Below are 113,440 nucleotides of genomic sequence, written 5' to 3' on the forward strand. Positions count from 1 at the left end.
GCACGCTAGCCCCGGCCGGGCCGGAAATCGAAGCGGCTGGCCGGGTCAGACGCCCGTCATCCGGATGGTCAGGGCCTCGTGCTCCACCGTGACTTTGAGGTGCTTGGCCTTACCGAGGGGGTCGCCGTCGAGCTGGAAGTCCTGCTCGTGGGCGAGCTCGATTTCCGCTGACTTTCCGGCGAAGTATTCCACCGACGTGTTCTTGGGGTTGGTCCGGCCGAAGACGCCGGCCAGCACGCCCAGCCAGCCGAGCCGGCCGACGGGGGCGAGGATAACGACGTCGAGGATGCCGTCGTCGACCTTGGCGTCGGGGAAGATCTCCACACCGCCCATGATCTTGCCGCAGTTTCCGACCATGACGCTGCGGATCCGGCGCCGCACGGCGTGCTGGCCGTCCATGCTGATTTTTGCCCTGATCGGCTTTCCCGGCAGGTGCCGGATGCCCGCCTCGACATAGGCGAGCCAGCCCACGCGGTCCTTGAGTTCGTCCACGGTGTTGGCCATGATGGCGGCGTCATAGCCGAGACCGGCCATGACCAGGAAGATGTGTTCCTTCTCGGCATGGTCCAGGGTGGCCTTGACCACGTCCACCTTGGTGTCCGCGCCACTGAGGACGTCATAGCTGGCGGCCACGGGGTCGGTGATGTCGATGCCGAGGTTGCGGGCCAGCAGGTTGCCGGTGCCCAGGGGCACCAGGCCCATCGGCGTTCCGGTGCCCGCGAGGACCTCCGCCACGCAGCGGACCGTTCCGTCCCCGCCCGCCGCGATCACGACGTCGACTCCGGCATCCAGTGCCTCGCGCGTCTGGCCAATCCCGGTGTCCTCCTTGGTGGTCTCCAGCCACAGCGGCTCGGCCCAGCCCTGGGTCTCGCACAGGCGGAAGAAGGAGGCACGGAAGCTTTTGCCGGGAGACTTCATGGGGTTGATAACCACGGCGGCGCGCCGGGAAGCTGCGCTGTCCGGGGCCTCCGGAGTCGCGGTGTTGTTCTCTGTCATGGCGTCCTTAGGGGCAATTGGGCCAGGTAGTACCCGAACTGAAATCCTAGCCGCAGTGCCTGCGTAACCTCCGCAGGGCCAGCCCAAATCGTGGACGTGCGCTCCGCCACCTCACTAGACTGGGCTTCGTGATGTTCCGGGGGCTGCACTCCGGACGCCGAAAGCGGGGGCAGATGACTGAACCAGAGAAGTATTCAGCAACGGCTGAATCATCCAGCATGGATCCCCACGACTGGGGCCGGGCGATGGCACTGGCGCTCACGCGGCTGGCCGAGCAAATCGCGCCCGATGACAGCGAGGACATCCATGCCCTGGTGGTGGGCAGGAACTTGCACCTGAAAATCAGTGATGAGCCCGGTGGCGTCACCATCACGGTTTCCACAGAGCCCATACCAGACACCGCACCCTGACGGCTCTCCTCCCAGACAGCCGGTCAGGACTATGTTTCACCGTCCCGAGGTCAGGTCCTCGGAGATGACTTCGGCCGTGGCCACCGTGGCCTCACGCACGGCTTTGAGGTAGGCCTCGGGGTCCGCCTGCGCGGACACCGCCTGGGCCTGCAGCGAGACGTTGATCGCCGCCACCACCTTGGGCCCGTCATGGACCGGCGCCGCAATGGACATCAGGCCCAGCTCCAGTTCCTGGTCCAGCAGGCACCAGCCCTGGGCTCGGACCGTGTCCAGCTCCGCCAGTAGGGCCGCCTGCGTACCGATGGCTCCCGGCGTGAGGGCCTGGATCGCGGCGGCCGCAAGGTAGTCCTCCAGCTTGGCCGGCGGGAGGGCCGCGAGCAACACCCTGCCCATGGACGTCGCGTAAGCGGGGAAACGGGTGCCCACCGTGATGCCGACCGTCATGATCCGCCGGGTGGACACGCGGGCGATGTAGGCGATGTCTGTGCCCTCGAGCACCGCGGCCGACGTCGACTCCCCCAGTTCGAGCGAGAGCTCTTCCAGGTGCGGCTGGGCCAGCTGCGGCAGGGACAGCCCGGACAGGTAGGCGTAGCCGAGCTGCAGCACTTTGGCGGTGAGGGCGAAGATCTTGCCGTCGGTGCGGACATAGCCCAATTCCGCGAGTGTGTGCAGGAACCGCCGGGCCGTGGCCCGGGTCAGCTCGGTCCGCGCCGCGACCTCGGTCAGCGTCATTTTGGGGTGATCCGTGTCGAACGCACGGATCACGGCGAGCCCGCGCGCCAGCGACTGCACGTACTGGTCGCTGGCCGCGGGCGCGCCGCCGCTCTTGGCTGGCTCAATCATTTCTCGCCTCTCGGTCCCGCATCACTTTAGCGGGGCACACGTCATCCGGCCGCAGGACTGTCAGCGTGGGTCCGCGGCCCGGAGCGGCACGGGGACCATGGCCTGAAGTTCCTCAAGCGTGCAGCCGAACGTCTCGCGCACCTGGACGCCGTCGGGTCCGGTCAGGAAGACGGCCTTGTCGGTGTAGACGCGGGTGACGCAGCCGATTCCGGTGAGCGGGTAAGTGCAGGCCTCGACGATCTTGGATGCGCCGTCGCGGGTCAGGAGCGTCATCATGACGAAGACGTCCTTGGCGCCTGTGGCGAGGTCCATGGCGCCGCCGACGGCGGGGATCGCGTCCGGCGCCCCGGTGTGCCAGTTGGCGAGGTCCCCCGTGGCCGAGACCTGGAAGGCGCCGAGGACGCAGATGTCCAGATGCCCGCCGCGCATGATCGCGAAGGAATCCGCGTGGTGGAAGTAGGACGCCCCGGGAAGCTCGGTCACGGGGATTTTGCCGGCGTTGATGAGGTCGCCGTCGATCTGGTCCCCGGCGGCTTCCGGGCCCATGCCGAGCATGCCGTTCTCGGTGTGGAGCGTGATGTTCTGCCCCGGCTCGAGGTAGTTCGAGACCAGGGTGGGCTGGCCGATGCCGAGGTTCACGAAGGATCCGGGGGCGATGTCGCGGGCCACGAGGCGGGCGAGATCATCACGGCCCAGGGGTTTGTCGGAGGTCTGGATCGTCGTTTGGATGCTCATCTCAGGCCACACTTTCTGTGTTCACACGAACGACGCTGTTGACGTAGATTCCGGGGGTCACGATGACTTCCGGGTCCAGGCTGCCGGTGGGGACGATTCCGGACACCTGGACGATGGTGTGTTTCGCGGCGGCGGCCATGATGGGACCGAAGTTCCGGGCGGTCTTGCGGTAGACGAGATTGCCCCTGCCGTCTGCCGTGAGGGCCTTGATGAGGGCGACGTCGGCGTGGATGGCGGTCTCGAAGACCTGCCACTTGCCGTCCAGATAGCGGGTTTCCTTGCCCTCGGCGAGCATGGTGCCGTAGCCGGTGGGCGTGAAGAAGCCGCCGATCCCGGCACCGGCGGCACGGATCCGCTCGGCCAGGTTCCCCTGCGGGACGAGTTCGAGCTCGATCTCGCCGGCGCGGTACTTCTCATCAAAGTGCCAGGAGTCGGACTGCCGCGGGAAGGAGCAGATCATCTTCCGCACCCGGCCTTCCTTGATGAGCAGGGCCAGGCCCTGGTCGCCCTGGCCGGCGTTGTTGTTCACCACGGTCAGGTCGGTGGCGCCGCCGTCGAGCAGCGCGTCGATCAGTTCGAAGGGCTGCCCGGCGTTGCCGAAGCCGCCGATCATCACGGTGGAGCCGTCATTGATGCCGGCGACGGCCTCGCCGACGGTGTCAATAAAATTCAGCATGGCCTAGCCCTTAACTTCCGAAGTTACGTTCTCGAGCACGACGGCGAGGCCCTGGCCGACGCCGATGCAGATCGCGGCGACGCCCCAGCGCTCACCGGAGGCCTGCAGGGACCGGGCCAGGGTGCCGAGGATCCGCCCGCCGGAGGCGCCGAGCGGGTGGCCCATGGCGATCGCGCCGCCGTGCCGGTTCACGATGGAGGGGTCGATGCCCCAGGCGTTGATGCAGGCCAGGGACTGCGCGGCGAACGCCTCGTTCAGTTCGACGGCGCCCACCTGGTCCCAGCCGATGCCGGCCTTGGCGAGGGCCTTGTTCGCGGCCTCGACGGGGGCGTAGCCGAAGTACTGGGGGTCGTTGGCGTGCGCGCCGCGCCCGGCGATGCGGGCCAGCGGCTCCATACCCAGGATCCCGGCGGCGGCCTCGGACCCGAGCCAGGCGGCGGAGGCGCCGTCGGAGAGCGGGGAGGCGTTCCCGGCGGTCACGGTGCCGTTCCCGCTCCGGAACACCGTCTTGAGCCCGGCGAGTTTCTCGGCCGAGGACCCGGCCCGGATGCCCTCGTCGCGGACCAGGTCCGTGCCGGGGACCGGGGCGACGAGGTTGTCGTAGAAGCCCTCGTCCCAGGCCGCGGCGGCAAGGTTGTGCGAGTCCGCGGAGAACTCGTCCTGCGCCTCCCGGCTCACGCTGTACTTCTCGGCCAGCCGTTCGGTGGCCTCGCCCAGGGAGATGGTCCAGTCCGTGGGCATGGCCTGGTTCACCAGCCGCCAGCCCAGCGTGGTGGAGGCCAGGGTCAGATCCCCGGCCGGGTAGGGCTTCTCGGTTTTGGGCAGAACCCAGGGGGCGCGGGACATCGACTCGGTGCCGCCGATCAGCATGAGTTCCGCGTCGCCGGTGTTGATCTGGCGGGAGGCGATGATCGCCGCGTCCAGGGAGGAGCCGCAGAGCCGGTTGACCGTGGTGCCGGGGACCGAGACCGGCAGCCCGGCCAGCAGGGTGCCCATCCGGGCGACGTTGCGGTTTTCCTCGCCGGCGCCGTTGGCGTTGCCGAAGACCACCTCGTCGATCCGCTCGACGTCCAGGGCCGGGGCGCGCTTGACGATCTCCCGGATCACGTGGGCGGCGAGGTCGTCCGGGCGGACGGCTGCGAGGCCGGAGCCGAACTTGCCGAACGGGGTCCGGACGGCGTCGTACACAAATGCCTGGTTCATAGCTGTTCCTCTAATTCCGTCTGAGATTCCCAACTAGGTAGCAGTTAAGGCCGTTATGACGGCTCAAAACGGCCCCTGCTGCTAGCTAGTTGGGCGGGGTGGCTGCGTCAATCGCGGTGTCGTCCATTCCTGTGTTGTCCATGGAATGGAACACTTGCTGGGCGGTCTTGAAGGCGGTGTTGGCGGAGGGGACGCCGCAGTAGATGGCGGTCTGGAGCAGGATTTCCTTGATCTCGTCCCGGCTCAGGCCGTTGGTGATGGCGGCGCGGATGTGCATGGCCAGTTCTTCCCAGTGTCCGTGGGCCACCATGGCCGTAAGCGTGACGGCGGAGCGCATCTGGCGGCTGATCCCGGGCCGGGTCCAGATGCCGCCCCAGGCGATCCGGGTGATCATGTCCTGGAAGTCCTCGGTGAAGGAATCCTTGTTGGCGTTGGCGCGGTCCACGTGCGCGGCGCCGAGGACCTCGCGGCGGACTTTCATGCCGCCGTCGTAGATTTCCTGGCTGGTCGCGCCGGGCTGGACCACACCGTTGCGTTCGGGGCCGGTCATGCGTCCGCTCCCTGGGTCTCGGTCCAGGTGATGAGGCCCTTCAGCAGCTCGGCGATGTGGCCCGGAGCCTCGAACGGAGCCAGGTGGGCCACGCCCTCCAGGCTGACGGCCGTGGCCGTGCCGCCGCCGGCGGCGATGCCCGCGGCGACTTCCTCGGCCATCGACGGCGTTGCCACGGCGTCCAGGGCGCCGGCCACAACCTGGGTGGGGACGCGGATGGTGCCGAGCTGGTCCCGCACGTCGAAGCCGGCCAGGGCCTCGCAGCAGAAGGCGTAGCTGAGGCGGTCGGCGTCCCGGAGGGTGTGCAGAAGCCGGCTGCTGAGTTCGGGCTGGCTCTCCATGAATCCCGGGGCGAACCAGCGTTGCGCCGAGCCCTGGATCATCACCGGGGTTCCCTGGGTGCGCACGGTTTCGGCGCGCTCCAGCCAGCCCTCGGGAGTGCCGATCTTGGCGCCGGAGCACTGCACGGAGAGGCTCTTGAGCCGGTCGCCGTGCTTGATACCCAGCTGCAGGCCGGCGGCCCCGCCGAGGGACACCCCGGCGTAGTGGAAGCGCGCACCCGGGGCGATCGAATCGACCAGGCCGATCACGGCGTCCGCGAGGTCGTCGACCGTGAAGGTCTCCTGGGCCGCCGGCGAGACGCCGTGCCCGGGCAGGTCCCAGGCGACGACGTCGACGTCGTCCCCCAGTAGCGCGCCGGCCTGGCTCCACACGAGGGAGGATGTTCCGAGCGAGGGTCCGACGATGAGGAGGGGCTTCTCGCCCAGCGGGCGCTGGGGTGAGAGGAGGACTGCTTTGACTGTGGGTCTAGCCACGGGAGGCTCCATTCTGGAGGTGGGGGGCGCTGGTACGGTCAGCTTCAGGTGAGGCCGGGCCGGCGGCGTATTGCGGGTAGGCCGCGAGGATGCGGCGGGAGATGTCGAGTGCCTGGCCGAGGTAGTTGGCCGGGTTCAAAAGCTCCTCAAGCCGGGCGTCGGAGAGCAGATCGTTGGGGACGGCCGCGCGCAGCAGTGCCCGGTAGGTGGCCGCCTGCTCCGCGGCCGGGGCCTGGAGTGTTGTGTCCACGACGGCCTGTAACCGCTGTTTCCCGGTCCGGCCTGGTCCCGTCCCGGCGCGGCGCCCGTCCAAGAGCGGAGGGCTGTCCAGAAGCGGCGCGACGGCAGCGTTGACGGCTTCGGAGAGCAGCAGCGGGCCGGCGAGGTCCAGGTTGCGGCGCATCGCCACCGGAAAGACCTCCAGCCCTTCAGCCAATTCGCGCAGCTGCGCAGCGGCGCCGAGGGCCAGGCGCAGCAGCTGGCGCAGGGCCGCCCATTCGCTCTGCCAGGCGCCGTCGGGGCGTTCGTCGTTGAAATTGGCGGCGGCGAGGTGCAGCTGTGCGGCCAGGGCCGGGGACTGCAGGGCGGCGCTGCGGATCAGCACGGACAGCACGGGGTTCTGCTTCTGCGGCATGGCGGAGGACACGCCCCGCCCGGCGGCGCGTGGCTCGGCGAGCTCGGCCACTTCCGGCCGGCTCAGGAACAGGACGTCGGCGGCCATCTTGCCGGCCGCGTCCGTCACGGCCGCCAGCGCGTCGCCGAGCGAGGTCACGGCCAGCCGGTTGGTGTGCCACGGGGCCGGCACGGTGGCGAGACCCAGGCGGGCGGCCAGCCGGTCGGCGAGGTCCAAGGGGGACAACACAGCACCATCGGTCAACACAGCGCCGGCGGCGAAGGTCCCGGCGGCGCCACCGGTCTGCACCGGCAGTTCGAGGGTTTCCAGCCGGCTGGCCGCGGCGGCGAGCCCGTTGAACCACTGCGCGGCCCGCAGCCCGAAGCTATAGGGCAGCGAGTGCTGGGTCAGGCTGCGGGCCACACAAAGCGTGGCCGCATGGGCCTCGGCGAGACCGGCAAGAGCGGACGTTGCCGCCTTGAGCTCAGCGAGCAGTTCGCGCACTGCCCCGGCAGCGAGCACCATCAGGGCCGAGTCGAGCACGTCCTGGCTGGTCAGCGACGTGTGGACGGCCTGTACAGCGCCAAGTCCGGCGCCGTCCAGGTTCCTGACCTGTTCCCGGAGGTCGGCCAGCAGCGGGATGACGGGGTTGCCGCCGCCCTGGGCGCGGACGGCGATTGCCGCGACGTCGTACCGCTGTACGTCTGCGGCGGCGGACACTACCGCGGCGGACCCGGCCGGGGCGAGGCCCGCCTCGTCCAGGACCGCCGCCCAAGCGGCCTCCACCTTGAGGATGGCGGCGAGCACCGCACGGTCCCCGGTCAGCGCCGCCACCAGCGGCGACGACGACACGGGACTCAGCAGGCCAAAGTCGCCGTCCAGGCCAGAGTCAGCGTGCAGGCCGTCGTCGGCTTCGAAGGACGTCACGTCGAGGGACCCTCGGCGTCGCTGAAATCCAGGAACACAGTCTCGCCCTCGCCCTGCAGGCGGATGTCCCAGCTCAGGCCGCCGTCGGGATCCCGGCGCGCGATCAGGGTCCGGCGCCGTTCCGGGTCCAGCGAGCTGAGCAGCCGGTCCTGGGACAGTGCCGCCTCGTCCTCCGGCAGGTAGACCCGGGTGAACAGGCGGTTCATGAGGCCGCGGGCGAACACGGCCACCGCGATGAACGGCGCGGCCCCGGGTTCGGTGGGTCCCGGGTTCACGGTGGTGAACGTGAACGTGCCAGTGTTCCCCACGGCAGTGCGGCCAAAGCCCGTAAAGGTGTAACCGTCACGGACCAGGGAGCCCGCCCGGTGCGGGACGTTGCCGTCCGCGTCCGCCTGCCAGATTTCCAGGATTGCGTCCGGGATCGGGTGGCCCGCGCCGTCATACACGGCGCCCTGGAGCCGGATGGATCCCGGGGAACCGGGGGGCAGGAGCTCGCGGTCCTTGGCGTACGGCAGGGCGTAGCCGAAGAACGGTCCGACTGTCTGGCCCGGTGTCGGGGTGAGTTTACTCATGGTGGTCGCCTTCCGCTCCGAGGGCCTCGTTTTCGGTCCAGGTCCGCTTGGACCCGGTGAGGACGATGTCCCAGTTGTAGGCCATGGCCCATTCGGGTTTGGTCTGCTCGTGGTTGTAGGTGGCCACGAGCCGGTCGCGGGCGTCCTGGTCCACGATCGACTGGTAGATCGGGTCCAGGGGGAACAGCTGGTCGCCCGGGAAGTACATCTGGGTGATGATCCGCTGGGTGAATTCGGAGCCGAACACGGAGAAATGGATGTGGGCCGGCCGCCAGGCGTTGAGGTGGTTCTTCCACGGGTAGGCGCCGGGCTTGATAGTGGTGAAGCTGTAGGTGCCGTCCGTGCCCGTGATGCAGCGGCCGACGCCGGTGAAGTTGGGGTCGATCGGCGCCGGGTGCTGGTCGCGCTTGTGGATGTAGCGGCCGGCGGAGTTGGCCTGCCAGATTTCGACGAGCTGCCCGGCGACGGCGCGTCCGTCGCCGTCGATCACGCGGCCGGAGACGAGGATGCGTTCGCCCAGCGGCTCGCCGTGGTGCGCGATGGTGAGGTCCGACTCGAGCGCGTGGACGTCCATGTGCCCGAACGCCGGCGAATACAGTTCAATGGTTTCCGGGTCCGCGTGGTGCAGGCTCTTCGTAGGGTGACGCAGGACGCTGCTGCGGTACGGCGCGTAATCCAGCCGCGGCTGGATCTCGGCCGGGGCTCCGTCCTCGAGGGCCCGGGCGTAGGCCTCGCCGATCGCCCTCATCTCGGCACTGAGGTCGGCCTGGGTCTCAGCGGCGGCATCCCCGGCAGGGACAGCCCTGGCATGTAGCTTGGGTGCGGCCTCCGTGGTCTGGTTGGCCAGGTCCTCGGTGATCGGGTCGGCATTGAATATCTCGAGGTTGATTTCTTCAGGCACAGCAGCCTCCTTTCGATGGTGTGATTGTTGTTCGGGCAGTGATCAGGAACGGCGGGCCAGCTGGTGCAGGTGGTCGTACTGGACGGCGTGCCGCACGGGCGCGTTTGGAGCGCCGTAGCCGTCGTAGGAGCCGCGGCGTTCCACCATTTCGAAAAACACGCTGCCCACCGTGGCCGTGTAGAAATGCAGGAATTCGCCGTCGGCATCACGGTCGTAGAGCAGATTGAGCTCGCGGAGCGTGGCCAGGAAATCAGATTCCAGCGCGAACCGGGCATCGAGGTCCTCGTAGTAATTCGCCGGGATCTGCAGGAAATCCAGGCCGCGGTCCCGGGCGGCCCGGGCCGTCGCCACCAGGTCATCCACCGCGAACGCGATGTGTTCCTGGTAGCCGGGGCGGGGGCCGGTTGTCCCTGCGACGCCAGCGGCGCCTGGGGCGCTCCCTTCCTGCTGGATCAGCGGGGCCAGGTTCAGCACCAGGCGGACGCCGCGGTCCTGCGTGAGCATCACCTGGGACCGGACCAGCCCGGTGGGGCTGGCCACCTCGGCGAACGGCTGCGGTTCCAGCGCCAGGGCGCTGGTGTAGAAGAGCACGGCCTCATCGAAGTGCTGCCACGGCTGGGCGAGATTGACGTGGTCGATCACGGCGCCCGGGTTCCCGGCCTGTTCCGCCGCGGGTTGGTCCAGGCCGTCGCCGAATTCCCGGGTCCACGCGGCGGTGCCGTCCGGGTTTCCCTGGCACAGGAAGATTTCGGTGGAGTCCGGGGCGGCGAAGCCCTGGAAGATCTCCTCATTGGCCTGGCTCTTGCGCGGCACGGCCGGGGCCTTGAGCTGCTGGGCGCGGGCGGCCGCGATCACCGGGGAGTCGACGTCGAAGCCAACGGCAGAAATGGCAGCGGAAATAGCGGGGGCCGACGTCGGCTGGCCGCCGGCGGGCGGCTCTTCGTTGATGATCACGCGGGCATGGCCCATGGTCCACAATTGCACGTCCTTGGTCCGATGCCGCCCGTTGAACGCAAACCCCAGCTGGCCGAGCAGGGTTTCCAGGCCTGCGGTGTCCCCTGCGCGGACTTCGGCGAAGTTGAAGCCTGCGGGCTCGGCCACCCGGGGAAGCGTGGCGAGCTCCATGGGGTAGCGGCGCCGGGAGGTGGCGCCGGGCGCCTGGCCTGTCACACCGCCTGCTGTCACACCACCTGCGGCGGGGGCCTGGTTTGCCTCCAGCCAGGCGGCGCTTTGCTCTTCGAGCCAGATCAGCGACCGCATGGCGTCGACGGCGGTACGTTCGACGTCGGACTGGCGGAAGACGTCGTTGAACACCTCCAGCGACACCGGCCCGGTGTAGCCGGCGCGGACCACGTGGCCCATGAACTTGGCGAGCTCGAACTGGCCCTCGCCCGGGAACACCCGGTAGTGCCGGCTCCAGGACAGCACGTCCATGGACAGCTTGGGGGCATCGGCGACCTGCACGAAGAAGATCTTCTCCGGGTTGAAGGCCTCGATCGGCGCGGTGTCCCAGTCCCGGGAGAGGATGTGGAAGGAGTCCAGGCAGGTGCCCAGGTTGGGGTGGTCCACCATCTCGACCAGCCGGTGGGCGTGCTCGTAGTCGTTGACGTACTTGCCCCAGGCCAGGGCCTCATAGGCGACCTTGACGCCGTGTTCACCCGCGAGGTCCGCGAGCCGGGCGAGCTGGGTGGCGCGGAGCTCGTCATCGTCGATCGTGGCCGTGCCGACGTTGGAGCAGAGCAGCATGGTGTCCATGCCCAGGCGGGACATGAGCCGGAATTTGGCGGCCGCGCGGCGCAGGTTGGCGGCGAGCAAGTCCTCCGGGACGCTGTCGAAGTCGCGGAACGGCTGGTAGAGGTCCAGGGTGAGCCCGAAGTCTGCGGCCAGTTTCCGGACCTCCTCTGGGCTCAGCGGGGAGGTCACGAGGTCCTGTTCGAAGATCTCGATCCCGTCGAAGCCGGCCACAGCGCAGGCCTGCATTTTTTCCCGCAGGGTGCCGGCGAGGCAGACGGTGGCGATTCCGGTGCGCATCAGGCGGACACTTCTTCCGCTGCGACCAGTTCCAGGAAGTGTGAGCGCATCCGGTCGGCGTCGGCCGGGCGCCCGGTGAAGATCCGGAACGCGTCCGCCGCCTGGCCCACGGCCATCCGGCCGCCGTCGAGCACCTTGCAGCCCTTGGCGCGCGCCTCGCGGACAAGCTCGGTTTCGATCGGCCGGTACACGATGTCGGCCACCCAGTGCCGGGACTCCACGAGGGACATGTCCAGCGGAACGCCCGGGTGGGCGGCCATGCCCACGGGGGTGCAGTGCACCAGACCGTCGGCCTGCGGCATGAGCTGCGGGAGCTCTGCCGTCGTCCGGGCAGTGACGGTCCGGTCCGGGAAGAATCCGGCGAGTTCTGCCGCCCGGGCGGCGCAGCGGGCCGCGTCAGTGTCCACGAGGTCCAGCTCGCGGACTCCCGCGGTGAGCAACGCGTAGGCGACGGCGGAACCGGCGCCGCCGGCACCGAGCTGCACCACGCGGTCCAGGGTGGCCCCGGGGAGCCCGGAGGCCAGCGCCGCCGCGAAGCCGGAAAAGTCGGTGTTGTAGCCGATGAAGCGGCCCTCGCGGATGACCACGGTGTTGACGGCGCCCAGGCGCCGGGCGTCGGCCGAGACCTCGTCGAGATAGTCGAGCACCAGCTGCTTGCAGGGGTGCGTGATGTTCAATCCGTTGAACCCCAGGCTCCGGGCGCCGGCGAGCAGCTCCCCCACGGCCTGGCCGGGCAGGCCGAGTTCGGTGAGGTCGATGGGGCGGTAGAGGTACCGGAGGCCCTGCACGTCGCCCTCGCGTTCGTGCATATAGGGCGTCAGGGAGGGCATGACGCCGTCTCCCACGAGGCCTACGAGGAAGGACTCTGCTCGATTGCTCATCCGGTTAGCTCCTTTGACAACTGCACTCGGCGGGCGGTGACGCTTGCGGCGTCCGCGGCGGGCCGGGTGATGGGGATTACATTACAGACTTTGTTCACATGTTGCACTATTGTTCGAATGACGAACTTCTTATTACGAAACCCCTTGCTGCGCCGGCGGGCTCGCCTCCGCCGCTGAAGCGGTCCGGCCGTTACCGCTGCGGCGGCCTGTCCGTTACCGCTGGGGCAGCCTGTCCGTTACCGCTGGGGCAGCCGGGCCGACAACTCCGCCGCCGCCGCCTGCAGCAACGGCACCAGGGCCACCAGTGCTTCCATGCTCAGGCGGAACACCGGGACCGCCGTGGCCAGCGAGGCGAAGGCGTGACCCTGGGCATTGAAGACCGGGACCGCGACGGCGCGCATGCCGAGCTCGTTTTCCTCGTCCATGGTGGCGTAGCCCTGGCGCCGGACCTGTTCGATTTCCGCCCGGAAAGCGTCGCGGTCCGTGATGGAGAGCGCCGTGAGCGGCTCCAGGGGCAGCTCGTCGACGAGCTGGGCCCGGGCGGCGTCATCGGCGAACGCCACCAGCGCCTTGCCCACCGAGGTGGTGTGCAGTGCCCCGAGGTGGCCGGGATCGCTGGTAACCCGGAAGGTCTGCGGGCCGTCCACCTTGTTCACCGTCAGGTGGTGGATGCCGTCCCGTACGGAGAGGATGGTCGCCTCGCCCGTCTCCTCGGTGACTCGCCGCAGGATGGGCAGGGCCGTACCTGCGAACCCGTGGTGGTTGGAGACGCGCTGGCCGAGCTGGAAGACCCGCAGCCCCAGGTGGTAGCGGCGGCCGTCCGGCTCGTAGTCCACAAATCCGTCCCGCGTCAGGGAGCCGAGCAGGCGGTAGGTGGTGCTGAACGGCAGCTCGGCCCGCCGGGAGATTTCCGCGGCACTGGCGCCGCGCGGCTCATCCCCCAGGAGGACCAGCAGGCCCAGCGCCTTGCCCACCATGTCCGTCCTCGAGTCCTCCCTGGCGGCCTTAGCGGGCTTCGGGGGAGCTTCTAACGGTGGGCCGGAAACAGCGGGTACATCTGTGTCTTGATTCACACTCATGTATTCATGTTCCCACATAGTGAGAGCTATTTCTAGATGGTGATTATTTTTCTTGACAAGTGACTGCGCTCACAGTCATGCTTGCTACATCGCACAAGTAGCTTCCACCATGTGGCTACTAGTCCGGGTCTTTCCACGGACTTCCGGTTGCACCACACTTGAACAAACGGCAGCCGAGACCTTCCTGATCCATCCGCGACAACGTCGTCACACCAAAGGAACACCATGAGCCACACTGTCCCGTCCACGACGCCGGGTATCACCACAGGAGGGACGCCGAAGAAGGCTGCCCTCGCCAGCTTCCTGGGCAGCGCCGTCGAATACTACGACTTCTTCATCTTCGGCTCCGCGGCGGCGCTGATCTTCCCGCACGTCTTCTTCCCGGACGCGGACACCAACGCGGCCATCATGTCGTTCGCGACCTTCGGTTTCGCCTACGTGGCCCGTCCGGTCGGCGCGGTCATCCTCGGCCACTTCGGCGACAGGGTGGGCCGCCGGAAGGTCCTCATGTTCACGCTGCTGCTGATGGGTGCCTCCACCTTCGTCATCGGCTGCCTTCCGGACTTCAAAACGGTCGGCTGGTGGGCTCCGGCGCTGCTGGTGCTGGCACGGCTCTGCCAAGGCCTGTCCGCAGCCGGCGAGCAGGCGGGCGCGTCCTCGATGACGCTCGAGCACGCCCCGGACAACCGCCGTTCCTTCTTCACCTCGTGGACCCTGACCGGCACCCAGGGCGGCCAGATCCTCGCCGCCCTCGTCTTCATCCCCGTCCTGGCCCTGCCCGATGAGATCAAGTACTCCATCGGCTGGCGCATCCCGTTCTGGCTCAGCGCCGTGGTTGTGCTGATCGCGTTCTTCATCCGCCGCACCCTCCATGAGCCCCCGGCGTTCGAGGAAGCGAAGAAGACCGCGCAGATCTCCAAGCTCCCGGTTGCCGACCTCCTCAAGGACCACTGGCGCGATGTCCTCCGCGTCATCGCCTGCGCCTTCATCGCCGCCGTGTCCACCGTCTTCGGCACCCTGGCCATCAGCTACGCCAAAAACGTCGCCGGCGTGGACGGCACCACCACCCTCTGGCTCGTGGTGGGCGCCAACTTCATGGCCTTGGGCACGCAGCCGCTCTTCGGCATGCTCGCGGACAAGATCGGACGCAAACCGGTCTTCATCTACGGCGCACTGTCCAGCGCTGTCCTGACGCCGGTGTTCCTGCTGAGCCTCGAATCCGGCAGCGTCCCTCTGATGTTCCTCGCGGCAATCGGGTTCTTCTCCTTCGGCTACGCTGCAGCCAACGCGGTCTGGCCCTCCTTCTACGCCGAGATGTTCAGCACGAACGTCCGCTTTTCCGGCCTCGCGATCGGCACCCAGTTGGGCTTCCTGATGGCCGGGTTCGCTCCGGCGATCGTCGCGGCCATGGGCGGCATCCAGGCCGGCGGTTGGGTCCAGATCAGCATCTTCACCGGCATCATCTGCCTGATCGCCACCGTCGCGGCACTGACGGCCAAGGAAACCTTCCGCGTCCCCACCCGGGAACTCGGCCAGCACTAGGCCGGGCGCTGCGTTCCCGCCCACTTGCCGACCCGAGTGCCCGGCGTGTCCACAGGACACGCCGGGCTTTTCGGTGTGTCGGGGCACGGCCTGAAAAGCAACCGGGAAGGAGCGCAGAGGAGACCGGCCGCCACTAGCTGTTGCCGGCCCCCAGCACCTCGGCGAGATCGAACTTCACCGGCTCCTCCAGCTGGTCGTAGTTGCAGGAACGCGGATCCCGGTCCGGACGCCAGCGCACGAACTGGGTGGTGTGGCGGAAACGTGCGCCCTCCATGTGGTCGTACTTCACTTCCACGACCCGCTCGGGCCGCAGCGGGGTGAAGGACAGGTCCTTGCCGCCGCTCCACCGGCTTCCCTCGGCATTCCGCGGCGTCCGCGCCCCGTCCTCCTGCCGGGCCCAGGCCCAGGGGTGGTCCTCGAAACCGGTGACCAGCTCCTGCAGCTCGGCAAACAGCTCCATGCGCCGCGCCATCGGGAAGGCACCCACGACGCCGACATTCGCCAGCACCCCGGCGTCGTCGTAGAGTCCCAGGAGCAGCGAGCCGATCCTGTCCGGACCGGAGGTGTGCACGCGGTATCCGGCGAGCACACAGTCCGCCGTCCGTTCGTGCTTGACCTTGACCATCGCGCGCTTGTCGGGCTGGTAGGTGCCCTCCAGCGTCTTGGCCACGATGCCGTCCAGTCCGGCGCCCTCGAACTGCCGGAACCAGCGTTGCGCGGTGTCCCGGTCGGCGGTCGCGGCAGTCAGGTGGACCGGAGCCGCGCTGGCTGCGAGTGCGCGTTCGAGCTCCCGCCGGCGCTCGGCGAAGGGCTTGCCGGTGAGGTCCTCGTCGCCCAGGGCCAGCAGGTCGAAGGCCACGAAACGCGCCGGGGTCCGGGCCGCGAGCAGCTTCACCCGGCTGGCGGCCGGATGGATGCGCTGCTGGAGCGCATCGAAGTCGAGCCGGTCCCCGGAGGCCGCCACCAGGATGATCTCACCGTCCACCACGCAGCGTTCCGGCAGCCCGGTCTTCAGCGCCTCGACGAGCTCGGGGAAGTAGCGCGTCATCGGCTTGCCGTTCCGGCTGCCGATCTCCACCTCGTCGCCGTCACGGAAAATGATGGAGCGGAATCCGTCCCACTTCGGTTCAAAGAGCCAGCCCTTTCCGGTGCCCGGCACCGGCAGGGCGGGGAGGGATTTGGCCAGCATGGGCGCAATGGGAGGCATCAACGGCAGTCGCATAGCGCCCATTCTTGCGCCGCGGGCCGGGCACCGCCACCCCCACGCAGTTGTTGCTCTACGAGGGTTTCCTCAGCAGGGGTTTCCTCGACACGGCCCCGCCCCCACGGTAGACATGGGTGATGGCTTCCATCGGGTTCCACGCCTCGCATGAACAGATCAGCCCCGGCCGCCTCCTCAAGGACGTGCAGCTGGCCGAGCAGGCCGGCTTCGATGCCGCCATGTGTTCGGACCACATTGAGCCGTGGTCCGCCCGGCAGGGCCACTCCGGGTTCGCCTGGTCCTGGCTCGGGGCCGCGCTGGCCACCACCGGCCTGCGCTTCGGGGTGGTGACGGCGCCCGGCCAGCGCTACCACCCGGCGATCATCGCCCACGCCTCGGCCACCCTGGCGGACATGTTCCCCGGCCGCTTCTGGATGGCCCCGGGCAGCGGCGAGTACATGAACGAGCACGTCACCGGCGAGGCGTGGCCGCCCAAGGAAACGCGGCAGCGCCGGCTGGAGGAGTGCGTTGACATCATCCGCCGGCTCCACGCCGGCGACCTGGTCACACACCACGGGCTCGTCACAGTGGAGCAAGCCCGGATCTGGGACGTTCCGGAGACCAAACCCCCGCTCATTGCCCCCGCCGTGAGCGTGAAAACAGCGCGCCGGGCGGCGGCCTGGGCGGACGGACTGGTCACCGTGAACCAGCCGCCAGAAAAGCTGAAGGACATGCTGGCGGCCTACCGGGACGCCGGTGGCCGCGGGATCGCCGCCCTCCAGGTCCACCTGTCCTGGGCGCCGACAGAGGCCGAAGCCGTCGCGATCGCCGTGGACCAGTGGCGCACCAATGTCTTTGCACCGCCGATTCCCTGGGACCTGCCCACGGCGGCCCATTTCGACGGCGTCAGCGCCGGTGTCCAGGAGGACCAGGTCCGGGCGGCCGTCAACATCTCCGCCGATCCCGGTCAGCACGCCCACTGGCTCGCCTCCTACCTTGACCTTGGATTCGATGAGCTGTACCTGCACTTCGTCGGCCAGGAGCAGGCGCCGTATATCGACGTCTTCGCCGAACACGTCCTCCCCCAGCTCCGGCCAGCTGGATCGACCCTGACCGGAACGGACCGTGCGCTGTGAGAATCGCCGAAACCTCTGACCTCTGGTGGAAAAACGCGGTGATCTACTGCCTGGACCCGGAGACATTCTTCGACGGCGACGGCGACGGCACCGGGGACTTCGGCGGGCTGATCCAGCGCGTGGACTATCTTGCCGCTCTCGGAATCACCTGCATCTGGCTCATGCCCTTCTACCCCTCCCCGGACCGGGACGACGGCTACGATGTCACCGACATGTACGGCGTGGACCCCCGGCTCGGGAGCCCGGGGGACCTGGTGGAATTCATCCGCACCGCCAACGACCGCGGCATCCGAGTGATCGCAGACTTCGTCATCAACCACACCTCCGACCGGCACCCGTGGTTCGTCCAGGCCCGCAAATCCGTGGACAACCCCTACCGCGACTATTACGTCTGGCGGAAGGACACGCCGCCGGACACCTCGGACCAGGTGGTGTTTCCCGGCGAGGAGACGTCCATCTGGACCCAGGACAAGGCGACCGGTGAGTGGTATCTGCACATGTTCTCCAAACACCAGCCGGACCTGAACGTGATGAATCCCAAGGTGCGGGACGAGATCGCGAAGTCGATGGGATTCTGGCTTCAGCTGGGCCTGGACGGCTTCCGGCTGGACGCGGTGCCCTTCTTCCTGGAGTTGCTCGGCGAGCCCAAGGATGAAGCCGCGAAAATCGACCCGCACCAGTACCTGAGCGCCCTGCGCAGCTTCCTCAACCGCCGCCACGGCAGTGCCGTGCTGCTGGGCGAGGTCAACCTCCCGTACAAAGAGCAGCTGAAGTACTTCGGCGGCCCGGCCGGCAACGAGCTGAACATGCAGTTTGATTTCCTCTCGATGCAGAACATGTACCTGTCACTGGCCCGGCAGGACGCCCGGCCGCTGGCCCGGACGCTCAGCAGCCGTCCGAAGATCAACCCGGACAACCAATGGGCCATGTTCGTCCGGAACCACGACGAACTCACGCTGGACAAACTCAGCGATGCCGAACGCGCGGAAGTCTTCGCGGCCTTCGGCCCCGATCCCGACATGCAGATGTACGGCCGGGGACTGCGGCGGCGGCTGCCCACCATGCTCGACGGCGACCCGGCCAGGATCCGGATGGTCTACTCCCTGATGTTCTCGCTGCCGGGCACCCCCGTACTTTTCTACGGCGAAGAGATCGGGATGGGCGAGGACCTGCGGGCGAAGGGCCGCTCGGCCGTCCGCTCCCCCATGCAGTGGGACGACACCGGGAACGGCGGCTTCTCGACCGCCCCGGCCGGGGACCTCGTGGCCCAGCCCGTGGACGGACCCTTCGGCCCGGCGCACATCAACGCCGCGGCCGCGAAACGGGATCCGGACTCGCTGTGGAACTTCGTCGCGACGCTGATCCAGCGTTACCGGGAATGCCCCGAACTCGGCTGGGGCAGGTTCGAGCTCATCAAACAGGCCTCGCCGGCAGTGCTGCTGCACCGGTGCACCTGGGACGGCTCTATGGTGATTGTCGCGCACAACTTCGGCGCCGACCCGGCGTTCGTTACGGCCACGGTGCCGGCGGAATCGCCGGGGGAGCTCGGGGAAGGCGAGGAAGGCGTGCCGGAGGCTCCGGACGGAACGGGCGGTGCCGGGCCTTCGTACGCCGGTGCCGTGCTCCGGGACCTGCTCGGCCGCGAGGACATCCCGCTCTCCGACGACGGATCTTTCGAACTCCCGCTGGACCGCTACGGGTACCGCTGGTTCAGGGTCCAGCACCCGGGGGAACGCCAGCTCCCCTGAGGTTTCCAGCCTGCATTGGCGGCCGCCGACATAACGGGAACCGGCATGAAGGAGGCCGGTAACCGCGGCGCCGTCGAAAACTAACGGTCCCCTTACCGTGCTGAAACGCGGACGCAACATTGGCGCAGGAGACTGGAACTGCCGGCAAGAGCAGGCACCAACTCCAGTCCGGGAGGCCCCGCCATGTTGAAGGAAGCGAAAACCCATGTAACCCGTATCCGCGCCCTCGACCAGCTGCACCGCGGCGACGAGATCGAGGCCCGCCTGCGCGTGGGCCCGAACTACGACGACGTCGTGGTCCGTCGCGGCAGCGTCCAGGAAACGGCCCCTGGAATCGGCGTCGTCTGGATCATGGACCGCCAAACCGGCATGCGCAAAGCCATCAATGCCGACGAATGCTCCGTCTGGCGGGTCGCTTGAGGCGTCAGCCTCCCGCCACTGACTGGATGATGAGGACTTCCTGGCCTGGTGTCACGGCGGTCACCAGGCCCTGCAGCCGCCGGATTTCATTCCCGTTGACGTATATATTCACGTAACGGCGAACAGCCCCGGTCTCGTCCCGCAACCGCCGCGACAGCGCCGGATAGTCCCCGGTCACCGCATCCAGCAGCCACTCCACCGTCACCGCCGCCTCCACGGGCGCAGTCAGGATGGACTGCCCGCCGGCCAGCGGTTGAAGGACGCTCGGCAAGACAACGCTGATCGCGGAGTCCGCCGGCATGGGCTCGCGGCTGATCATGGCGCTGTTCATGCGATTGTTCATCCCTTCACAGCTGCGCCGAAAGCAGGGCGGCGGAAACCACCGCAGCCCGCACGCACAGCACATCCGGCAGGTGCGAGGCCACTTCGGTGAAGTGTTCCCCCTCGTCGGCGCTGGCGTAGACACTGCCACCCCGCGTCCCGAAGTAGACGCCCGCGGGCTCCGCGCCGTCCACGCTGGCAGCATCGCGCAGCACGGCGTTGTACTCGGCTTCCGGGAGCCCGGCGTCGAGCCGCTTCCAGCTGGCACCGGCGTCATCCGTCCGGTGCACGGCCAACTTCCCGTCCGGCGGAATTCGTTCGCCGTCAGCCTTCAGCGGGATCACCCAGGCTGTACCGGCCCGGCGCGGATGCGTCAGCATCACGAAGCCGAAGTCCGCCGGCAGCCCCTCGGCGATCGACTCCCACGATTCGGCGTCGTCGTCGCTGCGGTACACGCCGTGGTGGTTTTGTGCGTAGAGGCGGCCGTCGACGGCGGCGTCGGCCGCGATCTTGTGGACACATTGGCCGAATTCCGGGTTGGGGTCCGGCATGAAGTAAGCAGAAATCCCCTTGTTGCGCGGCTCCCAGGAGGTGCCGCCGTCGAGCGAGCGGTAGACCCCTCCTGTGCTCATGGCAACGTGGACTTTCTCCCCCGTGGGGTCAACGACGATCGAGTGCGCCGCGGCGCCGCCATAGCCGGCGCCCCATTCGCTGCGGTGCGGATGGTCCCACAGGCCGCGGTTAAGCTCGAAGTGCTCGCCGCCGTCGGTGGATTTCCAGACGGAGATCGGTTCGCAGCCCGCCCACACGACGCCGGGGCGGGAATCGGCGTCGGGATGGATCTGCCAGATCCGTTCCAAGGCGGCGTCGGTGCCGTCGGGGAACGTGATGGCGCCGTTTTCGGGTTCGCTCCAGCTTCCGCCCAGGTCATCGGAGTGGAAAACCGTGGGACCCCAGTGCTCGGAGCGGACGCCCACGAGGATCCGGGTCCTGCCGTCGCGGGTATCGATGCCGATGCTGGGGACCTCACTCATCAGAAAATGCGGCCCGGTCAGGGACCACTCCCTTCGGTCCGGGCTGGTCGCCAGCCAAAGGCCCTTCTTGGTCCCGATCGCCAGGACATAACTCTCTGCAGTAGCCATGCGTCCCATGCAACCATCCCCGCCGGACAGCCGCAATGGTTTCAACCCCGCGCCGCAGGTATGCGCTAGCGCGCCGGCGGCATCGGTATCAGTCGACGAACTCCGACTGCGTCTCGATGAAGTCCCAGTCCGCAGAAGTCAATACCGCGGCGCCGCCGGCGGATGATTCGGCGGGACGGGGGCCGCCTGCGGCGGCGATCCCCTGCTGTACGGCGTCGGGCAGTTCGACGGTCCGGAGGTTTTCCCGGAGCCATTCCTTGCTCGCCAAATCCAGATCCAACCACCACATGTAGATCTCCACGGCGGCCACCTCCTCCTGTGTCCTTCAACCGTAGGCCCCGGCCCCGGGCTGTTCAAGGGACTCCGCCGCAAACGGTGCCAGCAGCGCCCCGAGCTGCGGGAACGGGGACTATGCCCCTGTTCAGGGCGGCACCCCGGAACCAGAATGAAGTATGTCCGACAACCCCGCCAACGGCACGGCGCCCCTCGTGGTGGGCGTGGTTCCGGGGCAGCATCCCGAAGTGCTGCAGACGGCGGCATCCCTTGCGAAGACCCTCGCCGCGCCAATGATCTGCGCCTACGTGGACGAGGCAAGCTACCTCGTGGAGTGGGATCCTGTGCGGTCTTCGCACCGCCTGTCGCTGCGCCCGGACGCGGACGACGCCCGGATCCGGGAGACCACCCGGGAGTTGCGTTCCGTGATCGAGGCGCGCTGCGCCAGCCTGGGGATCGACTGGACGCTGCGCACCCTGGCCGGAGACCCCGCCAGGGCTATCGGCAGGCTGGCCGCGGACGCCAACGCGTGCATGATCGTGGTGGGGACTCCCGAGCGCGGCATCGGCCACCGCATTTCCACGGCGCTCAACGGCTCTGTGGCGGCGTGGTTGAGCCACCATCAGGACCGTCCGATCCTGATTGTCCCGGCGGCCGCTCCGGCGGGTAGAAAATAAAGCGAAAGTACTTATTCGGGGTTCTGGTGTTATCCCACGTCCGCCGAGTAAGCTCAATGAGTAGACGGGAAGAACCGTCTACCCCAAAGCTGCTCCGGAGTGCGTATCCCCCAATAACGCACTCCGGAGCTCTTTAATTTGCCCAACGGCCCAGATGAGACACCGGCCCGCACGGAGGCTTGAAACATACCCCTAGGGGGTATAAGTTGGGGACATGAGCGAGTCAGAACTCCCCGGCGCGGCGCGCCTGGACGCGGAGCCCCTCGGCCTATCACCCCACGAGCAGCACGGCTACACGGCCAACAAGGATGCCTACCTCCGCCGACTCAAACGGATCGAAGGGCAGGTCCGCGGCATCGCCCGGATGGTTGACGAGGACAAGTACTGCATCGACATCCTCACCCAGGTCGCCGCCGTCACCAAGGCCCTGCATGCCGTGAGCCTGGGCCTCGTCGAAGAGCACATCGGCCACTGCGTAGTCGGCGCCGCCGCCGAACCGGATCCCGAGCTTCGGGCCGAGGCCATCGATTTCAAAGTCAAGGAAGCCACCGATGCCATCGGACGCCTCCTGCGCTAGGACCTGCACCACCCATCACACCACCGGGCCGGGGAACCAACACCTGCCCAGCGACAAGGAGCACGCCATGGCCACCGTTTCCACCACCGTCAACGTATCCGGCATGACCTGCGGCCACTGCGTGTCCTCCGTCAGTGAAGAACTTGAGGCGCTCTCCGGAGTCGAAAAGGTCGACGTCGATCTCAAGGCCGGCGGCATCTCCGCCGTCACGATCACCTCCAGCGAAACACTCTCCTCCTCCGAGATCGGCGAGGCAGTCGCCGAGGCCGGCTACCTCGTGGTCGCCAGCGAAGCCTGAGTGGCCTTCGCGCCGGCGGGCGCAGCCGCCGGCCAGCGGGGCCGCCGGCCAGCAAGCCCGCCGCCGTCGGACGGCACAAAACGAAGCGACAGGGAAAAGACACAGTGAGCAGCGATCAGTTGTTGGACCGGGCCGGAAGCCGGGTCATTGACCTTGATATCGAGGGCATGACCTGCGCCTCCTGCGTCAACCGCGTCGAGCGCAAGCTCGGAAAGCTCGACGGCGTCGAGGCCAGCGTCAACCTGCCACTCGAGTCGGCCCGTGTCAGCGTCCCGGCGGACATTACCGACAACCAAATCACCGCCACGATCGCGGCCGCCGGCTACAAGGCCACGGTCCGGACCCCCCGGTACCCGGACACCCCGCGTGAGCCCACGGGACCCCCGGCCAGCACCGCGACTCCGGCCGGCTCAGCCGCGCCCTCTCTCCGCCCGCGGCTCGCCGTGGCGGCCGCACTCACCGTCCCGGTTTTCGCGATCTCGATGATCCCGGCGCTGCAGTTCCCGAACTGGGGCTGGGCGGCCGCCGTCCTGGCCCTGCCGGTGGTCACGTGGGCGGCGTGGCCGTTTCACCGCGCCGCGGCCGCCAACGCCCGGCACCTGGCCTCGACCATGGACACCCTGGTGTCAATCGGCGTGATTGCTGCCTACGCGTTCTCGGCCGGCGAGCTCCTTGCCGATCCGGGCATGACCGCACACCCGGCAGCGGAGGGGATGGGCTCCAGCGCCCTGTATTTCGAGGTCGCATCAGTAGTCACCATGTTCCTGCTGCTCGGCCGCGAGCTCGAGGCCAACGCCAAACGGAAGGCAGGCGACGCCCTGAGGGCCCTGCTGGACCTGGGCGCGAAAGACGCGACCGTCCTGCGCGGCGGCACCGAGCACAGGATCCCGGCCGACCAGCTGGCCGCCGGCGACGTGATGGTGGTCCGCCCCGGCGAGAAGATCGCCACCGACGGCGTGGTCCTCGACGGCGCCTCGGCCGTGGACGCCTCCCTCGTGACCGGCGAATCCGTGCCGGTGGAAGTTGGCCCGGACAGCCAGGTCACCGGAGCCACCATCAACACCTCCGGCCGGCTCCTGGTCCGCGCCACCCGGGTCGGATCTGAAACCACGCTGGCCCAGATGGGCCGCCTCGTCTCCGCGGCGCAGACCGGGAAAGCCCCCATCGCCCGGCTCGCAGACCGCATCAGCGCCGTCTTCGTACCGGTCGTCCTGGCCATCGCCGCCCTCACCTTCGGGGCCTGGCTGGTGGCGGCCGGGCCGGCCGCGGGCCCCGACGAGGTCCGGGCGGCCTTCACCGCCGCCGTCGCCGTGCTGGTCATCGCCTGCCCCTGCGCCCTGGGGCTGGCCACGCCGGTGGGGCTGCTCACCGGAACCGGCCGCGGCGCCCAACTCGGCATCCTCATCAAGGGGCCGCAGATCCTCGAGGACACCCGGAGGGTGGACACGATCCTGCTGGACAAGACCGGGACCGTCACCACCGGCCGGCTTGCCGTAGACAGCATCCAGGGCTTTGGACCGCACAGTGCAGCCGAGGTCCTGCGCCTCGCAGGGGCCGTGGAATACGCCTCCGAGCACCCGATCGCCCGGGCCATCGCCACTGCAGCATCGGCCGCAGATTGCTTGAACGACGACGGCGCCGGCCACCCCGCCGTGGCCGGCTTCCGTTCCGCGCCCGGCGGGGGCGTCCAGGGCACCGTGGACGGCCGGCTGGTCACCGCCGGGCGCACCGGCTGGCTGCTGGAGCTCGGCATCGCCCCGTCCCCGGCCCAGCGGGAGGTGCTGGGCGCTGCCGAGGACTCGGGCACCACGGCCATCTGGGTTGCTGTTGACGGCGAGACCGCCGGCATCATCCGCCTGCGGGACACCGTCAAGCCCGGCTCCGCCGCCGCGGTCACCCGGCTCCGGGAACTGGGGCTCCGGCCGATCCTGCTGACCGGCGACAACGCCGCCGTGGCCGCGCAGGTGGCGGCCGCCGTCGGGATCAGCCCGGAGGACGTCTTCGCGGGTGTGCTCCCCGAGGGCAAGGTCCAGGCCGTGCGGAAGCTGCAGGCGGCGGGCGCCACTGTGGCGATGGCCGGGGACGGGGTCAACGACGCCGCGGCGCTGGCGCAGGCGGACCTGGGCGTCGCGATGGGCTCCGGCACCGACGTCGCCATCGAGGCCGCGGATCTGACGGTGATGGGCAACGACCTCGGGCAGGTGGCGCAGGCGATCGAGCTCTCCCGCCGGACGCTCGGCACCATCAAGACGAACCTTTTCTGGGCCTTCTTCTACAACGCCGTGGGCATCCCGGTGGCAGCACTGGGCCTGCTCAACCCGATGATCGCCGGCGCCGCGATGGCCGCCAGCTCGGTGCTGGTGGTGGCCAACTCGCTGCGGCTGCGCAGCTTCGGCAGCTAAGGCCGCCCTCGCCCGGGCGGCGCCCCTGGCTCAGGCCGCGCCGTAGCGGACGGCAGCCCGGGCTTTGGCCTTGGCGGCTTCCTCCCCGCGGTCCTTGGCCGGGGCATGGGTCACCAGGGCGTCGAGCAGGTGCTGCGTCGCGTGGGCAATCTCGTGCACGGCCCGGTTGAAGGCCTCTTCGTTGGCCTTGGACGGCTTGGTGCTGCCACTGATCTTGCGCACGTATTGCAGCGCCGCGGCCTCCACCTCGGCGGTGGTGGCGTGGGGCTCAAAATTGTGGAGGGTCCGGATGTTTCGGCACATATCTCCATGCTAGGTGCCTTCTGCCCAGGGAACGAGGGCCCGAGGCGAGAATGCTGGCACCCGGCAGGCAGGCCCGCCGGGTGCCAACGCGCGTGGCTTACGGCACGGGCTCGCAGTCGTTCGCGTGGTCCAGCGCTGCCGCACCGGTGCCGGCCGGGGCCCGGAGCTCGTCCAGCCGGACCAGCACCACGCCCCCGACAATCAGCAGCCCGCCCAGGAGCTGGATGGGTCCGGGCAGTTCGCCGAGCAGCAGCCACGCCCAGATGACGGCGAACAGCACCTCGGTGAGCGAGACAAAGGAGGCGACCTTCGAGCCGAGCGCCCGCGCGGCGACAATGCCGGACACGTACGCCACCACCGTGGCCAGGACCACGAGGCCGCCGAGGGCCACCCACCACGGGGTGATCCAGGGTCCCAGGCGGGTGTCGGCAGTGCTGAAGGCCATCGGCAGCAGCCCGGTTGCCGCGGTCAGCCACATGACGATGGCGCCCACCATGAGCCCGCCGGAAGCCAGGACGATCGGCGGGAGGGTGTCGTTTTCCTTGGCGGTGATGAAGAAGTAGATGGCGAGGCAGACGGCGGCGGCGATCCCCCACAGCACGCCGATAGGGTCGACTTTCACAGCGCCGGTGAGGTCCAGGACCAGGACCAGCCCGCCGAGGGACAGGAGCGTGCCGGCAATGGTCAGCGGCCGCGGCCGTTTCCGGCTGGCCGCCCACAGCCAGAGCACGATCAGGACCGGCGCGAGGTACTCCAGCAGCAGGGCGACGCCGACCGAAAGCCGGGACACGGCGTTGAAGTAGAACAGCTGGCAGGCGGCGACGCCGATGAATCCGAACAGCACGACGGTCACCCAGTTGTCACGGAGCTGGTGCCACCGCCCGCGCAGGGCCGCGAGGGCGGGGATGGCCAGAATCAGGGCCGCGCCCGTGAGCCGGGCTGTAACGGCGGCGCCGGGGGTCCAGCCCGTTTCCAGGAGCGCCTTGGCGAAAGATCCGGAAAGCCCGAATACCGCGGACGAAAACAGGGCGACCCCCAGACCCGAGGCCATGAAGCCCGACGCCGCGCCGGCCCGCTTGGCCCCCCGCTCGGCACCCGGCCCCGCGCCCCGCGTGGCGCTGGCCGGTTCGGAGGCAGGCCGCAGGGCAGCGAGGTCTCGGACCGGAGCGGCGACGGGGCGTTGGGGGGCAGACACGGCAATCTCCTGTCAGGAGTAAAGTAGGGTTATGGTCATGACATTACGCCCGGACGAGGTAAGGAGTCAAGATGGTTTTTGCCCCTGACACGGAAGTTGCCCTGCGTTCTGTGGTCAACCTCATCAACACCGCCGCCAACGGTGAGGAACACTTGGCCACGGCCAAGGATCTGGATGACTTCCTGGAGTCCGAGGGCTTCACCGGCTCCCGGACCCGCGACGAGTCCGAGCTAGCCAGCGTGCGGCGCCTGCGCAGCGAGCTCGCCGAGCTCTGGCTGGCGGAGGAGGCCACTGCCGCGGAGACCGTAAACCGGCTGCTCCGGGAGGCTCGGGCACTCCCCCAGCTGGTCAAGCATGATCCCTGGGACTGGCACCTGCACGCCACTACCCCTGAGGCGCCGCTGGCCGATCGGATGAGCACGGAGGCGGCCATGGCGATCGTTGACGTGATCCGGAGCAAGGAAATGGACCGCCTGCTGGTGTGCGCCGCGGATGACTGCGACGCCGTCGTGCTGGATCTGAGCCGCAACCGCTCGAAGCGCTACTGCGACACGGGCAACTGTGCCAACCGTGCACACGTGGCCGCATACCGGGCGCGGAAAGCCGCATCGTGACGGCCACGGCCGCCTACTGCGGCCCTCGCTGCTAGGCCTGCGGCGTTAGGCCCTCGCTGTCAGGCCTGCGTCGTCAGGCATGCGGGCCGCCGTCACGGGAATCGCCGGAGCCGGCCTCGGGGCGGGGCCGCGCCGAAGCGCCGCCGTGGCCGGAGGACGGGCGCTTGGAACTGAGGTTGACGCCGGAGCCCTTGCCCAGGTCCTCGGGGTTGTCCTTGTGGCTCATCGCGAGCATGGCGGCCACCACCAGGATCACAATGAAGGCGATCCCGGCGCCGATGAGCGCGAGGTCGAACCGGGGTGCGCGGGCGCTGCCGCCCGAGGCGAAGATCAGGACGCCGAAGAACACCACCACGGCCCAGAACGCGGAGAACATGAGCGGTCCCTTGACCGATGTCCGCAGGCTGCGGGACGCTCCGGGTTTCTGCTGTGCCAAGGTGCTTTCCTCCTGCAGCCCGCGCGGGGAAGCGTGGCTGTCTTGTTACCGCAATTGTTCTACGCCGGGTAGAACCTGTCCGTACTAGTTTACGGCCTCCGCGGAATCGCCCGGAGCATCATGCCGCAGGGTCAGGCCGGACAGCATCCACAAGACGCCGCTGATGATGGCCCCGCCGCCCGCAACGCCGAGGAGTGCGTGCGGGCCGAGGCCGATGAAGAACGGCAGAGCGATTGCAGTGCCCAGCCCGATCACGCCGGAGGCGATCCAGTCGCGGGCCAGCACGGACCGGCCGCGGGCGGAAAGGCCCGCGAAGAGCTCTGCGGCGCCGGCAACGCCTAGGCCCAAGGCCGCGACCGTGCCGAAAACGAGTGGGGCGGGGATCAGTGCCGCGGCAGCGCCGGCCCCGGACAGGGCTGCTCCGCCGGCGGAGAGGAACTTGCCGACGCCTTCGCGGGGGCGGAATCCGGTCTTGGGCACGGTCCAGAGCATCACCACACCGGTGGCCAGCAGGTAGAGGCCGCCGGCCCAGCCCATGCCGGCCTCGGACGGCGCGGCCCAGAACACGGTTACCGCACCAAACACGAGCGCAACGGCCGCCCTGACCAGCACGGGCTTCCAGAGGTCGGCCGCGGCGCGGATGGCAGGGGTCGCGTCAGGCGTTGCGGGAAGAGTCACCCGTCCAGTTTAGTGCGAAGCCGCCACTGCGCGCGCCGGTTCGGCGCAGTGCGCGCGCGGGGGTTCCGGCTCAACGCCCTTAGCGCGCGCCGAGGACCATCCACTTCTCCGTCCGGGCCCGGAGGCCCAGCGTCAGCGCGCGCGCCGCCATGTAGCCCAGGGAGAAGGCGGCCCACAGCCAGAGCAGTCCCGCGCCGGCACTGGCGCCGGAGTACCCCACGGCCAGCAGCAGCGGCAGGTAGGCCGCGAGATTGACGACGCCGGCGATCGCCAGGTAGCGGGCGTCGCCCGCGCCGATCAGGACGCCGTCGAGGACGAAGACGTAGCCGGCCAGCGGCTGCCCGGCGGCGAGCACCCAAAGGGCGAGCGTCAGCGCCCCCCTGACATCGGCGTCGGACGTGAAGAGGGCGCCCGCCCACGGGGCCGCCGCAGCCAGGACGATCCCGGTCAGGACGCCGAAGCCGAGCCCCCATCGCGTCATGGTGCGCGTCAGCGCGCGGGCCGCCACCGGCCGGCCCGCGCCGAGTTCCTTGCCGATCAGGGCCTGGGCCGCGATCGCAAGGGCGTCCAGCGCGAAGGCGAAGAACGTGAAGATGGTCATGGCCAGCTGGTGTGCGGCGAGGTTGACAGACCCCTGGGCGGTGGCCACCACCACCGTGGCGAGAATCGCGATGCGGAGGCTGAGCGTGCGCAGCATCAGCCAGGAGCCCACCCTGGTCAGTGCCCGGATGCCGCGCCAGTCCGGCCGCAGGGGAACCCCGTTGTTGCGGGCGTTGCGCCGGACAATCAGCACATAGACGGCCGCCATGGCCCACTGCGCGATGCTCGTGCCGACGGCCGAGCCGGTCACGGACCAGCCCAGCCCGTAGACGAGGACCAGGTTCAGCGCGATGTTCAGCGTGAAACCCGCGGCGGCGACGATCAGCGGCGTCCGCGTGTCCTGGAGGCCGCGCAGCACCCCGGTGCCCGCAAAGATCAGGAGCATCGCCACGAGGCCTGGCATGGACCCGCGCAGGTAGTCCACGGCAAACCCATGCACCTCGCCGCGGGCGCCCATCAGTTCCAGCAGCGGCCCGGCGGCCAGGAACCCGGCGGCAGCCAGGACGAGTCCCAGCAGGAGCGCCAGCCAGACGCCGTCGCGTCCTGCCGCGAGGGCCTTCGCCAGTTGGCCGTTGCCGACGGCCCGCGCCACGGCCGGCGTCGTGGAGTATGCGAGGAACACCATGAGCCCGACTGCGGTGTGAAGGACCGCCGAGGCCAGCCCGACGCCGGCCAGCTCGGCCACGCCGAGATGGCCCACGATCGCCGAATCCGCGAGCAGGAACAGCGGCTCAGCAATCAGCGCGCCAAAGGCCGGCACTGCCAGGCGCAGGATCTCCCGCCGGTGCCCTGTAGACGGCGGCAGGGTGGTGGACAGCGGCGGGGAGGGATGCACGGCTTAACCCTAGCCGGGCCGACGAATCGACACCGCACGACTTTTAGTTGACATTTCAACTAAAAGTCGGGAAGACTTGATAGTGAACGCAACCGAAGTCGCGGCCGCAACCAGCCGCGACGCCTCCTATCTACGAAACGGTATTTCCCATGAACCAGCCCGCCCTGACCACCTCCGCCCGAACCGTCCTGCGCGTCATCGCGGGATTCCTGTTTGCCGCCCACGGCTGGCAGAAGTTCTCCGAGTTCACCATCCCCGGCACCCAGGCTGCCTTCACCCAGATGGGCGTCCCGGCGGCGCAAGTTGCTGCCCCGGTGATCGCGACCCTGGAGCTGGTCGGCGGTATCGCCCTGATCCTGGGTGTCCTGACCCGCGTGTTCGCCGCCCTCCTCGCCGTGGACATGCTCGGTGCCCTGTTCCTGGTTCACGCCTCCGCTGGAGTGTTTGCCGCTACCGGCGGTTACGAGCTCGTCCTGATCCTCGCTGCCGCCGCCCTGGCCGTGGCCTTGGTCGGCGCGGGCAAAGTCTCCGTGGACAAGGTGCTGTTCGGCCGCGCCGACTCGAAGCTCCGGGTCCTGGCCTAAGGCATTCACGGCATAGCCCTAAGCCCATAGCGCACGACGGCGGGCGGTCACCTACTGGTGGCCGCCCGCCGTCGCGTGACTGCGGGTTATGGCGTCCCGGACAGCGATTGTGTCGCCGGCCCGCGGCGCCAGCCGGGCCTTTCAGTAAACTCGCAGCATGAGCGAGAACGCGCCCAATTCCGTGACCCTGCGCTTCCTGGCCGCCCCCACCGACGTCGGCCACAGCGGCTCAGTCGACGCCGGCACCGTGCTCGAGTGGGTGGACAAGGCGGCCTACGCCGCCGCCGTCGGCTGGGCAAAGTCCTACTGTGTGACGGCCTACGTGGGGAACATCCACTTCGCGGACCCGGTCAACAGCGGCGACATGGTGGAGGTCGAGGCCACGATCGTGTACACCGGGCGGTCCTCGATGCATATCCGCACCGTGGTGTCCTCGGGCGACCCCAAGGGCGGACCGGCCACCATGCGCAGCCAGTGCATCGTGATCTTTGTGGCCGTGGGCGCGGACGGCAAGCCCATCCCGGTGCCGCAGTTTGAACCGGTGACACCGGAAGAAATCGAACAGAGGGACGACGCGCTGGCCCGGATCAAGGTCCGCGAGGACATCGTCCAGGCCATGAGCGGACAGGAATATACCGACGCCGGCTCGGCAGAGCGCGTGGTGCTGCGGTTCATGGCGGCACCAACGGACGTGAACTGGGGCGGCAAGGTCCACGGCGGCATCGTCATGAAGTGGATCGACGAGGCGGCCTACGTCTGCGCCTCCCGCTACTGCGGGAAGGACACCGTGGCTGTGTTCTCCGGCGGCGTGCGGTTCTACCGGCCGCTGCTGATCGGCCACGTCGTGGAGGTGGAGGCCCGGCTGGTCTACACCGGGACCAAGGGCATGCACATCGCCGTCCATGTCCGGTCCGGGGACCCGAAGGGGCGCGAGCTGAACCTCACGACGTACTGTCTGACGGTCATGGTCGCCCGCGACGAGACCGGCACCTCGGTCCCGATTCCGCAGTGGGTGCCGGTGTCCGAAGAAGACGTCCGGCTCCACACCCACGCCCGCGAACTGCTGGAAATCCGCGGGCGGGCGCCGGGGAATCGGCTGCCCAACCACCTGCTCGGGGCGGGCAAGGGCTAGGTCCGGCTAGAAGCCGCCGCCACCGCCGGCGTCGGCCGCCATGTTGGCAAACCGCGAGTAGTGGCCCTGGAAGGCCACCACAATGTCCTTTGTGGGGCCGTTACGGTGCTTGGCGATCAGGATGTCCGCCTCGCCGGCGCGCGGGGACTCCTTGTCATAGACGTCCTCGCGGTGAAGCAGGATCACCATGTCGGCGTCCTGCTCGATCGAGCCGGACTCGCGCAGGTCAGAGACCATGGGGCGTTTGTCCTGGCGCTGCTCGGAGCCACGGTTCAGCTGCGACAGTGCGATCACGGGCACCTGGAGTTCCTTGGCCAGGAGCTTCAGGGCGCGGGAGAACTCGGAGACTTCTTGCTGGCGGGATTCCACCTTTTTACCCGAGCTCATGAGCTGCAGGTAGTCCAGAATCACCAGCTTGAGGTCATGCTGCTGCTTCAGGCGCCGGCATTTGGCCCGGATTTCCATCAGCGACATGTTGGGGCTGTCATCGATGAACAGCGGGGCATCGTTCATGCGGCCCATCGTGGTGGCGATCTTGGACCACTGCTCGTCCTTGATGGTGCCCTTGCGGAGGTCCTGAAGACCGATGGTGGCCTCGGCGGACAGCAGGCGCATGGCGATCTCGTTGCGGCCCATTTCGAGGGAAAACATGACGGTCGCGAGGTTGTTCTTGATGGCGGCCGAGCGGGCGAAGTCCAGCGCGAACGTGGACTTGCCGACGGCGGGGCGGGCGGCGATGACGATCATCTGGCCCGGATGCAGGCCGTGGGTCAGCTCGTCGAGCTCGTAAAAGCCCGTGGGCACGCCCGTCATTCCCTCGCCGCGGTGGCCCGAGGCCTCGATCTCGTCAACGGTGGATTCCATGACGTCCTTGAGGACCACATAGTCCTCGGCGGTCCGGCGTTCGGCGACGGCGTAGACCTCGGCCTGGGCCTGGTTGACAAGGTCTTCGACCTCGCCGTCCTGCCCGTAGCCGAGCTGGACAATCTTGGTGCCTGCGTTGACCAGGCGGCGCAGGACCGCGCGTTCGCCCACGATTTCGGCGTAGTACCCGGCGTTGGCGGCTGTGGGGACGGTCTGGATGAGTTCGTGCAGGTAGGCGGGTCCGCCGATCCTGTTGATCTCGCCGCGCTTGGTCAGTTCGTCCGAGACCGTCACGGCGTCAGCTGGTTCGCCCCGGCCATAGAGGTCGATGATGGCCTCGTAGATGGTCTCGTGCGCCGGACGGTAGAAGTCCTGGCCACGCAGGATCTCGACGACGTCGGCGATGGCGTCCTTGGACAGCATCATGCCGCCCAGGACTGACTGCTCCGCGGGGATGTCCTGCGGGGGCTTGCGGCTGCCCTCGCCTCCCCGCGTACCCTCGACCGAGTCCAGATGCGTAACTGACAAAACTGCCGTCCTTCATTGTGTGCCGTGGCGGATGTCTGTTCGCCGCGGCGCGTGTGCCCAGTGCGTTGATGCGCTGTGCCTTTGATACCAGCGCCTTAGTGCGCGACGCCTGCGTGCCCAGTGCCTTGATGCTCAACTGCCGGTGTGCCCGGCCGCAGTGCCCACCGGTCACGCTGCCCAAGCAACTACGTTGCTTGCCAGCGCCAAAACCTGGCACATGCCGGCAGCCCAATTCTTATCAGTGAGCTCCGACAGTCAGCGCCGGACCGGCCTGCCGTTATCCACAGCGCTGGTGCGGCCGTGTGCCACCGCGGTCCGGGGGCGGGGCCTGGTTGGCACCACCTGGCGACCGCAGGTTTTCCGCTTCCCAGGCCCGATATCCTGCAACGTTATCCGCCGATCGGTCAGGCACCAACCCGGCCGACCCTCTGCCCTGTGGATAACCTGTGCACTAGTGCCAGATGCTTGTGCACAGTCTGTGGGTAGAGCTGTGGATAGAAAAAAAGTTGGACCCGAAATCCGTTCTTGACCTGCGGAAACATTGGATTCATCTTGTGGACACAAAACATTTTCCGCCAAGCTTCATCCACAGCCTGCACCTTACGGCTGGGGATACACCGCGGCGCCGGAGGCCACATTTGCCGCCCGATGTGCGCATTTCGTGACCGGACTCATGCCACCGCGCCGAATTGACGCCGGCCGCGGCGCACTGTATGCGAGGCGCGGAACATGCTGTGGATAACGGCAATCTGGCATAAGCTCTAATCATGGGCGATGTACTGCTAGTCATGTTGCCTGCCCTGATTCTGGCGGCAGTGCTCTGGGCGGTGACCACGGCCCTGAAGCCGCGGAATTTCGGCATCTCCGACGCCGAGCGCTACCAGCGGGAACTGGCGGTGAAGTCCCTGGCCCACTACGCGGCGCAGGTTCAGGCTGCCGAGGCCGCCCGCGCCCGGGTTGAAGCGACCACGCGTCCCAGCCAAAACTCCCAGCAGCAGTCGCAGCAGGCCGACAACGCCCGTTCCGCCCTGCTTGCCCGGATCGGGTCCGCTCCCACACGGACGCGCCACGGCCGCGAGGACGCCCTGCTCGCCGTCGGACACCTGAGTCCCCAACTCCTCCTGCAACTCCAGTCACTGGCCCGAGACGGCCAGAAGACGAAGGCCGCCCGGCTGCTGCGGGAGTCGACCCACACGGACTTCAAGACCGCAAAGAATTACGTAGATCGGCTGTAGCACATGGACTCCATGCTCATTCCCGTACTGATCCTGGTGCTCGTGGCCGCCGGCGTGCTGATGGTGGTCCGCGCCTGGAGCCGCCGCGGCGATCGCCCCAGGCCTGCCCCCATGCCGCAGCCGGGCCCTGACTCGGCGGAGCTGGCGCGTGCGGCGGCGGCAAGGCTCACCCAGGAGCAGCACCGGCAGCTGTATGCCCTGATCGCGCAGGGGCAGGCGATGGCAGCCATCAAGGTGTACCTCGAGGCCACGGGCGAGGGCCTCCGGGCGTCCCGCGACGCTGTCGCGGCACTGGCGGAGCACCCCCAGCCGTTCCGCGCCCCGGAGGCGGCACCGGAGCCCGTTCCGGACGAGGACGACGTGCCACAGCGGTTCGCGTACCGCTACCGCGCGATCGCCAGCAAAGGTGATGTCACGCGCGAGGTGAGCAGCAACATGCTCAACGACGAGATCTACGGCAGGATCCGCACCCTGGCCAAGAGCGGCGACACCGAGGCGGCGGCGACAGCCCTGACCCGCCACTCGGATATTTCCATGAAGCAGGCCAGGGAATTCATCGCACTGCTCAGCGACTGAGCACAGGCGGCCCGGGCTCTCGGACTTCCCGAGGGCCTGCCCGGCGCGCTCCGCACGGCAAGCCCGGAATCCGCAGGCCTAGAAGTCGAACAGGTCCCCCAGCCAGCCTTCCTTCTTCTTGGGACGGCGGCGGTCATCGTAACGCGGCGGCTGATACCCCGACTGTTCAGGGCGCGACTGTTGATACCCCGACTGTACTGTGCGCGACTGTTCAGGGCGCGACTGTTCAGGGCGGGGTCGGTCGCGGCGCTCATCGTACCTAGGGTCGTCATAGCGGCGGTCGTCGGGGCGCCGTTCATCCCGGCGCGGGTCGAGGTTGTACAGCGGCGGCGGAATGTGTGCCGCAGGTGGGAACGCGGTCGGCGGCGGCGGGGCGGCGGGGGCGGCTGCCGCCGGGCCCAGGGACTCCGCCGCACGGTCGATGATCTTGTCCAGCTCCCCCCGGTCCAACCACACTCCACGGCATTGGGGGCAGTAGTCGATCTCCACACCGCTGCGTTCACTCATCATCAGGTCAATAGAATCCACGGGACACTTCATGTCCCGTGCAACGAGCGGGCCGCCGAAAAGGTTCGGGCGGCCCTGCAGGCTCGGAAGGCCCGGCTGCCTCTACCGCTGGCCGCTGATCCCGGCGAGGAGCTGCTCAAACGGCAGGGATTCCAGCGCGGCCGGCTTCTGCTGCGGCCCTGAGTCCCGGAGCAGGCCGACGAACTCCCCCGCTGCCCGGTCTACGCGAACCGAGAGCGGCGAGCCGCCGTCGTCGTCGTTGTTTCCCCAGTCCTGCGGTCCGGCGAAGACCGCGGTGGCGGCGATCCGGGTGCGCAGGTAGGTGAAGAGCGGCCGCATCGCGAAGTCCAGCACCATCTGGTGTCGGTCCGTGCCGGCGGTGGCCCCGAGCAGAACGGCCTTGCCTTCCAGCGCCTTGGGATCGAGCACGTCGATGAAGGACTTGAAAAGCCCGCTGTAGGAGGCGCTGAACACGGGGCTGACGGCGATCAGGCCGTCAGAGGCCTCGACGCCGGCGATCACTTCGGCCAGCCGGGGAGCCGCATAGCCGGTCACGAAGTTGTTGGCGATGTCCACGGCGAGGTCCCGCAGCTCCACAACCTCGATGTCCACGGCGTAGCCGGCCGCGGCGAGCTGCCGTTCGGCCGATGCCGCCAGCTGGTCCGCCAGCAGGCGGCTCGACGAGGGGACGCCGAGTCCGGCGGAGATAACGGTGATACGGCGGGTTTCCACGAGGTGCTCCTAAGTTGATCCTGGTCAGCAACGCCTTTACATGCGTTTGCATCTACTTCTAGAAGCGGCGGGTACATGGATTTATTCCCGCGCCCTCGCGTTGCCTGACAGGAGTGCCGCGCTCTGCCAGACTGCCCTCATGGCTGAAAACAAGACGCAGGCAACCGGCGCGTCGGTGGAGGAGTTCCTGACGGCCGTCGAGCATCCTGTCCGGCGCGGGGACGGCTTCCGTCTGCTGGCGCTGATGTCCGCAATCACAGGGGAACCGGCGCAAATGTGGGGTCCGACGATTGTGGGCTTCGGCCGCTATCACTACAAGTACGCGAGCGGCAGGGAGGGCAACGCGGCAGCGGTCGGATTCTCCCCCAGGAAATCCAGCCTGTCGCTCTACGGCCTCACGAACGGGCCGGAGGCCGCCGATCTGCTCGGCAGGCTGGGCAAGCACAAGCTCGGCACCGGGTGCCTGTACGTCACCAAGCTCGACGACGTCGACGAGGCTGTGCTGGCGGAGCTGATTCGGCTCGGCTACCGGCCTGTCACCACGGAGCTGCACCACGGCTAGGGGGAACCCTCCGCCAAAGCAACGCGGGGTCACTTACGGCCCATGACGTCGCCCACCATGGACCGCAAGTGACCCCGCGTTGTGGTTAAAAGCAGAGGCCCCCGTCTTCGGTCCCTCAGAGGGATCCGGAGGCGGGGGCCTTCCAGCAGTTCAGGACTGCAGCCGGTGAGGGCTACTTGCCTGCGACTACGTCGAGTTCGATCACAGCGGAAACGTCGTCGTGCAGACGGACGTTTGCCTGGTAGGAACCGGTCGACTTGATGTGTGCCGGCAGTTCAACCTTGCGCTTGTCGATGCGGCCCAGGCCAGCGGCCTCAACAGCGTCGGCGACGTCGCCCTGCTTGACGGTGCCGAACAGGCGGCCGGTTGCGCCAGCCTTGACGATCAGCTTGACCGGCTTGGCGGAGAGTGCAGCGGCCTGCTTCTGAGCGTCTTCCAGGGAAGCGTGCTCGCGGGCAACGCGAGCAGCCTTGATGGACTCAACCTGCTTCTCGCCACCCTTGGACCAGGTCAGAGCGAAGTTGCGGGGCAGCAGGTAGTTACGTGCGTAACCGTCCTTGACCTCGACAACATCGCCAGCAGCACCGAGACCGGTTACTTCGTGGGTCAGAATGAGCTTTGCCATGTTAGTTAATCCCTTCCTTAGCCGCGGCCAGCGCCGGAGTAAGGCAGCAAAGCAACTTCGCGGGCGTTCTTGATTGCCTGGGCGATCTTGCGCTGTTCCTGCACCGTGACGCCAGTGACGCGACGGGCGCGGATCTTTCCGCGGTCGGAGATGAACTTGCGCAGCAATGCTACGTCCTTGTAGTCGATGACAGTGATGTCAGCGGCCTTCAAGGGGTTGGACTTTGGTTTGGGCTTACGGAGTTCAGCCTTAGCCATCGTGGAGCTCCTATTCGATGGAGCCCGTGGATATTGATCCACGGGATGGTGGTGATCCGGCGCGGTCTGCACCCGGCCGCCTTGCGGCGTCCAGGTGGTTTTCGTCGCCGGACCTTAGATGTTGTTTAGAAGGGAGGTTCGGAATCCGGGCCGTTGCCCCAGCCGCCGCCCGCATTGCTGACCCCGGGCGTGGCCCACGGGTCTTCCTGCGCGGCGGGCTGGTTGCCGCCCCATGTTCCGCCGGTGTTGCCGCCCTGGCTTGCACCCTGGCCGCCACCGAAGCCACCGCCGCTGTTGCCGCCGCCGAAGCCACCCTGTCCACCCTGACCGCCGGAGCGCTGGGTGCGGTTGACCTTGGCATTGGCGTAGCGCAGGCTCGGGCCGATTTCATCGACCTCGAGCTCGATAACGGTGCGCTTCTCGCCTTCTTTTGTTTCGTAGGAACGGCTCTTCAAGCGGCCGGAGACAATCACGCGCATGCCCTTGGTCAGGGATTCGGCGACGTTTTCGGCTGCTTCGCGCCAGACCGACGCGCGGAGGAACAGGGTTTCCCCGTCCTTCCACTCATTGGACTGCCGGTCGAAGGTGCGGGGAGTAGACGCGATGGTGAAATTCGCTACAGCCGAACCGGACGGTGTGAACCTGAGTTCGGGGTCATTGGTGAGGTTACCGACAACCGTGATAGTGGTTTCGCCTGCCATCTACTGCCTCCTTGTGCGTTCCTGCGGGGATGAAGATTGAAGGTTGGTTGCTGAATTACTCAGCAACAACTTTCTGCTCTTCGGGGCGGGTGATCTTGGTGCGCATGATGGTCTCGTTGAGACTCAGCTGGCGGTCAAGTTCTTTGGCGGTAGCCGGCTCAGAGGTGAAGTTCACCACGGCGTAGATACCTTCGGACTTCTTCTGGATTTCGTAAGCCAGGCGACGACGGCCCCAGATGTCAACCTTTTCGATGGTTCCACCATCGTTGGTGATGACGTTCAGGAACTTCTGAAGCGACGGCTCAACGGCACGCTCTTCGACCTCGGGGTCGATGATTACCATCAATTCGTAAGGACGCATATGTGAACCCACCTCCTTTGGGCTAAGCGGTTACGGCATTTCCGTAACAGGAGGTTCATTTGCGGTGCCATGCAATGCCCGGCCGCCGGAACGGAGGCAGGGCGCAGCACAGACTTCAATAGCTTAGTGCATCCGCACCGGTTTCGGCGATTCCGTGCCCCCACCGTACGGCCCTGTGGCCGGGCCCGGAAGAGTCCCGGAGGGGCATGTGGATAACCCCTGCGGCGGAGTTGCCGCCGTCGGCATGCCATGATCAGGGAATGAACACCGGATCCGCGCACCGACGTGCCGTGCGCACCAGAAAGAGCCGCCTGCGCTTCGCCGTCATGCTGCTGGCGGGACTGCTCGCCGCAACGGCGGCCGGCCTGGCCGGGCACTGGGTGCAGGCTCCTACAATCGGCTGGTGCGCGACTGCCCTGACCTACATCGTGTGGGTCTGGCTGGTCATCGGCCGCCTCGATCCGGCGGACACACGGCTGCACGCCACAGCGGAAGATCCGTCCCGGAGCACCACGGACCTGCTCATCCTCGCCGCAAATGTGGCGAGCCTGGCAGCGGCGGGAGCGGTCATCGTGGATTCCCACAACAACACCGACATCGCGTCCCGGATCGGGGGCGGCCTGCTCGCGGTGGTCTCGGTGGCATTGTCCTGGACGCTGGTCCAGACGCTGTTCACGCTGCGCTATGCGGAGCTGTACTACGGCACGGGCCGGAAGGCGGGCTCCTCGGTGGGCGGCATCGACTTCAACCAGAGCCGGCCGCCGCAGTACACCGACTTCGCCTACCTGGCCACAAGCCTTGGCATGACGTACCAGGTTTCGGACACCGCCCTGAAGAACCATGGCATCCGGGCAGAGGCGCTCAAGCACAGCCTGCTGTCCTACCTCTTTGGGACAATCATCCTGGCTACCACCATCAACCTCGTGGTCGGGGTCGCCGCGTAGTCCGCACCGGGACCTTACGCCGCCGTCCGGAAAAACGTCCGCGTCACCGTGGCCAGCCGGTGCGGGTCCTGGACTCCGCAGAGCTCGCGCGCCGAGTGCATCGAGAGCAGGGGCACACCGACGTCGACCGTCCGGATTCCCAGCCGGGTGGCGGTCAGCGGGCCGATCGTCGAGCCGCACGGCATCACGTTGTTGGAGACGAATTCCTGGTACGGAATCCCGGCGTCGGTGCACAGCCGCGCCCAGAGGGCGGCCCCGGCGGCGTCGGTCGCGTAGCGCTGGTTGGCATTGATCTTCAGCAGCGGCCCGCCGTTGAGTACCGGCCGGTTGGCGGGATCGTGCCGCTCCGGATAGTTCGGGTGCACGGCATGGCCCGCGTCCGCCGAGACGCAGAAGGACGCCGCAAAGGCCTGCCGCCGCTGGCTTGCCGAGGCGCCGAGCCCGTCGGAGATCCGCACGAGGACGTCCTCAAGGATGGGCCCGCACGCGCCGGAGCGGGACGCTGACCCGATTTCCTCGTGGTCGAAGGCGGCCAGCACGGCGATCGGCGCGCCGTCCGCCGGCGGCGCTGCGGCGTGGGCGATCAGCGCGGTGAGCCCGGCGTGCGTCGCGGAGAGGTTGTCGAGCCGGCCGGAGGCGAAGAATTCGCCCCGCGCGCCGAACACCGCGGGGGCCTGGGTGTCCGCGATGACGACGTCGTACCCGCCGATCTGCGCCGGATCCACCGCGGCACCGGTAACCCTGTCCGCGAGGAGCCCGAGCAGGTCCTCGCCTGCGGGATCGCCCTGGCCATAGACAGGATTCATGTGCTGCTGTTTGTCCAGGACCAGGCCCTCATTGACGGCTCGGTCCAGGTGGATGGCGAGCTGCGGGAAGCGCAGCAGCGGGCCTGTGGCCGTGAGGTGCTGTGTGCCGTCGCGCATGACGAGCCGGCCGGCGAGTTGGAGTTCGCGGTCCAGCCAGGAGTTCAGGAGGGGTCCGCCGTAGACCTCGACGCCGGCCTGCAGCCAGCCGAATTTGCCTGTTGTGGGCTTCGGCTTGAGTTTGAAGGACGGCGAGTCTGTGTGGGCGCCGAGGATGTTGAAGCCAGTGGTCGGTCCGGCACCTGTTGGCACCACCCAGGCGATGAGGGCGCCGTCGCGGATCACATAGAACTTGCCGGCCGCGGCGGCCTGCGACTTCGGCCAGGCGTGCAGTTCGTCCAGGCCCGTGAAGCCCGCCGCGTCCAGGCGGCGCGCGGCTTCGTGGACGGCGTGAAAGCTCGACGGCGACGCGCTGACGTACGCGCCGAGGTCCTGGATGTGCTCTTCGGCAGTGCTCGGTGTTGGCATGGCTCCGAGTCTAGCCCGGCACGCAGGGGGCCCCGGGCGGCCGGGCTTGGGCCGGGCGCCGGGGTTGGGCCGGGCGCCGGGGTTGACGGGGACCTGGGCTAGACGGGGACGTTGAGACCGGCGGCGTAGCCCGCGGTTACCGAGCCGCTCATCGCGGCGAGCTGGTAGATCCCGCCGTCGTCGCCGAAGACGTTGTCGGATTTCAGTGTGGTGCGGGGAAAATTCTGCGCACTGGATTCGTAGCCGGCCGTCGCGTAGACCTCTTTGCACGCCGCCTCGGTCAGCGCAATCTGGGACACCGCCAGGATCTGGCCGGCCGCCGTCGCATTGCTCATGGACTCGAACACTTCGAAGTGGATGTGCGGCCAGCGGCCGCTGTAGGCGCCGGGGTAAACGGTCTTGAACGTGACCTGCCCGTTGGCGTCGGCCTCCTGGACGCCGCGCAGGTAGTTCTCATTCTGGAGCCCGGAATCGTACATGGAGTATCTTCCCTCGCGGTCACAGTGCCAGGTGTAGACGGCGGCGCCCGCCAGCGGGGTGCAGGTCATGGTTGGGGTGCGGCTCGTGCGGGGGCTGGGGCCTCTTTGTCATGATCCCATCGAACCCGGCAGCGCCATGGGCTGGCTAGTCCCTTCCTGTGAAGCGGCTGTGCCTGTGAATCGACTGTGCCTTGGCTGGACATGCCCTCGCCTCGGCCTGAACTGCTCCCCGGCAAATGGACATGTCCCCCGTGTCCCACGGGCACGCCCATCTCTCGCGCCCAGGGATGGACACAAGGCCACTATGTCCACTGGTCGGCGCCGGGACTGGACATGTCCCGCATGCCCCACGGACCGGCAATCCCGCGTGCACCCTGGAATGGACATGTCCCGCGTGCCCCACGGACCGGCAATCCCGCGTGCACCCTGGAATGGACATGTCCCGCATGCCCCACGGACCGGCGCTCCCACCCGCCCCCGGGAACGGACATGTCCCGTGGACTCCGCGGACCAGCACTCCCGCCTTCACACCGTAATGGACATGTCCCCTTTTGCCCCCGGAGCGGCACCCCATGCGCAAGCGGGACTGGACATGTCCCGCGATCCCCGTGGACATGCCCGCCCTTGGGCCGAGCGATGGACATAATGCCACTATGTCCAGTGGTGGGAGCCAAGGGAGGGCATGTCCGGTGGTCTGGACCGCTGGAACCTAGGAGATCTTCCCGGCGCCCACCGTTGCGTCCCCGGCAGGAGTCTCGGCGGCACCTGCTGCGGGACCTGTGGCCTTGGAGCCGTTGCTGCGGTAGCGGAACACGCCGATCCCCACCACGACGGCGGCCAGGGCCAGCGAGAGCAGGAGCGATTCCCGCGTGGATTCCAGAATCACCATGCCGATCAGCAGGGCCACGATGCTGACGATTGACAGCCAGGTCAGGTACGGGAAGAGCCACATTTTCAGCTGGAGGTCCTTGGCGGCGGCGCCCATGCGGCGGCGCAGGATCAGCTGGGACGACGCAATCACGAGCCACACGAACAGCGCGATGGCGCCGGAGGTGTTGACCAGGAACAGGAAGACCGTGTCCGGGGCAATGTAGTTCAGGCCGACGGTGACGAAGCCGACCACCGTGGAGGCCAGCACGGCCGCTGCGGGCACGCCGCGCTTGGAAATCCGCATCCATGACTTGGGGGCGTCGCCGCGGCGGGACAGCGAGAACAGCATGCGGCTGGCGGTGTAGAGGCCCGAGTTCAGGCAGGAGAGCACCGAGGTCAGCACCACAATGTCCATGATGGTTCCGGCGCCGGGGATGCCGAAGAGTTCGATGACCGCAACGTAGGGGCTCTTGGCGACGGAGGCGGAGTTCCAGGGCAGCAGCGTGACCACGATGGCGATGGAGCCGATGTAGAAGACGAGGATGCGCCAGACCGTGGACTTCACGGCCTTCTTGACGGCGTCGACCGGGTTCTCGGACTCGCCGGCGGCGATGGTGGCAATTTCCGCCCCGAAGAAGGAGAACACGACCACGAGGATGCCGGCCAGGACGGCGCCGGGGCCGTTGGGCATGAACCCGCCGTTGCCGATCAGGTTGTCCAGGCCGGGCGCCGGAACGCCGGGGACGAGGCCGAGGATCGCGGCAGCGCCGAAGAGCAGGAAGAGCACGATTGCCGCGACCTTGATGGAAGCGAACCAAAACTCGAACTCGCCGTACGACTTCACGGACCCTAGGTTGGTCAGCGTCAGCAGCACCATGAGGACAAGCGCCCACACCCACTGGTCAATGCCGGGGACCCAGCGGTGCATGATCGCAGCCCCGGCCGTGGCCTCGATGCCGAGGACAATGATCCAGAACCATGCGTACAGCCAGCCGATGCTGAACCCGGCCCAGCGGCCCAGGGCCTTGTCCGCGTAGGTGGAAAAAGACCCGGTTTCCGGGTTGGCCGCGGCCATCTCACCCAACATCCGCATGACCAGGATGACGACGAGACCCGCCGCGGCGTAGGCAACCAGGATGCCCGGGCCGGCCTGCTGGATCGCCGCACCCGAACCGACAAACAGTCCGGCGCCGATCACGCCGGCGATGGCGATCATGGACAGGTGCCTGGGTTTCAGGGATTTTGAGAGCTGCTGGTCAGCGGGCATGGAAGCGCCGTCCTTCGTGGGGGGTTCAGGCCCGCTCTTTGCCGGCACGGAATCGAATCCATGCTGTGCGGCGGACCACAGTGTCGTTTCACACTAGACCGTCCGGCGCACGCTCCGTCTTGTGCAATCCCACAAATGACGACCGGCCGGACCGGGCCATTCCCCAACAGAAGGGCCTCCAAGGCAACCAAAGTTGCCCTGTTGGCAATTCGGCAATGTGCCTGAAACCACTGCTTCAGGCACTACCCACCCCTAGCCGGTCCGCACCGCCGGGAGGCAGCCCCCGTCAGTAGTCCGCGTTGCTCGGTACCACCAGGCCGGTCTCGTAGGCGTACACGACGGCCTGGACCCGGTCGCGGAGGTGGAGTTTGGTCAGGATCCGGCGCACGTGGGTCTTGACTGTGGCCTCCGACAGGAAGTACCTGTGCGCGATTTCGGCGTTGGAAAGCCCCTCCGCCAGCGCTCCGAGCATCTCGTTTTCGCGGGGCGTCAGGTCCTCCAGCAAAGGATCCCTCGCCGGGCGCGCCGGGCCGGCCGGCTGGCCGCCGCCGTCCGGCCCGGCGCGCCGGCTGCCGCCGTCGGGGTCTGTTCCGGCAGGATCCATGCCGGCTCCGGCGCCGCGGACATAGGTCTCCAGCAGCCGCTGTGTAACGCGCGGGGCCACGACGGCGTCGCCGCTGGCCACCACCCGCACCGCGCTGATCAGGTCCGCCGGGGCCACGTCTTTGAGCAGAAACGCCGAGGCCCCGGCCCGCAGCCCGGCAAAGGCGTATTCATCGAGGTCAAAGGTGGTCAGGATGATGATCTTGGCCTCCGAACCCGAGGCGGCGATGGCCCGGGTGGCCTCGATCCCGTCCAGCACCGGCATCCGAACATCCATCAGGACGACGTCGGGCGCGAGTTCCCTGACGTGGCGGACCGCCTCGGCACCATTGGACGCCTCGCCCACGATGCACAAATCGTCTTCGCCCTCCAGGATCAGCCGGAAGCCCATCCGAAGCAGCGGCTGGTCATCCACCAGCAGAACGCGTACCGGCTCTTTGTCGAGCATTGTTCCCCCCTGTGTCCGTGGCATTCTCGCCATTGCAATTCAGTTCCGCGTGCACGCGCCAGCCGCGCTCACCCGCGCGCCCGGCGTGCACGGTGCCGGCGTAAATCCTGGCCCGCTCACGCATCCCGGCAATTCCGTGCCCGCTGCCGAAAGTATCCAGTGCATCGGGCTTCGCCTGTGCGCCGGCGCCGGGACTGCCGGAGTCAACGGTGCCCCTGCCGTCGTCGACCACTTCAATGGTGACCCGGGAACCGTTGCGGACAATGCTGACGTCCACGCGGCTGAGCGCACGGCCGTAGCGCAGCACATTGGTCAGCGACTCCTGCACGATCCTGTACACGGTCAGCTGGAACGCCGCATCGCCGGGCAGCGACGGGCCTGTGTGCGTGTAATGCAGCGGCAGTCCCGCGGTGCGGAAGCCCTCCAGCAGTGTGGCCAGGCTGCCTGCGGCCACCAGCGGCTCGCGCGGGGCTTGTCCGGTGGCGGCGTCCTCGCGCAGCACGCCAAGGACGCGCCGCATGTCGGCCAGCGCGGTGCGTCCTGTCCGGGAGAGTTCGGCCAGGACGCCGGCGGCGCGCGCCGGATCCTTCTTGACCACAACGGCGGCGCCGTCCGACAGGCTGATCATGACCGTCAGCGAGTGCGCCACGACGTCGTGCATTTCGCGTGCGATCCGGTTCCGTTCCGTGACCGAACCGAGTTGCTGGGCCCGGGCGGCCCAGGCGGCGATCTCGTGCTCGTGCTCGCGGCGCTGCCGCACCGAGATTCCGATCCCCGTAGCGATCACGTTGGAGAGCGTGATGCCGATGCCGGCCGCGATGCTTGTGAGCAGCTGGAAATTCTCCGGCGTGCGGACCGCCATGTCCGGCAGCCGCCCGTCCAGCGGGCCGACGGCCAGCATAAAGTACAGGAGCAGAAGCGGGGCGGTGGTCAGGGCCAGCGCCGCAAGGGCGAACCGCCGCGAGCGGACCACCGCGACGGCGTACAGCGAAAACCAGAGCCCGGCGGAGACATTGGATCCCCACGGATGCAGGAAGGTGACGGCCAGTTCCAGTGCCCCGACGGCCGCCGCCACCTGCACGGGATAGGCCCGGCGGAAGAGCAGCACCGGCGCGGCCGCGGCGAGCAGTACGGCCACCGGCCAGTCGCCGTGGAGGATCGACTCGACCGCCGTGGGCGTGACCAGGACCAGGTAGCAGAGCACCACCAGCACATCCATGACCCGCGGATTGGCCAGCAGGTAGCGCCGGAACCGGCCGCGGCGGCGGGCGGTGAGTTCGGCGAGGGACGCGTCGGCCGGACCGGCCGACGCGTCCCTTACAGGTACTGCATCGATCATGCTTTGAGCCTAGACGCCGGGCCCGGCTTAGACGTCCCGCTTCTTGAGCAGGATGCCGGCCAGGAGCACCGGGACCACAACCCAGGCGCCCAGCACCAGGCCGGCCTGCCAGGCTTCGAGGGTATCCGGGAGATGCTCGACGGCGGTCAGCGGCTCCACGGTGTTGCCGGGAAGGTATTTGCGGGCCTCCACGAAGAAGTCGCCCGGAATCAGCTGGAACGCGATGGGCGCCACGAAGAACAGGCCGACCAGGCTCATGATCCCGCCCGCCGAGTTGCGGATCAGGGTGCCCAGGGCCATGCCGATCGCCGCGACCGCTGCCACATAAATGCTGTTGACAACGAGCAGCTTGACCGACTGTGAGCTGCCCAGGTCCAGGCCGAGGCCGTAATTATCCAGGATCGGGCCGGAGACGAATCCGGCCACCAGGGTGGAAGCGGCGGTGACGATAAAGGAGGTCAGCACGACCACCACGAGCTTGGCCGCGAACGCCGGGATGCGCTTGGGCACCGCCGCGAACGTGGACCGGGCCATGCCGGTGGTGAACTCTGAGCTCATCAGCAGCACGCCGAGGGAACCCAGGATCAGCTGGGCAAACGCGATGCCGGAAGTCGGTACGCTGACGGCGAGGTCACCGCCCTGCGCCGCGAACCTGGCGCCCGCCTCCGGGTCCTGGGCCGCGGCCTGGGAGAACTGACCCGTCCCCCAGGCCGAGAGCGCCCCAAACCCCACCATGACCACCACGGTGGAGCCGAGCAGGATCAGCGTGGAGAGCAGGGTGCGGAACTTGATGAATTCGGAGTTGAGGACCCGCAGGAAGCTGGGGCCGGGGCCCGAACTGCTGCCGTCTCCGGAGCGCTGCGCGCGGGTTTCGGCGCCGCGGGGCGAGGGCGTGGATTCAACGGTTGTGGAACTCATGGCTTAGTTGCCTCCGGCTTCGACGGGCACGGCGCCCGTGGTGATCAGCGAGTGGTATTCGACCTCATCCTTGGTCAGTTCCATGTAGGCCTCCTCGAGGCTGGCCTGCAGCGGGGTGAGTTCGTAGATCATGACGTGGTTCTCCAGCGCTGCGGTGGCGATCTGCCGCGGGTCCAGGCCCGTGACTTCGAGGAGTTCGCGCTCCCGGGCCTCCACCGAGACGCCGGTTCCGGCCAGCAGCTGCATGAGCCGGTCCGGCTGGTCGGTGCGGACCCGGGTGCGGCCCTGGCCCTTGCCGGTGATGATTTCCTGGATGGGGGCGTCGGCAATGATCTTCCCGCGGCCGATCACGATCAGATGGTCCGCCGTGACGGCCATTTCGCTCATGAGGTGGCTGGAGAGGAAGACCGTGCGGCCCTCGGAGGCCAGGTACTTCACCAGGTTGCGGACCCACACCACGCCTTCCGGGTCGAGACCGTTGACGGGCTCGTCCAGGATGACCGTCTGCGGGTCGCCCAGGAGGGCGGCGGCGATGCCCAGCCGCTGGCCCATGCCCAGCGAGAAGCCGCCGACCTTCTTTTTGGCCACCTCAGCCAGCCCGGTCATCTCGATGACTTCGTGGACCCGTTTCTTGGGGATGCTGTGGGTCGCGGCCATGGCCAGCAGGTGGTTGTAGGCGGAGCGGCTCGTGTGGACGGCCTTGGCGTCGAGCAGTGCGCCGACGTCGCGCAGCGGGGCGGCGTGCCCGGCCAGCGGCGACCCGTTGACGGTGACTGAGCCCGACGTCGGCCGGTCCAGCCCCATGATCATGCGCATGGTGGTGGATTTTCCGGCCCCGTTCGGGCCCAGGAAGCCGGTGACCCGGCCGGCTTCGACGGTGAAGTTGACGCCGGCGACGGCGGTCTTGTCGCCATAAACCTTGGTCAGGCCTCGTGCTTCGATCATGGAAGCGTTCCTTTGCGTAGCGGGAGATGGTCCGGGGCACCGCAGTCACGGGCCCGTCTGCACCCCACGCTACCGAGGCCAGCGGCGTATTTCGCCGGTCTCAGGGATGATTCAGGGGCGAATCAGGGTAGTCCGGGAGGATGACACCACCGACCGCCCGGGGTCTGGCCGCGGATCTGCGCGGGCTGGCGTGTGGGCGGGCGCGGGCTCAGCCGAGCGGCGAGTAGTAGGTCAGGGCGTCGCGGCGGACCGTGAATTCCACGCTCCGCACCCCGGGCATGACCTCTCCGTCGACAGCCAGGACCATGGGCCCGTTCCCGGGTTCCACCGTGATCCGGTCCGTTTCGCTCAGATGGGTGATCCCGGACGTGCCCACGGTGCCCGTGAGCACGGCCCAGAGGAGCCGCAGCCGGGCGAACGGCTCATCGGCAGTGATCATCCGCAGGTCCAGGACCCCGTCCGCCAGGACGGGGCGCACCAGCGGCGCGTGGTCGCGGGGGTAGTAGCGGCCACGGCCGATGTACAGGATCCACAGCCGGTGCCGCACCCCGTTGACGATCAGGGTGGTGGGGGTACCGGCCGCGAAGGTCCGGAACATGGCCACCACTCCGGCCAGGGGTTTCCCCAGTGCCGGCTGAAGCTGTTCGCGCCGTCGGACCAGGTTCGGGTAGAGGCCGATGCTGGCTGTGTTGAGCATCATCAGTTCGAGGTGCTCCGGGCTGTCGGGGAGCCCGCGTTCGACGCTCACATGGCCGACGTCGGCCACGGCGGCCTCGCCGCGCGAGGCCGCCTGGACCGCCGCCGCCAGGGTGGGCGTCCCGGCGTCGCGGGCGAAGTGGTTGAGCGTTCCGCCAGGGAGCACCAGCAGCGGGAGGGAGCGTTCGACGGCGGCAGCCGCCGCGGCGCCCACGGTTCCGTCCCCGCCCCAGACGCCCAGGGCCGCAATGCCCGGCCGTGTGGCGACCTGGGCGATGCCAGCATCGATGGCCTCATCGGGCGCAATTTTCGTTATATACGCCTTGGGGAATGTTTTTTGCAGGGCGTCCACCGTCTCGTCAGCATAGGATCCGCCGAGGGTGTTGACCGCGATGCCGAGCCCCTGCCCCTCCGGGAGCTCCGCGGCGCGGGCGGCGGCACGGCGGGTTTCCGGGAACGGCGGGCGGACGGGCCACCACTTCCGCGTCACCATGGCCGCGCCGGCGCCAATCGCGGAACCGAACAGCACATCCGAGGGCCAATGGGCCCCGGTGTGGACTCTGGAGTAGGCCACCCCGGCCGCGACAGGGGCCACCGCCGCACCCAGCGCCGGGCGGACCATGCCGACGCCAAGCGCGAAGGCCACCGCGGAGGCCGAATGGCCCGAGGGCATCGACGAACTCGTCGGCTGCGGGTTAACGAAGCGGAAGACCGGAAGGTGTTCGGGCAGGGGGCGCCTGCGCGGCAGGAGGGTCTTGAACACGAGATTCGTGACTGCCGACGCCACGCCTTGGGCGATGAGCCCATGTACCGCTGCCCGGCGGGTCTTTCCGGGCACCAGGGCCATGACCCCGGCAACGCCGAACCAGAGTTTGCCTTTGTTGGCGGCCGCGGACAGGCGGCGGAAGAAGTCATCGTGGCGTCCGCCCGGCAAGTTGGAGACGGCGCGGACGAGTTTGCGGTCGAATTTCGACAGGCGGCCGGGGGCCTTCCTCAGCATGGATCGCATTTGACCACCATACTGCCGGAGAGGCAGGCCGAAGGCAGAGTTCGGCGGACGCGGCGGGGCACCTACCTCGCGGGCACCTACCTCGCGCGCAGAGGCTTCGCGGCTCCAGCGAGCACCAAAGCCACCAGAATCGGAATCCCGATCGCCAGCAGGGCGGCCCTGATACCCGTGACATCGCCCAGGTAGCCCAGCAGCGGCGGCCCGGCCAGGAAGGCAATGTAGCCCAGGGTGGACACGACGGACACCCGGGCGGCCGCCTTCCTGGGGTCATCCGCCGCGGCGGACATCCCGATCGGAAATGCGAGGGCGGCGCCCACGCCCCAAAGCACGGCACCGGCAGCGGCCAGCCAGATGGTTCCCGCGAACACGAAAAGGCAGAGGCCCGCTGCTGCCGCGGCCATGCTGGCGCGGAGCACGGCCACGCGGCCGTAGACATCGATCGCGCGGCCGCCGAAGAAGCGCATGGCCGTCATGGCCAGCACAAAGGCTGCGAAGAGCAGCGCCCCCGTGGATTGTTCGGCGCCCAGGCCGTCAACGGCGGCCTTCGCAATCCAGTCGTTGCCGGCGCCTTCAGTCAGGGTGGCGCCGAGGACGACGACGCCGATCAGCAGCGTGCGGCCATCCCGCCAGGCCGACCCAGCCTTTGCGTGGTCCGTGTCTCCTGCGGCGGGGGCCTCGGCGGGCAGATGCGGCAGGAAGTACCGCGGGGCCACCGTGGTCAGGACGGCGACGACGGCGGCTATGACCAGCAGGTGCTCCGGGAGCCCGACTCCCAGGGTGGACAGTCCTGCGCCGATCAGGGCGCCGACGAACGCGCCGCCGCTGAAGGCCGCGTGGAACTGCGGCATGATGGTCCGGCCGAGCCGGTGTTCGACGTCGGCACCTTCGATGTTCTGCGAAACGTCCCAGAGCCCGACGCCGATCCCGAAGAAGAACAGGGCAATCGCCGTCCCCGGGACGGAGGCCGCCATCAGGGACAGCGCGACGCCGACGCCGGCGGCCGCGGCCACCAGGCCGGCACCCCGGACGGTGTTGGCCGTGCCGATCCGGCCGACGACGAATCCCGCCGTGGGCAGGGCGATCAGCGAGCCGACCGCCAGGCACAGCAGGAGGGTTCCCATCTGGCCCGCGGTGATGTGCAGGATCTCCGTCACTGCAGGGATGCGGGCTGCCCAGCTGGCGAACACTAATCCGTTGATCCCGAAGACAAGGAAAGTCGCCCCGGTGGCAGCTCTAAGTTGCGGGACGGTTGCGGTACTGGTCATACGATCACTGCTTCCACCGAGTGTTGCGCGAGTTGGTCAAGGTCTTCAGGGCTGAGCTGCTTGTCGGTCACGATGGCGTCGACGGCGTCCAGGGAGGCGACGAGGGCGACGGCGCTGGCGTTCCACTTGGATCCGGCGCACGCGACGATCACCCGGGCCGCGGATTCCAGGCCCGCACGCTTGACTGCGGCGTCGTCGAGGTCGTGGGCCAACAGCCCGTCCTTGAGGTTCAGGGCGCAGGGCGTGACGACGGCGGTGTCGAAGCGCAGGGAGCGGATGTTGGATTCCGTCATGGGCCCTCGAAAGGACAGTTCACCGGGGACGAGGCTGCCGCCCGGCATCAGGAGTTCGGGGCGGCGCCCGGCAGGCACATCGTCCAGAGACAGCGCGGTGACGGCTCGCAATGACATCGGCATGATCGTCAGCTCGCGATGGCGCAGCTGGCGGGCGATCTCCGTGGCGGTGGTGCCGCTGTCCAGCCAAAGGTGGCCGCGGTCCTGGAGCATGGCGGCCACACCGGCCGCGATCCGCATCTTGGCGGTGTGGTCCTCCAGCTCACGCTGCCCGTATTGCGGGTTTTCGCCGCCGAATACCAGGCTCTTGGCTCCACCGTGGATCCTCCGCAGCACGCCGTGCAGGGCCAGGGTGTCGAGGTCGCGCCGGATGGTGGCACCGGAGGCGCCGCAGGCGGCCATGAGGTCGTCCACCGTCACCTGTTCCCGGTTGCGAAGCAGTCCGCCGATCAGGCGGTGCCGCTCATCAGTGTTCATGCTCAAATGCTAACGGTTTGTGATCACTTAATCATTTGTTGCGGGGTTGACTACCAACGCGGGGTCACTTAGCGCCCATGACCGCCCCCGGAATGGGCCGTATCTGACTCCGCGTTGTTTGGTGGTCCCCGCGTTGGCTTTAGCGGGCGCGCTCGACGCGCTTTTCGTCCCAGACCGGTTCGGCGGACTCGTAGACCCTGCCATCGGACCCAAAGACCAGGAAGCGGTCGAAGGTGCGGGCGAACCAGCGGTCGTGCGTGACCGCCAGGACGGTGCCTTCGAAGTGATCGATTGCCCGTTCCAGGGCCTCGGCCGAGTGCAGGTCCAGGTTGTCGGTTGGCTCGTCGAGCAGCAGCAGCGTGGCGCCGGAGAGCTGCAGCAACAGGATCTGGAATCGCGCCTGCTGGCCGCCGGAGAGGGATTCATACTTCTGCTCGGACTGCGCGGCCAGCCCGTAGCCGTCCAGCGCCCCGGCGGCGGCTTCGCGGCCCATCCCGGACCGGTGCTCGTCGCCCCGGTGCAGGATTTCGAGCAGGGTCTTTCCCAGCAGGTCGGGCCGGACGTGGGTCTGGGCGAAGAAGCCGGGCCGGATCCGGGCGCCGAGTTTCACGGTGCCCTCGTGCGGGACTTCCGCGATCTCGACGTCGGACACCGGCAGGTGCTCCCGCTCCGGATCCGTGCCGCCGGTCGCGAGCAGGCGCAGGAAGTGGCTCTTGCCCGAACCGTTGGAGCCAAGGACGCCCACCCGGTCGCCAAACCAGATCTCGGTGGAGAACGGCTTCATCAGGCCCGTCAGTTCCAGCTTCTCCGCCACGACGGCGCGCTTTGCGGTGCGCCCGCCCTTGAGCCGCATCTGTACGTTCTGCTCGATCGGCAGGGCCTCGGGCGGACCGGCCTCGAGGAATTTCGCGAGCCGGGTCTGCGCGGCGTGGTAGCGGTTGGCCATGTCGGAACGGAACGCGGCCTTGTTCTTGTACATGTTGACGAGTTCCTTGAGCTTTACGTGCTCCTCGTCCCAGCGCTTGCGCAGCTCCTCGAAGCGCGCGTTCCGGTCCGCCCGGGCCTCCACGTAGGAGCCGAAACCCCCGCCGTGGATCCAGGCGCCGGCGCCGTTGATGCCCGGTTCCAGTGTGACGATGCGGCCGGCGGCATTGTTAAGCAGTTCCCGGTCGTGGCTGATGAAGAACACGGTCTTCTTCGACTCGTTCAGCTTGGCCTCGAGCCAGCGCTTGCCCGGGACGTCGAGGTAGTTGTCCGGCTCGTCCAGCAGCAGCAGCTCGTCGGGGCCAGCGAAAAGTGCCTCAAGGACCAGCCGCTTCTGTTCGCCGCCGGAGAGGCTCGACGCCGGGCGGTGCTGCGCCCGGTCGAACGGCAGGCCGAGCGCGGCCATGCAGACCTCGTCCCAGACGGTCTCGACGTCGTAGCCGCCGGCGTCTCCCCAGTCCACGATGGCCTGGGCATAGGCCATCTGGGTGGGTTCGTCATCGTGCTCCACCATGGCGAGCTCTGCCTCGTCGACGGTGCGCGCGGCGGCGGCCAGCGCCGGCGGCGCAGCGGAGACCAGCAGGTCGCGGACCGTGGAGTCATCCCGGACCTGGCCCACGAACTGGCGCATGATCCCCATGTTGCCGGAGCGGCCGATCACGCCTTCATCCGACACGAGGTCGCCGGAAATGATCCGGAACAGCGTGGTCTTGCCGGTTCCGTTCGGTCCGATCAGCGCCGTCTTGGTGCCGTCCGGGACCTTGAAAGTCACCCCGTTGAGCAGCTGGGTGCCGTCGGAGAGGAAGTAGTCGATGCCGGAAACGTCAATATGAGCCACGCGTTCAATCTTCCCATGGTCTGACCGCGGCCGGGCGGCGCGGACTTTTCCTGATCAGCTGGCTCGGGTGAGGAATTCCTTGAGCAGCGGTCCGGACGTGGTGGCTCCGAGGCCGCCGTCCTCCACGAAGACGGCGACGGCCAGGTCGCCATGTACGGCCACGATCCAGGCGTGGGTCTTGGGCGGGGTGTCCTTGCCGAACTCGGCCGTTCCGGTCTTCGCGCCGACGGGCTCGCCCGGGACGGAGGCGAGGAATCCGGCATGCCCGCTGGTCACGACGGCCCGCATCATGTCAGCCAGCGCCCCGGCTTCCGCTGCCGTTACCGGGGTCTCGGCGGCCTTGGCCGGTGCCGCGGCCGACGCCGTCGCGTCACCGGTGGGCGGGGTGGCCTGCGCCGTGCCTGTTCCGGCACTGGCGGGACTCCCGGCACCCGGGGAAGTGACGCCCTCATTCGGATTCAAGACCAGCTGGGCGGCCACGGGGGCCCCCTTGGCTACCGAGCCGGCCATGATGGCGGCGGCCAGCGGGGACAGGAGCACTTTGCCCTGGCCGATCATGGAGGCGGCGTGTTCGGTTCCTTCGGCGTCGCCGGGGACCGAGCCGAAGAACGCTGCGGCGCCGAGCGCTGGCGCTTCGACTGCAACGCCCAGCGAGGTCGCGGCGGACTCGAGCTGCGCCTGGCTGACGGTGTTGCGGGCGTTGATGAAGGCTGTGTTGCAGGAGTGTGCGAAGGCGTCGCGCAGTGTCACGGAGCCCAGGGAGGACTCGGGGTATCCCTCAGCGTTCTTGAAGGTGCGGCCGTCCACCGTGAGGTTTGGCGGGCAGTCCACTTTGGAATCGGGGGTCATTCCGTTGCGGAACATGGCCAGGGAGTCGACCATCTTGAAGATCGATCCGGGGGCGTACTGTCCCAGCATCGCGGTGTCGTAGCCGTTGCTGCCTGGCCCGGACGCGGCCGCCAGGACGGCGCCGCTGGAGGGCCGGAGGGCCACAATGGCCGACGCGGGGCCGATCTTGCCGAGCACGTCTTCCGCCAGCTGCTGCAGCTTCGGGTCCAGCGTGGTTTTCAGCGGGGTTCCGGCTTTGATGCCGGTCTCGAACAGCACCCGCCTCGGATCGGGGGAGGCCGCCTGGATTTCCGCGGCGGTGAGCCCGGATTGCTGTGCCCGAATCACGATTCCGTCGGTTCCGCGCAGCTGCGCGTCGTACTGCTGCTGCAGGCCCCCGGCTCCGGTGGTGTCACCGGGTTTGAGTGCGCCGCCGGACTTCTCGATTTGCTCGGCGTTCGCCTCGGCGACTGTACCCAGAAGTGCCCGCGCAAACGTGCGGGTAGGTGCCAGCGGCAGGCTGTCCGGGATGGCGCGGCCGCCGGGGATGGCGGAGATCTGCCTGTCCGTGATGGTCCGGGAGCCGTCCTCGCGGAAGGTGATGGCCGGAACGAAGGCGTCCGGACCGGCCGCCTTGACCTGCTGGGCGTAGGCTGCCGGGTCCACGCCGACCAGTTGGGCAAGCTTGGTGGCGGAGTCGGCGGGGTCCGCGCCGCCGAGTGCGGGCTTGTCGACGCCAACGTTGACCACTGGCCGGTACGCAACCAGCGGGGCCCCGCCGGCGCCGAGGATGGAGGCCCGCTGCGGCGTCTGGGTGGCACGGGTGAGGATCTCCCCGTCAGCCAGGTCCGGGACCAGGATGGCCGGTTTCCAGACCGGAAGCCACTTGTCGCCGGATTTCTTCAGCTGCGCGGAAACGGTGTACTTCCATTCCTCCGCGCCGAGTTTCCAGGTGTAGTTCAGCGGGAACGTGGCCGTGTCCGACTCAAAGGTCAGCCCGCCGGCCTGCACTGCCGGTTTGTCCGGGTCCAGGCCCTGGAATATTTCCTTGAGCTGGTCGTTGGCGGCGCCCGATTCCTTCCCCTCGAAGGCGACGGAGCCGACGTCGAGCGCGGACACCGCGGAAGCGAGCTGCTGGGCGGCGCCTTCTGCGCCGTTCCGGCCGTCCCCGCAGGCCGCCAGCGAGGCGCCAAGGACAAGACCCACGAGGGCCAGTGAAAGTTTGGATGTGTTCCCCATGCCGCCATTATGCCCCGGACCACTGACAACTTCCCTGTCACATGGACCAGGCGCAAAACACCGGCACACGCACCGTCGCATAACGCCGCCACGAACAAGGCGCCGGGTATGCCTCAGGCTGCCTAGGGCCGCCGGATGATCCTGCGCTGCGCGGCCACGGCGATCGCGGCAGTGCGGTTGTCGACGCCGAGCTTGCCGTAGATGTGCACCAGGTGGGTCTTGACCGTGGCCTCGGAAATGAACAGCTGCTTCGCGATGGCCCGGTTTCCCATCCCGGTGGCCAGCAGTTCAAGCAGCTGTATCTCCCGGGCGGACAGGGCCGGCTCCGGATTCCTGATCCGGCCCATCAGCCTGGCCGCGACCTCGGGTGCCAGCGCCGTCCCGCCGGCCGCGGCGGAGAGCACCGCCTGACGGATCTGCTCCGGCGGGGCATCCTTGAGCATGTAGCCGCTGGCGCCGGCCTCGACGGCGGCGAGGATGTCGGCGTCGGAGTCATAGGTGGTGAGGATGAGCACCGGAGGCGCCGGTTGCCCTGCCTCTCCGGCCTTGATCTTGCCGGTGGCGGTGACGCCGTCCATGCCCGCGCCCATCTGCAGGTCCATGAGCACCACATCCGCGGGCTCGCCCAGGGTGTGGAGCTTGGCCAGTCCGGCCAGGGCGGCGCCGCCGTCGGCGGCCTCGGCCACGACGGTGATGCCCTGCAGATCACCCAGCATCGCCCGCAGCCCGGCCCGGATCACCGGGTGGTCGTCCACCAGGAACACCCGGATGTTGCTCATGGCTGCCCCCCGCTGATTTGCCCCGACGTGGCGCCGGAACCGGACGCGGTGCCCTGCGCGGAATCAGGGGCTTGCCCCAGTGGCAGCCGGATGGCCACGACGGTTCCCTCGCCCGGGGCAGACTCGATGTCCAGCTGGCCATGGAGGGCGTCCACGCGTTCCCGCAGCGACGTCAGTCCATAGCCGGAACCGTCGGGACGGGCCGGCAGGGCCGCGGGGTCGAACCCGGTGCCGTCGTCGTAGATGTCCATGGCCACTTCCGGGCCCAGGAAGGAAAGGGTGACGACGGCGGTGCTCGCCTGCGCATGGACCCGTACGTTGGCCAGACTCGCTTGGGCGGCCCGGAGCAGGGCCGTTTGGTGGGCGCCGGGGAGTTCCACCGGCACACCTTCGACGTCGAGGCGGCAGCGCAGCCCGGTACCCCGCGCGGCGGTCTCCGCCTCGGTCTTTTCACACAGCCGGAGGAGGCCGGACACCAGGGAGCCGTCCTCGAGATCGGGGGACTGGAGCGCCCGGACGAAGTTGCGGGCCTCAGCAAGATTGGCGGCCGCCGTGTCCCGGACAATGCGGAGCCTTTCCCGTGCCACGGCGGGTTCGCCGTCGTCCAGGGCCTTCTCGGCCGCGCGCCCCATGAGCACAATGCTGGACAGACCCTGGGCCAGGGTGTCGTGGATTTCGCGGGCCAGCCGGGTGCGCTCAGCCAGGGTGCCGGCATTGTGCTGGGTTCGCGCGAGTTCGGCACGGGTGCGGCGGAGCTCCTCGGCGGCCAGCCGCTGGTTTTCGGCCTCCAGGAACAGTGCCCGGTAGGCCAGCCCGGTGACCACGGCAAAGGCTGCGCCGAACGCGGGCCCGAGCACCATGGGCAGCTGCGGCGCCACACTGGCGGGATCCGGAGATGCTGCACCGCCGTTGTGGAACCAAAGCGCTCCAATGACAAAAAGGGTGCTGAATGCGATCGCGGGCAGCGCCAGCCGGCGCCGGAAGACATGCAGCTGCAGGAAGAACAGCGGGAAGGCCAGCCAGACGAAGTCGGCGCTGGTCCAGATCAGCAGCAGCCACAGGACGCACACGCCGCACAGCCACCAGGCCGAGTAGGGCCGCGGATCGAACCGGGTCCGGTGGGTGGCGTGCCGCTTCTCCAGAACGGTGCCCACCAGGTAGAAGGCGGCGAGCAGCAGGGCCAGCAGCAAGGTGAGCCAGCTCTGGCCCGTGATTCCGCCGGTCAGGAGCCGGACCAACGCCACCAGGAGCAGCACCGCGAAGCCGACGTGAAGGCTCACGCGAAGAACGCGCAGAATGACGGCCGCCCCGGTGGGCTCCGTACCCGCGTGCTGATGGCCGCCATCCGGCGTGCCGCCAGGCAGCGTGCCGACGTTTCGTGTGACCCCGTTGCCAGTGCCGTCGTGAGTAGTGCCGTCGTGGCTAGTGCCGTCGTGGACCGTGTTGCCGGCGTTGCCCTCCATGCTTCCAGCGTAGTGCCGGCGGGGCGGGGCTCCTGCGGAAAACGGCCCGCCAGCGGCGGAATCAACCTTTCGGTTGACCGCGTGGCCGTCCGCGCGGTTCCGGCGGTCCAACCGGGCGGCCGATGCCTCGGAGCCAGGCGGAGGGAAGGCTGGAAGCAACGCCGCAAACGTCACAAAAAAGGACAACCATGTATCTCGCCATCCGCGATATCCGCTTTGCCAAGGGCCGGTTCGCCCTGATGGGCGCGGTCGTCGCGCTCATCACGCTGCTGCTCGTCATGCTTTCCGGGCTCACGGCCGGACTGGGAAACCAGTCGACGTCGGCCCTCGCCGCCCTCCCGGCCGACCAGCTGGTCTTCGGCGCCCCGGCCGGGAGCACACCCAAGGCCTCGTTCACGGAATCCGAAGTCACGCGCGCCCAACAGGCGCAGTGGAGAGCACGCGACGGCGTCGCCCGGGCCGACGCCTTGGGGATCACCCAGAGCCGCTTCCAGGCGCTGGGCGCCGGAGGCGTGCCGGCACGGACGGCAAGTGTTGCGGTCTTCGGCACCGAGCCCGGCACACCCCTGGCTCCCGTCCCGCTGACCGAGGGAACCATCGCCGTCGGAGCGGGACTGGCGAAGGACCTGGATCTCAGCATCGGCAGCCGCGCCTCGGTGGGCGGCACCGAACTCGTCGTAACCGCCGTGGTTCCGGAGCAGTGGTATTCACACACCGGAGTCGTGTGGACCACGTTGGCCGATTGGCAGAAACTGGCACATGTTCAAGCGGGGGGCGCCGCGACGGTGCTGGCCGTAACGTTTGACCCCGACGCCGGACCCGGGGCGGATACGGGCGCCGCCAACGCAGCCGCGGGCACCGTCAGCACCACTGTTGACGAATCCTTCCAGGCCCTCGGCTCCTACAAGAGCGAGCACGGCTCGCTGCTGCTGATGCAGGCGTTCCTGTACGGCATCTCGGCCCTCGTGATTGTTGCCTTCCTGACGGTCTGGACGGTCCAGCGCACCCGGGACATCGCCGTTCTGAAGGCACTCGGCGGGTCCGCCCGCTACATCCTGCGGGACGCCATGGCGCAGGCAGCCCTGGTCCTGCTGGCCGGCGCCGCGGCGGGTGGGCTGGCCGGCGTCGCCGGCGGGGTCGTCGCGTCCCAGGCGGCGCCGTTCCTCCTTACGCCCGGGACCACGCTGCTGCCCATCGCCGGAATCGTGCTCCTGGGCCTAGCCGGGGCAACCCTCGCGGTCCGCAGCGTGGCCCGCGTAGATCCGCTCATCGCCCTCGGCGGCAACTGACCGGGCCCTGACCCTCCTCCCGTATATTCTTCGAAAGGCATATTTAGTGAACTCCGCACTGAACAATTTCGTCCCGAACGCCTCCAAGCTGAACAAGTCCGCCCTGAACAGTTCCAGCCTGAACCAGGCCGCTCTTAACCTGGTCAACGTCACTCTGGAGTACCCGGACGGAGACGGCACCCTCAAGGCCCTTGACGGCGTGAGCCTCAAGGTTCACGCAGGGCAGTTCGTGTCCCTGATCGGCCCCTCGGGGTCCGGAAAGTCGTCCCTGCTGGCCGTCGCCGCCACCCTCGTCCGGCCCTCCGCCGGCCTGGTACTGATCGACGGCCAGGATGCCGGCGGACTGCCCGACGCCGGATGCACCGCACTGCGCCGGGACAAGATCGGCATCATCTTCCAGCAGCCCAACCTCCTGCCCTCCCTCACGGCGATGGAGCAGTTGGTGATCACCCAGCGCCTGCGCGGAGGAGCCGCCCGGGCGGCAGCCGAACGGGCCGCGGGTCTGCTGGATCTTGTGGGTCTCGGGCACGCCCTCGCGAAGCGGCCCCACCAGCTCTCCGGCGGGCAGCGCCAGCGCGTCAACATTGCCCGGGCACTCATGGGAAACCCAGCCGTGCTGCTTGTGGACGAGCCCACGGCGGCCCTTGACCACCACCGCAGCGAGGCGATCGTCCGGTTGCTGCGGGAGGTCACGGACGAGTTCAGCGTGGCGACCGTCATGGTCACCCACGACACCGATTTCGTCCCGCTCACGGACGCCGTGGCGAGCATGCGGGACGGACGGCTGTCCGCCATGGCTGCTACGGCGGCTGAGGAGACGCGATTAGGGGCCCCGCGGTTGGGTTAGGGGACCCGGTAGCCGAGGCCCGGAACGCCGAGCCCGAACATGTCCTTGAGGGCATACCTGGCGGCGTGGAAGCCGGGCATCCCGGTGACGCCGGGGCCCGGCGGGGTGGAGGACGAGCACAAATACACGCCGGGTAGCGGCGTCCGCCATGGAACGGGGCTCAGCACCGGCCGCCGCAGCACGCCCCAAAGGTCCATGCGGCCGGCACCGAAGTCCCCGCCGACGAAGTTCACGTCGTACGCCGCCAAACCTGCCGCCGTAGTCACTTTGAACTCGACCACCAGGTCCCGGAAGCCGGGTGCGAAGCGCTCCATTTGCGCCATGACCGCGTCACTCATATCCACTGCGGAGCCGGCCGGGACATGGCAATACGTCCACAGGATGTGCCGGCCGGCCGGGGCTCGGCGGGAATCGAAACGCGAGGGCTGGGAGACCAGCACGTAGGGCCGGTCCGGATGGCGTCCCGCCGCAACCAGGCGCTCCGCTTCCGCGGTTTCTGCCCTGGTGCCGCCCACGTGCACAGTCCCGGCATCGGCGAGGCCCTGCGCCGCCCACGGCACCGGTCCGGAGAGGATGAAGTCGACCTTGCAGGCCGCGTTTCCGAAGCGGAAGGACTCCAGGGAGCTCCGGTAGCGTGCCGGGAGCCTGCCCTCCGCCAGGTGCAGCAGCGCGGGGGCCGCCACATCCAGGAGGGTGGCCCGCGTAGGCGGCAGCTCCGCGAGTGAAGTGATCCGCCTCCCGGTCTCGATCACCCCGCCATGGGCTTCGATGTCGGCGGTCAGCGCCTGGGCAATCGCGGCCGATCCGCCGCGGGGAATAGGCCAGCCGCCGGCATGCCCCAGGGCCGCCAGCATGAGGCCCGCGCCGGCTGCGGCCACCGAGGGCAGCGGCGCCACGGCGTGGGCGGCGACCCCGCTCAGCAGGGCGGGGGCCAGGTCCTGGCTGAACCTCGCGTTCCACAGCGGCGAGCCCTGTTCGAGCGCCCGGAGCCCGAATACGGAGGCTGCCACGGGATCTCCTGGAATCCGCAGCAGCTGGTTCAGGGTCAGGTCTGCGACTCCCTCCACCCGCCGCACGAGTGGCTCCATCAGCCGGCGGTACGCGGCTCCGTCCCGCCCAAGTTCCGCAACAGTACGGTCCAGGGAACGGTAGGCCAGCGCCGCACGGCCGCCGTCGAGCGGGGAACCGTATGAGAGGTCCGGCACCTCCAGGGGCACGCGCCGGGAGAGCTCGAACCGGCGGAAGAATGGTGAAGCCAGAACCATGGGGTGCACGGCCGAACAGACGTCGTGGAAGTGGCCCGGTTCCATCAGTTCGGCGGTGCGGAGTCCGCCGCCGGGTGTGGCGGCCGCCTCGAAGACGTGGACTTTGAGTCCGGCCCGCGCCATGGTCACCGCCGCGGCCAGCCCGTTGGGGCCCGAACCGACGACGGCGACGTCAGTCATGTGCGGGAGCCTTCCGCTACGGCACCCTTCCGCCACGGCACGACGGACGTAGCAGGCCGGCGAAGATTGATCCGCAGCCAGTCCGGGGCGCCATCGAAGGGTCCACCATGCGGATCATCGATCCGGTGGCGGCGGATCACGTCGTAGGACGGGTCCCAGATGTCCCACGCGACGCGGGCCATCAGGTAGGCGGTGGCGAGCATGTGGGCAACCACTGCCAGGACGTAATACGGCATGTCGATGTTGTGCTGGGTCGAACCGCCGCTGGTCGCCTGCCCCAGGTACATCCAGATGGCGCCCCAGTGCAGCGCTTCGATGGTCTGCCAGATGAGGAAGTCGCGCCAGCGGGGCCGGGCTAGGGCGATGAGGGGTATCAGCCACAGCACGAATTGGGGCGAGTACACCTTGTTGGTCAGGATGAATGCGGCCACGATCAGGAACGCCAACTGGGCGATCCTGGGCCGCCGGGGTGCTGTCAGTGCGAGGACGCCAATCAGGATGCAGGCCAGGAGGAACAGGTCCAGGGCCAGGGAGTTGATGGCTTGGGCCTCAAGCGGGTTCCAGCCCAGCCGTTCGGCCACCAGGTTGTAGGCGAACCAGGGGGAGCTGTAGCCTGCGGGCCGCTCCTGTGTGAACTGGTAGAAGTACTTCCAGCCGTCCGGATTTGCCGCGGCCACAGGGACGTTGACCGCCAGCCAGGCCGCGGTTGCGGCGCCGGCAGTGATAAGCAGCGCCCTGATGCGCCCGCTCCGAAGCGCCAGCAGCAGGACGGCGCCGAGGATTAATAGGGGGTAGAGCTTAGTGGCCGTGCCCAGTCCGATGAGGATTCCGGCGAGGACAAGCTTGTTTCGCGAAAAGAAGTACATGCCCAGGGCCAGCATGCACACGGCCCACATGTCCCAGTTAATGACACCGGCCAGGACAATGCCGGGGGCAAGGGCAACCATCGCCGCGTCCCAGGACCGCGGCCGGTTTGTCCGTGCCGTGGCCAGCACGGTGACGATCCAGACCGCGGCGATCAGGGTGGCGTTGATGTCAAAGTAGCCGAGGACGCGGGGATCCCCGGTGCCGGCGCCGGGGACCAGAAGCGCCGTGGCGCCCGCGATGAACCCCATCAGCACGGGGTACTCAAAGAGGCTTCCCTGGGTGATGAAGGGGAAGGCGCCATCGCCGAGGCCGCGGTTACGGAACAGTTCCGGAAAGTCCGAGTAGCACGTGGCGTAGAACTGTCCGGGTGTTTCCCAGCCGTGGGTGCGGCAGAAGTTCTTGAGCAGGATCCCGGCCAGGGCCGCGATGACTGTGAGGATCACCAGAACACGCTCCACCGTGAAGAATCCTGGCGAAACGATCCCGGGCGCCGAGCGCTGGCCCAAAGGACCGCCTACCACTTCCGTGAAGTTTCGGAGAAAAGGGTCGCTGCGGCTCGGGATGACCAATCGGATCCGTTTGCGCTCCGGCGGCTTTGTCTCCTGCATGTCCTTGAGCTTACCGGGGGCGGTTGCCCCATGCGGCGCGGTGGCGTTCCTGGCACGTCGGATCGCCTCCCGCGCACAATCCGGGGAGGCGAAGGGACTTAAAAGGGGGAGCCCGCGCGTCGCCGCGCGGGCTCCCTGGGATCGGTTCCGATGGCACTCATCAGGTTCTCCTTCGCTGCGGACAGTCCTTCCGGTAACGGGTTTGGTCCGTGCACGGGGTTGGTCCGTGCACCGGTGGCGGAAGTGTCCAGTACTCAGCGGATCAGGCCGGCCTGATGCATGGCGAGGAAGGTGTCGTCTCGCCTTTGGTCCAGGAGTTGGCCGTTGAAGCGGGTCGGCTTCCGGTGTGCCAGCTTTCGGAACAGGACCGTATAGAGCTTGTTCATCATGGTTCTTACCTCCCCTCGGGGGCTTGATCGGTGCGTCTTGGCAGCGGGGACGGCGGGGACGGCGGCGCGCTGGGTTGAAGCGGTGGTTGGGGTAGCCACGGGGACCTTTCATTGGGGGGATTGCTGCCTGGCCGACGGCAAACATGAGGCAAACGAGCGCAAACAGGCGGCAGGCAGGAATGGCCGGCCGAATCGGGCGGGGTATTTTGGGCGCGGCAAATAGAGCCATTAGTGCATTGAATTCGAATAGCCGATTCCGGGCGCGACAATTAAGCGCGCAATTCCAGGGCTTTAGTTAAGCCGGAATTCCGGAGACGGAGAAGTTATTCGATAGAATGGCCCCTGGACGCGGTAGCGCCGAGACCCCAACAAGAAGCTGGGTTCCGAACTATGGGGAAGCTGCGCAACCGCGTGGTTCCGCCTGTTCAGGCTGCTGTCACCGGGCGTTCCGTGGAGGAAGCCAGTTGCCGCCGGCCCCAGGTTGCATTACCTGGGACGGGGGAGCGGTCAGGAAACAGTCAGTCCGACATTTGGGCGCGGCACAGCGAACGAGGCCGGGGTGGCGGTGGTGGTGTACATCCATCCGCTAGTCAAAGTAATCATCATTTTCCCAACCTCCTTTTCTGTCCTGCCGTGGCTCCGGCTGACTGGCCGGGCGACGCGCGCCGTGACCCCGGCAAGTCGCTCTGGGGTCAGAAATAAAAATACACTACGAATGCGGCAGTTGCCTACCGAATTCATAAACTTTTTTTGACTTTGTTTTAAAATCCGGCTTTAGAGTCCCCAGCGCACGATTGCCGGGGTCTTTTTATCCCATCCCAGGGTGCAGACTTTGGCAGTTCCCAACACGAAGTGCCGGCCCTCGCGGGGGTCGAGTCCGAGCCACCGGGCGGTCAGGATGCGGGAGAAATGTCCGTGCGCGACGATCAGCACATTGTCCAGGCCCGATTCCAGAACCCGGGCCACGATCTTGTCCGCCCGGGCGGCGACGTCGTCGAGCGCTTCACCGTTGGGCACGCCGTGCGTCCAGATCAGGTACTCGGGGTTGTCCTTGCGGATGAGGTCTGAGCTGATCCCCTCATAGTCGCCGTAGTCCCATTCCACCGCCAGCGGCTCCAGCTGGGCGTCAGGGTAGCCGGCGAGTTCGGCGGTCCGGCGGGCGCGGCGCAGGGGCGAGGTCAGCACCAGGTCGAAGTCGACGGTCTCGAGCACCCTGCGCGCTTCCACGGCCTGCTGCTCGCCTTCCACCGTGAGGGGCATGTCGGTGAGCCCGGTGTACTGCCCGCTCTTGGACCACTCTGTTTCGCCGTGCCGCAGGATCCACAGTTGGGGGCGGGGGCCGTTAGATGGTGCAGACACTTAGGACTCCTCAGGGGTGGAAGTTTCGACGCCGGCGGGCGCCGCCTCGGGCTGGACCGCCCACCATTCCCGCAAGCGGGATTCGGCGACTGCGGGATCGAGCGGACCGTGCTCCATGCGTTCTTCGAGCAGGAATTTGTAGGCGCGGCCCACCACGGGACCGGGCTTGAGACCGAGCAGGGCCATGATCTGGCCACCGTCAAGGTCCGGGCGGACGGCGTCGAGGGATTCCTGTTCCCGCAGTGCCGCGATCCTCGTCTCGAGGTCGTCATAGGCGAAGGATAGCCGGTCCGCCTTGCGTTGGTTCCGGGTGGTCACGTCGGAGCGGGTGAGCCGGTGCAGACGCTCCAGGAGGGGCCCGGCGTCGGTGATGTAGCGGCGGACCGCGGAATCGCTCCAGCCGGCCTCACCGTAACCGTAGAAGCGCATGTGCAGCTCCACGAGCCTGGCTACGGCCTTGATGGTGTCGTTGTCAAAGCGGAGCGCCTTCATCCGCTTCGCGGTCAGCTTGGCGCCCACCATGTCGTGGTGGCGGAAACTCACCGCACCGCCCGGTTCAAAGCGGCGCGTGGCCGGCTTGCCGACGTCGTGCATCAGCGCCGCGAACCTCAGCACAAAGTCCGGGCCGGGAACCGGGCCGTCCGCCTTCGATTCCAGGGCGGCGGCCTGTTCCAGGACCTGGAGCGAGTGCTGGTAGACGTCCTTGTGGCGGTGGTGTTCATCGGATTCGAGTCGCAGGGCCGAGACTTCCGGCAGCACCAGGTCCGCGAGTCCGGTGTCGACCAGCAGGTCCACGCCGGCCCGCGGTTGGCCGGCGCAGATGAGTTTGATCAGTTCATCGCGCACGCGTTCGGCCGAGATGATGCTGATCCGTTCCGCCATCCGGACCATCGCCTCGCGCACCTCGGGGTGCACCGACACCCCCAGTTGGGCCGCGAACCTTGCGGCGCGCATCATGCGCAGCGGGTCGTCGGAGAAGGACGTTTCCGGCGGTCCCGGGGTATTGAGGATCGAGGCGTGCAGGTCGCGGGCGCCGCCAAAAGGATCGACGAGCTCCAGCGTGGGCAGCCGCAGTGCCATGGCGTTGATGGTGAAGTCCCGCCGCAGCAGGTCATCCGTGAGCGATGTTCCGAAGGCCACTAGCGGCTTGCGGGACTCCGGATCGTAGGCGTCGGCCCGGTAGGTGGTGATTTCGATCTGGAAGTCGCCCTTGCGCATCCCGATGGTGCCGAAGGCGCGCCCGATCTCCCAGTAGTTGTCCGCCCATTTCTTGATCAGGGCAACGGTCTGGTCCGGGGTAGCGTCGGTGGTGAAATCGAGGTCGGGGGAGATCCGGCCCAGAAACAGGTCACGGACCGGGCCGCCCACGAGGGACAGCTCGTGGCCGGCGTCGACGAACCGCTGCCCGAGCTCCAGAACCACCGGATCCACCTGGAAAGAAACGGTGTGGGAGTCAGTCTTGTGATGTGCGTGCGCCATAGTTACTTAAGCTTGTCAGAAAACCGCGCCAGCACCACACCGGAACCCTCACAGATCCGGCCGGTTCGTCACGATTGCAGACGAACCGCCGCGGGCCGACTTTCCCGGCAGTCCACTTTCCGGCCATGTTTAGGTCATCAACAGCGGGCAAGAGTCGTTAGAGTGGACCTCATGGCCCATCCCGTACCGAGCGCTCCCGGCAGGAGGACAAACGCACCGTTGCCGTCGGCAATAGGTGCCAATGTCGCGCCTGTCCAGCACACGGGCCACGCTTCCCTGCCCACCGTCGAGGAAATCTCCGCCGGCGGCGTCGTGGTGGACATGTCCGACGCCGACCTGCGGGTAGCGATCATCGCGCGCCTCAACCGAGGCGGCCGTCTCGAGTGGTGCCTGCCGAAAGGCCACCCCGAAGGCAAGGAAAGCAACGAGGAAGCTGCCGTCCGCGAGATCGCCGAGGAAACCGGCATCGAAGGCAGGATTCTGGCACCGCTGGGAAGCATCGACTACTGGTTCACCGTGAGCGGGCACCGCGTCCACAAGACCGTGCACCACTACCTGTTGCGGGCCACCGGCGGGGAACTCACCATCGAAAACGATCCGGATAAAGAAGCAGTCGACGTCGCGTGGGTTCCCATCCAGGAGCTGGCCCGCAAGCTGTCCTTCCCGAATGAGCGCCGCATCGCGGATCTGGCCAAAGAAGTCCTCCCAGAAGACCGCTGAAGGCCGCAGGTGCGGCCGGTCACGGCCACCGATAGCGACTAATGCCCCGCGCGGGTGAGACGATGAAGACGATGTCATCAGCCAAACCCACCCCCGTACCCTCCGGCCCCGCCGATTCCAAAGCTGTCCAGTCCGGAGAAGCCCGTTCCAGCGCCATCATGGCCGCCGGCACCCTCGTTTCGCGTTTCCTGGGCTTCGCCAAGACTTGGATGCTGGCCGCCGCCCTGGGCCTGGGCTCGACGGTCAACGACACTTTCATCAACGCCAACAACCTCCCCAACCTGATCTTCCTGCTGGTCGCGGGCGGGGTGTTCAACGCCGTTCTGGTGCCGCAGATCATCAAGGCCAGCAAGGCGCCAGACAAGGGAGCGGACTACATCAGCCGGCTGCTGACGCTGGCGGTGCTGGTGCTGCTGGTGCTCACGCTGCTGGTCACGTTGCTGGCGCCTTCCGTTATTCAGCTGACCACCCAGGGCTACTCGCCGCAGCAGAAGGCACTCGCGGTCTCATTCGCATTCTGGTGCCTTCCCCAGATTTTCTTCTATGGCCTCTACGCCCTGCTGACCCAGGTCCTCAACGCCCACGGAGCCTTCGGGCCCGCGATGTGGGCGCCGATCATCAACAACATCGTGGCGATCGCCGGTCTGGGCATGTTCATCGCCATCATGGGCGCCAACGCCGTTAATCCCCACACGATCGACAACTGGGGGTCCTTCCAGACCATCCTCGTGGCCGGGTTCTCCACGATCGGCGTCGTCGCCCAGACCGCCGTCCTGCTCATTCCCGTGTTCAGGCTCCGGCTGGGGCTGCGGCCGCGCTTCGGCTGGCGCGGGGTGGGGCTGGGCCATGCCGCGAAGCTGAGCGTCTGGACCTTGGCGACGGCGGCCGTGGGACAGCTGGCATTCCTTTACGTCATGCGCATCGCCACAATCCCGGGCGCGGAGCGGCTCCGCCTCCAACAAGCAGGGGACCCCGCGGCAGCGACGATTCCGGGTAATGCCGTGCTGGAGGTGGCCAGCCAGCTGTATCTGCTTCCGCACTCCATCATTGCCCTGTCCCTGGCGACAGTACTGTTCAACCGGATGACCCGGGCATCACAGGACGGGGACCGGGTTGCGCTGCGCAACGCCCTCTCCCACGGGCTGAGGACCATGGCCGTGGCAACCGTCTTCGGTGCACTGGCGCTCTTTGCGCTGGCCGGACCACTGGGCATGTTCTTCTCAGGCAACGTGCGCCAGGACGGCGTCATGCTGGCCCAGACCCTCACCATACTGGCCCTTAGCACCCCCTTCATGAGCGCCAACTTCATGATGTCGCGGGTGTTCTACGCCAATGAGGACGCCCGGACGCCGTTCTTCATCCAGCTGGTGCTGGCGCTGGTCAATGTGGCGGCCGCGTTCGCGATCCAGTTCCTGCCTTTCGATCAGATCATCTTCGCCATCGCCATCCTCTATACCGGTGGCAATATCCTCTCCGTGATCGTCAGCGCGACGTTCCTGCGCCGGCTCCTGGGTCACCTGGACGGACCTCGGATCGCCAGCTCCTACATCCGCATGGGCTACGCGGCCCTGGGTTCCGCCCTGGCCGGAGCCGTGGCCCTGTGGATGCTGGGCAGCTACAACCCGGACGGCTACGCCTGGAGCGACCGGCTCGCCGCCCTGGTGACGATCGTCGTCGTCGGTCCCGTCATGATGGCCGCCTACTTCCTGCTGTTGAAGCTCTTCCGGGTCACCGAGCTGCAGGACCTCCTGCAGCCTCTGCTTGGGCGGCTCCGGCGCCGCGCCGCGGGGCCGGCCACCGAGGCGGGCGCTGAGCCGCAGGCAGGCGGCGTACCGGAGGTGCGAAGGGCACCGGAGCGGGCCACCATCTCGGTGGATACAGGTCTGATTCCGCGAATCTCCGGTGAGTTCGACGCCGAGTCGTTCCGCGTCGGCCCCGACATCCGGGAAGAGGACTCGTTCCCTTACGGGCGTCCATCCGGTCCTGAGGGCGGATATCTGCCGGCCGAGGACCTCCCCAGTACCGCTCTAGGCGGTTTGGGCCGGGGCGATGCTCCCTTGCCGGGCCGCCGGACATACCAGGGCCCGGCCGGTCACAACCCCTATTTCCCGTTCAGCCGGAAAAAGAAAAAATGAGCCCGGCCCCGTTTCAAACCACCGTGCTCACGCGGCCTGGACAGAGCATCGGCTAGGATCGAAGACTAACAAGGGAAGTTGCGGACCAGCGGTCAACCGGCTTACCGGAGGGCACACGGTCGCTCTCAGAGTGACCACGTCGGCAGGTCCCGGACAGTCTAGGAGGAGCCCGTGTCCCACCCGATCGATGTCGGATCAGTACTCGGTGGCCGTTACAAGGTCACTGCCACCGTACTGACCTCACATGACCAGGATCTGGTGCTGGACGGTGTGGACCAGGTGCTGAACCGTCCCGTGAGCATCCTCGTCGCCGGCCCGGGCAACGCCGATCAGGTGGCCCAGAGTGCCCGCGAAGTGGCCACGGGCGAACGTCCCGGCAGCGTGCAGATCCTTGACCTTGGCGTCAGCGATTCCACCACGTACCTGATCACCAACCACACCTCGGCGGCGGATCTCCTGGATCTTGTGGTGTCATCCAACCCGCCGTACGTCGAACCCTTCTTCACGGACACCCTGGGCAGCGAAATCTTTGGGCAGGCCCGCTCCCACGAGCCCGAAACCTACGACGGGCTCTACGACGACGAGGAAGTCGACGCTGGGTACATCGACTACGGGCAGACCCAGGCTGCAGCCGGACAACCGCCGGTTTCCCCCGCGGGGCCCTCCGCCGGAGTACCGTCCCGCCCCGCGTCGGCTCCCACCGCCGCGGCTGGCATGGCGGCCGGAGCGGCAGCAGCTGCCGCCAGGGCCCAAAAGGCCCCCACCACCGCACCGCAGGAGACCGCGGGACACACGACGGCGCCGCAGCCCGTCCAGGGCGGCCAGGCGTCCCGCCAGGCCCAGCCGGCAGCGCAGCAGCCGGCAACCGCCGCGGCACCTAAAGTTTCCCTGTGGTCCGACGGCGACTACACCGGCGACGACCAGCGTGGCCTCGAGCACCACGGCGGCGCAGCAGCAGCCGCAGGAGTGGCCGGAGCCGGCTTCGACACCGCGGATCGGGCTCCAGGCAACTTCCCCGCCTCGGCACGTGCCGCCGTCGATGAGGATGTGGACGAGTACGAGTACGAAGACGAAGACGAGCCCAACCGGGAGCCGCGCTCCATGCGCTGGCTGGTGGGCGGCCTCTTGGCTGTCGTGCTGGTGGTAGGCCTCATCTTCGCGGTCAGCAACCTTGGCAGCCTCTTCAAGAGCGGCCCTCAGACCACCGCCGCCTCCTCCGCGCAGTCCAGCGCACCGGAACAGACCACCGCACAGCCGACGTCGACCGCCAGCCAGGCACCGGTCGCCGGACCGCCCGTCATCGAGGGCGTGACGCGACTCGGCAACTTCGATTTCGCCGGAAATTACGATTCCGACCTCGTCAAGACCTTTGACGGGAACGGCGCGAGCTTCTGGTCCGATATGGAATTCGCCACGGAAGACTGGGGCGGACTGGCTTCCGAGGTCCCGCTCGTCGTCAAACTGAAAGACCCCTCCAAGGTCTCCTCCGTCACCCTGAGCCAACTCGGCGCCTCCGGCGGCAGCATCAGTGTCTTCACCAATGACAGCCCGTCCCTGGACGGCGCGAAACAGATTGGCAGCAACAGCTTCACGTCTCCGGACCTGACCATGCCGTTGGCCGAACCGGTGACGGCGCAATACGTGATCGTGTCCATCAAGACGCTTCCCAAGCTCGCCGCTCCCAAGACCCGTTACGGGTACGGCCTCCGCCTGGCCGAGATCAAGGTTCAGTAGTAGACCAGTTCCGTAGTAGACCAGTTCCGTAGCGGCCCTCTGTAGCGACCCTGTTCGGTGGCGGGCTGTACAGTCGCGGCCCTGTGCGGTCGCCGTCCTGTAACCGGGGCCCTGTCCGGCCCCGGCAAACCGGTACCCTGAGTAGTGGTGTCGCTCCGTGACGCCCATTTCGGCCGGAATATTCAATGCCCGGCAATAGTTGTGCCATGTGGCCGGCCATAGAGGCGGGCGCATCGACAAAGGAAGAGGTTCACCGTTCAGTGAGCAACGCAGAAAACACTGCCTCCGAAGTACGTGATGTCATCATCGTCGGCTCCGGCCCGGCAGGCTACACCGCAGCGGTGTACACGGCGCGCGCGAACCTGAAGCCGCTGCTCCTGGCAGGCTCGGTAACGGCCGGCGGTGAACTGATGAACACCACTGATGTGGAGAACTACCCGGGGTTCCCGGACGGCATCATGGGCCCGGATCTCATGGAGAACTTCGAGAAGCAGGCCGAACGCTTCGGCACGGAGATCCAGTTCGAGGACGTCACCGAACTGGACCTCGACGGCGACGTCAAGACCGTCACCATCGGCACGGGGGAGACCTTCAAGGCCCGCTCCATCATTCTCTCCACCGGCTCGGCTTACCGTGAGCTCGGACTGCCGAACGAGAAGCGGCTTTCAGGCCACGGTGTCAGCTGGTGTGCAACCTGCGACGGTTTCTTCTTCAAGGATCAGGACATCGCGGTAATCGGTGGCGGCGACTCCGCCATGGAAGAGGCCCTGTTCCTCACCAAGTTCGCCAGGACCGTCACCGTTGTGCACCGCCGCGACACCCTCCGTGCTTCAAAGATCATGGCTGACCGCGCCTTGGCCCACGAGAAGATCAGCTTCGTGTGGAACACCGGCGTGGAGGACGTCCTGGGTCAGGACAAAGTCACCGGATTGCGGTTGAAAAATCTCCTGGATGGCGCGGAAACCGAGCTGGCGGTAACCGGAGTGTTCGTTGCAATCGGCAATGATCCCCGTACCGATCTGGTCAAGGGCAAGCTCGAACTGACCACGGAGGGAACCATCGCGGTCGACGGCCGCACGTCCAAGACCAGCATCCAGGGTGTTTTCGCCGCCGGTGATGTGATCGATCCGACGTACCGCCAGGCGATCACCGCTTCCGGATCCGGTTGTGTGGCGGCCCTCGACGTCGAGCACTATCTCGCAGATTTCCACGCCTAAGCAGCGTGCAGCAGCAACCAACGGAAGAGAGACAAAGGCAATGAGCAACGCAAAAGATGTAACTGACGCCAGCTTCAGCACTGACGTACTGGCCTCCGAGAAGCCGGTCATCGTCGATTTCTGGGCCGAATGGTGCGGGCCGTGCCGCAAGCTGGGGCCGATTCTCGACGAGATCTCGGTCGAGTACAGCGAGAAGGTTGATGTGGTCAAGGTGAACGTTGACGACAACCCGGCCATCGCAGCCGAGTACGGCATCACCTCCATCCCGGCCGTTTACCTGTTCCAGGGCGGCGAGGTCAAGAGCACCGTTATCGGCGCCCGGCCCAAGCAGTTCTTTGAGAAGGAATTCGCAGACGTGCTGTCCTAGGCTGACTGAAAATGGCCCCCGCCTTTGGTGGGGGCCATTTTTTGTTCTGATCCTCGATCACTGAGAGGCGCTGGAATGCCCGGATCGAGAGGGAATCCCTTCCGAATTGAGAGCACAAATTTCCAAGGTTGCCTGACGATGTAATTTTCTGCCCGCTCGCCGTTCGCGCCGAAACTTTGTTGGCCGGCCGCAGTTGGGATGCTGACGTGCGGCATCGGGCGCGGGGTAGCGCTGCAATTGGGCAGTTTGGCCCGGACTTGGATCGCCGGTTTTCGTGGTCGCCATCAAACTCGCGTTTCACGTGAAACATGCTGACCGGGGACTCGCTTTTGCTTGTGCCGACGAGGGCGTTTTCACGAAACGTAAAATGTTGGGACAAACGCAGGCGCGGCCCTGGTTTGGCCTTACCCACAGCCACAGCCACAGCTGCACGGCCCCCTGGTGAGGGAGGACGTACAAAGCCTGGACGGTTTCACGTGAAACATCGAATCCAGACGCGAGATTCTAGTGAACGGGATTCGGCGGAGGAGATGGCGCAAAGGCCGAACAGATTCGAGATCAGGGCGGAGGCTGTCGAGATTCTCGACGGCTGCTGTACTCATCATCAATGACTTACGACTGCATACGGTCAGATGTTGTTGGCTGGATCGCGCCCTATGCGGCCACAAGGCGACACTCGTGGCGGCGTCCCCACATTACGACGCCACCAAAATGCGCGGTTCATTATGGGAAGCCGAGCCAAATTGGGTACGTGGGCGAAAATCGGGGCCAAACACCTAACGCACCTCGAACTCCGGACCGACCAGTCAGGTCCTGGGCTTCATCCAGGCTCACCGGTGATGTCTTGCTCGCTGCCGCCTGCCACCAGCCACGAGGGCGGCTCGGGAAATCCTAGAACCGATGTTTCACGTGAAACGTCCGTCTGACGCCTCATTCGGGATTTGGCCAAGCAAGGGGCGCCGCTGTTTCACGTGAAACATACTGGTGCTTCCCGCGCGAAGATCAGGAGAGCTGCCACGATGTTTCACGTGAAACCGAGATCCGCGAAGAGAACTCCCGCGGCCAGCATGCTGAACTGACAGTTGACTCTTAGATAGTCGCTCGTACGCCTATCCCAACATCTTGTTCAGTAGGCAGATGAGAGAAGGAGCGTCACTTTCGTCCCTGTTGGACTTCGAGCCGTATTCTCTAGCCGCCAAGAGAGAGGCCTACTTGGGGGTGCAGCTACTGTCCTGCAGAACTCCTCAAAGATAAATGGGCGAAGCCGCACGTTTCATGTCGTTCATTTCCGGCGGAACCGCTCGATTATCTGCGGGCTCAATTCCCTCCATTTCCTATTTCTGTTCCTCGCGTACGATCACCGCGATCAGTGCCAGCTGCAGCACCTGGTTTCACGTGAAACATGGCCACGTATTCGAATCAGTCTAAGGGGACGCAGTCGCCGGAGACCTGGATTGTAGGGTCCTGGTGGGGGAGGAATGCCACATTTCCAGGGCCCGCCGGCCGCCCAATGACTAGGCAGCCGGGATATCCGTTGGGCAGGTGTGAACTCTCGGCTTGGCCGGGCCGATTCCCTGCCTTCAGGCGAATAGCTGATTCATCTCACCCTACGGCAGTGCACATGAAAGGGTCTGGGTGCCTACCACCATAGATTGCCAGGGCAGCGAAGCGCAGCCGGCCGCGCGGTCAGCCGCCATTCGACTGAACCAGGACCTGCGGAAAGAACCACGAGGGGACCCCCGCGCGTACTGGTATCTCGCAAATGGTGCGTGATTCGACGACCAGTCCGGACACCGACGGTCGAATCCTGGAGTGAGTCGGCGGTAGGCACCGGCGAAAAGCCTCCTAGTCAGTCCCCGCCGGTTCAGTCCACGGGCGGTGCCTAGCAGGCACTCCACGACAGCTCGGATGCGGAGGGCGGAGCTCCTTTCCCACCGACTGTTTGCCCGCCGCACAGACCTCGGGCGAAGACGGGCCTCGCCGGCTAGGTCCGCAACCGCTTCAACGGCGGCTGAACCGGCAGCGGACCTGACTAACCCTTCAGTTCTTTCAGTCCCGTGTCCCCGTCAGTGACTTATGCGTCCCGGGATCGTTCGGCAACGGCCAGGTTCAGAGTCCGGCCCGTTTGTTGCCGGCTCATCGACTCTCATCTCGATTCAGACTCCGGCCCATTCGCCGCCAGCTCCTCGACTCTCTTGACGGTTCATACCTCGGCCCGTTCGTCGCACCTCGTCTGTCGACTCTGCTCAGGTCTGCTGAACCGGACAGCCAACATCCGGTCATGTTCGGCCTCGAGCTCGCCCTCAGGCGCAATGGCAACGCTCCACCTACCCGCGCCCCAGCCAGCCATTCTTCCTTGCCTGCTGAAGAGCGGACCGCCTAGATGGCGGTTCTGAGCCACGTCGAGCACCCGCGGTTCTTCGTTCTTTGGATAGGAGGCGTGCACATTCTCCTCAACCCCGGGTTCGATTCAGGGCGTCGCTTTTCGAACCGCGGTCGGTGCTGCGGCACCTCGGACGTCCTCATCCCTGCCGCTTCTCGCGGAACCACCGGCTGCAGTCAGTGCGGGTTCCCTCGGAAGGAGATCCTTGATCGCTCCGTGTTCATGAGCAATTCCAGACTGCCCTGGGACATACCCCGGAGGACAAGCAGTCAAGAAATGTGCCCTCACTGCAGCTGTTCGATTAGCCAAATTGAGGTCAACAACAGACGCCATACCCGCACGTCCTGCACCTCCAGGAGCCGGCAGGAACCATCGCGTCAAAGATATCCACTACGTTCTCGACAGAAGTTATTCACATGGTTATCCACAGGCCATGAGAGATTATTCACACCCCCGCACTGGCGTCCCGCGAACGTCGTCGCGCCCTCCGGCGATAACCAATTGACCGGCTGCCTGCAGTGCATTGGTCCTGCCGCGTAGAACGAATCAGAGCACCGTCGATCCGGAGACAAAAAGAGTCTTGAAGACCGAAAAATTAACCCTAGGACGGCGATTTGGTACGTCCCCACTAACGCTTTCGACCCCGTCCCTGCAACGGACGATCATGTTTCACGTGAAACGGAACACGGCCGCCCATAGGACCATCGAGGCGGACTACACGACAATGGCCCGTGTCCCACTCAGCCCGATCCACCGGGATTGAGTCCGAAACTAATCCACAAAGTTATCCACAGCGATATCCACCGCGATATCCACCGCTCTATCCACCGGGGTCGGCGGAAGAGCAGGGACAGTGGATGACTCCGAGAGCACCTTATGGCACCGTTCAGCAGTCACAACTCAGCCCCTTGGAGCGCAGTTTGCAAGTGCCCGGCCCGTTGACCATAGCGACTTCACCTTGGACAACGAGACCATTCATCACTCGATCCACCTGCCAGCCGAAGCAGCGCCGGCACCTCGTGCCCGAAGTTTCGAGGCACTAGCGGAGCGGAGTTGCTCCCCTTCTGGGCTCTCGGCTTCGGTAATCCGTCTCGTGGCCAAGTCTCATAGTGACCGGACCGCCGTCGCATGGGTGTACCGCTGCACCGGAGCACCGCTGACCGGCGTCAACACACACTCGGGGACCGTATCACCGAGGGGGACGCCGGGTGCAGTGAAGCTGGCTCGTCTACGCGCCTCGAATACAGCGACTTCGTGTCCACGCAAGGACCGTTAGCCGGCTTATTGTCTATGCATGATCACCGGCCATCTTCATTGCCGGCCAGTCCGGTCGTCCATGTCGCGATGGTGCCGGGCGTGGCCGGCGGAACGAAGGCCGGTGGTTGAGCTCCTTCCGGCGCGGTGAAGCCACGAAGCCTCCGGACTGCTGGAGCCAGCGCGGACCAACAGTCGTCGTCCCGAGTATCGAACGTGAGGACCGTCCATGACGCGGATGGCCATTCGCCCGTGACACCTGGGGATTGCAGTCCCCACCGAGGTTCCGGCGCCGGCAGTGAGCCGGTCCTCCGGTGGCACCAGGTCGCGACGTGCGCGTCTGACTGGGTTTAGGATAGGTTACGCCCAGACCACCGCTTACAGTACGAGCGCGCACGGTCAGTGGAACCTCGTCCGTGTGGACGTGATGAGGACGCCGGGTACTTCCCTCCCTGGCAGCTAACGAGGACCCCAGCGCATCAGACCATGCCGGCTTGGCTGATTCCGCTCCAGGCGCCGCCGATCCGCAATACGAATCGACGCAGCACGGATGCGATCTCCACACACGATTTCCTCGGCATCGTGCTGCGAACCCCATGCACCCTTCCTGCAGTTGGAAGGGCCTCCAAGGTTTCCCTAAAGCGGGGAGTGGCTGAATCAACTTCGCGCTGAACCCTCCCGGAGTCCAGCGGAGGCTGACAGGCAGGGCACAGTTGGCGAACTCGGTGGGGGAGCCACGCAGCGAACCGGCCGCTGCACCGCGTGTTGCCGTGCCGCATTTCGCCAGTCACTCCCAATCGTGTCCTGTGATCGTGTCCCGTGTTTGCGGGCTGTGCTGCGTTGCGGGCTATCCTGCGTTGCCGACGTGCTGACGCGCCGAGGATCCGCGATGCCGAGTTGCCAGCGTGCTGCCGTGCCGAGATGCGGGAGAAATCTGACCTAAATAACCTGACAACAGACTCGAACCGCATCTGGCGTCGGAGATGAAATGACATGTGGCACCTTGATGAATTCGGTACGGTCAGCGGGCCGTCGGGGGAGGTGGAAGGATGGGAACTGCGTACTGCCGGACGGCCTTGTCCGGCTTCCCGTGGGGAAGCGCCGCCGCATCACTACGAGGATTGGGTACTAGTACGGGGTCGGCGCAACATCAATATCCGTATCGAGTCCACATTGCAGCCCCCAGACCGACAGCGATGCCCATGACTACCGGCCAAGGCGGCGGCCCCACGCATCGTGGCAGCGTCTCCCAGTCCTCGGATAGGAGACCGTTGGCGGACCACCGAGTGTGTCGAGGACAGATGCCAGGGCACATAGCCGGGGCACCCACGTCCAGGGAGTTTGTGGCACCATCACCGCCAGGTCAGAATCATGGCATTCGAATCTCCGCAGTTGCCTTCCGGAGAGCGCTTCAACGACTAACAACTGGATGCAGAGGGTGCCGGCACTCTGGCAACGCTCCGCGCTGGACGGAAACCCCCTCCACATCACGTTTCCGCCACACCGGTGCTCTGCGGCTGGGCCCATTTGGCATTCATTCGATCAGTCGGGGGAGTCCCAGCTGGCGCAATCGGGGCGTCCGCCAGCGTCCCTAATGGCGCCACGGGATGCCACTTGGATGCCGCGACTGCAGATGGATCCTGGTCCTGCGGGAGGGTTGCCGCCGCCGAAAGTTTGAGCTCCTACCGAGGGCTTACGGCGATCCCCAGAGCCTCATGCATCGTGCGCTGTTTCTGCCTACTTCTGGTTGCGGGAATTGAGCGGTCTGATCGAACCGGGACCAGTCGACGGACCGGGCATGGGCAGGTGCCACTACACCGAGCTGGGCATTTCCCCCTGGGAGGCGAAACCCTTTCCGACGGAGCCCGTGGTGATCTGAAAGATCATCTGCAATCGGTCGACCGCCTGGCTGCAGTGCTCCGCCTGTTCGCAGCTGAATTGCCAGGCAAAAACTCCAGGGCCATTGCCAGTAGGAGTGCCAGGCCTGGCGGAAACCAGCGACGCCGGCCGTCGACGGCTGGGACGAAGGACCGGCACCCGTCGAGCGCATTCGCCACCATCAACAACTTCTTGTCCCTCGGCGTCCCGGATAGATGAGTGTCCTGGCTTCAACCGGCCGGTTCTGTTTCACGTGAAACAGTAGCCTGGCCGATCCTGTTTCACGTGAAACATGGATGGGGGACACCGGAGTAGGCGCTCTATGGACACAGGGATGGGACCATGATGACTGCTTCGCTGAGAAGCGATAGTGATGGCGCGGACTCTGCAGCGCGCCTCCCGCCCGCACGTGCACCGCGAGGTGACGCCATAAGCCGGAGCGACCAGAACCCGGGGTCTCCCCTCGTTGGGCTACCAGGCGGTCCGCCACGTCAACAGCGACGATTCCGCCCCACGAAGTGATGCCCCAATATGCCGGCAGCCACGGCGGACGAACGAGAGCGGGAACCCGTCCCTCAGAAGTCCCCGGGATCCGCGGTACTGAGGTTAACAAGAAAGGAGGGCCTGTTTCACGTGAAACAGACCCTCCTCGAATACTCAGTGATTGGCGACCTAGCTGGGCGCCCCGGGTGTCAGGACGTCCATGATGCGATTCAGGTCCTCGACGCTGGCGAACTCAATACTCACACGACCCTTACGGGCTCCGAGCGAGATCTTGACGTTGGTATCAAGGCGGTCAGACAGCGACGACGCCAGGTAGTCCAGCCGTTCGTGGCGGGCCCCCGGGCGTGGGATGTTGTTCTTGGCCGGCGAGGCGGGGCTCTGGTACAGGGTGACGGCCTCTTCGGTTGCCCGGACCGACATGCCCTCCGCCACAATCTTCTGCGCCAGCCGCTCCATGGCCGCGGCGTCCGGAAGTGCAAGCAAAGCGCGGGCGTGACCTGCGGAGATGACGCTTGCGGCAACCCGCCGCTGGACCAACGGGGGAAGCTTCAGCAGCCGCAGGGTGTTGGACACCTGGGGCCTAGAACGGCCGATCCGGTCCGCCAGCTGCTCGTGGGTAGTTCCGAAATCCTCAAGGAGCTGCTGGTACGCCGCGGCTTCTTCGAGCGGATTCAACTGGCTGCGGTGCAGGTTCTCCAGCAGCGCATCGCGAAGAAGGTCGTCATCGGTGGTGTCACGGACAATTGCGGGGATTGTTTCCAGGCCCGCGGCCTGTACTGCACGCCACCGTCGCTCGCCCATGACGAGCTCGTACGGTTCGCCACCCTCTTCGGTTGAGGTACGGACCACAATTGGCTGGAGGACACCGATTTCCCGCACGGAGTGCACCAGCTCCGCCATGTCATCCTCATCGAAGACCGAGCGGGGCTGTTTGCGGTTGGGGTGGATATCAGTGACTGGAATTTCGGCAAACCTGACACCGGGCACTTCTATGAGTTCAACAGATGGCTCATCACGGGGCTCCGACGTGGACTCGAACGCCAACTGCTCGCCGGCGTCGGCCGCGGACTGCTTGGCAGCAGTCGGCGACGACTTCGGGACAGCCGTCTTCCGAACGGGTGTCTTCTTGGACCCCGCACCGGCCGCGCCGCCAGCTACTTCGGCGTCGGCAGCAGAGCCGCCGGCTTCAGCGGCGTCAACAGTGACATCAGAAGGATCGGCCTTGACGGGCGCGGACCCCGGCGACTTGGACTGCTCGGCATTGATGCCCGGGAGCGCCTCGGCATCGGAAGTCTTTTTTCGGGCTTCGGGAAAGAAGAGGTCCACGGGCCGGGAAGGGGCAGCACCGTTTCCGGAGGCAGCCGCGGCGGAACTTGGAATGAGTGCGCCAAGTCCACGGCCGAGGCCGCGTCGCTTATCGCTCATGGATAAATCCCTCCAGTGGAAGAGCCGGGATTCACCTGGCTCTGGTTAGTGCAATTCTTGAAAAGATTCTAACGTTCCGCGATTTCCGCTGCGGCTTCCAGATAAGACAGGGCGCCGCTTGAAGAAGGATCATACGTCATGACGGTTTGCTGGTAGCTCGGTGCTTCGGAAATACGCACCGACCTCGGCACCACCGCACCGAGCACCTGCTTCGGGAAGTGCTCCCGGACCTCGGCTGCCACCTGGGCGGCGAGGTTGGTGCGGCCGTCATACATGGTCAACAGAATCGTGGAAACAACCAGATCGGCGTTCAGGTGCTTCTGGATCATCTCGATGTTCTTCAGGAGCTGGCTGAGGCCTTCGAGGGCGTAATACTCGCACTGGATCGGAATGAGGACTTCGCCGGCCGCGCAGAAAGCATTGACCGTCAGCAGCCCGAGACTCGGCGGGCAGTCAATGAAGATGTAGTCCAGTCGCTCTTCGCCATTCTTGGCGCGCTCCTTGGAGTACACATCGATAGCGCGGCGCAGCCGCTGCTCGCGGGCCACCAGGCTGACAAGTTCGATTTCGGCGCCGGCAAGGTGGATGGTGGCGGGCGCACAAATCAGGTTGTCGATGTCGGGGCACGGGGCCACGACATCCTTCAGCGGGACATCGTTGATCAGGACGTCGTAAATACTGTCGACGTCGGCGTGGTGCTCGATTCCCAGGGCTGTGGAGGCGTTGCCCTGCGGATCGATGTCGATCACAAGTACATTCAGACCAGCGGCCGCCAGCGCGGCGGCGATGTTGACGGTCGTCGTCGTCTTGCCGACGCCGCCCTTCTGGTTAGAGACAGTGAAGACGCGGGTCTTTTCCGGTTTGGGCAGTTGCCGGCCAAACAACCGCTCACGGCGCTTGTTTTCATGCGCGAGTTCCCGCGCGATAGGGCTGGAATCGTCAATGGAGTCCAGCACGTTCCCGGAATGTGGAAGAGAGGTTTCACGTGAAACACCGGCCATTCCGGTTGCTTTTACAACCGAAGCCGTGTGATTTCCGGAGAAGTCAAAAGCTACTGCAGGAGCCGTAAACGCCCGTGCGGACCCCAGGGACACAAACGGCGGGATCCGTTGTGTGGAGGCTTCGCTACTGCTCACTATGACACGCTCACTCTCATTCGGCTTTTACTGCCGGTTACTAGCCTAACCTCTTCCCCTCGGACTCCCCGGGCACCGGGGCCGGTGCTAGGTAATCTTTTGAGGCTTGTTCACTACGATTCGCACAACGGTGGTGGGTTCCTCAAGCAGGTCCTCACCCACCACCACCACGGACGTCTTAGTGCCGCCCAGTTTGCGGATAATCTTGGCGGCTTTTTCAATTTCCTCGCCGGCGCTCCGTCCCTTGATGGCAACGACTTCACCCTTGCCAGCCAGGAGCGGAATGGTCAGTCCGGCGAGGTTGGCCAGCGCGGATACTGCACGGGCCGTCACGACGTCGGCGTTCACGAGACCCACGGCGAGTTCCGCCCGGGTGCGCATGATCGTGACGTTCTCGAGGCCAAGGTCATCCACCACCTCCTGGAGCCAGATGACGCGGCGCTCCAGCGGTTCGATCAGGGTCAGTTCCAGGTCCGGCCGGGCGATGGCCAGGCACAGGCCGGGCAGGCCGGCACCGCTGCCGACGTCGGCGACGTGGCTTCCGTGGGCAATCTGGCTCTCGATGACGGCGCAGTTAAGCACGTGCCGGCTCCACAGCCGGGGTACTTCGCGGGGGCCGATCAGGCCCCGTTCTGTCCCGGACGTCGCCAGGTGCTCTACGTAGCGGGTGGCCAGGTCCAGGCGGTCACCAAAGATGGACTCTGCTGCTTTGAGTTCGGCGGCGGTAATTTCAACCATCAAGCTAGTCAACGGTTCAGTCTGCGGAGACAACGATGTGCCGGTCGGCGCCTTCGCCTTCGGACTCGCTGACGAGTCCCAAATCTGCGACGGCGTCGTGCACGATCTTGCGCTCGTAGGCGCTCATCGGGGCCAAGGCTACGGCCTCGCCGGAGTCCTTAACCGCGGCGACGGCGTCTTCAGCGATCTTTTGCAGGTCGCCGGCACGCTCCGCACGGTACCCGTTGATATCCAGGACCAGACGCGACCGGTTTTCCGTCGCGGAGAGCACAGCGAGCCGCGTCAGTTCCTGGAGCGCCTCGAGAACTTCGCCCTCACGGCCCACCAGGCTGTCCAGCCCAGCCGATTCCTCGTCGGCAACGATCGAGATATACGTGCGACCGTTGCGGACCTCGATGTCGATGTCGCCATCGATGTCCGCGATGTCCAGCAGCTCCTCAAGGTAGTCCGCAGCGACGTCGCCTTCTTCTTCCAGGCGGCTTGCGGAAACACTCTTGCCGATGCCGTTCTCCGCACCCTGGGCTGCGTCCTCAGGCGAGTCCTGAACCGTGTCCTGGTCGTCGTCAAACTCGGCGGAAATAGCGTTCTCGGTGCTCTCGGCAGACATTACTTCCTCTTCCTGTTCTTACGCTGCGGCTGGACGCGCTGGGTCTTGGCCTCCACGGCGGCGGCTGCGGCCGAAGCCTCGGCCGTCGCGGCTTCGTGCTTCTTGCCGCCCAGAAGGGGCAGGGCCGGCAGGCCCTTGGCGGCCCGGCGCTCGGCAAGAGCCTTGGCGGCAGGCGATCCCGGGGTAGGCATGCGGCGGATCACGAAGAACTGCTGTCCCATGGTCCAGAGGTTGGTGGTGGTCCAGTAGATCAGGACGCCAATGGGGAAGTTGATGCCGCCCACGCCGAAGACCACCGGCAGGATGTAAAGCATCATTTTCTGCTGGCGCATGAACGGGCTAGCCAGGGCCTCTTCGGACATGTTCTTGGCCATGATCTGCTTCTGCGTGATGAACTGCGAGGCTGTCATGGCGAGGATCATCACGATGGACAGGATCCACACCGACATTTGGTTGCCGCCGCCACCGTGCAGCAGCGATGCCGACAGAGGGGCGCCGAAAATGGTGGACTCGTCGAACTGCTTGACCTGTTCCGGGCTCATGGCACCAATGCCCTGGCCGCCCGCCTTCGCCGAACTGATGCCGGAGAGCACCTGGAAAAGCGCAAAGAAGAAGGGCATCTGGATCAGCATCGGCAGGCAGGCCGAGAACGGGTTGGTGCCGTGCTTCTTGTACAGCGCCATCTGTTCCTGCGCCATGGCCTGGCGGGACAGCTGGTCGGTCTTGCCCTTGTACTTGTCCTGCATCTTCTTCAGGTCCGGCTGCAGCAGCTGCATGCCGCGCTGGGCCTTGATCTGCTTGACAAAGACGGGAATCAGGGCCGCGCGGATGACCAGCACGAGCCCGATGATGGACAGGGTCCAAGTCCAGCCGCTGGCCGCCGGCATGCCGATGGCGCTGAGTCCGTCATGGAAGCCCACCATGATGGCTGAGACCAGCCACTTGAACGGGGCCAAAAGTGTTCCAAAGATGTCCATACGATTCCCTATTCGTCAGGCCGCAGAGCGGCCTTCTCCATCAGTCTGAGCAGCCAGGTACTGGTCCGGATTGTTCAGCACAACAATTGTGGGGGTGCGGCCGGCCGGCCATTCCCGGTGCCCGGCGGGGACATGGTCCACACCGCCGGCATTCCAGGGGTGGCAGCGCGAAAGGCGCTTGGCAGCCAGCCAGCTTCCCTTCACAGCACCGTGTACCGTGATCGCCTCAAGGGCATAGGCCGAACAGCTGGGGAAAAATCGGCACACTTGGCCGTACAGCGGCGAGACCACCTTGCGGTAGGCCATCAGCAGCAGGATGAGGATGTTACGGGGCAGGTTCCAGACGGCGGTCGCCAACCGGCTCAGCACCGATCCGGGCGCCGCAATGAACAGGCGGGGGACGACGGCGGCAGTTGAGTTACGCACGCGGGGTCCCTTCCTGTGTTGTCTCGTTAGAACCTGATGAAGCAGCCTTCAGAAGGTGGCTGCCCAGCCGCTTCATGGTCGTTTCCAAAGCGGCGTCATAGTCGGCCAGCAGCTGGTCCCAGCTGGCTCCCGACGCGGCGGGCAGTGCCCGGACCACGATGGCGAACCCGCTGCCGTATTTCTGCAACGACAATGCACCGGCTTCTCTCAGTCTCCTCTTAACGAGATTCCTGACAACAGCGTTCCCAACACTCTTGGAAACGATGAATCCGATCCGGCTTGGTTCATCGGCAGCGAGAGCTACCGCATATAACACTACGTTCCGGCGTCCATTGCGGACACCGGAACGTACAGTTGTTGAAAAATCGGTTGAAGTCCGCAGACGGTTCCTGGTGGCTAGCACCGTTCAACTCGCACAGGGATATGGACCGACGAGTCAGTTATTTAGGCCGACAGTTCGGTGCGGCCCTTGCCACGACGGGCTGCCAGGATGGCACGGCCGGCACGGGTACGCATACGAAGGCGGAAGCCGTGCTTCTTGGCTCGACGGCGGTTATTCGGCTGAAAAGTCCGCTTGCTCACGTTAGTTACTCCAGTGGATCAAAGGTGCGCCCACCCGATCAAGGGGAAGAACTGGCCGACGCTAAGTTTTGGTATGTGCCACTTCCCTCGTAACTCGCACGACGCGGGGCGTCAGGCGAGATTCAGATGAGGCGAAAAGCGTACACATGGGACTTCACAACGTTAGGGCTTGCCGCCCTCCCGAGTCAAACCGGGGGTCGCTCCGAAAGCTATCCCCAGCTGTGGCTAACTGCTTTCGCAGCCTGTGGATGAAGTGCGTCACCCGCCCCTTTTGAGAACCACAACGGTGTAATTATCCACAGGACTGAACCCAGCTATCTTCTAGCCTTTTCATCCCCTACAGTGGCTCAGTAACCCCTTATCCACGGACTGTGCATAACCCTGTGGATTGAGCCGGGCCGGTGTACCGCTCCGGACCGCGTGGATGCACGTAATGCAGGCCAGCAAGTTTGAGGAACTGATTGATGACAGTAGACGAAGCCAACCAAGCCAACACTGTCGGAAGTTCCTGGCGGCGGGTTGTGAGCCTTCTGGAGAACGACCACCGTGTCTCTCCCCGGCAGCGCGGCTTCGTGATCCTGGCCCAGGCCCAGGGCCTGATCGGCTCCACCCTTCTGGTGGCCGTCCCCAACGAGCTCACCCGCGAAGTGCTGCAGACCCAGGTCAAGGAAGCCCTCGACGACGCCCTCCGCAGCGTGTTTTCCGACGAGATCCGCTGCGCGATCGACGTCGACACCGATCTGGTGCCCCTGCACACAGAACCCGAACCCGACGTCGAACTTTCCCTGGCCGCCGACCCGACCGTGGAGTTGAAGCCGCAGCCGATGCTGCCGAGCACCTCGCACGAATTCGGCCGACTCAACCCGAAGTACGTCTTCGACACCTTCGTGATCGGTTCTTCCAACCGGTTCGCCCATGCAGCCGCCGTGGCTGTGGCCGAGGCACCGGCGAAGGCCTACAACCCGCTGTTCATTTACGGCGACTCCGGACTAGGCAAGACCCACCTGCTTCACGCGATCGGCCACTACGCGCGCCGGCTCTACAGCGGGATCCGGGTCCGCTACGTCAATTCCGAGGAATTCACCAACGACTTCATCAACTCCATCCGAGACGACGAAGGCACCAGCTTCAAGACCACGTACCGCAACGTGGACGTGCTGCTGATCGACGACATCCAGTTCCTGGCCGGCAAGGACCGGACGCTGGAGGAGTTCTTCCACACGTTCAACGCCCTGCACAACAACAACAAGCAGGTGGTCATCACCTCGGACCAGCCGCCGAAGCTGCTCGCCGGCTTCGAAGACCGCATGAAGTCGCGCTTCGAGTGGGGCCTGCTGACCGACATCCAGCCGCCCGAGCTGGAGACCCGCATCGCGATCCTGCGCAAGAAGGCCCTCAGCGAGGGCCTCTCCGCCCCGGATGATGCCCTCGAATACATCGCCTCGAAGATTTCCAGCAACATCCGCGAGCTTGAGGGTGCCCTCATCCGCGTTACAGCGTTCGCCAGCCTGAACCGGCAGCCGGTGGATGTGGCCCTGGCCGAGATGGTGCTCAAGGACCTCATCACCGACGACGGCGCCCAGGAAATCACCTCGGCCCAGATCCTCACGCAGACGGCCGACTACTTCAAGCTCAGCATGGAAGAACTCTGCAGCAAGTCGCGCACCCGCACGCTGGTGACCGCACGGCAAATCGCAATGTACCTGTGCCGGGAGCTCACGGACATGTCCCTGCCCAAGATCGGTCAGGAGCTGGGCGGCCGCGACCACACCACCGTGATCCACGCCGACCGCAAGATCCGCGAACTCATGGCCGAGCGCCGGGTCATCTACAACCAGGTGACCGAGCTGACCAACCGGATCAAGCAGCAGCAGCGTAATTCCTGAGCCGTCCGCCGGCGCACTCTTACCTTATTAACAGGGCCCTGTGGACAACCCTGTGGATACTTAAGGGGACAACCGCGGTTAATGGGCTTAAAACCCTTAAGGCGCCTGTGGATCAGCGAACCGGCCAAAAAACTTGTCCCCATCCACACCCTGTTTAAAACCTGCTCCACCCACAGTCCATGAACAGGGCATCACCGCGGATTCGCACGGCAGGATCGAGTTATCCACAGTTTCCACAGCAGTTATTAACACTACTAATCCCAAGAAAATGAAATTCCCTCAAACAACAATCTCCTTCCCACTTCCGAGCAGTGCCCAGGCCCGTTCCGGACCGGCACAGCAGACCGGCCCCGCGAACAACACTGATGTAACCCGGGGATGGGAGAAACGCTCACCTTGGGGCTAAGCTGTCTCCAGTGCGTCCGTCCTGGACATCTTTTGTGGTTCCCTGCGGGCCATGAGGCCCGGGGAGGGCGGACGATTCCCTTGTTGACGGAGTTCGGCGTCCCTGCCGAGGTCCGCGGCAGCTTGAGAAGTCTCAGCGATTTTCAGCACTAACAGCAGCAATGAAAGGCGGCACCCTTCCGTGAAGTTCAGAGTCGAACGGGACGTCCTGGCAGAAGCCGTGACATGGACCGCCCGGTCGTTGTCTCCGCGGCCGCCTGTTCCCGTACTTTCAGGCCTGCTCCTGAAAGCTGAAGCCGGTACCGTCAGCCTCTCGAGCTTCGATTACGAGACCTCCGCGAGGCTCGAAATCCCTGCTGACATCAGCACCGAAGGCACCATCCTGGTTTCGGGCCGCCTGCTCGCGGACATCTGCCGCAGCCTGCCGTCCGCCCCGGTCGAGGTCGAAACCGACGGCAACAAAGTGACACTCACATGCCGCCGAAGCAGCTTCCACCTGGCCACCATGCCCGAGGCTGAATACCCGCCGCTGCCGGCCCTGCCCACCATCAGCGGCACCGTTCCCGGCGATTCGTTCGCCCAGGCGGTGTCCCAGGTGATCATCGCTGCCAGCAAGGACGACACCCTGCCGATCCTGACCGGCGTGCGGATGGAAATCGAGGACGACCTCATCACCCTCCTGGCCACCGACCGCTACCGCCTGGCAATGCGGGAAGTCCCTTGGAAGCCTGTGACTCCCGGCATTTCCACGAGCGCTCTGGTCAAGGCCAAGACCCTTAACGAAGTGGCAAAAACTCTGGGCAGCAGCGGCGACATCAACATCGCCCTCGCCGATGACGACAGCCGGCTGATCGGATTCGAGAGCGGCGGCAGGACTACCACCTCGCTCCTGGTAGATGGCGACTACCCCAAGATCCGTTCGCTTTTCCCGGACTCCACCCCCATCCATGCCACCGTGCAGACCCAAGAGCTGGTCGAAGCCGTCCGCCGCGTCTCGCTCGTGGCCGAACGCAACACCCCTGTCCGGCTCGCCTTCACCCAGGGCCAGCTGCACTTGGACGCGGGCACCGGCGAGGACGCCCAGGCCTCCGAGGAACTCGAAGCCCAGTTGTCCGGCGAGGACATCACTGTGGCCTTCAACCCGCATTACCTGATCGAGGGCCTGAGCGTCATCGAAACCAAGTTCGTGCGGTTCTCCTTCACTACCGCACCCAAGCCGGCCATGATCACAGCGCAGCAGGACGCCGAGGGCGAGGACCAGGGCGACTACCGCTACCTCGTCATGCCCGTCCGGCTGCCCAACTAGCTGACAGTTGGGGCCGTTCTGACCCCTCAAAACGGCCCAACTGTGAGTCAGTTGAGTGACGTCACCACGAAGCACCCAGCGCAGAAAAGAGTTCATCCCGTGCACATCGGACTAATCGGCCTTGGCAAAATGGGCTTCAACATGCGCGAACGCCTGCGCAACGGCGGGATCGAGGTCACCGGCCTTGACCGCAACCCGGACATCACCGACGTCGCCTCTGTGGACGAACTCATCGCCGCCGTTCCGGCGCCGCGGCTCATCTGGGTCATGGTCCCCTCGGGCGACATCACCGATGCCGTCATCGCTGAACTCGGCGCCAAGCTCGACGCCGGCGACCTCGTGATCGACGGCGGCAACTCCCGGTTCACCGAAGACCAGAAACACGGCGCGGCGCTGGCCGAAAAGGGAATCAGCTTTGCGGACTGCGGAGTCTCCGGCGGCGTCTGGGGTCTTAAGAACGGCTATGGCCTCATGGCAGGCGGCGACGCCGCGGACATCGAACGGGCCCTCCCCGTCTTCGACGCGCTCCGTCCCGCCGGCGAACGCGCCGACAGCTTCGTGCACGTCGGCGGCATCGGTGCCGGCCACTACGCCAAGATGGTACACAACGGGATCGAATACGGCCTGATGCAGGCCTACGCGGAAGGCTACGAGCTCCTGGCCGCGAAGGACATCGTCGCCGATCTTCCCGGGACGTTTCGGGCGTGGCAAAAGGGCACCGTTGTGCGCTCCTGGCTCCTGGACCTCATGGTCAAGGCACTGGATGAGGACCCCGGACTGGAATCGATTTCGGACTACGTCGAGGATTCGGGCGAGGGCCGCTGGACCGTCGAGGAAGCGATCGCCAATGCCGTGCCGGCTCCGGCAATCACGGCTGCGCTGTTCGCCAGGTTCTCCTCCCGCGAGGACAACTCGCCGGCCATGAAGATGGTGTCCGCGCTGCGCCACCAGTTTGGCGGCCACGCGACCCGGCCCGCCAAGTAATCCTGCCCGGACAATTTATCTTGCCTGCGAAGTCCTGAATCCCGCGTGTACCTAGAAAAACTCTCGCTCACAGATTTCCGCAGCTACGCGCAGGTCGATCTCAGCCTCGAGCCTGGAGTCACCGTCCTGGTGGGCTCCAACGGGATCGGCAAGACCAACCTGATGGAAGCGATCGGGTATCTTGCCACGCTCAACTCGCACCGCGTCAGCACGGACGGGCCGCTGCTGCGCTTTGGCACCGAGCGGGCGATGATCCGGGCCAAGCTGGTTCGCGGCGATCAGGCCACCGTGCTCGAACTGGAAATCAACGCCTCCAGGGCCAACCGTGGGCGCATCAACCGGAGCAACCCGGTCCGTGCCCGGGACCTGCTTGGCATCTGCCAGACGGTGCTCTTCGCTCCGGAGGACCTGGCGCTGGTCAAGGGCGATCCGTCAAACCGCCGCCGGTTCCTGGATGAACTGCTGGTCAGCCTCATCCCGCGCCACGCCGCGACCAGGAGTGACTATGACCGGGTGCTGAAGCAACGGAACGCGCTGCTCAAATCTGGGCGGACCGGGAAATTCACTGCCGGCCATGAGGCGACGCTCGACGTCTGGGACCAGCACATGGCCCGGGCCGGAGCCGAACTGCTGCACGCGCGCTTGGAGCTTGTGGAGCGCCTGCAACCACACCTGAAAAATGCCTACGCGGAGCTGACCGACGGCTCCAAGGAGGCCGCTGCCGTGTACCGTTCCACGCTGCAGGACACTTTGGACGACGACGGCGCTGCGGCCAGTTCTGGGGCCAGACCTGCGGACGGCGCCGCCACGGAGGCCGGTGTCGTCACCGACGCGGCTGCCGCGCCGGCGGCGGAGGATCTGCGCCTGCTCTCCGTCGAGCAGCTCACCGACCGCTACATCCAGGCCTTTGCCGCATCCCGCCGCAAGGAACTGGAACGGGGCATCTCCCTGGTCGGGCCGCACCGCGACGAGCTTGAGCTGGTGCTGGGATCCGCCCCTGCCAAGGGCTATGCCTCGCACGGGGAAACCTGGTCCATGTGCCTGTCACTGCGCCTGGCCTCCTACTACGTCATGCTCGACGACGCCCGCACCGGGGGGTCGCCTCCGATCCTGATCCTGGACGACGTATTTGCCGAACTTGACGTCCAGCGGCGGCGTAAACTGGCGGCAATAGTATCCGGCGCCGAGCAGGTGCTGGTCACTGCCGCCGTCGAGGCCGATATCCCGGCGGAACTGACCGGCCGGCGGGTGAAGGTCATCCCGGGAGGAATCGATGAGCAGGAAAATCGATGAATAAGGATACCGACGGCGGCCTCCAACCGGGCCGCGACCCCGACGAGATCGACGCCGCGCAGGCCGCACTGAACAGGATGCGCGACGCCGCCGCTGCCCGCGGCGAAATCCGGCGCAAGGCTCCGCCGCGCCCCGGCGCCGCCGCGACAAAACCCGGCCGCACGGCGCGGGGAACCCGCGGATTCTCCCAGTTTCATGGCACCGGCCGGGATCCGCTGGGCCTGGGAAAGGTTGTGGGACGCCTCGTGGCCGAACGCGGCTGGAGCTCGCCGGTGGCCGTCGGCTCCGTCATGGCGCAGTGGGCCGTGCTGGTCGGTCCGGAGATCTCGGCACACTGCACCCCTGAGAGTTTCACGGACACCACCTTGCATGTGCGCACCGATTCCACGGCGTGGGCGACCCAGCTTCGGCTGCTCAGCAGCAGCCTACTGGAGAAATTCCGCACCGACCTGGGTGACGGTGTTGTCACCAGCATCCAGGTGCTCGGACCCGCCGCGCCGAGCTGGCGCAAGGGCCTCCGGACGGTCAACGGCCGCGGGCCCCGCGACACGTACGGTTAACCCTGGCCGCAGAGGCGCGCACCGGATCTGAAGCACTTCTTGCAAAAAACCTTGAAAAATCCGCAAGCGGCGTGTAGGGCGCTCGAACGCCCCGGAGTCGTATAGGCACCCTAGGGCTGGACCCCGAAACCCTTGCAGGGGGAGCCAGCGGCCTCCCAGCGGCACTTTCCTGCCCGTTTGGCGCCCTGGAATGCGGGTTTGGGTCCTATAACACGATAGAATCGGTGGAGATAACTGGGCGCCGGTGAAGCGTTGACTGAGTCCGTTTCCGACGCAATTTCAGCGTGCGGTGGACGGAATCCCAAGTCAGCGGAACACCCGGCGTCGTCAGTGACGTGCCTGTTGGCAGGAGCCTTTTCCACGGAAGAGGCAACGGCCGGCCTTCAACGAACATAGAGGAGTCGAAAGCGCCTGTGGCTAACGACAATGCAGAGATCCCGGCAGTGGAAGACGTAGCGGAAGCGGTAGGGCAAGTGGCGGCGGCAGCGCCGTCGTCGGGGACCGCGACATCGCGCGAATACGGCGCCAGCGACATCACCGTACTTGAAGGCCTGGAAGCTGTCCGGAAACGTCCCGGCATGTACATCGGCTCCACCGGACCCCGTGGTTTGCACCACCTGGTCTACGAGGTGGTGGATAACTCGGTGGATGAGGCCCTGGCCGGGTACTGCACGCACATCGAAATCGTGCTGCAGGCCGACGGCGGCGTGAAGGTGGTCGACAACGGCCGCGGCATCCCCGTGGACATGCACCCCACCGAGCACAAGCCCACCGTGGAAGTCGTCATGACGATCCTGCACGCCGGCGGCAAGTTCGGCGGCGGCGGCTATGCCGTCTCCGGCGGCCTCCACGGCGTCGGCATTTCGGTGGTCAACGCCCTCTCCAGCCGCGTCGACACCGAGGTCCGCCGCCAGGGACACGTCTGGCGGATGTCCTTCGCCGACGGTGGCAAGCCCCAAGGCGGCCTGGTCCAGGGCGAGGAAACCACCGAGACCGGCACCACGCAGACGTTCTACCCGGATGCCACCATCTTCGAGAGCACCTACTTCGACTTTGAAACACTGCGTGCCCGCTTCCAGCAGATGGCCTTCCTTAACAAGGGACTGCGCATCACGCTGACCGACGAGCGCCGTGCTCCGGAGGAACCGTCCGAGGACGACGACCTGGACTTGGACACTGTCCCCACTGAAGGCGAAATCCCCGCGGAATTCCACACCGTGGTCTACCAGTACGACGACGGGCTGCTGGACTACGTCAAGCACCTGAACTCCGGCAAGAAGGTTGATGTAGTCCACGAGGACGTCATCGCCTTCGAGACCGAGGACACGGAACGGCACATCGCCCTGGAAATGGCGATGCAGTGGACCAACGCGTACTCCGAGAGCGTCCACACGTATGCCAACACGATCAACACGCACGAAGGCGGCACCCACGAAGAGGGCTTCCGCGCCGCGATGACCTCGCTCATCAACCGCTACGCGCGGGAGAAAAGCATCATCAAGGAAAAGGACGACAACCTCACCGGCGACGATATCCGCGAGGGCCTGACGGCAGTCATTTCCGTCAAGCTGGCCGAGCCGCAGTTCGAAGGCCAGACCAAGACCAAGCTCGGCAACTCCGAGGTCAAGGGCTTCGTCCAGCGCGTTGTCACCGACGGCCTCGGCGACTGGCTGGAACGCAACCCCGGCCCCGCCCGCGATGTCATCCGGAAGGCCATTTCGGCGGCCCAGGCCCGCATGGCCGCGCGGAAGGCCCGCGACAACGCCCGCCGCAAGAGCCCGCTGGAATCCTTCGGCATGCCGGGCAAGCTCTCGGATTGCTCCTCGAAAGATCCGGCCAAGTGCGAGGTCTACATCGTGGAGGGCGACTCCGCCGGCGGTTCCGCCAAGCGCGGGCGCAACCCGGAGACCCAGGCCATCCTGCCGCTGCGCGGCAAGATCCTGAACGTGGAACGGGCACGGCTGGACAAGGCCCTCGGCAATGCCGAGGTCCAGTCCATGATCACGGCCTTCGGCACGGGAATTGGCGAAGACTTTGACATCGCCAAGCTCCGCTATCACAAGATCGTCCTGATGGCCGATGCCGACGTGGACGGCCAGCACATCACGACGCTGCTGATGACGCTGCTGTTCCGCTACATGCGGCCGCTGATTGAAAACGGCTACGTCTACCTCGCGCAGCCGCCGCTGTACCGGATCAAGTGGTCCAACGCCGCGCACGACTACGTCTACAGCGACCGCGAACGGGACGCCAAGCTGCTCTCCGGCCAGGCCGCCGGCCGCCGTATTCCGAAGGACAACGGGATCCAGCGCTACAAGGGCCTCGGCGAGATGGACTACACAGAGCTTTGGGACACCACCATGGACCCGGACCACCGCACCCTCCTGCAGGTCACCATGGACGATGCCCTCGCCGCGGACCAGACCTTCTCCACCCTGATGGGCGAGGACGTCGAATCCCGCAGAAACTTCATTCAGCAGAACGCCAAGGACGTTCGGTTCCTCGATATCTAGCGGCCAACAGCCCTGAATATTCCCGGACTGATATATACCTGAAACGGAAAATATAGACTATGAGTGACGAAACACCCGAGGTCCCGGCCGGCTCGGCCGCTGGCGAGCCCGTACTTGAAGGCACTGTCCTGGACAGCGATGTGCTGACGGACCGTGTGGAACAGGTGGATCTGCAGACGGAAATGCAGCGCTCCTACCTCGACTACGCCATGGCCGTGATCGTCGGCCGCGCCCTCCCGGATGTCCGGGACGGACTCAAGCCCGTCCACCGCCGCGTGCTGTACGCCATGTTCGACGGCGGCTACCGCCCCGAGCGTTCCTTCAACAAGTGCGCCCGTGTGGTGGGCGAGGTCATGGGCCAGTACCACCCGCACGGCGACACGGCCATCTACGATGCGCTGGTCCGCCTGATCCAGGACTGGACCATGCGCTACCCGTTGGCGCTCGGGCAGGGAAACTTCGGCTCGCCCGGCAACGACGGCGCAGCCGCCCCGAGGTACACCGAAACCAAGATGGCTCCGCTGGCCATGGAAATGGTGCGGGACATCGACGAGGAAACCGTCGATTTCCAAGACAACTACGACGGCAAGAACCAGGAACCCACCATCCTGCCGGCGCGGTTTCCCAACCTCCTGGTCAACGGCTCTTCGGGTATCGCGGTCGGCATGGCCACCAACATCCCGCCGCACAACCTCCGTGAAGTCGCCGACGGCGTGCAGTGGTACCTGTCCAACCCGACAGCCAGCCGCGAGGAACTGCTCGAAGAGCTGCTCCTGCGCATCAAGGGCCCCGACTTCCCGACCGGCGCCACGATCCTGGGCCACAAGGGTATCGAGGATGCCTACCGCACCGGCCGCGGCTCCATCACCATGCGCGCAGTGGTCAGCGTCGAGGAACTCCAGGGACGCACATGCCTGGTGGTCACCGAACTGCCGTACCAGGCCAACCCGGACAACCTGGCCATCAAGATCGCCGAACTGGTCAGGGACGGCAAGATCTCCGGCATCGCCGACCTCCGCGATGAGACCTCGGGCCGCACGGGCCAGCGCCTGGTCATTGTGCTCAAGCGTGACGCCGTGGCCAAGGTGGTGCTGAACAACCTCTACAAGCACACCCAGCTGCAGGACAACTTCGCCGCCAACATGCTCGCCATCGTTGACGGGGTGCCGCGCACGCTCAGCCTCGACGCGTTCATCCGGCACTGGGTCACGCACCAGATGGACGTCATTGCCCGCCGCACCCGGTACCGGCTGCGGAAGGCGGAACAGGAAGCGCACATCCTGAGGGCCCTTCTCAAGGCGCTGGATGCGCTCGATGAGGTCATCGCCCTGATCCGTGCGTCCACCACCACGCAGGCCGCGCGCGACGGGCTGATGGAACTGCTCGCCATCGACGAGCTGCAGGCCACGGCCATCCTGGACATGCAGCTGCGCCGGCTCGCCGCCCTGGAGCGCCAGAAGATCCAGGACCGCCATGCCGAACTCGAGGCCCTGATCGCCGAGTACAACTCGATCCTGGCCTCCGAAGAGCGCCAGCGGGAGATCATCAGCGCGGAACTGGCCGAAATCGTGGCCAAGCACGGCGACGACCGCCGCACCAAGGTGCTCATGGGCTTCGACGGCGACATGTCGATGGAGGACCTGATCCCCGAAGAGGAAATGGTGGTCACCATTACCCGCGGCGGCTACGTCAAGCGCACCCGCAGCGACAACTACCGCTCCCAGCAGCGCGGCGGCAAGGGCATCAAGGGCGCCCAGCTGCGCGGGGACGACGTCGTGGAGCACTTCTTCGTCACCACCACGCACCACTGGCTGCTGTTCTTCACCAACCTGGGCCGGGTCTACCGGGCGAAGGCCTACGAGCTCGCCGAAGCCGGACGCGACGCCAAGGGTCAGCACGTGGCCAACCTGTTGGCCTTCCAGCCGGATGAGCACATCGCCCAAGTGCTGGACCTTCGCGACTATCAGCACGCCCCGTACCTGGTACTTGCCACCAAGCGCGGCCTGGTCAAGAAGACCCGTCTGGAAGATTACGACACCAACCGGTCCGCCGGCGTGATCGCGATCAACCTGCGGGACGGCGACGAGCTCGTCTCGGCCCAGCTGGTCTCCGAAACCGACGACCTCATGCTCGTCTCCCGCAAGGGACAGTCCGTCCGCTTCACCGCGACGGACGATGCGCTGCGCCCGATGGGCCGCGCCACCTCCGGTGTGACCGGCATGAAGTTCCGCGAAGACGACGAACTGCTCGCGGCCGACGTCGTCAAGGACGGCTCATACGTCTTCATCGTCACCGAGGGCGGCTTCGCCAAGCGGACGGCAGTGGAGGAATACCGGCTCCAGGGCCGCGGCGGCCTCGGCATCAAGGTCGGCAAGTACCAGGAGGAGCGCGGGCACCTAGTCGGTGCCCTGATCGTCCAAGAAGAGGATGAAGTCCTGGTGGTCATGGAGGGCGGCAAGGTAGTCCGCTCCTCGGTCACCGGCGTGCCGGCCAAGGGCCGCGACACCATGGGTGTGATCTTTGCCAAGCCGGATAAGAACGACCGCATCATCGCCGTTGCACGCAACAGTGAACGCGGGCTGGAAAGCGAGGAACCAGCCGAAGGCGACAACACAGGTGAAGATACAAGTGACGACGCCGAAAATCGGGCTTCCGCGCCGGATGACGTAACGTTGGCTGAAAATGGCGGATTGCATGACAACTCCGCAACGGCAGAATCAGTACCGGCCCCGGAGTCAGATGAGTCATCAGGCAATGCCGAGCTGGACGAAGACAACACCGGAGGTAACGAGTGAGTAATTCCGACTCATATCCCAAGCCCAGCAGCGGCGTGCGGCAACCCGCAGCCGCACCGCGCGTAGGGGGAGCCCCCTCGCGTCCGCAGCAGCGCCCTGGCGTGTCCGGCGCGGCCGCAGGAACGGGACAGCGTCCACCCGCACCCGGACAGCGCCCAACGGTCCCGGGACAGCGCCCAGCCCAGTCCGGCGGGCAGGGCACAGCCGGGCTGATCAAGCCGGCTCCCAAGGCCAAGGTGCGCCGTGCCAGGCTCCTGGTCAGCAAGGTGGACCCCTGGTCCGTGCTGAAGATGGCCTTCCTGCTCTCCGTGGCGCTGGGAATCGTCACGGTCGTGGCGGCCATCGTGCTTTGGACCGTTTTGGATCTGACTGGGATCTTTGACCAGGTGGACAGCCTGCTAGGGACCCTCGCCGGTTCCGAAGGCGGCGGCTTTGAATTGAAGAAGGTGGCGTCGCTCGGGCAGGTGGCCTCGTTCGCGACCATCATCGCCGTGATCAACGTGGTGCTGCTGACGGCCCTGTCGATGCTTTCGGCGGTGCTGTACAACATTGCGGCGACGCTCGTGGGCGGTATCGGCGTGACCCTCACGGACGACTAAATCCCGCACTTTTCCGCGGAATACCGCGGGAAAAAGCCTCGATTTGAGATCGGGCCGGGATGTGCTGTACAGTCATATCTCGGCCCGATGAGGCATCGGGGCGTATAGCTCAGGCGGTTAGAGCGCTTCGCTGATAACGAAGAGGTCCCAGGTTCAAGTCCTGGTACGCCCACGGAACCAGTACTGGTTCTGATAGAGGTTAGTGAAGGTTCGTCGATGACTGAACCGGAACGGAGTGCATGTGAAGAAGTTGCTGGTTATCGCAGCCACGGTCGCAGGCGTTCTCCTCTACAGGAAAGTGCAGGAATCCGAAGCCCGGAAAGTGATCTGGAGCAATTCAACCGATACGGTTGACTAGCCCGGAAACTGGGAATGGACGCTGGAAATCAGCTCGCCGGACCTAGGGTATGATTGTCGGGTTGCTTCTTATGGGGGCATGGCGCAATTGGTAGCGCACCTGCTTTGCAAGCAGGGGGTTCGGGGTTCGAGTCCCCGTGCCTCCACCATAGGAAAAGCCCTGGACCGCGGAAACGCGGTCCGGGGCTTTTTTCATGCCCTTTTCGCAATCACTCCTCCGGTTTGGCGTAATCAGCCATGCCTTGCCAGTCGATGAACACATAAGGCTCGTCGCCGAGTACCCAGGCATCATGCCCCGGCGGGATGACGCCGAAGTCGCCGGGGCCGAATTCGAGTTCTTCGCCGTCATCCATGACGACTTTGATGCGTCCTGAAATCGTGTAGCCGATATGGCTGGCCATGCAGCTGTCAGTTTTGGCGATCGGCTTGACGTGATCTGACCATTTCCAGCCCGGGAGGAATGTGGCCCGTCCGACCGGGCCGGAGTCCAGGTTGACGAGGTCCACCCGGCCCATCCCCTGGGCAACAGGACGTGATTCTTCGGGATTGTCCAGGCTCTTGCGGATCATTGACGCCATGATGGTCTCCTTCTTCGATGATGGCGAGACCGGGATGTGAGACCGCGACTTAAGGGTGGCACTGGCGTATGTACCGGTCAAGGCGTAGCGGCTGTAAGGGACACGGAGGTCCGCCCCACTAGGGTTGGAACGTGAACTTCTTACTTGCAGCCGTGGGGGTACTCGGCGTGGCCTCGTCCGGGCCGCTCATTGCCGCCACGTTGGGCGCCACGTCGGTCAGTGCCCTGGCCATCGCTTTCTGGCGTAACGCCATCGGAGCAGTGGTGATGGCCGGTCCCGTTGTGGTCCGCAACCCCCGTCAGTTCGCACGGGTGACCGGAGCAGAGTTCCGCTGGTCGCTCGCCGCCGCGGTGGCCCTGGCCCTGCACTTCGCGTGCTTCATTACCTCCCTGCAGCTGACCTCAGTCGCGGCGGCGACGGCGCTGGTGTGTCTTCAGTCAGGCTGGATCGCGATCTTCCAACTCTTCCGGGGAGTCCGGCACCGCTGGCCGGTGTTGGTAGGGCTGGGGCTCGCCTTCGGCGGTGTCGTGGCGATCACCGGTTTTGATATGGGCACCTCACCCGGAGCTCTCGTAGGCGATCTCCTGGCCGTGGCAGGCGGCGCCCTCGCGGGCATCTACACGCTCGCCGGAGGCAAGGCGCGGCAGAGCCTGGGCACCGGGGTCTACACGACCCTGTGCTACGGCATGTGCGCCGCGATTGTGGCGGGGATGGCCCTGTTGGCTGGGCAGCCGCTGGCCGGGTTCGAAGCCACCGGTTGGCTGGGGATCCTCGCGATCACCGTGTGCGCACAGCTGGTGGGGCACACCGCGTTCAACTATCTGCTGGCAACCATGAGCCCGCTGCTGGTGTCCATGATTATCCTGCTGGAAATCCCCGGAGCGGCGCTTTTGGCTGCGGCCTTCCTGGGCGAGACGCTCCCGGCCGGGACCTATGCCGGACTGGCCATGATCCTGGTGGGGCTCGCCGTCGTGGTCCTTGGACAGCGCGGCTCACGCTCCGCCCGGAGCATGGCCGAGGGGCACACTGCAGAGGGGCCCGGTCCGGAGCGGCTGGCGGAGCTCGGCACGGACTAGGCCGGCTGGGCCGCGAATTTTTGGCGGCGCCTCGTGGCCGTGGTGGTGGGGCGGGCTATTGGCCGCCGCGGCGGGCTGGCTGGGGTGCGTTCACCGTGTGAATGGCGCGGAGCAATTTTGCCGGGAAATAGACCGAGAAGAAGACCACCATGGGTGCCTTCAGTGCCATCTTCTTGACGTTGTGGGCCTTGTAGGTTCGGTCAAAGCGCGTCACGTAGTAGCGGTAATCCCGCGGGGAGTCCTCGAGCCGCCGGGCCGACATGCCCGAGATCATCTGCGGCCAGTACTGGATCCGGAGTTCGTGGTCGGCCAGGTGCAGCGAAAGATCGATGTCCTCGTGCATCTCGTCCTGCTCGTCCAGGCAGGCTTCTGCACGGATGGTTTCCCAGGCCGAGCGGCGAAGCGCCATGTTGGAGCCGAAGAGAAAGTGATACTGGTGCTTGGCAAGTCTGAGCATTAGCTGACGCATTTTGTCGTCCGCCTTGAGCCCAAACCGGCGCATGGGCATGTCGTAGTAGACCACCGGCCCGGTCGCGGCGTGCACAGACTCGTCACCGAAGGCGTTCTGTACCTGCTCTACCCAATCCGGTTCCAGGACGGAATCGGCGTCGATCCGGCCGAGGATGTCGCCCGTGGCGTGGTCCAGGCCAAAATTACGGGTGGGGATAAGTCCCTGATCGCGGTTTTGGCTGAGCAGGACGATGGGACTCTCCGGGTACTCCAGCTGCATCTGCCGCACGATTTCCGCCGTGCGGTCCTTGGACAGGTTGTCCACCACAATGATTTCGTGGGCAGGCACAGACTGATATACCGCGGCGATCAGACACTGCCGGATGACACTTTCCTCGTTGTACGCCGGGATCACAATAGATACAGCCGGTGGCGGAGCAGTAAGCAAGGCATCCTGAGGTGATCTATGGGGTGACATCACCACAAATTTAGCATCTAGCCTGCACTTTGAAGGGAGACCGCGACGAGCCTCCACGCTCCGTGCAAAAGCAGCCGCGTGAAACCTATCGTTTAAAACAAAGGGAGGGATCCCGCCGTAGCGGAATCCCTCCCTGGGAAAATGCAGGACACCTGCCGGCTGCCGGGCGGCCCTTGGCAGGGTCGCGGCTCAGCCGGCCTGTGCCAGCCGGAGCTACTGGCCCGGCTTGTTTGCCCCGTTATTCAGGTTGGCCGCAATGTTGCGGACGGCCGTCTTGGCATCGGTGGCAACCTTGGCGGCAGTCTTCGCGGTGTCGTCGGCAGTGTCCTTGGCCGCTTCTGACGCCTTGTCCGCCGCGGCAGCTACGGAATCGGAAGCCTTGGCCGATGCCTCGGCGGCAGTGTCCGCTGCCGCAACAGCCGCGGAGCCTGCCTTGTCGGCGGCGTCCTTCAGCGTTTCGCTGGCAGGGGCGGCAGGGGCAGGCGTCACCGGCGTCGGTACCTTCCAGGGGTCCTCTACAGGCCGGGAAGCCTTCCAGGCTGCGGCACCGGCGGCGACTGCGGCAGCGATGATGCCGAAGATCAGCAGGCCGCGGTGCTTGGATTTCTGCTGCTTGGCGAGCTTCGCATTGGCCGTCTTGCTAGCTTCGGTGGCGGCCGCTTTGATGTTCTTTCCGGCCTTCTTGGCATGTCCCTTGGCAGTCTGGGCCTGTGCCTGGACGCCGTGGACCACGCCGGAATCTACAAGCTTCTGTGCGACGGCGTCCACGTGGGCCGGAGCGTTTTCCAGCGTGCGGTGGACGGCCACGGAAGCCTGTCCGATCTGGTCGGAAAGCCTGGGCAGGTACTCGACTACCACCCGGTCCCGTGCGTTGAGGATCACCGGTGCCGCCTTGTCTACAGCCTCGTGCAGTCGCGGAGTCGCGCTTTCCGCTGCGTCGTGGATCTTCGGCGCAAGCTGGGCCAAGCCATCCTGGAGGCGCGGGGTGACGGTGGCAACGCCGCCGGCCAGATTGTGGGCCGCCGACTTGAGCCCCTCCTGGATTTTGGGAGAGGCTGTATCCAGCCCATGCTGCAGGCGGGGAACAGCCCAGTTCACGGCAGCCTCAACCCGCGGTGCCGCCCAATCCTTGGCGCTGTCTACTCCGGTGCTGACTGACTGCTCCAGGTCACGGGCAATACGATCCGTTTTCTTCACAACTACCTCCCGATTAATGTGACGGTTCTGCTGTTAGCCTACGTGTCTAGGAACGCACCGGCTATTCTTCAGACCGATTTCCAGTGGATTTCACCCAGCGCGGAACTGACTGTGCGGCCCTACGTGGGCGGAGCCGTCATGGAAGAATAGGCCCCATGACTGCCAACGCAACCGCAAAAGCCACTATCCACACGAGCCTCGGCGACATCGTCGTCAACCTCTATGGCAACCACGCGCCGAAGACCGTCGACAACTTCGTCGGGCTGGCCACCGGTGAGAAGGCCTGGACCCATCCGGAAACGGGCGAGGACAAGACCGGCACGCCGCTCTACAACGGCACCATCTTCCACCGCATCATCAAGGACTTCATGATCCAGGCCGGAGATCCCCTGGGCCGCGGCACCGGTGGACCGGGCTACAAGTTCGACGATGAAATCCACCCGGAACTGACTTTCAACGAGCCGTACAAGCTGGCCATGGCCAACGCCGGGGTCCAGATGGGGCGCGGCACCAACGGTTCGCAGTTCTTCATCACCACCATCCCCACCGGCTGGCTGCAGGGCAAGCACAGCATCTTCGGTGAAGTTGCCGATGAGGACTCCAAGAAGGTCGTCGACGCGATCGAAGGCGTCCGCACCGGCATGGGCGACCGCCCTGTCGAGGACGTCACCATCAACAGCATTGATATCGAACAGCTCTAACCCCACACCATGAGCTACGGAGTTCCGGCGGCAGAGCCGTCCGCAGAGGTCCCGGTATGCCCCAGGCACCCGGACCGGCCCGCCTATGTGCGCTGCCAGCGGTGCGGGCGCCCTGCGTGCCCCGACTGCCAGCGGGCGGCCGCCGTCGGATTCCAATGCGTTGATTGTGTTAACGAAACCAAACGCACGACGCCGACAGCCCGGACCGTCTACGGCGGCGCCGTGACCGCCGGCAAACCCGTGGTCACTTACGTGATCATCGGGCTGTGCGCCCTTGTCTATGCACTGCAGTGGATAGTTCCCAACGACGGGATCTATCAGCAACTGGCGTACGCTCCCGCCCTGACCGACGTTGAACCGTGGCGGCTGCTCACCTCGGCGTTCCTGCACTCGCAGGGATTCCTGCTCCACATCGTCCTGAACATGTATACGTTGTGGATTTTCGGCCAGATCCTTGAGCCGCTCCTTGGCTATGCACGCTTCTTGGCCATCTACCTGCTCTCGGCCGTCGGCGGCTCGGTCGGGTTCCTCCTGCTGACCCCGGTGTACCCCGTGAATGGCCCCGTGGGTCTCGTGGGCGCCTCCGGCGCTATCTTCGGTTTGTTTGGCGCGCTGCTGGTGGTCCAGCGGCAGCGCGGCGGGGAAGTCCGCCAACTCATTGTCCTGATCGCCATCAACGGCGTCATCGGCTTCATGGTGCCCCAGATTGCCTGGCAGGCCCATCTCGGCGGCCTCGTCACCGGTGCCCTGAGCGCTGCAGTCATTGCCTATACCCCCCGCGGCCCCCGGCAGACCCTCCTGCAGGCCATCGGCCTTGCCGGGGTCCTTGCCCTTGTGATCGTCGTGTCCGTCGTCCGGATGGCCGGCGCCAGCGCCTAGTCCGCTCCTTAGCCTGCGCCTGCCGGTGTCCCGGCCCGATTTAGCAATCTAGTTTTTTGGTGTCCGCCCCGCCGTTCACTCTCCCCTTAGGTCCCCTCCTCGCTTCCCAGAGGTGGGGACCTAAGCGCGCGGTCCCGGGCCGAGCCCATCGCCGGCATTCATTCCCACGCCCGAATTCACAGGGGCGGCCCGAAAAGTTTTCCACAAGGGTTATCCACATTGTTAATAACTTACAACCGTGTAGTTCACGGTGGCCACCCGGGTCTGACCGCCCGGGCTGGCGATTTTGCCGTGGTCAAGTGCTGCGGCCGGCCTGATCTCCACACCTGTGGATAACTTCTGTGGGCTGCCCTGTGAGTAAGTGGACAACTTTGCTCCGCGAGCCCGCGCCTTCCGCCGGCCGGAACCCCGTCTTGCCCTGTCTTCGTCGCGGCAAGTGTCGCGGCGTCTACGTCGCACTGCCCCTGCTCCATGGCATGCCTGCTGCTGGCCGGATGGGAGCGCCACAGGGGCCGCCCATAGGTATGTACGGTCCTGGGACGGCCGCTGGGGACAGCCGCTGTGTGTTTCAACAGGGTTATTCACAGTGTTAATAACTTGATGGTTGGAGTCTCCGGGGGAACTAACCCGGCTCATGGCCCCACAGCGGGGTCGCGGCCCGCAATCTCTCCCTGTTATCCCCAGCTGTGGATAACTTGTGGGTAGCGGGGTGTTATTAAGTGGATAACTCATCCGTTGCCTTGCCGGCCCGGGCGGGCGGCTTCAGTCGGGGACCGGGCCGCCAAAGGAGGACGACGCAGCACCACGCGAGTTCTGCCTGGGCCCAGTTGATGGCCTGCCGTACTTCTCCACAGGCAATCCACACTGTTAATAACTTACAACCCTGTAATTCGACTCCCGCCGGGAATCTCACCATCCGCACGGGGCCCGGCTGTGGCCTTTAAGCCGAGCCGATACGCGCGAGGACCCGGGAACTTATGAACAATGTGGATAAGTTTCCCCAGACTTGTACACAGCTGTGGATAAAGTCGGGTCGCCCATCCAACCCGGCCGTCAGTGCGGCCAGACGCCCGACGTTCCGCGCCGGTGGCTGTCCAGCAGATGGGTGTCCACCATTCCGATAGCCTCCATGAGCGCGAACATCGTGGTGGGCCCGACGAAGGCGAAGCCCTTCTTGCGCAGAGCCTTCGAGAGCGCAATGGACTCGGCCGAGGTGGTGGGGACCTGGTCGAGGGAGCTGGGCCGGGGGGTGGCAGTAGGCTGGAACCCCCACACGAAGTCGACCAGGCCGCCGTCGTCCCTCAGCGCCAGAGTAGCCCGTGCATTGGTGATGGTTGCCAGGATCTTTAGCCGGTTCCGGACGATCCCGGCGTCCAGCATGAGCCGCTCCACATCGGCGTCCGTGAACAGGGCCACGAGTTCCGGGTCGAAGTCCTTGAACGCCGCGCGGAAAGCAGGACGCTTGCGCAGAATCGTGGCCCAGGACAGCCCCGCCTGAAACCCCTCGAGGCTGATCCGTTCGTAAAGGCCCTGCTCATCCCGGACCGGCATGCCCCACTCGTTGTCGTAGTACTCGCGGAGCATGGGATCCACCGACGCCCACGCCGGCCGCGCCAGTCCGTCGTCGCCAATGGTTGAGCCGCTTACTGCCGGGGTCATCTGGATTCCTTCGCTGGGGCCGGGATTGGTGTCGGGGTTTAACGACGGCGGGCCGGCACACTGTGTGTACCGGCCCGTCAGGGAAATTGCGCCGCGGGGCCTTGTTCAGGAACGCCAGCGCGTGGTCATCAGGAAGCCGATGATCGCGATTCCGAATCCGGCGACGATGTTCCACGAGGCCCAAGCCTGAACGGGGAAGGCGCCCTCGGTGATGTAGAACGTGATGATCCACAGCAGGCCAATGATCATCAGGCCAAACATGACGGGCTTGAACCAGACCGGATTGGGCTTGTAGGCCTCCGCAGCAGAAGTCTGCGGGGGCACATGGGCAGTCCTTTTACGCGGCTTCGACTCGGGCACTGATCCTCCTTGGCGGGCTGGAACAAGAGCGGCAACGTGGCTTGATATCCTGCAGGAAGTGAGCCCCGCCGGCCAAAGCGCTCTTGGTCAGGTTTGAATTCTTTTATCGGAGCCAATTCTAGCTGTAGTTCCGGACACACCGTGGACTCCGCAATCGCCTGAAGGAGAACCCGCCGTGCTGCACTTGGAGCAGGGATCCGGCCCGGCGGCCCGCAGCCGCCGCAGTCCGCTCCTGCGCGGCGTCCGGATCGCGGGCGAGCTGCTCATAAGTGTCGGCGTCATTCTCCTGCTCTTTGTGGCGTGGCAGTTGTGCTGGACGAATGTGGCCTCCGATGCCCGGCAGCGCGACGTCGTGAAGGACTTTGCCCGCGGGACGTTAGACGGCAACGGCCCGGCGGCCACTGCCCCCGGGGCCGCCGTGGTGCCCAAGCCCGGTGCTGCCCCCGAGCCGGCAGAGGGCGCGACAATCGGCATTCTGTATGTCCCCCGGTTCGGCTCCGGATACACGCGTCCCATCGTTCAGGGAACCACGCCGGCGGTCTTGGACACCCTGGGCATCGGGCACTACCAGGGCACGGCAATGCCGGGGGCCGCGGGAAACTTCGCCGTGGCCGGCCACCGGCAGACCCACGGGGCAGTCCTGGACCATATCGACGCCTTGGTGCCCGGGGACCGGATCTACGTTCAGACCCGCGAGGGCTACTATGTCTACGTGTTCCGGAACAGCCAGACAGTCCTCCCCTCGCGGACCGATGTACTGTTGCCGGTGCCGACGCGGCCGGGCGCCGCGCCGACGGATAGCTACCTGACCCTGACGAGCTGCAACCCGCGGTTCGGTTCCCAGGAACGCTTTGTGGCCTACGCACTGCTGGCGCGGTGGCAACCTGTTTCCGCGGGCCCGCCGGCTGAAATTGCGCAGGCGGTCCGCGCGGCCAGGGAAGGCTGACGGATGTATGGCTGGCTTTTCCGCCACCTTCCCGGTCCCTTGTGGCTCAGGATTGCGACTGCGCTGGTGCTGGCGGCCGGAGCACTGGTATTGATGGTTCAGTTCCTTTTTCCCTGGTTGGCACAATTTACCCAGTTAACAGACTCAACGATTGGTTCAGCAAAGCACCCATGAGTACAACCAAGATCCTGGTCGTAGACAACTACGACAGCTTTGTCTACACCCTGGTCGGCTATCTCCAGGAACTCGGTGCCGAGACCACCGTGGTCCGCAACGACGACGTCACGCTCGCCGAGGCGATTGAAATGGCCGAGGCACGGGACGGTGTCCTCATCTCTCCCGGGCCGGGGAATCCCGCCGGGGCCGGTGTCTGCATTGAGCTGATCAAATGGTGCGGCGGCCATGACAAGCCCATGCTGGGTGTGTGCCTGGGCCACCAGGCGCTGGCGGAGGCCTACGGCGGAACAGTGACGCACGCTCCCGAGCTGATGCACGGCAAGACCTCCCTCGTCGAACACCACGGAACCAGCGTGTTTGCCGGGCTGCCCTCCCCGCTCACGGCCACCCGTTACCATTCGCTGGCCGCCGTCCGCGAGAGCATCCCGGCTGTCCTGGAGATCACCGCGGAAACGGGCACGGGCGTTGTGATGGGCCTGCAGCACCGCACCGCACCGCTGTGCGGTGTCCAGTTCCACCCGGAATCTGTCCTGACCGAAGGCGGCTACCAAATGCTGGGCAACTGGCTTGAGTCGCTGGGCATGGCCGGCGCCGCTGAACGGGCAGCGGACCTGAGCCCGCTCATCAAGCACTGACCCGACCGGCCTAGGGGAACAGTCCTTCCAGGACCGCGTCCTCCTTGGACGTGGTCTTGGTGGGAGTCGGCGTGGGCGTGGGCGTCGGTGCCGGGGGCGGCGCTGGTGCCTTCGCCACGGTCACGGCGATGGTCTTGCCCTGTTCCACGAGCGAATCCGCGGCATCGGACTGGCCTGTCACCTTTCCCGGGGCCACCTGGGAATTCTCCACTTCGGTGACGTTGAGCTTCAGGCCCTGCGCCGTCAGTTTCGCCTCCGCCTCCGCCCGCGGGAGCCCGATCAGCTGCGGCACAGCCACCTTCCCGGTGGAGACGACGATTTCGACGGCGCCCGCGACGGCCACGATTTGGCCCGGGGCCGGGTTCGTGGTGATGACGATGCCGACCGGGACCGTGGGGTTGTTGGACATCTTCGTGGTGAGGGAACCCGTCAGTCCTGTCTGGTGCAGGAGATCGCGTGCCGCCGCCTCCGTCCGGCCGGGCAGGTCCGTGGGGATGGTGATGGCGCTGGGTCCTTCGGAAATGTTGAGGACGATGTCCGAGTTGGCGTCCATGGAACTTCCCGATGCCGGCACGGTGCCAATGGCGGTGCCCTTGGGGATGCTCTCGTGCTGCAGCCGTTGAAGCTGTGGCTTGAAGCCGGCGTTGTACAGCCTCTGCAGGGCTTCTGATTCCGTCAGGGACGTCACCGTGGGAACCAAGACCTTGGTTGCCTGCGGCGGGGCCTGATTCATAATGTTGTACAGCCACAATCCGCCCCCGGCCAGTACCAGCAGCGTGAGGACCACGAGCGTCGCGATCCAGGTACGGCGGCGCGACTTCTGGCGTGGAGAGTGCTCGCGTTCGACCGGCAGCGCCAGGGGCAGGCTGCCGGTGTCCGCCGTGCCATAGAGTTCGGTGCCTGCAGGCGGCAGCAACTGCTCGTCGTCGGGCGTTTCCTCGGCGGGCCGGAGCCGGCCGCCGGGCGAATCGTCGAGGAACTTGGCCCCGGTCAGGGAGAACGCTGCTGTGGGCGCCAAGGGGTCATGCCGGGGAACGGCGTTGGTGGGGTCGGTGGGGGCCTCGCTGGCGGCCGGTGCCATCACTGGAACGCCACTGCGTGCGGCCCGGAGGGCACGGCGGAATGCGGCCGCGTCCTGGAAACGGTCCGCGCGGTTCTTTTGCAGGGCCTTCATTAACACGCTGTCCAGCGCCTCGGAGACATCGGGGTTCAGGCTGCTGGCGGGCTCGGGGATCTCCCGAACGTGCTGGTAGGCCACGGAGACGGGACTGTCGCCGATGAACGGCGGCCGGCCGGCCAGCATTTCATAGAGAAGGCAACCTGCGGAGTAGAGATCGCTCCGCGCGTCGACGGTTTCGCCCCGTGCCTGTTCGGGGGACAGGTACTGGGCTGTGCCCACGACGGCCTGCGTCTGCGTCATGGTGGCCGACGAGTCCGCCATGGCGCGGGCGATCCCGAAGTCCATGACCTTGACGCTGTTCGAATCCGGGCAAAACATCACGTTGGCGGGCTTGATATCGCGGTGCACGATTCCGGCCTTGTGACTGTAATCGAGCGCAGACAGCACACCGAGGGTGAAGTCGATCGCCTGATCGATGGTGACATCCTTGGCCCGCACCATGTCGCGGATCGTCTTGCCGGAAACGAATTCCATCACGATGTAGGGCACCCGGACGCTGTCATTGTGGTCACCGGGGACCGCGTGGTCCCCGGTGTCGAAGACAGCCACAATCGAAGGGTGGTTGAGTGCCGCGACCGCCTGGGCCTCGCGTTTGAACCGGGCCTGGAACTGTGGATCTCTGGCCAGGTCGGGGCGGAGCAGCTTGACGGCCACGGTGCGTCCCAGCCGGGTATCGACGCCGCGGAAAACATCCGCCATGCCGCCACGGCCGATCAGCTCACCCAGCTCATAGCGCCCGCTGAGGACGCGCTGCGTGTTCGCCGGGCGTTCCTCCCTGTGCGACGGAGTGCGGGGTGTATTGCTCATGATTGTTTAGGGTCCGGACTTGGTAGGTGACGGTGTTGAGGCGGCGGCTTCGGCCAGGTGGTAGGTCACGACGCTGCCGGCCGTCACCTTGGACCCGGAAGGAGGCGACGAGCTCACGAAAGTGCCCGGATCTTCGTTCTTGTCCGTGGGACTGACGTCGGCCCCCTTGGCCCACCGCAGCCCGGCGTCCTGGATGGCCTGCTGGACCTTAGCCTCGCTTGCGCCTGCCTTGATGGACGGGACGGAAACCATTTCCGGTCCCTTGGAGTAACTGACGGTGATGGTGTCCCCGGGCTGGACCGCACCGGAGGGATCAATGTTGGTGACCGTGCCCGGCGTCGCGTCGTTGACAACCTCGGCGCCGGTGACTTGCAGCCCCTTGCCAATCAGTTCGTTGCGGACGTCGTTGTATGGCCGCCCCAGATAGGCATCCGGAATCAGGTTGATGGCTGCCGGAGTGGACTGCGTGGGTGTCGCTGAGCTGGCGGTGGGGGTGGGGGTCTCTGAGGGGGTCGCGGACGGCGCCGAGGGGGTGGCACTGCTGGGCTTTGCGATGCTGGACGTGGCACCGGTGGTTGCCGGCGCCTGCGAGGGGAAGATATTGCCGGCCTGGCTCAAGACCACGCCGGCCAGGACGAACACCACCAGCAAGATCAGCGCAATGAGCGGCCAGGTCCACGGGCTACGTCCGCGGCGCTTCGGCTCCTCCTCCGGTTCGTCGTAGTCTTCGTCCTCTTCTTCCTGCACCCAGGTCCGCTCGGCGGCCAGGGCATCGGCGCGGTTGAGCGCGTTGCGGGCACCGTAGCCGCTGGCGGCGGCCGCACCGGCGGCCAGGCCGGCCGCGGCGCCGGCGCCGGCTGCGCCAACGACGGGCAGCGCGGACGTTGCGGACGTCGATTTGGCCTCCGCTGCGCTGGAGCCAATGACGCTGGTGGCCGCCGTGGGGACGTCGACGGGGGCCGTGATGGGGCCCGTGGCTGCCTCGAAAAGCAGCATGCCCGGCACGGCCGCGTGCGCGGCGGCGATATCACCGTTGCGGATGGCCTCGGCTGCCTCGGACAGCTTGATGGCGTCGGCCGGGCGGTTCTTCGGATCCTTTGCCAGCATGGACATCAGCAGGGCGCGGACCGGCCGGGGCAGCGTGTCCGGCAGCGGCGGCGGCGCATCGTTGACCTGGGCCAGCGCGATGGCGATCTGGGATTCCCCGGAGAACGGCCGGTGGCCCGTGAGGCACTCGTAGCCGATCACGCCAAGAGAGTAGATGTCCGAGGCACCGGTGGCTGTCTGCCCCGTGGCCTGTTCCGGTGCCAGATACTGGGCGGTTCCCATCACCTGGCCGGTCTGGGTCAGCGGAACCTGGTCGGCCAGGCGTGCGATGCCGAAGTCGGTGACCTTGACGCGGCCGTCCGGGGTGATGAGCAGGTTCCCCGGCTTGATGTCGCGGTGCACCAGGCCCTGCGCGTGGGCGACGGCCAGGGCACGCGCCGTCTGCGCCATCATCGAAAGGGTGCGGTCCGGGGAAAGCACCTGTTCGTGCTCGATAATGCTGCTCAGCGGCTGGCCAGGGACCAGTTCCATGACCAGGTAGGCCGAGCCCTCCTCCTCGCCGTAATCGAAGACGTTGGCGATGCCCACGTGGTTCAGGAGGGCGGTATGGCGGGCCTCGGCGCGGAAGCGCTGAAGAAATCCGGGATCACCCGTGTATTCCTCCTTGAGCACCTTGATGGCGACAATGCGGCCAAGGATCAGGTCTTTGGCTTTCCAGACTTCTCCCATGCCGCCGATCGCAATGCGCGTGGTCAGCTGGAATCTGCCGCCGAGGGTGATTCCCGAAGTAGGCCTCACTTATTCAACACCGCCTCAAAAATCTTCTTCGCGTTCGGACTGGTTAGGTTTGCGCCAGTGGTGATATCTACGCCTTCCATGACGATGGTGACAGCCACTTGCGGGTCATTTGCCGGGGCAAACCCGGTAAACCATGAGTTGTTCAGGCCGTTGCCGAGTTCCGCGGTACCGGTCTTGCCGGCTACCGGGACACCGGGCACGGCGGCCCTGCTGGCGATGCCGTCGTCGACGACGCTGACCATCCACTCGTTGATCTGCCGCGCGATCTCCGGGGTCGTGGCGGTGCGCAGAGCCTGGGGTTTCGGTTCGCTGATCGCCCGCAGGTCAGGGGCGCGCACCGCCTTGATCAGGTTCGGCTGCATCTGCACTCCGTCGTTGGCGATTGCCGCCGTCATCGTGTTGATCTGGAGCGGAGTGGCCCGGACGTCGCGCTGGCCAATCGAGGACTGCGCCAGCCCGGCGTCGTCCAGCGGTTCGCTCGGGAAGAAGCTCGCCGCGTGGTCCAGCTTCAGCTGGTCGCCGAAGTCCTGTCCGAAGCCGAACTTCTCTGCCTGGTCCCCAATGGCCTTCTGCCCCAGGTCCGTGGCGATGCTGGCGAAGGGCGTGTTGCAGGACTGTTGCAGGGAAAACGCGAACGACGCCGTGGTGCGGGTATAGCAGTTGCCGCCCGCGTAGTTGGGGAGCTTGTAATCGATGCCGGGGAATGACATCTCCGCCGGGTTGGGCAGGACGCTGTCCTTGTTGTACTTGCCCGAGTTCAGCGCCGCGGCCGTGTCAATGAGTTTGAAGACCGATCCAGGCGCCAGCAGGGCGCCAGTGGGGCCGCTGACGTTCTGGTTCAGGTTAATTCCGGGAACCTTGTTCAGTTCGGTGTAATTGGCCTGTTCGGCAGCCGGATCCTGGGTGGCAATCAGGTTGGGGTCATAGGACGGTTTGGAGACCATGGCCAGGATCGCGCCGGTCTTCGGGTTGGTGACCACGATCGAACCGCGCTGGCCGTCGGGGATGAGGTCGTAGGCCAGCTTTTGGATCTTGGGGTCCAGGGTCAGCTCTACGGACGCGCCCTTGGGCTGGTTGCCGAGGAACAATTGGCCCACCCGGTCGAGGAACTGCTGGTCCGAGCTGCCTGCCAGTTCGTCGTTCATCGACTTCTCAAGCCCGGTGAGGCCGTAGTTTTTGGAGAAGTATCCGGTGATGCCCGCATAGAGCTCGGGCTGGGAGTAGGTCCGCTGGAATTTGCAGCTCTCCGTGGCAGGAACAGACTCCGCCACCGGGGTGCCGCCGACAATGATTGCGCCGCGGTCGTTGCAGTAGTTCTGCAAGATGGCGCGCCTGTTCCAGGCATTGGCTTTGAGCTCGTCTGCGCCAACCACTTGCACGTAACTGAGCGCACCGAAGACCAGCACGAACATCGCGATGGCGGCGATCCATGAATTGCGGATGGCCTGGTTCACAGCTGTTTCACCGCCTCGGTGGGTGCGTCTGGACTGGTTCGGGGATCCGGTGCCGGTTTGGAGGGCAGCACGGGGAAGTTTTTGCGGATACCCGGTTCCTGGCCGGGCGGCAGCGGTGTCGTATCCACCGGACCGCGCGCGGTGTGCGAAATCATGAGCAGCAAGCCCACAATGATCCAGTTCGCCAAGAGTGAGGACCCGCCGGCGGCGAGGAACGGCGTCGTGAGTCCGGTCAGCGGGATGAGGCGCGTGACGCCGCCAATCACCACAAAGCACTGCAGCGCGATCGCGAAGGAGAGCCCGGTGGCGAGCAGCTTGCCGAACGCGTCGCGGGTGCCCAGTGCGGCGCGGAAGCCCCGCGTGAACAGCAGCAGGTACATCAGGACGATCGCGAAGACACCGATCAGCCCGAGTTCCTCACCGAAGGAGGCGATGATCATGTCACTGTTGGCAAACGGGACCAGGTTGGGCCGGCCCTGGCCGAGGCCGGTGCCCACCAGACCGCCGTTGGCCATGCCAAACAGGCCTTCGACGATTTGGAGGCTGCCACCGAACTGCCGTCCGTAGACCTCATCGGTGAAGGCATTGATCCAGCCGTCGATCCGCAGCGCGACGTGGGAAAAGACGCGGGCTGCCACGAAGCCGCCCACCACAATCAGAATCAGACCGATGATCACCCAGCTGATGCGGCTCGTGGCGACGTAGATCATCACCAGGAACAGACCGAAGAACAGGATCGAGGAGCCGAGGTCGCGCTGGAAGACCAGTACGCCGATGCTCACGAGCCACGCGGTGATCATGGGGCCCATGTCCTTAAACCGGGGGAACTGCACGGGGCCGATCTTCCGGCCTGCCAGCAGGATCAGGTCACGGTTCGAGGACAGGTACCCGGCAAAGAAGATGGCAAGCGTGATCTTGGCAATTTCACCGGGCTGGAAAGTCATGGAGCCGATCTTGATCCAGACGCTGGCGCCGAGGACCTCCCCAGCCGAGATACCGGGAACCAGCGGCAGGATCAGGAGCACGGCGCTGACGGCCAGCGAAATGTAGGTGAAGCGTCGCAGGATCCGGTGGTCCTTGAGGAACCAGATGACCGCAATCGCGACCGCCATGGCAACCAGTGTCCAGCGGAGCTGGTTGTTGCCGGTGTCCTCGCCCACCCTGTCCAGACGGTGGATCATGGCCAAACCCAGCCCGTTAAGGGCCACCACGAGCGGAAGTATTACCGGGTCGGCATATTTTGCGCGGATCCGCAGAACCACGTGAAATGCCAACGCAGCTGCCGCCAGCAGGCTGGATTGGAACCAGAAATCGGTATCGAACGCTTTTTGCCGGTCCACGCCCACTAGGGCCTGGGCGCCAATACCGACCGCGAGGGCAAGGACAAGGAGGACCAGCTCCACGTTACGTCGTGGCCTGGGCACGGGGTCGATGGGTGTCATTTGTCCCCCTCGCAATTCGTAGTCGGGGTGGCGGAGGGTGAAGGTTTGGCCGTCCCTGCGGAGGCCGAGGTGCTTGGTTTGGCCGTCCCTGCGGAGGCCGTGGCGCTTGGTTTGGCCGTCCCTGCGGAGGCCGAGGTGCTTGGTTTGGCCGTCCCTGCGGAGGCCGTGGCGCTTGGTTTGGCCGTTGCACCGGGGGTGGCACCGGCTGCCGTCGCTGTGGGGGACGGGGTGAGGCATTCATCCACCGGGGCGGTGGTGCCGGTGCGTTCCAGATTTTTGACGATCCGCTGCGCGTCGTAAAGATCGCGCGCCGGCACTGTCTGCAGCACCCGCTGCTGCGAAAATTCGGGAAGGTCGGACATCTTGATATCGGTCACCGCTTCGAGGGTGGAAAGCTGGATGGGCCCGAGGCGCTGGGAGACGCCGTTGAAGATGGCCACATGCTGATCGTGCTCGCCGATGTAGTAGCGCGTCTGCGTCCAGGCGTAGCCAAGCCACAGTCCGATGCCCAGCAGCGCGACGATCGCGGCGGCAATGGACACCGTGAGCCACCGCCGCGGCCGTCCGGTGGCCCTGAAGTCGTCGGTGTCCTCCCGGTCCTGTTCCGACTTGTGCGTCAGGACGGTGGCCGCGCGCCGGGCCACGGTGCGTCCGGCGATTGACGGAATGGACCCCGATTCCGCTGCTGCGGCGGCGGCCCCGACGAGTTCGTGGGGGCGCATGGAAAGCTCTTCACGCAGGACTTCGGCCGAGAGGTGTTCGCCCAAGTGCGGGTCGGTGGTGGTCTCTGGTTCCTTGCTTCCGGCATCCTCCTGCGCGGCAGCGGCCGGCGTGCCGTCAGCCGAGGCCCCAGCAGGGGCAGGGTCGGTGGCCGGCCGGCCCGATCCACCCCCGGCCGCGCCCTGCGCGGCGGGCCCGGCGTCGTCCTTTTTCCCGGACTCGCCGGCAGGCTTCGCGGCACCAAAGGTGCTGCCGGTCAGCGCTCCGGCTGCGGCGCCGGGCGTCGAGGTCCCGGTGGCCGGCGCGGGCACGACGTCGACGGCGGCGGTCCGGACGTCATCGCGAGTCGGCTCGGCGATGTCGAGCACCACCACCGTCACGTTGTCCGGGGCGCCCGCCTCCAGCGTCAGTTCAACCAGGAGATCGGCGCATTCGCCCAGATCTTTCGTCTCCCGGACCGTGCGTTCCACGACGTGGCCGGCC

The 113,440-nt window shown here is 66.3% G+C and carries 104 protein-coding genes, 2 tRNA genes and 1 pseudogene (2 of these 107 only partly in view); 41 read left to right on the top strand and 66 right to left on the bottom strand.

From position 1 onward, the window contains the following. Positions 1–9: the final stretch of an amino acid-binding protein gene (locus AC1DKQ_RS05400; protein ID WP_476883013.1), read on the top strand. 873 nt of this gene lie to the left of the window's left edge; only the last 9 of its 882 coding nucleotides appear in the window; its start codon lies beyond the left edge, outside the window; the stop codon is at positions 7–9. Positions 10–45: 36 nt separating this feature from the next. Here the strand turns inward: AC1DKQ_RS05400 and AC1DKQ_RS05405 are convergent, their stop codons facing one another. Then, a complete protein-coding gene (locus tag AC1DKQ_RS05405; RefSeq protein ID WP_476883014.1) occupies positions 46–996 on the bottom strand; it encodes a diacylglycerol/lipid kinase family protein in 951 nt (316 codons plus the stop codon). Positions 997–1,169: 173 nt separating this feature from the next. Between AC1DKQ_RS05405 and AC1DKQ_RS05410 the strand changes: the two genes are divergently transcribed. Then, positions 1,170–1,406: a hypothetical protein gene (locus AC1DKQ_RS05410; RefSeq protein ID WP_476883015.1), complete on the top strand. Its 237-nt coding sequence runs from the start codon at positions 1,170–1,172 to the stop codon at positions 1,404–1,406. Between the two features lie 36 nt (positions 1,407–1,442). Here the strand turns inward: AC1DKQ_RS05410 and AC1DKQ_RS05415 are convergent, their stop codons facing one another. The 12 genes from AC1DKQ_RS05415 to AC1DKQ_RS05470 form a co-directional block, all read right to left on the bottom strand. Next, positions 1,443–2,249 (bottom strand): IclR family transcriptional regulator domain-containing protein, encoded by an 807-nt coding sequence (locus AC1DKQ_RS05415; protein WP_476883016.1) that lies wholly within the window; start codon positions 2,247–2,249, stop codon positions 1,443–1,445. A 60-nt stretch (positions 2,250–2,309) separates the two neighbouring features. Next, positions 2,310–2,984 carry a 3-oxoacid CoA-transferase subunit B gene (locus AC1DKQ_RS05420; protein ID WP_476883017.1) on the bottom strand — a complete coding sequence of 225 codons (675 nt, stop codon included), beginning with the start codon at positions 2,982–2,984 and terminating at the stop codon, positions 2,310–2,312. Between the two features lies 1 nt (position 2,985). Next, complete coding sequence (locus AC1DKQ_RS05425; protein WP_476883018.1) at positions 2,986–3,660, bottom strand: 3-oxoacid CoA-transferase subunit A; 675 nt, start codon at positions 3,658–3,660, stop codon at positions 2,986–2,988. Between the two features lie 3 nt (positions 3,661–3,663). Continuing rightward, on the bottom strand, positions 3,664–4,863 hold the full coding sequence (locus AC1DKQ_RS05430; RefSeq protein WP_476918402.1) for a thiolase family protein: 1,200 nt from the start codon (positions 4,861–4,863) through the stop codon (positions 3,664–3,666). 85 nt (positions 4,864–4,948) lie between these two features. Continuing rightward, the gene (gene pcaC, locus AC1DKQ_RS05435; RefSeq protein WP_476918403.1) at positions 4,949–5,413 is read right to left on the bottom strand and encodes a 4-carboxymuconolactone decarboxylase; all 465 of its coding nucleotides are present in this window, start codon (positions 5,411–5,413) and stop codon (positions 4,949–4,951) included. Further along, on the bottom strand, positions 5,410–6,228 hold the full coding sequence (locus AC1DKQ_RS05440) for an alpha/beta fold hydrolase (protein WP_476918404.1): 819 nt from the start codon (positions 6,226–6,228) through the stop codon (positions 5,410–5,412). Before AC1DKQ_RS05440 ends, pcaC begins: the two co-directional genes overlap by 4 nt. After that, a complete protein-coding gene (locus tag AC1DKQ_RS05445; protein WP_476918405.1) occupies positions 6,221–7,768 on the bottom strand; it encodes a lyase family protein in 1,548 nt (515 codons plus the stop codon). The genes AC1DKQ_RS05440 and AC1DKQ_RS05445 overlap by 8 nt, the downstream gene beginning before the upstream one ends. Next, a complete protein-coding gene (gene pcaG / locus AC1DKQ_RS05450; RefSeq protein ID WP_476918406.1) occupies positions 7,765–8,340 on the bottom strand; it encodes a protocatechuate 3,4-dioxygenase subunit alpha in 576 nt (191 codons plus the stop codon). Before pcaG ends, AC1DKQ_RS05445 begins: the two co-directional genes overlap by 4 nt. Then, positions 8,333–9,241, bottom strand: a complete 909-nt coding sequence (gene pcaH, locus AC1DKQ_RS05455) for a protocatechuate 3,4-dioxygenase subunit beta (RefSeq protein ID WP_476918407.1) — start codon at positions 9,239–9,241, stop codon at positions 8,333–8,335. Before pcaH ends, pcaG begins: the two co-directional genes overlap by 8 nt. 42 nt (positions 9,242–9,283) lie before the next feature. After that, positions 9,284–11,272: a TIM barrel protein gene (locus tag AC1DKQ_RS05460; protein WP_476918408.1), complete on the bottom strand. Its 1,989-nt coding sequence runs from the start codon at positions 11,270–11,272 to the stop codon at positions 9,284–9,286. Beyond that, a complete protein-coding gene (locus AC1DKQ_RS05465; RefSeq protein WP_476918409.1) occupies positions 11,272–12,153 on the bottom strand; it encodes a shikimate dehydrogenase in 882 nt (293 codons plus the stop codon). The genes AC1DKQ_RS05460 and AC1DKQ_RS05465 overlap by 1 nt, the downstream gene beginning before the upstream one ends. A gap of 236 nt (positions 12,154–12,389) precedes the next feature. Further along, entirely contained in the window at positions 12,390–13,232 is an 843-nt protein-coding gene (locus AC1DKQ_RS05470; RefSeq protein ID WP_476918410.1) for an IclR family transcriptional regulator, read from the bottom strand. Positions 13,233–13,457: 225 nt separating this feature from the next. Here AC1DKQ_RS05470 and AC1DKQ_RS05475 point away from each other — a divergent pair, with 225 nt between their 5' ends. Next, a complete protein-coding gene (locus AC1DKQ_RS05475) occupies positions 13,458–14,774 on the top strand; it encodes an MFS transporter (protein ID WP_476883027.1) in 1,317 nt (438 codons plus the stop codon). 133 nt (positions 14,775–14,907) lie between these two features. Here the strand turns inward: AC1DKQ_RS05475 and AC1DKQ_RS05480 are convergent, their stop codons facing one another. Continuing rightward, complete coding sequence (locus AC1DKQ_RS05480; protein ID WP_476918411.1) at positions 14,908–15,996, bottom strand: ATP-dependent DNA ligase; 1,089 nt, start codon at positions 15,994–15,996, stop codon at positions 14,908–14,910. 119 nt (positions 15,997–16,115) lie between these two features. Between AC1DKQ_RS05480 and AC1DKQ_RS05485 the strand changes: the two genes are divergently transcribed. The 3 genes from AC1DKQ_RS05485 (at position 16,116) to AC1DKQ_RS05495 (ending at position 19,279) form a co-directional block, all read left to right on the top strand. Next, positions 16,116–17,111, top strand: coding sequence for a TIGR03885 family FMN-dependent LLM class oxidoreductase (locus tag AC1DKQ_RS05485; protein ID WP_476918412.1), 996 nt, complete (start codon positions 16,116–16,118; stop codon positions 17,109–17,111). Beyond that, positions 17,108–18,859: an alpha-amylase family protein gene (locus AC1DKQ_RS05490; protein ID WP_476918413.1), complete on the top strand. Its 1,752-nt coding sequence runs from the start codon at positions 17,108–17,110 to the stop codon at positions 18,857–18,859. The genes AC1DKQ_RS05485 and AC1DKQ_RS05490 overlap by 4 nt, the downstream gene beginning before the upstream one ends. 183 nt (positions 18,860–19,042) lie before the next feature. Beyond that, the gene (locus tag AC1DKQ_RS05495) at positions 19,043–19,279 is read left to right on the top strand and encodes a hypothetical protein (protein WP_476883031.1); all 237 of its coding nucleotides are present in this window, start codon (positions 19,043–19,045) and stop codon (positions 19,277–19,279) included. 4 nt (positions 19,280–19,283) lie between these two features. Here the strand turns inward: AC1DKQ_RS05495 and AC1DKQ_RS05500 are convergent, their stop codons facing one another. From AC1DKQ_RS05500 to AC1DKQ_RS05510, 3 genes are all read right to left on the bottom strand, one after another. Further along, positions 19,284–19,610, bottom strand: coding sequence for a MoaD/ThiS family protein (locus AC1DKQ_RS05500; RefSeq protein ID WP_476918414.1), 327 nt, complete (start codon positions 19,608–19,610; stop codon positions 19,284–19,286). 16 nt (positions 19,611–19,626) lie between these two features. Beyond that, the gene (locus tag AC1DKQ_RS05505) at positions 19,627–20,751 is read right to left on the bottom strand and encodes a WD40/YVTN/BNR-like repeat-containing protein (RefSeq protein WP_476918415.1); all 1,125 of its coding nucleotides are present in this window, start codon (positions 20,749–20,751) and stop codon (positions 19,627–19,629) included. A gap of 79 nt (positions 20,752–20,830) precedes the next feature. Then, positions 20,831–21,043, bottom strand: a complete 213-nt coding sequence (locus AC1DKQ_RS05510; RefSeq protein ID WP_476883033.1) for a hypothetical protein — start codon at positions 21,041–21,043, stop codon at positions 20,831–20,833. Positions 21,044–21,194: 151 nt separating this feature from the next. Here AC1DKQ_RS05510 and AC1DKQ_RS05515 point away from each other — a divergent pair, with 151 nt between their 5' ends. The 4 genes from AC1DKQ_RS05515 (at position 21,195) to AC1DKQ_RS05530 (ending at position 24,969) form a co-directional block, all read left to right on the top strand. Then, a complete protein-coding gene (locus AC1DKQ_RS05515; RefSeq protein ID WP_476918416.1) occupies positions 21,195–21,692 on the top strand; it encodes a universal stress protein in 498 nt (165 codons plus the stop codon). 214 nt (positions 21,693–21,906) lie between these two features. Beyond that, positions 21,907–22,269, top strand: coding sequence for a metal-sensitive transcriptional regulator (locus tag AC1DKQ_RS05520; protein WP_476918417.1), 363 nt, complete (start codon positions 21,907–21,909; stop codon positions 22,267–22,269). Positions 22,270–22,336: 67 nt separating this feature from the next. After that, a complete protein-coding gene (locus tag AC1DKQ_RS05525; protein ID WP_277524670.1) occupies positions 22,337–22,567 on the top strand; it encodes a cation transporter in 231 nt (76 codons plus the stop codon). Between the two features lie 167 nt (positions 22,568–22,734). Continuing rightward, positions 22,735–24,969, top strand: a complete 2,235-nt coding sequence (locus AC1DKQ_RS05530; protein WP_476918487.1) for a heavy metal translocating P-type ATPase — start codon at positions 22,735–22,737, stop codon at positions 24,967–24,969. Positions 24,970–24,999: 30 nt separating this feature from the next. Here AC1DKQ_RS05530 and AC1DKQ_RS05535 read toward each other — a convergent pair whose 3' ends face one another. After that, positions 25,000–25,272 carry a DUF2277 domain-containing protein gene (locus AC1DKQ_RS05535; protein WP_476883036.1) on the bottom strand — a complete coding sequence of 91 codons (273 nt, stop codon included), beginning with the start codon at positions 25,270–25,272 and terminating at the stop codon, positions 25,000–25,002. A gap of 97 nt (positions 25,273–25,369) precedes the next feature. Continuing rightward, positions 25,370–26,323, bottom strand: coding sequence for an EamA family transporter (locus AC1DKQ_RS05540; RefSeq protein WP_476883237.1), 954 nt, complete (start codon positions 26,321–26,323; stop codon positions 25,370–25,372). A 215-nt stretch (positions 26,324–26,538) separates the two neighbouring features. Here AC1DKQ_RS05540 and AC1DKQ_RS05545 point away from each other — a divergent pair, with 215 nt between their 5' ends. Then, positions 26,539–27,081 carry a CGNR zinc finger domain-containing protein gene (locus AC1DKQ_RS05545; RefSeq protein ID WP_476918418.1) on the top strand — a complete coding sequence of 181 codons (543 nt, stop codon included), beginning with the start codon at positions 26,539–26,541 and terminating at the stop codon, positions 27,079–27,081. 73 nt (positions 27,082–27,154) lie between these two features. On the opposite strand, the gene AC1DKQ_RS05550 is transcribed toward AC1DKQ_RS05545, so the two are convergent. The 3 genes from AC1DKQ_RS05550 to AC1DKQ_RS05560 all read right to left on the bottom strand — a co-directional run bounded on the left by AC1DKQ_RS05550 (position 27,155) and on the right by AC1DKQ_RS05560 (position 29,630). Then, the gene (locus tag AC1DKQ_RS05550) at positions 27,155–27,517 is read right to left on the bottom strand and encodes a hypothetical protein (protein ID WP_476918419.1); all 363 of its coding nucleotides are present in this window, start codon (positions 27,515–27,517) and stop codon (positions 27,155–27,157) included. An 84-nt stretch (positions 27,518–27,601) separates the two neighbouring features. Then, the gene (locus tag AC1DKQ_RS05555; RefSeq protein WP_476918420.1) at positions 27,602–28,195 is read right to left on the bottom strand and encodes a hypothetical protein; all 594 of its coding nucleotides are present in this window, start codon (positions 28,193–28,195) and stop codon (positions 27,602–27,604) included. A gap of 79 nt (positions 28,196–28,274) precedes the next feature. Then, complete coding sequence (locus AC1DKQ_RS05560) at positions 28,275–29,630, bottom strand: MATE family efflux transporter (RefSeq protein WP_476918421.1); 1,356 nt, start codon at positions 29,628–29,630, stop codon at positions 28,275–28,277. A 149-nt stretch (positions 29,631–29,779) separates the two neighbouring features. On the opposite strand from AC1DKQ_RS05560, the gene AC1DKQ_RS05565 reads away from it, so the two are divergent. Together AC1DKQ_RS05565 and AC1DKQ_RS05570 are read left to right on the top strand one after the other, a co-directional pair. Next, the gene (locus tag AC1DKQ_RS05565) at positions 29,780–30,214 is read left to right on the top strand and encodes a DoxX family protein (protein ID WP_476918422.1); all 435 of its coding nucleotides are present in this window, start codon (positions 29,780–29,782) and stop codon (positions 30,212–30,214) included. 157 nt (positions 30,215–30,371) lie between these two features. Further along, positions 30,372–31,346, top strand: a complete 975-nt coding sequence (locus AC1DKQ_RS05570) for an acyl-CoA thioesterase (RefSeq protein ID WP_476883042.1) — start codon at positions 30,372–30,374, stop codon at positions 31,344–31,346. 6 nt (positions 31,347–31,352) lie between these two features. On the opposite strand, the gene dnaB is transcribed toward AC1DKQ_RS05570, so the two are convergent. Further along, the gene (gene dnaB / locus AC1DKQ_RS05575; protein ID WP_476883043.1) at positions 31,353–32,738 is read right to left on the bottom strand and encodes a replicative DNA helicase; all 1,386 of its coding nucleotides are present in this window, start codon (positions 32,736–32,738) and stop codon (positions 31,353–31,355) included. A 767-nt stretch (positions 32,739–33,505) separates the two neighbouring features. On the opposite strand from dnaB, the gene AC1DKQ_RS05580 reads away from it, so the two are divergent. Together AC1DKQ_RS05580 and AC1DKQ_RS05585 are read left to right on the top strand one after the other, a co-directional pair. Next, a complete protein-coding gene (locus AC1DKQ_RS05580) occupies positions 33,506–33,973 on the top strand; it encodes a hypothetical protein (protein ID WP_476883044.1) in 468 nt (155 codons plus the stop codon). Positions 33,974–33,976: 3 nt separating this feature from the next. Then, positions 33,977–34,549: a hypothetical protein gene (locus tag AC1DKQ_RS05585; RefSeq protein WP_476883045.1), complete on the top strand. Its 573-nt coding sequence runs from the start codon at positions 33,977–33,979 to the stop codon at positions 34,547–34,549. A gap of 78 nt (positions 34,550–34,627) precedes the next feature. On the opposite strand, the gene AC1DKQ_RS05590 is transcribed toward AC1DKQ_RS05585, so the two are convergent. Further along, entirely contained in the window at positions 34,628–35,077 is a 450-nt protein-coding gene (locus AC1DKQ_RS05590; protein ID WP_476918423.1) for a TFIIB-type zinc ribbon-containing protein, read from the bottom strand. On the opposite strand from AC1DKQ_RS05590, the gene AC1DKQ_RS05595 reads away from it, so the two are divergent. After that, entirely contained in the window at positions 35,015–35,239 is a 225-nt protein-coding gene (locus tag AC1DKQ_RS05595) for a hypothetical protein (RefSeq protein ID WP_476883047.1), read from the top strand. The genes AC1DKQ_RS05590 and AC1DKQ_RS05595 overlap by 63 nt on opposite strands. Here AC1DKQ_RS05595 and AC1DKQ_RS05600 read toward each other — a convergent pair. Then, complete coding sequence (locus AC1DKQ_RS05600) at positions 35,159–35,788, bottom strand: FMN reductase (protein WP_476918424.1); 630 nt, start codon at positions 35,786–35,788, stop codon at positions 35,159–35,161. The genes AC1DKQ_RS05595 and AC1DKQ_RS05600 overlap by 81 nt on opposite strands. Before the next feature lie 139 nt (positions 35,789–35,927). Between AC1DKQ_RS05600 and AC1DKQ_RS05605 the strand changes: the two genes are divergently transcribed. Beyond that, a complete protein-coding gene (locus AC1DKQ_RS05605; protein ID WP_476918425.1) occupies positions 35,928–36,350 on the top strand; it encodes a DUF1801 domain-containing protein in 423 nt (140 codons plus the stop codon). Positions 36,351–36,522: 172 nt separating this feature from the next. On the opposite strand, the gene rplI is transcribed toward AC1DKQ_RS05605, so the two are convergent. The 4 genes from rplI to rpsF all read right to left on the bottom strand — a co-directional run bounded on the left by rplI (position 36,523) and on the right by rpsF (position 38,294). Further along, a complete protein-coding gene (gene rplI / locus AC1DKQ_RS05610; RefSeq protein ID WP_091560672.1) occupies positions 36,523–36,975 on the bottom strand; it encodes a 50S ribosomal protein L9 in 453 nt (150 codons plus the stop codon). Between the two features lie 17 nt (positions 36,976–36,992). After that, positions 36,993–37,232: a 30S ribosomal protein S18 gene (gene rpsR / locus AC1DKQ_RS05615; protein WP_003800144.1), complete on the bottom strand. Its 240-nt coding sequence runs from the start codon at positions 37,230–37,232 to the stop codon at positions 36,993–36,995. Between the two features lie 125 nt (positions 37,233–37,357). Continuing rightward, entirely contained in the window at positions 37,358–37,933 is a 576-nt protein-coding gene (locus AC1DKQ_RS05620; RefSeq protein ID WP_277524846.1) for a single-stranded DNA-binding protein, read from the bottom strand. Positions 37,934–37,988: 55 nt separating this feature from the next. Then, entirely contained in the window at positions 37,989–38,294 is a 306-nt protein-coding gene (rpsF, locus tag AC1DKQ_RS05625) for a 30S ribosomal protein S6 (RefSeq protein ID WP_090582123.1), read from the bottom strand. A gap of 260 nt (positions 38,295–38,554) precedes the next feature. Between rpsF and AC1DKQ_RS05630 the strand changes: the two genes are divergently transcribed. Beyond that, positions 38,555–39,238 carry a DUF1345 domain-containing protein gene (locus tag AC1DKQ_RS05630; RefSeq protein WP_476883050.1) on the top strand — a complete coding sequence of 228 codons (684 nt, stop codon included), beginning with the start codon at positions 38,555–38,557 and terminating at the stop codon, positions 39,236–39,238. Positions 39,239–39,252: 14 nt separating this feature from the next. Here AC1DKQ_RS05630 and AC1DKQ_RS05635 read toward each other — a convergent pair whose 3' ends face one another. From AC1DKQ_RS05635 to AC1DKQ_RS05700, 14 genes and pseudogenes are all read right to left on the bottom strand, one after another. Next, on the bottom strand, positions 39,253–40,569 hold the full coding sequence (locus tag AC1DKQ_RS05635; RefSeq protein WP_476883051.1) for a M18 family aminopeptidase: 1,317 nt from the start codon (positions 40,567–40,569) through the stop codon (positions 39,253–39,255). Between the two features lie 98 nt (positions 40,570–40,667). Continuing rightward, a pseudogene (locus AC1DKQ_RS05640) lies at positions 40,668–41,111 on the bottom strand (dioxygenase family protein); the annotation flags it as partial. 646 nt (positions 41,112–41,757) lie between these two features. Beyond that, the gene (locus AC1DKQ_RS05645; protein ID WP_476918426.1) at positions 41,758–43,185 is read right to left on the bottom strand and encodes an amino acid permease; all 1,428 of its coding nucleotides are present in this window, start codon (positions 43,183–43,185) and stop codon (positions 41,758–41,760) included. 286 nt (positions 43,186–43,471) lie between these two features. After that, the gene (locus AC1DKQ_RS05650; RefSeq protein ID WP_476918427.1) at positions 43,472–44,236 is read right to left on the bottom strand and encodes a response regulator; all 765 of its coding nucleotides are present in this window, start codon (positions 44,234–44,236) and stop codon (positions 43,472–43,474) included. After that, complete coding sequence (locus AC1DKQ_RS05655; RefSeq protein ID WP_476918428.1) at positions 44,196–45,575, bottom strand: sensor histidine kinase; 1,380 nt, start codon at positions 45,573–45,575, stop codon at positions 44,196–44,198. The genes AC1DKQ_RS05650 and AC1DKQ_RS05655 overlap by 41 nt, the downstream gene beginning before the upstream one ends. 27 nt (positions 45,576–45,602) lie before the next feature. After that, positions 45,603–46,493 carry an ABC transporter permease gene (locus AC1DKQ_RS05660; RefSeq protein WP_476918429.1) on the bottom strand — a complete coding sequence of 297 codons (891 nt, stop codon included), beginning with the start codon at positions 46,491–46,493 and terminating at the stop codon, positions 45,603–45,605. Between the two features lie 3 nt (positions 46,494–46,496). After that, positions 46,497–47,438: an ABC transporter ATP-binding protein gene (locus AC1DKQ_RS05665; RefSeq protein WP_476883056.1), complete on the bottom strand. Its 942-nt coding sequence runs from the start codon at positions 47,436–47,438 to the stop codon at positions 46,497–46,499. 208 nt (positions 47,439–47,646) lie between these two features. Beyond that, on the bottom strand, positions 47,647–49,143 hold the full coding sequence (locus AC1DKQ_RS05670; RefSeq protein ID WP_476918430.1) for a bifunctional phosphatase PAP2/diacylglycerol kinase family protein: 1,497 nt from the start codon (positions 49,141–49,143) through the stop codon (positions 47,647–47,649). A 77-nt stretch (positions 49,144–49,220) separates the two neighbouring features. Beyond that, on the bottom strand, positions 49,221–50,408 hold the full coding sequence (locus AC1DKQ_RS05675) for an MFS transporter (protein ID WP_476883058.1): 1,188 nt from the start codon (positions 50,406–50,408) through the stop codon (positions 49,221–49,223). Next, the gene (locus AC1DKQ_RS05680) at positions 50,405–51,178 is read right to left on the bottom strand and encodes a DeoR/GlpR family DNA-binding transcription regulator (RefSeq protein ID WP_476918431.1); all 774 of its coding nucleotides are present in this window, start codon (positions 51,176–51,178) and stop codon (positions 50,405–50,407) included. Before AC1DKQ_RS05680 ends, AC1DKQ_RS05675 begins: the two co-directional genes overlap by 4 nt. A gap of 139 nt (positions 51,179–51,317) precedes the next feature. Continuing rightward, positions 51,318–53,000, bottom strand: coding sequence for an ABC-F family ATP-binding cassette domain-containing protein (locus AC1DKQ_RS05685; RefSeq protein ID WP_476883060.1), 1,683 nt, complete (start codon positions 52,998–53,000; stop codon positions 51,318–51,320). Between the two features lie 54 nt (positions 53,001–53,054). Continuing rightward, positions 53,055–55,067, bottom strand: coding sequence for a penicillin-binding transpeptidase domain-containing protein (locus AC1DKQ_RS05690; RefSeq protein WP_476918432.1), 2,013 nt, complete (start codon positions 55,065–55,067; stop codon positions 53,055–53,057). A gap of 122 nt (positions 55,068–55,189) precedes the next feature. Continuing rightward, the gene (locus AC1DKQ_RS05695; protein WP_476918433.1) at positions 55,190–55,846 is read right to left on the bottom strand and encodes a response regulator; all 657 of its coding nucleotides are present in this window, start codon (positions 55,844–55,846) and stop codon (positions 55,190–55,192) included. Next, positions 55,843–57,309 (bottom strand): sensor histidine kinase, encoded by a 1,467-nt coding sequence (locus AC1DKQ_RS05700; protein WP_476918434.1) that lies wholly within the window; start codon positions 57,307–57,309, stop codon positions 55,843–55,845. Before AC1DKQ_RS05700 ends, AC1DKQ_RS05695 begins: the two co-directional genes overlap by 4 nt. A gap of 188 nt (positions 57,310–57,497) precedes the next feature. Here AC1DKQ_RS05700 and AC1DKQ_RS05705 point away from each other — a divergent pair, with 188 nt between their 5' ends. Together AC1DKQ_RS05705 and AC1DKQ_RS05710 are read left to right on the top strand one after the other, a co-directional pair. After that, complete coding sequence (locus tag AC1DKQ_RS05705) at positions 57,498–58,598, top strand: ABC transporter permease (RefSeq protein ID WP_476918435.1); 1,101 nt, start codon at positions 57,498–57,500, stop codon at positions 58,596–58,598. A gap of 103 nt (positions 58,599–58,701) precedes the next feature. After that, positions 58,702–59,445, top strand: a complete 744-nt coding sequence (locus AC1DKQ_RS05710; protein ID WP_476918488.1) for an ABC transporter ATP-binding protein — start codon at positions 58,702–58,704, stop codon at positions 59,443–59,445. Here the strand turns inward: AC1DKQ_RS05710 and AC1DKQ_RS05715 are convergent. The 5 genes from AC1DKQ_RS05715 to AC1DKQ_RS05735 all read right to left on the bottom strand — a co-directional run bounded on the left by AC1DKQ_RS05715 (position 59,442) and on the right by AC1DKQ_RS05735 (position 65,592). After that, on the bottom strand, positions 59,442–60,890 hold the full coding sequence (locus tag AC1DKQ_RS05715) for a phytoene desaturase family protein (RefSeq protein WP_476918436.1): 1,449 nt from the start codon (positions 60,888–60,890) through the stop codon (positions 59,442–59,444). The genes AC1DKQ_RS05710 and AC1DKQ_RS05715 overlap by 4 nt on opposite strands. Further along, entirely contained in the window at positions 60,887–62,365 is a 1,479-nt protein-coding gene (locus AC1DKQ_RS05720; RefSeq protein WP_476918437.1) for a glycosyltransferase family 87 protein, read from the bottom strand. The genes AC1DKQ_RS05715 and AC1DKQ_RS05720 overlap by 4 nt, the downstream gene beginning before the upstream one ends. A 254-nt stretch (positions 62,366–62,619) precedes the next feature. After that, positions 62,620–62,853 carry a hypothetical protein gene (locus AC1DKQ_RS05725; protein ID WP_476883067.1) on the bottom strand — a complete coding sequence of 78 codons (234 nt, stop codon included), beginning with the start codon at positions 62,851–62,853 and terminating at the stop codon, positions 62,620–62,622. Positions 62,854–63,528: 675 nt separating this feature from the next. Further along, on the bottom strand, positions 63,529–64,113 hold the full coding sequence (locus tag AC1DKQ_RS05730) for a histidine phosphatase family protein (protein WP_377984279.1): 585 nt from the start codon (positions 64,111–64,113) through the stop codon (positions 63,529–63,531). Then, the gene (locus AC1DKQ_RS05735; RefSeq protein ID WP_476883068.1) at positions 64,114–65,592 is read right to left on the bottom strand and encodes a CCA tRNA nucleotidyltransferase; all 1,479 of its coding nucleotides are present in this window, start codon (positions 65,590–65,592) and stop codon (positions 64,114–64,116) included. A gap of 171 nt (positions 65,593–65,763) precedes the next feature. On the opposite strand from AC1DKQ_RS05735, the gene AC1DKQ_RS05740 reads away from it, so the two are divergent. The 5 genes from AC1DKQ_RS05740 (at position 65,764) to trxA (ending at position 71,765) form a co-directional block, all read left to right on the top strand. After that, positions 65,764–66,312 carry an NUDIX hydrolase gene (locus AC1DKQ_RS05740; RefSeq protein ID WP_377984281.1) on the top strand — a complete coding sequence of 183 codons (549 nt, stop codon included), beginning with the start codon at positions 65,764–65,766 and terminating at the stop codon, positions 66,310–66,312. A 71-nt stretch (positions 66,313–66,383) separates the two neighbouring features. Continuing rightward, the gene (gene murJ / locus AC1DKQ_RS05745; RefSeq protein WP_476883070.1) at positions 66,384–68,447 is read left to right on the top strand and encodes a murein biosynthesis integral membrane protein MurJ; all 2,064 of its coding nucleotides are present in this window, start codon (positions 66,384–66,386) and stop codon (positions 68,445–68,447) included. Positions 68,448–68,618: 171 nt separating this feature from the next. Continuing rightward, complete coding sequence (locus AC1DKQ_RS05750; RefSeq protein WP_476918438.1) at positions 68,619–70,181, top strand: ABC transporter substrate-binding protein; 1,563 nt, start codon at positions 68,619–68,621, stop codon at positions 70,179–70,181. Positions 70,182–70,441: 260 nt separating this feature from the next. Then, entirely contained in the window at positions 70,442–71,398 is a 957-nt protein-coding gene (trxB, locus tag AC1DKQ_RS05755; protein ID WP_476918439.1) for a thioredoxin-disulfide reductase, read from the top strand. 40 nt (positions 71,399–71,438) lie between these two features. After that, positions 71,439–71,765: a thioredoxin gene (gene trxA / locus AC1DKQ_RS05760; RefSeq protein ID WP_018775302.1), complete on the top strand. Its 327-nt coding sequence runs from the start codon at positions 71,439–71,441 to the stop codon at positions 71,763–71,765. A 6,187-nt stretch (positions 71,766–77,952) separates the two neighbouring features. Here trxA and AC1DKQ_RS05765 read toward each other — a convergent pair. The 8 genes from AC1DKQ_RS05765 to rpmH form a co-directional block, all read right to left on the bottom strand. Further along, positions 77,953–79,209, bottom strand: a complete 1,257-nt coding sequence (locus AC1DKQ_RS05765) for a ParB/RepB/Spo0J family partition protein (protein ID WP_476883073.1) — start codon at positions 79,207–79,209, stop codon at positions 77,953–77,955. Positions 79,210–79,277: 68 nt separating this feature from the next. Next, a complete protein-coding gene (locus tag AC1DKQ_RS05770; RefSeq protein WP_476883074.1) occupies positions 79,278–80,345 on the bottom strand; it encodes a ParA family protein in 1,068 nt (355 codons plus the stop codon). A gap of 87 nt (positions 80,346–80,432) precedes the next feature. Beyond that, positions 80,433–81,083 carry a 16S rRNA (guanine(527)-N(7))-methyltransferase RsmG gene (rsmG, locus tag AC1DKQ_RS05775; protein WP_476883075.1) on the bottom strand — a complete coding sequence of 217 codons (651 nt, stop codon included), beginning with the start codon at positions 81,081–81,083 and terminating at the stop codon, positions 80,433–80,435. Positions 81,084–81,099: 16 nt separating this feature from the next. Continuing rightward, on the bottom strand, positions 81,100–81,690 hold the full coding sequence (locus AC1DKQ_RS05780; protein WP_476883076.1) for a Jag family protein: 591 nt from the start codon (positions 81,688–81,690) through the stop codon (positions 81,100–81,102). Further along, complete coding sequence (gene yidC / locus AC1DKQ_RS05785) at positions 81,690–82,667, bottom strand: membrane protein insertase YidC (protein WP_476883077.1); 978 nt, start codon at positions 82,665–82,667, stop codon at positions 81,690–81,692. Before yidC ends, AC1DKQ_RS05780 begins: the two co-directional genes overlap by 1 nt. Before the next feature lie 15 nt (positions 82,668–82,682). Then, positions 82,683–83,093 carry a membrane protein insertion efficiency factor YidD gene (gene yidD / locus AC1DKQ_RS05790; RefSeq protein ID WP_476883078.1) on the bottom strand — a complete coding sequence of 137 codons (411 nt, stop codon included), beginning with the start codon at positions 83,091–83,093 and terminating at the stop codon, positions 82,683–82,685. After that, positions 83,086–83,496: a ribonuclease P protein component gene (rnpA, locus tag AC1DKQ_RS05795; protein ID WP_476883079.1), complete on the bottom strand. Its 411-nt coding sequence runs from the start codon at positions 83,494–83,496 to the stop codon at positions 83,086–83,088. The genes yidD and rnpA overlap by 8 nt, the downstream gene beginning before the upstream one ends. A 41-nt stretch (positions 83,497–83,537) precedes the next feature. Further along, complete coding sequence (rpmH, locus tag AC1DKQ_RS05800; protein ID WP_003800212.1) at positions 83,538–83,675, bottom strand: 50S ribosomal protein L34; 138 nt, start codon at positions 83,673–83,675, stop codon at positions 83,538–83,540. Between the two features lie 464 nt (positions 83,676–84,139). Here rpmH and dnaA point away from each other — a divergent pair, with 464 nt between their 5' ends. From dnaA to AC1DKQ_RS05855, 11 genes are all read left to right on the top strand, one after another. Next, positions 84,140–85,561 (top strand): chromosomal replication initiator protein DnaA, encoded by a 1,422-nt coding sequence (gene dnaA, locus AC1DKQ_RS05805; RefSeq protein ID WP_277524928.1) that lies wholly within the window; start codon positions 84,140–84,142, stop codon positions 85,559–85,561. A gap of 586 nt (positions 85,562–86,147) precedes the next feature. Beyond that, complete coding sequence (gene dnaN / locus AC1DKQ_RS05810; RefSeq protein WP_091560743.1) at positions 86,148–87,272, top strand: DNA polymerase III subunit beta; 1,125 nt, start codon at positions 86,148–86,150, stop codon at positions 87,270–87,272. Positions 87,273–87,371: 99 nt separating this feature from the next. Further along, positions 87,372–88,256 (top strand): phosphogluconate dehydrogenase (NAD(+)-dependent, decarboxylating), encoded by an 885-nt coding sequence (gene gnd, locus AC1DKQ_RS05815; RefSeq protein WP_476883080.1) that lies wholly within the window; start codon positions 87,372–87,374, stop codon positions 88,254–88,256. A gap of 45 nt (positions 88,257–88,301) precedes the next feature. Continuing rightward, a complete protein-coding gene (gene recF / locus AC1DKQ_RS05820; RefSeq protein WP_476883081.1) occupies positions 88,302–89,549 on the top strand; it encodes a DNA replication/repair protein RecF in 1,248 nt (415 codons plus the stop codon). Further along, positions 89,546–90,109 carry a DciA family protein gene (locus AC1DKQ_RS05825; protein WP_476883082.1) on the top strand — a complete coding sequence of 188 codons (564 nt, stop codon included), beginning with the start codon at positions 89,546–89,548 and terminating at the stop codon, positions 90,107–90,109. Before recF ends, AC1DKQ_RS05825 begins: the two co-directional genes overlap by 4 nt. Positions 90,110–90,522: 413 nt before the next feature. Continuing rightward, positions 90,523–92,622: a DNA topoisomerase (ATP-hydrolyzing) subunit B gene (gene gyrB, locus AC1DKQ_RS05830; RefSeq protein WP_476883083.1), complete on the top strand. Its 2,100-nt coding sequence runs from the start codon at positions 90,523–90,525 to the stop codon at positions 92,620–92,622. Positions 92,623–92,681: 59 nt separating this feature from the next. Next, the gene (gene gyrA / locus AC1DKQ_RS05835; protein ID WP_476883084.1) at positions 92,682–95,417 is read left to right on the top strand and encodes a DNA gyrase subunit A; all 2,736 of its coding nucleotides are present in this window, start codon (positions 92,682–92,684) and stop codon (positions 95,415–95,417) included. Beyond that, positions 95,414–96,016 carry a DUF3566 domain-containing protein gene (locus AC1DKQ_RS05840; RefSeq protein WP_476883085.1) on the top strand — a complete coding sequence of 201 codons (603 nt, stop codon included), beginning with the start codon at positions 95,414–95,416 and terminating at the stop codon, positions 96,014–96,016. The genes gyrA and AC1DKQ_RS05840 overlap by 4 nt, the downstream gene beginning before the upstream one ends. 98 nt (positions 96,017–96,114) lie before the next feature. Further along, positions 96,115–96,188 (top strand) — tRNA-Ile (locus tag AC1DKQ_RS05845). 69 nt (positions 96,189–96,257) lie between these two features. After that, complete coding sequence (locus AC1DKQ_RS05850; protein WP_216699097.1) at positions 96,258–96,374, top strand: DLW-39 family protein; 117 nt, start codon at positions 96,258–96,260, stop codon at positions 96,372–96,374. Positions 96,375–96,446: 72 nt separating this feature from the next. Next, positions 96,447–96,522, top strand: a tRNA-Ala gene (locus tag AC1DKQ_RS05855). Between the two features lie 60 nt (positions 96,523–96,582). Here AC1DKQ_RS05855 and AC1DKQ_RS05860 read toward each other — a convergent pair. Further along, positions 96,583–96,951, bottom strand: a complete 369-nt coding sequence (locus AC1DKQ_RS05860; protein WP_476918440.1) for a cupin domain-containing protein — start codon at positions 96,949–96,951, stop codon at positions 96,583–96,585. 131 nt (positions 96,952–97,082) lie between these two features. Between AC1DKQ_RS05860 and AC1DKQ_RS05865 the strand changes: the two genes are divergently transcribed. Then, complete coding sequence (locus AC1DKQ_RS05865) at positions 97,083–98,027, top strand: DMT family transporter (RefSeq protein WP_476883087.1); 945 nt, start codon at positions 97,083–97,085, stop codon at positions 98,025–98,027. A gap of 55 nt (positions 98,028–98,082) precedes the next feature. Here AC1DKQ_RS05865 and AC1DKQ_RS05870 read toward each other — a convergent pair whose 3' ends face one another. Both AC1DKQ_RS05870 and AC1DKQ_RS05875 read right to left on the bottom strand, forming a co-directional pair. Continuing rightward, the gene (locus AC1DKQ_RS05870; RefSeq protein WP_476883088.1) at positions 98,083–98,955 is read right to left on the bottom strand and encodes a glycosyltransferase family 2 protein; all 873 of its coding nucleotides are present in this window, start codon (positions 98,953–98,955) and stop codon (positions 98,083–98,085) included. A gap of 213 nt (positions 98,956–99,168) precedes the next feature. Next, positions 99,169–100,152, bottom strand: coding sequence for a hypothetical protein (locus tag AC1DKQ_RS05875; protein WP_476883089.1), 984 nt, complete (start codon positions 100,150–100,152; stop codon positions 99,169–99,171). Positions 100,153–100,307: 155 nt separating this feature from the next. Between AC1DKQ_RS05875 and AC1DKQ_RS05880 the strand changes: the two genes are divergently transcribed. Both AC1DKQ_RS05880 and AC1DKQ_RS05885 read left to right on the top strand, forming a co-directional pair. After that, positions 100,308–100,853: a peptidylprolyl isomerase gene (locus AC1DKQ_RS05880; RefSeq protein ID WP_476883090.1), complete on the top strand. Its 546-nt coding sequence runs from the start codon at positions 100,308–100,310 to the stop codon at positions 100,851–100,853. 9 nt (positions 100,854–100,862) lie between these two features. Further along, complete coding sequence (locus AC1DKQ_RS05885; RefSeq protein ID WP_476883091.1) at positions 100,863–101,732, top strand: rhomboid family intramembrane serine protease; 870 nt, start codon at positions 100,863–100,865, stop codon at positions 101,730–101,732. 1,053 nt (positions 101,733–102,785) lie between these two features. Here AC1DKQ_RS05885 and AC1DKQ_RS05890 read toward each other — a convergent pair. Together AC1DKQ_RS05890 and AC1DKQ_RS05895 are read right to left on the bottom strand one after the other, a co-directional pair. Further along, positions 102,786–103,391: a DNA-3-methyladenine glycosylase I gene (locus AC1DKQ_RS05890; RefSeq protein WP_476883092.1), complete on the bottom strand. Its 606-nt coding sequence runs from the start codon at positions 103,389–103,391 to the stop codon at positions 102,786–102,788. A 105-nt stretch (positions 103,392–103,496) separates the two neighbouring features. Further along, a complete protein-coding gene (locus AC1DKQ_RS05895; protein ID WP_476883093.1) occupies positions 103,497–103,751 on the bottom strand; it encodes a cell division protein CrgA in 255 nt (84 codons plus the stop codon). Positions 103,752–103,926: 175 nt separating this feature from the next. Here AC1DKQ_RS05895 and AC1DKQ_RS05900 point away from each other — a divergent pair, with 175 nt between their 5' ends. Continuing rightward, positions 103,927–104,697, top strand: coding sequence for a class E sortase (locus AC1DKQ_RS05900; protein ID WP_476883094.1), 771 nt, complete (start codon positions 103,927–103,929; stop codon positions 104,695–104,697). A gap of 170 nt (positions 104,698–104,867) precedes the next feature. Then, entirely contained in the window at positions 104,868–105,509 is a 642-nt protein-coding gene (locus AC1DKQ_RS05905) for an anthranilate synthase component II (protein ID WP_476883095.1), read from the top strand. Between the two features lie 10 nt (positions 105,510–105,519). On the opposite strand, the gene pknB is transcribed toward AC1DKQ_RS05905, so the two are convergent. The 5 genes in view from pknB to AC1DKQ_RS05930 are tightly spaced (at most 6 nt apart) and all read right to left on the bottom strand, a layout consistent with a single transcriptional unit that may run on beyond the window. Beyond that, positions 105,520–107,496 carry a Stk1 family PASTA domain-containing Ser/Thr kinase gene (pknB, locus tag AC1DKQ_RS05910; RefSeq protein WP_476883096.1) on the bottom strand — a complete coding sequence of 659 codons (1,977 nt, stop codon included), beginning with the start codon at positions 107,494–107,496 and terminating at the stop codon, positions 105,520–105,522. A gap of 6 nt (positions 107,497–107,502) precedes the next feature. Next, entirely contained in the window at positions 107,503–109,341 is a 1,839-nt protein-coding gene (locus AC1DKQ_RS05915) for a protein kinase domain-containing protein (protein WP_476883097.1), read from the bottom strand. Beyond that, positions 109,338–110,795, bottom strand: a complete 1,458-nt coding sequence (locus AC1DKQ_RS05920; RefSeq protein WP_476883098.1) for a peptidoglycan D,D-transpeptidase FtsI family protein — start codon at positions 110,793–110,795, stop codon at positions 109,338–109,340. The genes AC1DKQ_RS05915 and AC1DKQ_RS05920 overlap by 4 nt, the downstream gene beginning before the upstream one ends. Beyond that, positions 110,792–112,237, bottom strand: coding sequence for an FtsW/RodA/SpoVE family cell cycle protein (locus AC1DKQ_RS05925; RefSeq protein ID WP_476883099.1), 1,446 nt, complete (start codon positions 112,235–112,237; stop codon positions 110,792–110,794). The genes AC1DKQ_RS05920 and AC1DKQ_RS05925 overlap by 4 nt, the downstream gene beginning before the upstream one ends. After that, on the bottom strand, positions 112,234–113,440 hold the 3' portion of the coding sequence (locus AC1DKQ_RS05930; RefSeq protein WP_476883100.1) for a PP2C family protein-serine/threonine phosphatase. It continues 641 nt past the right edge of the window; only the last 1,207 of its 1,848 coding nucleotides appear in the window; its start codon lies beyond the right edge, outside the window; its stop codon occupies positions 112,234–112,236. The genes AC1DKQ_RS05925 and AC1DKQ_RS05930 overlap by 4 nt, the downstream gene beginning before the upstream one ends.

The sequence above is a fragment of the Arthrobacter sp. 05L421 genome, assembly GCF_056397785.1.

What these genes read in the sequence shown, in the direction of transcription:
- AC1DKQ_RS05425 (WP_476883018.1), bottom strand. Translation starts at nt 3,660, where the DNA reads ATGCTGAATTTTATTGACACCGTCGGCGAGGCCGTCGCCGGCATCAAT.
- AC1DKQ_RS05890 (WP_476883092.1), bottom strand. Translation starts at nt 103,391, where the DNA reads ATGACCCCGGCAGTAAGCGGCTCAACCATTGGCGACGACGGACTGGCG.
- AC1DKQ_RS05925 (WP_476883099.1), bottom strand. Translation starts at nt 112,237, where the DNA reads ATGACACCCATCGACCCCGTGCCCAGGCCACGACGTAACGTGGAGCTG.
- AC1DKQ_RS05475 (WP_476883027.1), top strand. Translation starts at nt 13,458, where the DNA reads ATGAGCCACACTGTCCCGTCCACGACGCCGGGTATCACCACAGGAGGG.
- AC1DKQ_RS05405 (WP_476883014.1), bottom strand. Translation starts at nt 996, where the DNA reads ATGACAGAGAACAACACCGCGACTCCGGAGGCCCCGGACAGCGCAGCT.
- AC1DKQ_RS05515 (WP_476918416.1), top strand. Translation starts at nt 21,195, where the DNA reads ATGTCCGACAACCCCGCCAACGGCACGGCGCCCCTCGTGGTGGGCGTG.
- AC1DKQ_RS05605 (WP_476918425.1), top strand. Translation starts at nt 35,928, where the DNA reads ATGGCTGAAAACAAGACGCAGGCAACCGGCGCGTCGGTGGAGGAGTTC.
- AC1DKQ_RS05415 (WP_476883016.1), bottom strand. Translation starts at nt 2,249, where the DNA reads ATGATTGAGCCAGCCAAGAGCGGCGGCGCGCCCGCGGCCAGCGACCAG.
- rpsR (WP_003800144.1), bottom strand. Translation starts at nt 37,232, where the DNA reads ATGGCTAAGGCTGAACTCCGTAAGCCCAAACCAAAGTCCAACCCCTTG.
- AC1DKQ_RS05690 (WP_476918432.1), bottom strand. Translation starts at nt 55,067, where the DNA reads ATGGGGAACACATCCAAACTTTCACTGGCCCTCGTGGGTCTTGTCCTT.
- AC1DKQ_RS05885 (WP_476883091.1), top strand. Translation starts at nt 100,863, where the DNA reads ATGAGCTACGGAGTTCCGGCGGCAGAGCCGTCCGCAGAGGTCCCGGTA.
- AC1DKQ_RS05480 (WP_476918411.1), bottom strand. Translation starts at nt 15,996, where the DNA reads ATGCGACTGCCGTTGATGCCTCCCATTGCGCCCATGCTGGCCAAATCC.
- rplI (WP_091560672.1), bottom strand. Translation starts at nt 36,975, where the DNA reads ATGGCAAAGCTCATTCTGACCCACGAAGTAACCGGTCTCGGTGCTGCT.
- dnaA (WP_277524928.1), top strand. Translation starts at nt 84,140, where the DNA reads ATGACAGTAGACGAAGCCAACCAAGCCAACACTGTCGGAAGTTCCTGG.
- rpsF (WP_090582123.1), bottom strand. Translation starts at nt 38,294, where the DNA reads ATGCGTCCTTACGAATTGATGGTAATCATCGACCCCGAGGTCGAAGAG.
- AC1DKQ_RS05500 (WP_476918414.1), bottom strand. Translation starts at nt 19,610, where the DNA reads ATGAACAGCGCCATGATCAGCCGCGAGCCCATGCCGGCGGACTCCGCG.
- AC1DKQ_RS05530 (WP_476918487.1), top strand. Translation starts at nt 22,735, where the DNA reads ATGACCTGCGCCTCCTGCGTCAACCGCGTCGAGCGCAAGCTCGGAAAG.
- AC1DKQ_RS05780 (WP_476883076.1), bottom strand. Translation starts at nt 81,690, where the DNA reads ATGTCTGCCGAGAGCACCGAGAACGCTATTTCCGCCGAGTTTGACGAC.
- AC1DKQ_RS05540 (WP_476883237.1), bottom strand. Translation starts at nt 26,323, where the DNA reads ATGGCCTCGGGTCTGGGGGTCGCCCTGTTTTCGTCCGCGGTATTCGGG.
- AC1DKQ_RS05460 (WP_476918408.1), bottom strand. Translation starts at nt 11,272, where the DNA reads ATGCGCACCGGAATCGCCACCGTCTGCCTCGCCGGCACCCTGCGGGAA.
- AC1DKQ_RS05825 (WP_476883082.1), top strand. Translation starts at nt 89,546, where the DNA reads ATGAATAAGGATACCGACGGCGGCCTCCAACCGGGCCGCGACCCCGAC.
- AC1DKQ_RS05505 (WP_476918415.1), bottom strand. Translation starts at nt 20,751, where the DNA reads ATGGGACGCATGGCTACTGCAGAGAGTTATGTCCTGGCGATCGGGACC.
- AC1DKQ_RS05880 (WP_476883090.1), top strand. Translation starts at nt 100,308, where the DNA reads ATGACTGCCAACGCAACCGCAAAAGCCACTATCCACACGAGCCTCGGC.
- AC1DKQ_RS05680 (WP_476918431.1), bottom strand. Translation starts at nt 51,178, where the DNA reads ATGAACACTGATGAGCGGCACCGCCTGATCGGCGGACTGCTTCGCAAC.
- yidC (WP_476883077.1), bottom strand. Translation starts at nt 82,667, where the DNA reads ATGGACATCTTTGGAACACTTTTGGCCCCGTTCAAGTGGCTGGTCTCA.
- murJ (WP_476883070.1), top strand. Translation starts at nt 66,384, where the DNA reads ATGTCATCAGCCAAACCCACCCCCGTACCCTCCGGCCCCGCCGATTCC.
- AC1DKQ_RS05670 (WP_476918430.1), bottom strand. Translation starts at nt 49,143, where the DNA reads ATGCGATCCATGCTGAGGAAGGCCCCCGGCCGCCTGTCGAAATTCGAC.
- AC1DKQ_RS05535 (WP_476883036.1), bottom strand. Translation starts at nt 25,272, where the DNA reads ATGTGCCGAAACATCCGGACCCTCCACAATTTTGAGCCCCACGCCACC.
- AC1DKQ_RS05715 (WP_476918436.1), bottom strand. Translation starts at nt 60,890, where the DNA reads ATGACTGACGTCGCCGTCGTCGGTTCGGGCCCCAACGGGCTGGCCGCG.
- pknB (WP_476883096.1), bottom strand. Translation starts at nt 107,496, where the DNA reads ATGAGCAATACACCCCGCACTCCGTCGCACAGGGAGGAACGCCCGGCG.
- pcaC (WP_476918403.1), bottom strand. Translation starts at nt 5,413, where the DNA reads ATGACCGGCCCCGAACGCAACGGTGTGGTCCAGCCCGGCGCGACCAGC.
- trxA (WP_018775302.1), top strand. Translation starts at nt 71,439, where the DNA reads ATGAGCAACGCAAAAGATGTAACTGACGCCAGCTTCAGCACTGACGTA.
- AC1DKQ_RS05860 (WP_476918440.1), bottom strand. Translation starts at nt 96,951, where the DNA reads ATGGCGTCAATGATCCGCAAGAGCCTGGACAATCCCGAAGAATCACGT.
- AC1DKQ_RS05545 (WP_476918418.1), top strand. Translation starts at nt 26,539, where the DNA reads ATGGTTTTTGCCCCTGACACGGAAGTTGCCCTGCGTTCTGTGGTCAAC.
- AC1DKQ_RS05465 (WP_476918409.1), bottom strand. Translation starts at nt 12,153, where the DNA reads ATGAGCAATCGAGCAGAGTCCTTCCTCGTAGGCCTCGTGGGAGACGGC.
- AC1DKQ_RS05565 (WP_476918422.1), top strand. Translation starts at nt 29,780, where the DNA reads ATGAACCAGCCCGCCCTGACCACCTCCGCCCGAACCGTCCTGCGCGTC.
- AC1DKQ_RS05570 (WP_476883042.1), top strand. Translation starts at nt 30,372, where the DNA reads ATGAGCGAGAACGCGCCCAATTCCGTGACCCTGCGCTTCCTGGCCGCC.
- AC1DKQ_RS05420 (WP_476883017.1), bottom strand. Translation starts at nt 2,984, where the DNA reads ATGAGCATCCAAACGACGATCCAGACCTCCGACAAACCCCTGGGCCGT.
- gyrA (WP_476883084.1), top strand. Translation starts at nt 92,682, where the DNA reads ATGAGTGACGAAACACCCGAGGTCCCGGCCGGCTCGGCCGCTGGCGAG.
- AC1DKQ_RS05765 (WP_476883073.1), bottom strand. Translation starts at nt 79,209, where the DNA reads ATGAGCGATAAGCGACGCGGCCTCGGCCGTGGACTTGGCGCACTCATT.
- AC1DKQ_RS05705 (WP_476918435.1), top strand. Translation starts at nt 57,498, where the DNA reads ATGTATCTCGCCATCCGCGATATCCGCTTTGCCAAGGGCCGGTTCGCC.
- AC1DKQ_RS05580 (WP_476883044.1), top strand. Translation starts at nt 33,506, where the DNA reads ATGGGCGATGTACTGCTAGTCATGTTGCCTGCCCTGATTCTGGCGGCA.
- AC1DKQ_RS05630 (WP_476883050.1), top strand. Translation starts at nt 38,555, where the DNA reads ATGAACACCGGATCCGCGCACCGACGTGCCGTGCGCACCAGAAAGAGC.
- AC1DKQ_RS05870 (WP_476883088.1), bottom strand. Translation starts at nt 98,955, where the DNA reads ATGTCACCCCATAGATCACCTCAGGATGCCTTGCTTACTGCTCCGCCA.
- AC1DKQ_RS05585 (WP_476883045.1), top strand. Translation starts at nt 33,977, where the DNA reads ATGGACTCCATGCTCATTCCCGTACTGATCCTGGTGCTCGTGGCCGCC.
- AC1DKQ_RS05720 (WP_476918437.1), bottom strand. Translation starts at nt 62,365, where the DNA reads ATGCAGGAGACAAAGCCGCCGGAGCGCAAACGGATCCGATTGGTCATC.
- rsmG (WP_476883075.1), bottom strand. Translation starts at nt 81,083, where the DNA reads ATGGTTGAAATTACCGCCGCCGAACTCAAAGCAGCAGAGTCCATCTTT.
- AC1DKQ_RS05635 (WP_476883051.1), bottom strand. Translation starts at nt 40,569, where the DNA reads ATGCCAACACCGAGCACTGCCGAAGAGCACATCCAGGACCTCGGCGCG.
- AC1DKQ_RS05675 (WP_476883058.1), bottom strand. Translation starts at nt 50,408, where the DNA reads ATGACCAGTACCGCAACCGTCCCGCAACTTAGAGCTGCCACCGGGGCG.
- AC1DKQ_RS05665 (WP_476883056.1), bottom strand. Translation starts at nt 47,438, where the DNA reads ATGATCGAAGCACGAGGCCTGACCAAGGTTTATGGCGACAAGACCGCC.
- AC1DKQ_RS05650 (WP_476918427.1), bottom strand. Translation starts at nt 44,236, where the DNA reads ATGCTCGACAAAGAGCCGGTACGCGTTCTGCTGGTGGATGACCAGCCG.
- AC1DKQ_RS05660 (WP_476918429.1), bottom strand. Translation starts at nt 46,493, where the DNA reads ATGAGTTCCACAACCGTTGAATCCACGCCCTCGCCCCGCGGCGCCGAA.
- AC1DKQ_RS05645 (WP_476918426.1), bottom strand. Translation starts at nt 43,185, where the DNA reads ATGCCCGCTGACCAGCAGCTCTCAAAATCCCTGAAACCCAGGCACCTG.
- AC1DKQ_RS05495 (WP_476883031.1), top strand. Translation starts at nt 19,043, where the DNA reads ATGTTGAAGGAAGCGAAAACCCATGTAACCCGTATCCGCGCCCTCGAC.
- pcaG (WP_476918406.1), bottom strand. Translation starts at nt 8,340, where the DNA reads ATGAGTAAACTCACCCCGACACCGGGCCAGACAGTCGGACCGTTCTTC.
- AC1DKQ_RS05905 (WP_476883095.1), top strand. Translation starts at nt 104,868, where the DNA reads ATGAGTACAACCAAGATCCTGGTCGTAGACAACTACGACAGCTTTGTC.
- AC1DKQ_RS05485 (WP_476918412.1), top strand. Translation starts at nt 16,116, where the DNA reads ATGGCTTCCATCGGGTTCCACGCCTCGCATGAACAGATCAGCCCCGGC.
- AC1DKQ_RS05520 (WP_476918417.1), top strand. Translation starts at nt 21,907, where the DNA reads ATGAGCGAGTCAGAACTCCCCGGCGCGGCGCGCCTGGACGCGGAGCCC.
- AC1DKQ_RS05430 (WP_476918402.1), bottom strand. Translation starts at nt 4,863, where the DNA reads ATGAACCAGGCATTTGTGTACGACGCCGTCCGGACCCCGTTCGGCAAG.
- AC1DKQ_RS05470 (WP_476918410.1), bottom strand. Translation starts at nt 13,232, where the DNA reads ATGAGTGTGAATCAAGACACAGATGTACCCGCTGTTTCCGGCCCACCG.
- AC1DKQ_RS05620 (WP_277524846.1), bottom strand. Translation starts at nt 37,933, where the DNA reads ATGGCAGGCGAAACCACTATCACGGTTGTCGGTAACCTCACCAATGAC.
- AC1DKQ_RS05700 (WP_476918434.1), bottom strand. Translation starts at nt 57,309, where the DNA reads ATGGAGGGCAACGCCGGCAACACGGTCCACGACGGCACTAGCCACGAC.
- AC1DKQ_RS05655 (WP_476918428.1), bottom strand. Translation starts at nt 45,575, where the DNA reads ATGATCGATGCAGTACCTGTAAGGGACGCGTCGGCCGGTCCGGCCGAC.
- AC1DKQ_RS05735 (WP_476883068.1), bottom strand. Translation starts at nt 65,592, where the DNA reads ATGGCGCACGCACATCACAAGACTGACTCCCACACCGTTTCTTTCCAG.
- AC1DKQ_RS05525 (WP_277524670.1), top strand. Translation starts at nt 22,337, where the DNA reads ATGGCCACCGTTTCCACCACCGTCAACGTATCCGGCATGACCTGCGGC.
- AC1DKQ_RS05410 (WP_476883015.1), top strand. Translation starts at nt 1,170, where the DNA reads ATGACTGAACCAGAGAAGTATTCAGCAACGGCTGAATCATCCAGCATG.
- AC1DKQ_RS05695 (WP_476918433.1), bottom strand. Translation starts at nt 55,846, where the DNA reads ATGAGCAACATCCGGGTGTTCCTGGTGGACGACCACCCGGTGATCCGG.
- AC1DKQ_RS05740 (WP_377984281.1), top strand. Translation starts at nt 65,764, where the DNA reads ATGGCCCATCCCGTACCGAGCGCTCCCGGCAGGAGGACAAACGCACCG.